Annotated in this window: 112 protein-coding genes, 15 tRNA genes, 3 rRNA genes, 1 other RNA gene and 1 riboswitch (2 of these 132 running past the window's edge); of the genes, 17 read left to right on the top strand and 114 right to left on the bottom strand. The window is 32.7% G+C overall.

The genetic code is table 11. The annotated features are described in order from the left end of the window. From BQ4446_RS08855 to BQ4446_RS03615, 11 genes are all read right to left on the bottom strand, one after another. Positions 1-1,553, bottom strand: partial view of a copper amine oxidase N-terminal domain-containing protein gene (locus BQ4446_RS08855; protein ID WP_470381998.1) — the 5' portion only. It extends 412 nt beyond the left edge of the window; 1,553 of the gene's 1,965 nt are visible here — the first part of the coding sequence; the start codon lies at positions 1,551-1,553; the stop codon falls past the left edge of the window. Between the two features lie 2,317 nt (positions 1,554-3,870). Continuing rightward, a complete protein-coding gene (locus BQ4446_RS03660; RefSeq protein ID WP_071026742.1) occupies positions 3,871-4,209 on the bottom strand; it encodes a histidine triad nucleotide-binding protein in 339 nt (112 codons plus the stop codon). 106 nt (positions 4,210-4,315) lie between these two features. Further along, positions 4,316-5,611 carry a tRNA (N(6)-L-threonylcarbamoyladenosine(37)-C(2))-methylthiotransferase MtaB gene (mtaB, locus tag BQ4446_RS03655; RefSeq protein WP_071026740.1) on the bottom strand — a complete coding sequence of 432 codons (1,296 nt, stop codon included), beginning with the start codon at positions 5,609-5,611 and terminating at the stop codon, positions 4,316-4,318. Then, complete coding sequence (locus BQ4446_RS03650) at positions 5,612-6,304, bottom strand: RsmE family RNA methyltransferase (protein ID WP_071026739.1); 693 nt, start codon at positions 6,302-6,304, stop codon at positions 5,612-5,614. Further along, positions 6,297-7,202 carry a 50S ribosomal protein L11 methyltransferase gene (prmA, locus tag BQ4446_RS03645; RefSeq protein WP_071026737.1) on the bottom strand — a complete coding sequence of 302 codons (906 nt, stop codon included), beginning with the start codon at positions 7,200-7,202 and terminating at the stop codon, positions 6,297-6,299. Before prmA ends, BQ4446_RS03650 begins: the two co-directional genes overlap by 8 nt. 166 nt (positions 7,203-7,368) lie before the next feature. Next, on the bottom strand, positions 7,369-7,803 hold the full coding sequence (locus tag BQ4446_RS03640; RefSeq protein WP_071026735.1) for a Dps family protein: 435 nt from the start codon (positions 7,801-7,803) through the stop codon (positions 7,369-7,371). An 85-nt stretch (positions 7,804-7,888) separates the two neighbouring features. Then, complete coding sequence (gene dnaJ / locus BQ4446_RS03635; protein ID WP_071026733.1) at positions 7,889-9,013, bottom strand: molecular chaperone DnaJ; 1,125 nt, start codon at positions 9,011-9,013, stop codon at positions 7,889-7,891. Between the two features lie 92 nt (positions 9,014-9,105). Continuing rightward, positions 9,106-10,944 (bottom strand): molecular chaperone DnaK, encoded by a 1,839-nt coding sequence (dnaK, locus tag BQ4446_RS03630; RefSeq protein ID WP_071026731.1) that lies wholly within the window; start codon positions 10,942-10,944, stop codon positions 9,106-9,108. Between the two features lie 14 nt (positions 10,945-10,958). Then, entirely contained in the window at positions 10,959-11,546 is a 588-nt protein-coding gene (grpE, locus tag BQ4446_RS03625; RefSeq protein ID WP_071026730.1) for a nucleotide exchange factor GrpE, read from the bottom strand. Next, positions 11,546-12,574: a heat-inducible transcriptional repressor HrcA gene (hrcA, locus tag BQ4446_RS03620; protein WP_071026727.1), complete on the bottom strand. Its 1,029-nt coding sequence runs from the start codon at positions 12,572-12,574 to the stop codon at positions 11,546-11,548. Before hrcA ends, grpE begins: the two co-directional genes overlap by 1 nt. A gap of 409 nt (positions 12,575-12,983) precedes the next feature. Further along, positions 12,984-15,707 carry a G5 domain-containing protein gene (locus tag BQ4446_RS03615; protein ID WP_071026725.1) on the bottom strand — a complete coding sequence of 908 codons (2,724 nt, stop codon included), beginning with the start codon at positions 15,705-15,707 and terminating at the stop codon, positions 12,984-12,986. 220 nt (positions 15,708-15,927) lie between these two features. Here BQ4446_RS03615 and lepA point away from each other — a divergent pair, with 220 nt between their 5' ends. The 3 genes from lepA to BQ4446_RS03600 are packed head-to-tail and all read left to right on the top strand — an operon-like array spanning position 15,928 to position 19,653. Beyond that, on the top strand, positions 15,928-17,739 hold the full coding sequence (gene lepA, locus BQ4446_RS03610) for a translation elongation factor 4 (RefSeq protein ID WP_071026723.1): 1,812 nt from the start codon (positions 15,928-15,930) through the stop codon (positions 17,737-17,739). Further along, positions 17,726-18,865 carry a radical SAM family heme chaperone HemW gene (hemW, locus tag BQ4446_RS03605; RefSeq protein WP_470381997.1) on the top strand — a complete coding sequence of 380 codons (1,140 nt, stop codon included), beginning with the start codon at positions 17,726-17,728 and terminating at the stop codon, positions 18,863-18,865. Before lepA ends, hemW begins: the two co-directional genes overlap by 14 nt. A 38-nt stretch (positions 18,866-18,903) precedes the next feature. After that, a complete protein-coding gene (locus BQ4446_RS03600; protein ID WP_071026719.1) occupies positions 18,904-19,653 on the top strand; it encodes an NADPH-dependent oxidoreductase in 750 nt (249 codons plus the stop codon). Between the two features lie 71 nt (positions 19,654-19,724). Here BQ4446_RS03600 and BQ4446_RS03595 read toward each other — a convergent pair whose 3' ends face one another. The 15 genes from BQ4446_RS03595 to BQ4446_RS03525 all read right to left on the bottom strand — a co-directional run bounded on the left by BQ4446_RS03595 (position 19,725) and on the right by BQ4446_RS03525 (position 30,492). Next, positions 19,725-20,069 carry a CD1247 N-terminal domain-containing protein gene (locus BQ4446_RS03595; RefSeq protein ID WP_071026718.1) on the bottom strand — a complete coding sequence of 115 codons (345 nt, stop codon included), beginning with the start codon at positions 20,067-20,069 and terminating at the stop codon, positions 19,725-19,727. Between the two features lie 18 nt (positions 20,070-20,087). Continuing rightward, complete coding sequence (efp, locus tag BQ4446_RS03590; protein WP_071026716.1) at positions 20,088-20,645, bottom strand: elongation factor P; 558 nt, start codon at positions 20,643-20,645, stop codon at positions 20,088-20,090. 61 nt (positions 20,646-20,706) lie between these two features. Continuing rightward, positions 20,707-21,630 carry a hypothetical protein gene (locus tag BQ4446_RS03585; RefSeq protein ID WP_071026714.1) on the bottom strand — a complete coding sequence of 308 codons (924 nt, stop codon included), beginning with the start codon at positions 21,628-21,630 and terminating at the stop codon, positions 20,707-20,709. Next, a complete protein-coding gene (locus tag BQ4446_RS03580; RefSeq protein ID WP_071026712.1) occupies positions 21,620-22,162 on the bottom strand; it encodes a PilW family protein in 543 nt (180 codons plus the stop codon). Before BQ4446_RS03580 ends, BQ4446_RS03585 begins: the two co-directional genes overlap by 11 nt. Further along, complete coding sequence (locus tag BQ4446_RS03575; protein ID WP_083329026.1) at positions 22,104-22,490, bottom strand: type II secretion system protein; 387 nt, start codon at positions 22,488-22,490, stop codon at positions 22,104-22,106. The genes BQ4446_RS03580 and BQ4446_RS03575 overlap by 59 nt, the downstream gene beginning before the upstream one ends. Beyond that, positions 22,471-22,944 (bottom strand): pilus assembly FimT family protein, encoded by a 474-nt coding sequence (locus tag BQ4446_RS03570; protein WP_071026710.1) that lies wholly within the window; start codon positions 22,942-22,944, stop codon positions 22,471-22,473. The genes BQ4446_RS03575 and BQ4446_RS03570 overlap by 20 nt, the downstream gene beginning before the upstream one ends. Continuing rightward, positions 22,934-24,070 carry a hypothetical protein gene (locus BQ4446_RS03565; protein WP_071026709.1) on the bottom strand — a complete coding sequence of 379 codons (1,137 nt, stop codon included), beginning with the start codon at positions 24,068-24,070 and terminating at the stop codon, positions 22,934-22,936. Before BQ4446_RS03565 ends, BQ4446_RS03570 begins: the two co-directional genes overlap by 11 nt. Beyond that, complete coding sequence (locus tag BQ4446_RS03560) at positions 24,055-24,615, bottom strand: SGNH/GDSL hydrolase family protein (protein WP_071026707.1); 561 nt, start codon at positions 24,613-24,615, stop codon at positions 24,055-24,057. Before BQ4446_RS03560 ends, BQ4446_RS03565 begins: the two co-directional genes overlap by 16 nt. A gap of 19 nt (positions 24,616-24,634) precedes the next feature. Then, a complete protein-coding gene (gene radC, locus BQ4446_RS03555) occupies positions 24,635-25,318 on the bottom strand; it encodes a RadC family protein (protein WP_071028294.1) in 684 nt (227 codons plus the stop codon). Positions 25,319-25,373: 55 nt separating this feature from the next. Then, complete coding sequence (locus tag BQ4446_RS03550) at positions 25,374-25,961, bottom strand: nucleoside triphosphate pyrophosphatase (RefSeq protein ID WP_245149655.1); 588 nt, start codon at positions 25,959-25,961, stop codon at positions 25,374-25,376. Next, positions 25,958-26,473 (bottom strand): Gx transporter family protein, encoded by a 516-nt coding sequence (locus tag BQ4446_RS03545; RefSeq protein WP_071026704.1) that lies wholly within the window; start codon positions 26,471-26,473, stop codon positions 25,958-25,960. The genes BQ4446_RS03550 and BQ4446_RS03545 overlap by 4 nt, the downstream gene beginning before the upstream one ends. Next, a complete protein-coding gene (locus tag BQ4446_RS03540; RefSeq protein ID WP_071026702.1) occupies positions 26,470-26,853 on the bottom strand; it encodes a NusG domain II-containing protein in 384 nt (127 codons plus the stop codon). The genes BQ4446_RS03545 and BQ4446_RS03540 overlap by 4 nt, the downstream gene beginning before the upstream one ends. A gap of 77 nt (positions 26,854-26,930) precedes the next feature. Continuing rightward, positions 26,931-27,200, bottom strand: coding sequence for a 30S ribosomal protein S20 (gene rpsT / locus BQ4446_RS03535; protein ID WP_071026700.1), 270 nt, complete (start codon positions 27,198-27,200; stop codon positions 26,931-26,933). Between the two features lie 81 nt (positions 27,201-27,281). Then, positions 27,282-28,301: a DNA polymerase III subunit delta gene (gene holA / locus BQ4446_RS03530; RefSeq protein WP_071026698.1), complete on the bottom strand. Its 1,020-nt coding sequence runs from the start codon at positions 28,299-28,301 to the stop codon at positions 27,282-27,284. Further along, positions 28,261-30,492, bottom strand: a complete 2,232-nt coding sequence (locus tag BQ4446_RS03525; protein ID WP_071026696.1) for a DNA internalization-related competence protein ComEC/Rec2 — start codon at positions 30,490-30,492, stop codon at positions 28,261-28,263. Before BQ4446_RS03525 ends, holA begins: the two co-directional genes overlap by 41 nt. 99 nt (positions 30,493-30,591) lie before the next feature. Between BQ4446_RS03525 and BQ4446_RS03520 the strand changes: the two genes are divergently transcribed. The 3 genes from BQ4446_RS03520 to BQ4446_RS03510 are packed head-to-tail and all read left to right on the top strand — an operon-like array spanning position 30,592 to position 33,624. Then, positions 30,592-31,311 (top strand): alanyl-tRNA editing protein, encoded by a 720-nt coding sequence (locus BQ4446_RS03520; protein WP_071026694.1) that lies wholly within the window; start codon positions 30,592-30,594, stop codon positions 31,309-31,311. A gap of 14 nt (positions 31,312-31,325) precedes the next feature. Then, the gene (locus BQ4446_RS03515; protein ID WP_071026692.1) at positions 31,326-32,669 is read left to right on the top strand and encodes a C1 family peptidase; all 1,344 of its coding nucleotides are present in this window, start codon (positions 31,326-31,328) and stop codon (positions 32,667-32,669) included. Positions 32,670-32,709: 40 nt separating this feature from the next. Further along, positions 32,710-33,624 carry a restriction endonuclease gene (locus tag BQ4446_RS03510; protein WP_071026690.1) on the top strand — a complete coding sequence of 305 codons (915 nt, stop codon included), beginning with the start codon at positions 32,710-32,712 and terminating at the stop codon, positions 33,622-33,624. 328 nt (positions 33,625-33,952) lie between these two features. Here BQ4446_RS03510 and BQ4446_RS03505 read toward each other — a convergent pair whose 3' ends face one another. After that, complete coding sequence (locus tag BQ4446_RS03505; protein ID WP_071026688.1) at positions 33,953-35,038, bottom strand: poly(R)-hydroxyalkanoic acid synthase subunit PhaE; 1,086 nt, start codon at positions 35,036-35,038, stop codon at positions 33,953-33,955. 384 nt (positions 35,039-35,422) lie between these two features. Between BQ4446_RS03505 and BQ4446_RS03495 the strand changes: the two genes are divergently transcribed. Continuing rightward, positions 35,423-36,013 carry a leucine-rich repeat domain-containing protein gene (locus BQ4446_RS03495; protein WP_071026684.1) on the top strand — a complete coding sequence of 197 codons (591 nt, stop codon included), beginning with the start codon at positions 35,423-35,425 and terminating at the stop codon, positions 36,011-36,013. A gap of 61 nt (positions 36,014-36,074) precedes the next feature. Here BQ4446_RS03495 and BQ4446_RS03490 read toward each other — a convergent pair whose 3' ends face one another. The 6 genes from BQ4446_RS03490 to BQ4446_RS03465 all read right to left on the bottom strand — a co-directional run bounded on the left by BQ4446_RS03490 (position 36,075) and on the right by BQ4446_RS03465 (position 39,727). Beyond that, a complete protein-coding gene (locus BQ4446_RS03490) occupies positions 36,075-36,584 on the bottom strand; it encodes an ECF transporter S component (protein WP_071026682.1) in 510 nt (169 codons plus the stop codon). 102 nt (positions 36,585-36,686) lie between these two features. Further along, entirely contained in the window at positions 36,687-37,682 is a 996-nt protein-coding gene (gene tsaD, locus BQ4446_RS03485) for a tRNA (adenosine(37)-N6)-threonylcarbamoyltransferase complex transferase subunit TsaD (RefSeq protein WP_071026680.1), read from the bottom strand. A gap of 1 nt (position 37,683) precedes the next feature. After that, the gene (gene rimI / locus BQ4446_RS03480; RefSeq protein ID WP_071026679.1) at positions 37,684-38,118 is read right to left on the bottom strand and encodes a ribosomal protein S18-alanine N-acetyltransferase; all 435 of its coding nucleotides are present in this window, start codon (positions 38,116-38,118) and stop codon (positions 37,684-37,686) included. Beyond that, a complete protein-coding gene (gene tsaB, locus BQ4446_RS03475) occupies positions 38,090-38,761 on the bottom strand; it encodes a tRNA (adenosine(37)-N6)-threonylcarbamoyltransferase complex dimerization subunit type 1 TsaB (RefSeq protein WP_071026677.1) in 672 nt (223 codons plus the stop codon). The genes rimI and tsaB overlap by 29 nt, the downstream gene beginning before the upstream one ends. Continuing rightward, entirely contained in the window at positions 38,742-39,203 is a 462-nt protein-coding gene (tsaE, locus tag BQ4446_RS03470; RefSeq protein WP_071026675.1) for a tRNA (adenosine(37)-N6)-threonylcarbamoyltransferase complex ATPase subunit type 1 TsaE, read from the bottom strand. The genes tsaB and tsaE overlap by 20 nt, the downstream gene beginning before the upstream one ends. Then, positions 39,203-39,727, bottom strand: coding sequence for a nitroreductase family protein (locus BQ4446_RS03465; protein WP_071026673.1), 525 nt, complete (start codon positions 39,725-39,727; stop codon positions 39,203-39,205). The genes tsaE and BQ4446_RS03465 overlap by 1 nt, the downstream gene beginning before the upstream one ends. 90 nt (positions 39,728-39,817) lie before the next feature. Here BQ4446_RS03465 and BQ4446_RS03460 point away from each other — a divergent pair, with 90 nt between their 5' ends. Both BQ4446_RS03460 and BQ4446_RS03455 read left to right on the top strand, forming a co-directional pair. Next, positions 39,818-40,390 carry a xanthine phosphoribosyltransferase gene (locus tag BQ4446_RS03460; protein ID WP_071026671.1) on the top strand — a complete coding sequence of 191 codons (573 nt, stop codon included), beginning with the start codon at positions 39,818-39,820 and terminating at the stop codon, positions 40,388-40,390. Positions 40,391-40,400: 10 nt separating this feature from the next. Beyond that, positions 40,401-41,525: a GNAT family N-acetyltransferase gene (locus tag BQ4446_RS03455; protein ID WP_245149654.1), complete on the top strand. Its 1,125-nt coding sequence runs from the start codon at positions 40,401-40,403 to the stop codon at positions 41,523-41,525. A gap of 121 nt (positions 41,526-41,646) precedes the next feature. Here BQ4446_RS03455 and BQ4446_RS03450 read toward each other — a convergent pair whose 3' ends face one another. The 8 genes from BQ4446_RS03450 to ftsE all read right to left on the bottom strand — a co-directional run bounded on the left by BQ4446_RS03450 (position 41,647) and on the right by ftsE (position 51,696). Further along, positions 41,647-42,990 (bottom strand): ABC transporter permease, encoded by a 1,344-nt coding sequence (locus tag BQ4446_RS03450; protein ID WP_071026669.1) that lies wholly within the window; start codon positions 42,988-42,990, stop codon positions 41,647-41,649. Continuing rightward, positions 42,990-45,221 (bottom strand): COG1361 S-layer family protein, encoded by a 2,232-nt coding sequence (locus BQ4446_RS03445; RefSeq protein WP_135100579.1) that lies wholly within the window; start codon positions 45,219-45,221, stop codon positions 42,990-42,992. Before BQ4446_RS03445 ends, BQ4446_RS03450 begins: the two co-directional genes overlap by 1 nt. Beyond that, positions 45,222-45,893: an ABC transporter ATP-binding protein gene (locus BQ4446_RS03440; protein ID WP_071026666.1), complete on the bottom strand. Its 672-nt coding sequence runs from the start codon at positions 45,891-45,893 to the stop codon at positions 45,222-45,224. A 126-nt stretch (positions 45,894-46,019) separates the two neighbouring features. Next, positions 46,020-47,627 (bottom strand): gamma-glutamyltransferase family protein, encoded by a 1,608-nt coding sequence (locus tag BQ4446_RS03435; RefSeq protein WP_071026664.1) that lies wholly within the window; start codon positions 47,625-47,627, stop codon positions 46,020-46,022. Between the two features lie 128 nt (positions 47,628-47,755). Then, on the bottom strand, positions 47,756-48,913 hold the full coding sequence (locus BQ4446_RS03430; RefSeq protein WP_071026663.1) for a S41 family peptidase: 1,158 nt from the start codon (positions 48,911-48,913) through the stop codon (positions 47,756-47,758). Then, entirely contained in the window at positions 48,913-50,109 is a 1,197-nt protein-coding gene (locus BQ4446_RS03425) for a murein hydrolase activator EnvC family protein (RefSeq protein WP_071026661.1), read from the bottom strand. Before BQ4446_RS03425 ends, BQ4446_RS03430 begins: the two co-directional genes overlap by 1 nt. Positions 50,110-50,117: 8 nt before the next feature. Continuing rightward, positions 50,118-51,020: a permease-like cell division protein FtsX gene (gene ftsX, locus BQ4446_RS03420; RefSeq protein WP_071026659.1), complete on the bottom strand. Its 903-nt coding sequence runs from the start codon at positions 51,018-51,020 to the stop codon at positions 50,118-50,120. Further along, complete coding sequence (gene ftsE, locus BQ4446_RS03415; RefSeq protein WP_071026657.1) at positions 51,007-51,696, bottom strand: cell division ATP-binding protein FtsE; 690 nt, start codon at positions 51,694-51,696, stop codon at positions 51,007-51,009. The genes ftsX and ftsE overlap by 14 nt, the downstream gene beginning before the upstream one ends. 164 nt (positions 51,697-51,860) lie before the next feature. On the opposite strand from ftsE, the gene BQ4446_RS03410 reads away from it, so the two are divergent. Beyond that, positions 51,861-53,081 (top strand): MFS transporter, encoded by a 1,221-nt coding sequence (locus BQ4446_RS03410; protein ID WP_071026655.1) that lies wholly within the window; start codon positions 51,861-51,863, stop codon positions 53,079-53,081. 213 nt (positions 53,082-53,294) lie between these two features. On the opposite strand, the gene BQ4446_RS03405 is transcribed toward BQ4446_RS03410, so the two are convergent. Continuing rightward, the gene (locus BQ4446_RS03405; RefSeq protein ID WP_071026653.1) at positions 53,295-53,882 is read right to left on the bottom strand and encodes a DUF3793 family protein; all 588 of its coding nucleotides are present in this window, start codon (positions 53,880-53,882) and stop codon (positions 53,295-53,297) included. Continuing rightward, on the bottom strand, positions 53,875-54,303 hold the full coding sequence (locus BQ4446_RS03400; protein WP_071026652.1) for a flavodoxin: 429 nt from the start codon (positions 54,301-54,303) through the stop codon (positions 53,875-53,877). Before BQ4446_RS03400 ends, BQ4446_RS03405 begins: the two co-directional genes overlap by 8 nt. Positions 54,304-54,441: 138 nt before the next feature. Here BQ4446_RS03400 and BQ4446_RS03395 point away from each other — a divergent pair, with 138 nt between their 5' ends. After that, on the top strand, positions 54,442-55,068 hold the full coding sequence (locus tag BQ4446_RS03395) for a helix-turn-helix domain-containing protein (RefSeq protein ID WP_071026650.1): 627 nt from the start codon (positions 54,442-54,444) through the stop codon (positions 55,066-55,068). Between the two features lie 46 nt (positions 55,069-55,114). Here BQ4446_RS03395 and BQ4446_RS03390 read toward each other — a convergent pair whose 3' ends face one another. From BQ4446_RS03390 to BQ4446_RS03380, 5 genes are all read right to left on the bottom strand, one after another. Then, entirely contained in the window at positions 55,115-55,570 is a 456-nt protein-coding gene (locus tag BQ4446_RS03390) for a QueT transporter family protein (protein ID WP_071026648.1), read from the bottom strand. A gap of 3 nt (positions 55,571-55,573) precedes the next feature. Beyond that, a riboswitch (PreQ1 riboswitch) is annotated at positions 55,574-55,617 on the bottom strand. 48 nt (positions 55,618-55,665) lie between these two features. Then, positions 55,666-56,190 carry a DinB/UmuC family translesion DNA polymerase gene (locus BQ4446_RS08560; protein WP_245149652.1) on the bottom strand — a complete coding sequence of 175 codons (525 nt, stop codon included), beginning with the start codon at positions 56,188-56,190 and terminating at the stop codon, positions 55,666-55,668. A 37-nt stretch (positions 56,191-56,227) separates the two neighbouring features. Further along, positions 56,228-56,350: a hypothetical protein gene (locus BQ4446_RS08720; RefSeq protein WP_280630403.1), complete on the bottom strand. Its 123-nt coding sequence runs from the start codon at positions 56,348-56,350 to the stop codon at positions 56,228-56,230. A gap of 13 nt (positions 56,351-56,363) precedes the next feature. Beyond that, positions 56,364-56,687, bottom strand: coding sequence for a Y-family DNA polymerase (locus tag BQ4446_RS08555; protein ID WP_280630409.1), 324 nt, complete (start codon positions 56,685-56,687; stop codon positions 56,364-56,366). Between the two features lie 231 nt (positions 56,688-56,918). Then, positions 56,919-57,602, bottom strand: a complete 684-nt coding sequence (locus tag BQ4446_RS03380) for a YoaK family protein (RefSeq protein ID WP_071026646.1) — start codon at positions 57,600-57,602, stop codon at positions 56,919-56,921. Positions 57,603-57,733: 131 nt separating this feature from the next. Here BQ4446_RS03380 and BQ4446_RS03375 point away from each other — a divergent pair, with 131 nt between their 5' ends. Next, the gene (locus tag BQ4446_RS03375; RefSeq protein WP_071026644.1) at positions 57,734-58,216 is read left to right on the top strand and encodes a hypothetical protein; all 483 of its coding nucleotides are present in this window, start codon (positions 57,734-57,736) and stop codon (positions 58,214-58,216) included. A 470-nt stretch (positions 58,217-58,686) separates the two neighbouring features. Here BQ4446_RS03375 and purD read toward each other — a convergent pair whose 3' ends face one another. The 8 genes from purD to spoVG form a co-directional block, all read right to left on the bottom strand. After that, positions 58,687-59,937 (bottom strand): phosphoribosylamine--glycine ligase, encoded by a 1,251-nt coding sequence (gene purD, locus BQ4446_RS03365; RefSeq protein WP_071026641.1) that lies wholly within the window; start codon positions 59,935-59,937, stop codon positions 58,687-58,689. Between the two features lie 7 nt (positions 59,938-59,944). Beyond that, positions 59,945-61,468, bottom strand: coding sequence for a bifunctional phosphoribosylaminoimidazolecarboxamide formyltransferase/IMP cyclohydrolase (gene purH / locus BQ4446_RS03360; protein WP_071026639.1), 1,524 nt, complete (start codon positions 61,466-61,468; stop codon positions 59,945-59,947). A gap of 2 nt (positions 61,469-61,470) precedes the next feature. Then, positions 61,471-62,076: a phosphoribosylglycinamide formyltransferase gene (purN, locus tag BQ4446_RS03355; RefSeq protein WP_071026637.1), complete on the bottom strand. Its 606-nt coding sequence runs from the start codon at positions 62,074-62,076 to the stop codon at positions 61,471-61,473. Then, a complete protein-coding gene (gene purM, locus BQ4446_RS03350; RefSeq protein ID WP_071026635.1) occupies positions 62,060-63,085 on the bottom strand; it encodes a phosphoribosylformylglycinamidine cyclo-ligase in 1,026 nt (341 codons plus the stop codon). Before purM ends, purN begins: the two co-directional genes overlap by 17 nt. Beyond that, positions 63,086-64,366 (bottom strand): amidophosphoribosyltransferase, encoded by a 1,281-nt coding sequence (gene purF / locus BQ4446_RS03345; RefSeq protein ID WP_071026633.1) that lies wholly within the window; start codon positions 64,364-64,366, stop codon positions 63,086-63,088. 2 nt (positions 64,367-64,368) lie between these two features. Next, positions 64,369-64,845: a 5-(carboxyamino)imidazole ribonucleotide mutase gene (gene purE, locus BQ4446_RS03340; protein WP_071026631.1), complete on the bottom strand. Its 477-nt coding sequence runs from the start codon at positions 64,843-64,845 to the stop codon at positions 64,369-64,371. Positions 64,846-64,965: 120 nt separating this feature from the next. Beyond that, positions 64,966-65,649 (bottom strand): phosphoribosylaminoimidazolesuccinocarboxamide synthase, encoded by a 684-nt coding sequence (locus tag BQ4446_RS03335; protein ID WP_071026629.1) that lies wholly within the window; start codon positions 65,647-65,649, stop codon positions 64,966-64,968. A gap of 371 nt (positions 65,650-66,020) precedes the next feature. Beyond that, entirely contained in the window at positions 66,021-66,332 is a 312-nt protein-coding gene (gene spoVG / locus BQ4446_RS03330; protein WP_071026627.1) for a septation regulator SpoVG, read from the bottom strand. A gap of 186 nt (positions 66,333-66,518) precedes the next feature. Between spoVG and murC the strand changes: the two genes are divergently transcribed. Next, positions 66,519-67,901: a UDP-N-acetylmuramate--L-alanine ligase gene (gene murC, locus BQ4446_RS03325; protein WP_071026625.1), complete on the top strand. Its 1,383-nt coding sequence runs from the start codon at positions 66,519-66,521 to the stop codon at positions 67,899-67,901. A 39-nt stretch (positions 67,902-67,940) separates the two neighbouring features. Here murC and radA read toward each other — a convergent pair whose 3' ends face one another. The 30 genes from radA to BQ4446_RS03170 form a co-directional block, all read right to left on the bottom strand. Then, positions 67,941-69,305 carry a DNA repair protein RadA gene (radA, locus tag BQ4446_RS03320; RefSeq protein ID WP_071026623.1) on the bottom strand — a complete coding sequence of 455 codons (1,365 nt, stop codon included), beginning with the start codon at positions 69,303-69,305 and terminating at the stop codon, positions 67,941-67,943. Then, positions 69,283-71,730, bottom strand: a complete 2,448-nt coding sequence (locus BQ4446_RS03315) for an ATP-dependent Clp protease ATP-binding subunit (RefSeq protein WP_071026621.1) — start codon at positions 71,728-71,730, stop codon at positions 69,283-69,285. Before BQ4446_RS03315 ends, radA begins: the two co-directional genes overlap by 23 nt. Further along, positions 71,730-72,704 carry an ATP--guanido phosphotransferase gene (locus tag BQ4446_RS03310; RefSeq protein WP_071026619.1) on the bottom strand — a complete coding sequence of 325 codons (975 nt, stop codon included), beginning with the start codon at positions 72,702-72,704 and terminating at the stop codon, positions 71,730-71,732. The genes BQ4446_RS03315 and BQ4446_RS03310 overlap by 1 nt, the downstream gene beginning before the upstream one ends. Beyond that, a complete protein-coding gene (locus tag BQ4446_RS03305; protein ID WP_071026617.1) occupies positions 72,701-73,213 on the bottom strand; it encodes a UvrB/UvrC motif-containing protein in 513 nt (170 codons plus the stop codon). The genes BQ4446_RS03310 and BQ4446_RS03305 overlap by 4 nt, the downstream gene beginning before the upstream one ends. A 9-nt stretch (positions 73,214-73,222) precedes the next feature. Then, complete coding sequence (locus BQ4446_RS03300) at positions 73,223-73,675, bottom strand: CtsR family transcriptional regulator (protein ID WP_071026614.1); 453 nt, start codon at positions 73,673-73,675, stop codon at positions 73,223-73,225. 1,151 nt (positions 73,676-74,826) lie between these two features. Then, positions 74,827-74,915 (bottom strand) — tRNA-Ser (locus BQ4446_RS03290). A 5-nt stretch (positions 74,916-74,920) separates the two neighbouring features. Continuing rightward, positions 74,921-74,996: transfer RNA gene (locus tag BQ4446_RS03285), tRNA-Lys, on the bottom strand. A 6-nt stretch (positions 74,997-75,002) separates the two neighbouring features. Next, positions 75,003-75,079, bottom strand: a tRNA-Gln gene (locus BQ4446_RS03280). 7 nt (positions 75,080-75,086) lie between these two features. Continuing rightward, positions 75,087-75,163, bottom strand: a tRNA-Arg gene (locus tag BQ4446_RS03275). A gap of 4 nt (positions 75,164-75,167) precedes the next feature. Then, positions 75,168-75,241 (bottom strand) — tRNA-Gly (locus BQ4446_RS03270). A gap of 12 nt (positions 75,242-75,253) precedes the next feature. Further along, a tRNA-Tyr gene (locus BQ4446_RS03265) sits at positions 75,254-75,339 on the bottom strand. Positions 75,340-75,353: 14 nt separating this feature from the next. Further along, positions 75,354-75,429, bottom strand: a tRNA-Thr gene (locus BQ4446_RS03260). A 20-nt stretch (positions 75,430-75,449) separates the two neighbouring features. Continuing rightward, positions 75,450-75,526: transfer RNA gene (locus BQ4446_RS03255), tRNA-Asp, on the bottom strand. A gap of 39 nt (positions 75,527-75,565) precedes the next feature. Continuing rightward, positions 75,566-75,641 (bottom strand) — tRNA-Val (locus BQ4446_RS03250). Between the two features lie 10 nt (positions 75,642-75,651). After that, positions 75,652-75,726, bottom strand: a tRNA-Glu gene (locus tag BQ4446_RS03245). Positions 75,727-75,739: 13 nt separating this feature from the next. Further along, positions 75,740-75,816 (bottom strand) — tRNA-Met (locus BQ4446_RS03240). 149 nt (positions 75,817-75,965) lie between these two features. Then, positions 75,966-76,042 (bottom strand) — tRNA-Met (locus BQ4446_RS03235). 31 nt (positions 76,043-76,073) lie between these two features. Next, positions 76,074-76,162, bottom strand: a tRNA-Leu gene (locus BQ4446_RS03230). A 5-nt stretch (positions 76,163-76,167) separates the two neighbouring features. After that, a tRNA-Asn gene (locus tag BQ4446_RS03225) sits at positions 76,168-76,242 on the bottom strand. A gap of 35 nt (positions 76,243-76,277) precedes the next feature. Then, positions 76,278-76,394 (bottom strand): 5S ribosomal RNA (rrf, locus tag BQ4446_RS03220). 29 nt (positions 76,395-76,423) lie between these two features. Further along, positions 76,424-79,276, bottom strand: a 23S ribosomal RNA gene (locus BQ4446_RS03215). 127 nt (positions 79,277-79,403) lie between these two features. Then, positions 79,404-79,479, bottom strand: a tRNA-Ala gene (locus BQ4446_RS03210). 153 nt (positions 79,480-79,632) lie between these two features. Continuing rightward, positions 79,633-81,158, bottom strand: a 16S ribosomal RNA gene (locus BQ4446_RS03205). Together the 16S, 23S and 5S rRNA genes with 15 tRNA genes alongside form the textbook arrangement of a ribosomal RNA operon. 229 nt (positions 81,159-81,387) lie before the next feature. Then, positions 81,388-81,951 carry a LuxR C-terminal-related transcriptional regulator gene (locus BQ4446_RS03200; RefSeq protein WP_071026610.1) on the bottom strand — a complete coding sequence of 188 codons (564 nt, stop codon included), beginning with the start codon at positions 81,949-81,951 and terminating at the stop codon, positions 81,388-81,390. Continuing rightward, a complete protein-coding gene (locus BQ4446_RS03195; protein ID WP_071026608.1) occupies positions 81,948-82,961 on the bottom strand; it encodes a LacI family DNA-binding transcriptional regulator in 1,014 nt (337 codons plus the stop codon). Before BQ4446_RS03195 ends, BQ4446_RS03200 begins: the two co-directional genes overlap by 4 nt. Before the next feature lie 10 nt (positions 82,962-82,971). Beyond that, positions 82,972-83,865, bottom strand: a complete 894-nt coding sequence (locus BQ4446_RS03190) for a diacylglycerol/lipid kinase family protein (protein ID WP_071026606.1) — start codon at positions 83,863-83,865, stop codon at positions 82,972-82,974. A gap of 104 nt (positions 83,866-83,969) precedes the next feature. After that, complete coding sequence (locus BQ4446_RS03185; RefSeq protein WP_071026604.1) at positions 83,970-84,461, bottom strand: methyl-accepting chemotaxis domain-containing protein; 492 nt, start codon at positions 84,459-84,461, stop codon at positions 83,970-83,972. A gap of 11 nt (positions 84,462-84,472) precedes the next feature. Continuing rightward, positions 84,473-85,033, bottom strand: coding sequence for a YtxH domain-containing protein (locus BQ4446_RS03180; RefSeq protein ID WP_071026602.1), 561 nt, complete (start codon positions 85,031-85,033; stop codon positions 84,473-84,475). Positions 85,034-85,129: 96 nt separating this feature from the next. Then, positions 85,130-85,310: non-coding RNA, 6S RNA (gene ssrS, locus BQ4446_RS03175), on the bottom strand. Positions 85,311-85,345: 35 nt separating this feature from the next. After that, on the bottom strand, positions 85,346-86,248 hold the full coding sequence (locus BQ4446_RS03170) for an RluA family pseudouridine synthase (RefSeq protein ID WP_071026600.1): 903 nt from the start codon (positions 86,246-86,248) through the stop codon (positions 85,346-85,348). A gap of 83 nt (positions 86,249-86,331) precedes the next feature. Between BQ4446_RS03170 and BQ4446_RS03165 the strand changes: the two genes are divergently transcribed. Then, positions 86,332-87,135 (top strand): NAD(+)/NADH kinase, encoded by an 804-nt coding sequence (locus BQ4446_RS03165; protein WP_071026598.1) that lies wholly within the window; start codon positions 86,332-86,334, stop codon positions 87,133-87,135. Positions 87,136-87,189: 54 nt separating this feature from the next. Here the strand turns inward: BQ4446_RS03165 and BQ4446_RS03160 are convergent, their stop codons facing one another. The 6 genes from BQ4446_RS03160 to BQ4446_RS03135 form a co-directional block, all read right to left on the bottom strand. Next, complete coding sequence (locus BQ4446_RS03160; RefSeq protein WP_071026596.1) at positions 87,190-87,420, bottom strand: PspC domain-containing protein; 231 nt, start codon at positions 87,418-87,420, stop codon at positions 87,190-87,192. A gap of 91 nt (positions 87,421-87,511) precedes the next feature. After that, positions 87,512-90,937, bottom strand: a complete 3,426-nt coding sequence (locus BQ4446_RS03155; protein WP_071026594.1) for a pyruvate carboxylase — start codon at positions 90,935-90,937, stop codon at positions 87,512-87,514. A gap of 129 nt (positions 90,938-91,066) precedes the next feature. Next, on the bottom strand, positions 91,067-91,456 hold the full coding sequence (gene rpsI / locus BQ4446_RS03150; RefSeq protein WP_071026592.1) for a 30S ribosomal protein S9: 390 nt from the start codon (positions 91,454-91,456) through the stop codon (positions 91,067-91,069). A 13-nt stretch (positions 91,457-91,469) separates the two neighbouring features. Next, on the bottom strand, positions 91,470-91,898 hold the full coding sequence (rplM, locus tag BQ4446_RS03145) for a 50S ribosomal protein L13 (protein ID WP_083329023.1): 429 nt from the start codon (positions 91,896-91,898) through the stop codon (positions 91,470-91,472). A 602-nt stretch (positions 91,899-92,500) separates the two neighbouring features. Then, complete coding sequence (locus tag BQ4446_RS03140; protein WP_071026590.1) at positions 92,501-94,018, bottom strand: 4Fe-4S dicluster domain-containing protein; 1,518 nt, start codon at positions 94,016-94,018, stop codon at positions 92,501-92,503. A gap of 16 nt (positions 94,019-94,034) precedes the next feature. After that, positions 94,035-94,310 carry an NAD(P)H-dependent oxidoreductase subunit E gene (locus BQ4446_RS03135; protein WP_071026589.1) on the bottom strand — a complete coding sequence of 92 codons (276 nt, stop codon included), beginning with the start codon at positions 94,308-94,310 and terminating at the stop codon, positions 94,035-94,037. Between the two features lie 133 nt (positions 94,311-94,443). Between BQ4446_RS03135 and BQ4446_RS03130 the strand changes: the two genes are divergently transcribed. Further along, a complete protein-coding gene (locus tag BQ4446_RS03130; protein ID WP_071026587.1) occupies positions 94,444-95,094 on the top strand; it encodes a Crp/Fnr family transcriptional regulator in 651 nt (216 codons plus the stop codon). 6 nt (positions 95,095-95,100) lie between these two features. Here the strand turns inward: BQ4446_RS03130 and BQ4446_RS03125 are convergent, their stop codons facing one another. From BQ4446_RS03125 to BQ4446_RS03070, 12 genes are all read right to left on the bottom strand, one after another. Further along, positions 95,101-95,595: a phosphatidylglycerophosphatase A family protein gene (locus BQ4446_RS03125; RefSeq protein WP_071026585.1), complete on the bottom strand. Its 495-nt coding sequence runs from the start codon at positions 95,593-95,595 to the stop codon at positions 95,101-95,103. 3 nt (positions 95,596-95,598) lie between these two features. Further along, a complete protein-coding gene (locus tag BQ4446_RS03120; protein ID WP_071026583.1) occupies positions 95,599-96,126 on the bottom strand; it encodes a thermonuclease family protein in 528 nt (175 codons plus the stop codon). Continuing rightward, positions 96,116-96,628, bottom strand: a complete 513-nt coding sequence (locus BQ4446_RS03115; protein WP_071026580.1) for a hypothetical protein — start codon at positions 96,626-96,628, stop codon at positions 96,116-96,118. The genes BQ4446_RS03120 and BQ4446_RS03115 overlap by 11 nt, the downstream gene beginning before the upstream one ends. Beyond that, entirely contained in the window at positions 96,625-97,737 is a 1,113-nt protein-coding gene (locus tag BQ4446_RS03110) for an FAD:protein FMN transferase (protein ID WP_071026578.1), read from the bottom strand. Before BQ4446_RS03110 ends, BQ4446_RS03115 begins: the two co-directional genes overlap by 4 nt. Before the next feature lie 10 nt (positions 97,738-97,747). Further along, positions 97,748-98,512 (bottom strand): shikimate kinase, encoded by a 765-nt coding sequence (locus tag BQ4446_RS03105; RefSeq protein ID WP_071026576.1) that lies wholly within the window; start codon positions 98,510-98,512, stop codon positions 97,748-97,750. Further along, the gene (gene aroC / locus BQ4446_RS03100; protein WP_071026574.1) at positions 98,499-99,572 is read right to left on the bottom strand and encodes a chorismate synthase; all 1,074 of its coding nucleotides are present in this window, start codon (positions 99,570-99,572) and stop codon (positions 98,499-98,501) included. The genes BQ4446_RS03105 and aroC overlap by 14 nt, the downstream gene beginning before the upstream one ends. Beyond that, positions 99,553-100,806 (bottom strand): 3-phosphoshikimate 1-carboxyvinyltransferase, encoded by a 1,254-nt coding sequence (gene aroA, locus BQ4446_RS03095; protein WP_071026572.1) that lies wholly within the window; start codon positions 100,804-100,806, stop codon positions 99,553-99,555. The genes aroC and aroA overlap by 20 nt, the downstream gene beginning before the upstream one ends. Next, entirely contained in the window at positions 100,803-101,522 is a 720-nt protein-coding gene (aroD, locus tag BQ4446_RS03090; RefSeq protein WP_071026570.1) for a type I 3-dehydroquinate dehydratase, read from the bottom strand. Before aroD ends, aroA begins: the two co-directional genes overlap by 4 nt. Further along, entirely contained in the window at positions 101,515-102,009 is a 495-nt protein-coding gene (locus BQ4446_RS03085) for a macro domain-containing protein (protein WP_071026568.1), read from the bottom strand. Before BQ4446_RS03085 ends, aroD begins: the two co-directional genes overlap by 8 nt. A gap of 66 nt (positions 102,010-102,075) precedes the next feature. Further along, a complete protein-coding gene (locus BQ4446_RS03080; protein WP_071026566.1) occupies positions 102,076-103,578 on the bottom strand; it encodes a Na+/H+ antiporter NhaC family protein in 1,503 nt (500 codons plus the stop codon). A 123-nt stretch (positions 103,579-103,701) separates the two neighbouring features. Further along, positions 103,702-105,582 carry a heavy metal translocating P-type ATPase gene (locus BQ4446_RS03075; RefSeq protein WP_071026564.1) on the bottom strand — a complete coding sequence of 627 codons (1,881 nt, stop codon included), beginning with the start codon at positions 105,580-105,582 and terminating at the stop codon, positions 103,702-103,704. A 5-nt stretch (positions 105,583-105,587) separates the two neighbouring features. Further along, positions 105,588-105,806 (bottom strand): cation transporter, encoded by a 219-nt coding sequence (locus BQ4446_RS03070; protein ID WP_071026562.1) that lies wholly within the window; start codon positions 105,804-105,806, stop codon positions 105,588-105,590. Positions 105,807-106,068: 262 nt separating this feature from the next. Here BQ4446_RS03070 and BQ4446_RS03065 point away from each other — a divergent pair, with 262 nt between their 5' ends. After that, positions 106,069-106,431 carry an ArsR/SmtB family transcription factor gene (locus tag BQ4446_RS03065; RefSeq protein WP_071026560.1) on the top strand — a complete coding sequence of 121 codons (363 nt, stop codon included), beginning with the start codon at positions 106,069-106,071 and terminating at the stop codon, positions 106,429-106,431. On the opposite strand, the gene BQ4446_RS03060 is transcribed toward BQ4446_RS03065, so the two are convergent. From BQ4446_RS03060 to rlmD, 6 genes are all read right to left on the bottom strand, one after another. Then, a complete protein-coding gene (locus BQ4446_RS03060; protein WP_071026558.1) occupies positions 106,432-107,334 on the bottom strand; it encodes a dihydroorotate dehydrogenase in 903 nt (300 codons plus the stop codon). After that, complete coding sequence (locus BQ4446_RS03055) at positions 107,327-108,025, bottom strand: dihydroorotate dehydrogenase electron transfer subunit (protein WP_071026556.1); 699 nt, start codon at positions 108,023-108,025, stop codon at positions 107,327-107,329. Before BQ4446_RS03055 ends, BQ4446_RS03060 begins: the two co-directional genes overlap by 8 nt. Further along, entirely contained in the window at positions 108,022-108,456 is a 435-nt protein-coding gene (locus BQ4446_RS03050) for an aspartate carbamoyltransferase regulatory subunit (RefSeq protein WP_071026554.1), read from the bottom strand. The genes BQ4446_RS03055 and BQ4446_RS03050 overlap by 4 nt, the downstream gene beginning before the upstream one ends. Continuing rightward, a complete protein-coding gene (pyrB, locus tag BQ4446_RS03045) occupies positions 108,456-109,358 on the bottom strand; it encodes an aspartate carbamoyltransferase (RefSeq protein WP_071026552.1) in 903 nt (300 codons plus the stop codon). Before pyrB ends, BQ4446_RS03050 begins: the two co-directional genes overlap by 1 nt. Before the next feature lie 133 nt (positions 109,359-109,491). Continuing rightward, positions 109,492-110,262: an SDR family NAD(P)-dependent oxidoreductase gene (locus tag BQ4446_RS03040; RefSeq protein ID WP_071026550.1), complete on the bottom strand. Its 771-nt coding sequence runs from the start codon at positions 110,260-110,262 to the stop codon at positions 109,492-109,494. Between the two features lie 117 nt (positions 110,263-110,379). Beyond that, on the bottom strand, positions 110,380-111,699 hold the full coding sequence (gene rlmD, locus BQ4446_RS03035) for a 23S rRNA (uracil(1939)-C(5))-methyltransferase RlmD (RefSeq protein ID WP_071026548.1): 1,320 nt from the start codon (positions 111,697-111,699) through the stop codon (positions 110,380-110,382). A gap of 63 nt (positions 111,700-111,762) precedes the next feature. On the opposite strand from rlmD, the gene BQ4446_RS03030 reads away from it, so the two are divergent. Continuing rightward, positions 111,763-112,602 carry a DUF2207 family protein gene (locus tag BQ4446_RS03030; protein ID WP_071026546.1) on the top strand — a complete coding sequence of 280 codons (840 nt, stop codon included), beginning with the start codon at positions 111,763-111,765 and terminating at the stop codon, positions 112,600-112,602. A gap of 75 nt (positions 112,603-112,677) precedes the next feature. Here BQ4446_RS03030 and BQ4446_RS03025 read toward each other — a convergent pair whose 3' ends face one another. The 4 genes from BQ4446_RS03025 to rapZ form a co-directional block, all read right to left on the bottom strand. Further along, a complete protein-coding gene (locus tag BQ4446_RS03025; RefSeq protein WP_071026545.1) occupies positions 112,678-113,211 on the bottom strand; it encodes a HutD family protein in 534 nt (177 codons plus the stop codon). Further along, complete coding sequence (gene fni, locus BQ4446_RS03020; protein WP_071026543.1) at positions 113,208-114,230, bottom strand: type 2 isopentenyl-diphosphate Delta-isomerase; 1,023 nt, start codon at positions 114,228-114,230, stop codon at positions 113,208-113,210. Before fni ends, BQ4446_RS03025 begins: the two co-directional genes overlap by 4 nt. Positions 114,231-114,298: 68 nt before the next feature. Next, positions 114,299-115,261, bottom strand: a complete 963-nt coding sequence (locus BQ4446_RS03015; protein WP_071026541.1) for a gluconeogenesis factor YvcK family protein — start codon at positions 115,259-115,261, stop codon at positions 114,299-114,301. Then, positions 115,261-115,343: the final stretch of an RNase adapter RapZ gene (gene rapZ / locus BQ4446_RS03010; protein WP_071028286.1), read on the bottom strand. Its footprint extends 763 nt past the window's final position; 83 of the gene's 846 nt are visible here — the last part of the coding sequence; its start codon lies beyond the right edge, outside the window; its stop codon occupies positions 115,261-115,263. Before rapZ ends, BQ4446_RS03015 begins: the two co-directional genes overlap by 1 nt.

Here is a 115,343-nt window from a genome sequence, read left to right as displayed (position 1 = left end):
ACTAACCTTACTTCAAGTTTAGATACTTTCTTTTCTCTTCCTGTATTTACACTTGTATTTACCTTAGTTGTATCAGATGAGCTTGAATGATCTCGCCTCAATGGAGCATACCAATCATTGTAATCATAATATCTGTTGTCATCTCTTCCTGGAGTATGACCAATAACATCAATAACAATGTCTTTTTGTTCTCCTGTCTTTGTATCAACAACAGTTACAACGATTGGACCATCAATATTGTTGCCTGGGTTAACTATAATTTCACCAGTATTTGGATCAATTACAGTTGGAATATTCTTTCCATCTTCATCCTTACCACCAACAATTATACCATCAGAATCTTTCACAATTACTCCAGTACCTTGATCTTTATCAATTGGATAAACAGGTTTCTTGTTAGTATCATCAATCTTGTCATCAAGACTAGGATTTGGTGTAGTTGTTGTTTCAAATGTTGCATTTACTGTTAGGTTTCCATCAATAGCTGTCTTTGCATCTAATGCTGGATCCCATCCTGTGAAATTAAATCCAGGTTTTGCTGTTACTTGTGGTGCGTCATTTGCTAGGTCAGCTAATGTTTTGCCTGCTGTCTTTGGTACATAGAATGTATTTGCTACATCTATTGTTCCTTTTGTTTGATCTGCTTTAAATGTTACTGTCCAGTTTTTAGTTTCGTCTGGATTTGGTGTTACATTTGGATCTACCGGTCCCACGATTGGATCTTGTGGTGTTACCTTTGCATTTACTGTTAGATTTGCTGTTTCATCTTGCAAACTTCCTTTTGTTAATGTTACAGGATTTTCATTATCTGCTAATGTTAAAGCTGTTCCATCTGTAGGATTTGCTGTGATTCCATAGGTTGCAAAGTCTGCAAATGCTACATCTTTTGTCAAGCCTTGATTGTCTTTTAATGTTACTTCTAGTCCAGCTAGTTCTAGGTTTTCTCCTTCTGTGTAGTTTAGTTTTGTTGGTTGTGTTTTTACTACCATACTTTCTACATGAGTTGGATCAAATACTTTTTCATTTACTGTTAAGGCTTCTGTTTCTGCTGTCAGGCTTCCTTTTGTTAATGTAACTTTCTTTCCATTGTTTGCTAATGTTAAAGCTGTTCCATCTGTAGGATTTGTTGTGATTCTATATGTTGCAAAGTCTGCAAAGGCTACATCTTTTGTCAAGCCTTGATTGTCTTTTAATGTTACTTCTAGTCCAGCTAGTTCTAGGTTTTCTCCTTCTGTGTAGTTTAGTTTTGTTGGTTGTGTTTTTACTACCATACTTTCTACATGGTTTGGATCAAATACTTTTTCATTTACTGTTAAGGCTTCTGTTTCTGCTGTCAGGCTTCCTTTTGTTAATGTAACTTTCTTTCCATTGTTTGCTAATGTTAAAGCTGTTCCATCTGTAGGATTTGCTGTGATTCCATAGGTTGCAAAGTCTGCAAATGCTACATCTTTTGTCAAGCCTTGATTGTCTTTTAATGTTACTTCTAGTCCAGCTAGTTCTAGGTTTTCTCCTTCTGTGTAGCTTAGTTTTGTTGGTTGTGTTTTTACTACCATACTTTCTACATGTTCTGGATCAAATGTTGTTGATACAAAAATCGCTTTAACTTCAATATTTTTATCAATTTTTGTATTTGCATCCAACTTTGGAGACCATTCTTTAAATCTACAGCCTTCAGCAGGATTTGGAGTAGGTGGAGTAATGTCAGCTAAAGTTTTCTTTAATGGTTTAGGAACATAAACAGTATTAGCTCTTCCGATTGTTCCTTTTGTTTCATCGTTTGATTTAAAGGTTACCGTCCAGAAATTATTTGTATCTGGATTTGCTGGGTCAGAGGGATCTACTAAGCCTGTCATTACTTTTTTAGCTTTTGCTTTTATAATTGTATCGTTTGTAAATGTTTGAGTTAATTCTTTATCCCAACCATCAAACTCATATCCTGGATAGCTTTTTGTATTAGGACCAGTTAATGTTACTGCCTTTTCTGGATTTACCCAGAATTTGGATATTTCCTTTGGAGTAATCACTATATGACCATCTTCATCTCCAAAAAATTCAACTAATTTAAAGTTATCTGGTACATCTGGTTTTGGCGTACCATTCTTTTGTTCCACTACATCTTTACCAACATATTTATAAATTGGATTTACTATATCCCCCTCTTTAAAAAATCTTTTTCCAAAAGTATCGTCCCATTGAACAAATTCCCAATTTTCATCAGCTTCAGCAAATGGAAATAAATTTTTCCATCCATCTGGATCTCCGATTGACCTATAATAAGCCCTATTTGTCAAATCTGCATAAAATTTAATTTCTTCTTTAGGATTTACAAAATAAACAAGTTTATCAACTCTTTTATCTCCTAGTCCAGGTGTATATAACTTACCATGATCTCCTTTTAAAAAGGTAACTTTTACAAAATTATCAGGGACATCAGGCCTTACATTCTCATCAGTTTGCAAGTCATAATTAGGTCCTGTGTAAGCATATTGCGCTGTAAGTTTTCTTGTTGTTCGATCCTCTCCTAATGGGAAAGTTTGTTCAAAACTTGGTGAAAAACCTATAAATCTATTCCATCTTTTTGAAGTTGGTGCAACCCCATCATAAATTCCATTTTCACCATATATCGAAAATTGACCTTCAAACTCTTTTTTGGTAGTATGTTTATTTACAGCTAAATAAAATACCTTATGTTTATTACCAGAGAAGTCAAGAAAGTCCCCTTTTTCAGTAGCATCAAGTTCTACAATGGAATAATCATTTGGATCAAGTCCTCGAGATGTAAAATCCCTTGTAGACTTTCTAATATAATCTAAATCTTTGGGAGTAACCCACTCTAATGCTACTGGCTCATAGGTCGAAAATTCTACTTTTCCTATATACAGACGCGTCTTAGGATCATTGGGAGAAACGGTCTCTTTTTCTAAATAAAGATCTGCAGAGTATTTTCCACCTCTTAGGTTTGATTCTGTTGTACCGGGATATTCTATAGTAAATTCCCACAAATCAATTCCTTCAGATCCTAATACCCTTTGTTTTATATTAATAAGTCCCCTTTTTATTTCACGAACTGCAACAACTTTAGTAATTTTATGAATAGGAATATTTCCTGCTCTTGGGTTATTTCTTATAACTTTTGATATACTTCCCCTAAATACAGCTTTCCTAGCTCCTTCATAATAAGGCGCGTGCATTACCCCTTCTGCTGGAGTCAGCAAACTTCTGTTTGGATTAGCCCCCATACTTTGAGATATGCTTTCGTTATTATTTGCAAATACCTGGAAGGGTAGGCTTGTTACTAGCATTAACATCGCTAGAAAAAATGTTAATATTTTTTTTGACTTCATTTTTTTCCTCCCATCTTATTTTTTTCTATCATTTATTTCCTCCTTAATTTCTCTTAGTTATTGCTTGCTTTTTTATTTTTTCTTTCTCTAAGTCCCTCCTTTTATATTTTTCATTCTTATTTTTCTATCCTTAGATCCTCCTTTATATGTATGATAAAAGTATTTAAACTTAGCTTCATTCTACCCCCCCCACTGCTTTTTGTCAAGCTCTTATTATTTATAAGTATCTATGTTTGTTTACTATTTTGATAGACTTTATCACCAAATGAAAAGTTGTCTGTTGCAATTCTAAATGATTTGATTTAGCATATTGTTTTGTATTATATTTTTTGCCTTTTTTCTTATACTTATATTCTTATAACTATATATTTATAATAAATCTAATATTTCATTAATAAATTTGCAAAATATAAGGACTAAGTCTCAGTGACTTAGTCCTCTAGTTTTAATTTTCTTATCATGATTTCCTCATTAAATATTTTTCAGGTCATTATACAAAAAAAGAGCTATATAAGCTCTTTTAATATTAACCCGGTGGCCAGTTGAAACTTCTTCCTCCTAAAAGGTGAAAATGAAGATGTTTTACACTTTGTCCCCCGTCTTCTCCGGTATTATTTACTATCCTATATCCATTGTTAAGTTTAAATTCTTTTGCTAAATTCTTAGCCACTAAAAATATATGTCCTATTAATTCCTTATCTTTTTCTTCTAGGTAATCAACTGATGTTATATGTTTTTTTGGAACAATAAGTAAATGTACGGGAGCTTCGGGATTTACATCTTTAAAAACATATGTAAATTCATCTTCAAAAACCTTTTCTGAAGGTATGGTACCTTCAACTATTTTACAAAATAAACAGTCCATAAATCCTCCTTCTTATTTTAATAATTTTAATATACCCTATTTTAAGGCCAACTAAAGCTAAAGATTGATAAAAAATAGCCCTATAATATATTTTTGAAGAAATTTCTTATAGTAATTTGGCACAAGCTATATTTTCATCATTTAAAATTTTTACATCTCTTATTTTATTAATTAAGTTTTCCCGACTTTTTAATTTTACCCTGATATAATTGCTTGTATAACCCAAGTAGTATCCATCCTCATATTCTTCAAATAAAACTTTACAAGTTCTATTCATATTCTTTTTTCTGAATTTTTTCAAATATTCTTCTGCCAACTCCATCAAAATTTCAGACCTTTTGATTTTAATATTACCATCTATTTGATTTTTCATATTTGCTGCTGGTGTATTCTTTCTTTTGGAATACTTAAATACGTGGACTTTTGAAAATTCCACTTCTCTTACTATTGACATTGAAGCTTCAAAATCTTCATCACTTTCGCCAGGAAAACCCACTATTATATCAGTTGTTAAGCCGGCATAAGGCATATATTTTTTTATGATTTTTGTTTTTTCAATATAAACTTCTTTTGTGTAGTGTCTATTCATTGCCTTTAAAATATTATTAGACCCTGATTGAAGGGATAAATGGAAATGGTCACATAATTTTGAACACGCAATTGCTCTTCTCATGAAGTCTTCACTTATGATATTTGGTTCAACTGATGATAATCTTATTCTCTCTATACCATCAACTTCAGCTATAGCTTCAATTAAATCTATTAACCTCACAGGTCCTAAATCAACCCCATAGCTTCCCACATGAATACCTGTCAATATTATTTCCTTATAACCAGCATTTGCAAGCCTTGTTGCTTCTCTTACACAATCTCCAATTCTTCTTGATCTAATGGTTCCTCTGGCATAAGGGATGATGCAGTAAGTGCAATACCTGTTACATCCATCTTGAACTTTCATGTAACTTCTTGTTTTATGAAAATTTTCATCTATTTTTATAAACTGAAAATCTCTGTCTTTTTTTATATCTCTTACAATATTTATTTTTTTATCGTCTTCTTTGGCTTCTTCTACTAAGTCAACAATTTTAGATCTTTCACTCGTCCCAATTACAACATCTACACCCTCTATTTTTTCAACTTCCTTAGGAGCAACCTGAGCATAACATCCGACAACTGCAACTGTAGAATCAGGATTTTCTCTTTTTGCACGTCTAATATATTGTCTTGATTTTCTATCAGATAAATTTGTAACTGTGCAAGTATTTACAATATAAACATCGGCAACATCAGTATCATTATCAACTTGTATATATCCATTTTTTTCAAAAAGTTCAGCCATGGCTTCAGATTCATATTGATTAACTTTGCATCCTAAAGTTAAAATTGAAAAAGTTTTTGCCATTTAATCACACTCCAAATTGTGTATTATATAAAAGGAGCCAGCAATTGCTGCGGTTTCGGCCCTTAATATTCTCCTCCCAAGAGAAATTTTATATGCGTCTTTAAAAATCTCAAGTTCCTTAGGAGAAATTCCTCCTTCTGGCCCAACCACAAGACCAAGATTTTTTGAAAGCTTGCTTTTTATGTCCTTAAAAAAAATCTCCTCTTCCCCTTCATATAAAAGAATTAAATCGCCCTTAAAATTTTCTATAAGCTCTACAGGCTTTATAGGTCTATGAACAAGGGGGATTATATCTCTTTTTGCCTGTTTTGCAGCCGCCTCGGAAATTTTTTGCCATCTTAAAATTTTTTTATCTTCCTTTGCAGAAATATTTGAAATGCACCTTTCCATAACTAGGGGATAAAAATCTTTTACGCCAACTTCAGTTCCACGTTCAATTATTTTTTCGTTTTTATCTCCCTTTAAGATTCCGAAAAATAGGCTAAGATTTATATCAGACTCCCTATTTTTTTGACCTTCTCCCTTTAAAATTAGCTTATCTTCTAAAAGATTAAAGATTAAATTCTTATCCTTAAAGATAACTTCAAAATCCTCATCTTCCTCAATTCTTATGACATTTTTTAGGTGGTGGTAATTTTCCTTTGAAAGGTCATTTTTATTATCATAATTTCTATTTTCAAAAAATCTATACATATTTTGCTACAATGACAAGCCAGTCATTTTTCCCTTGTGATTCTAAAATATCGAATCCAGAATTTTTTAGACTATCTATAACTAAGTTCTTTTTTTCTTTGATGATGCCTGAAGTTATAAATATTCCGCCCTTTTCTAAATGATTTTTTAAATCCTTAATTTCATCTACAATTATTTCTGCAATAATATTGGAAATAATAATATCGCATTTTCCCCTAACTGTGTCAAGTAAATTCCCCTTTTTTATAGAAACTATATCTTCCACTTGGTTAAGAATAGCATTTTCTTCACTTGCCCTTATACATTTTTCGTCGATGTCGACTAAAAGAGCAGACTTCGCTCCAAGTTTTATTGCAGCTATAGCTAAAATTCCAGACCCACATCCAATGTCAAAGACTGTATCTTTCGGTCGTAAATATTTTTCAAGCATTAAAAGGCAAAGGGATGTTGACTCATGAGTTCCTGTACCAAAAGCCATACCAGGCTCAATTTTTATAATCTTTCGATTTTCCTTATTTTCATATTCTTCCCATGCAGGGACAATAGCAAGATTTTTTCCTATTTCAAGAGGTTTATAATAGGCCTTCCAAGCATTTTTCCAGTCCAAATCATCTTTTTCTAAAATTTTGCAAGACCCTAAATTTTCATCCTCTAATAATTTTTTTAATTTTTCCCCATGATTCTTATTTTCTGGATAGACCCTAAAAATCAGTTGGTCCTTTTCAACAGAAAGATTTTCTCCTTCAAAAAAATCCCAATCTCTCTCATTTTGTTTTAATTCATCTTTAAGGTCCCTATAAATTTCTTCCACTTCAAATAAATTTTCGTCATATAAAATTCCAAGAATCTTGTCACGATTTTCTATTTTTGTATCTATTTGCATTTCAATATATTTCATACGATCACCACCTATATTATATATTATCTTCTGCCTTTTCAAAAGAAGCTAATTTTTCTTTATATATTTAATAGATAACATTTTAATAATTCGCCAAATATCCCCTAAAATTTCAAGGCACAAAAAAAGATGGCACACAGGCCATCTTAATAATTAAAATCTATTCTTATTTAAGCATTGATTCCATGAACCAAATTTCTTTATTGTAATTTGTTACATGGTCTTCAAGCATATTTGAAAGTACAAAACATTCTGTTTCTTCTCTAATTTCAAGAGCAAGTTCTTTCATGTGCTTAATTAATTCAAGAGCTTTTTCAATTGCTTCTTTAGCTTCAACTGTTTTAGATTCTCTTTCCTTAAGGTCAGATAATTCTAAATATTCTTTAAGAGATGCTGGTGGAAAAACACCCTTTTGTCTTTCATATTCAGCTACAGCATCAAGCATTTCGAAGAATTCATCATAAAGTCCTTCTAAATATTCATGAACTGCTTTGAAAGTAAAGCCTTCAACATTCCAGTGTAAATTGTGTAGGTAAATATTTCCTACTTCAAGATTTGCTAAATATACATCTAATTTTTCAAATTTTTTATCTTTTGTCATTTTTTTCCTCCTAATTATAATTTGAAATACATTATTTCTTAATTGTTCTTTCTTATTATACCCCTAATAAAATTTACTAAACAAATTAATCGAATAGGTCCTTAACTTTATCAAAAAAAGATTTTTGTTCATGCTTTATTTCACTGTCATTTTTTCTCAATTTTTCCAAAAGCTCCCTTTCTTCATCTGAAACTTTTTTAGGAATTAAAATATTTACAGTAAAATATAAATCTCCCTTGTAATTTTTATTGACAACAGGCACACCTTCTCCCTTTAATTTAAAAGTAGTGCCTCCCTTCGTTCCCTTAGGTATTTCGTAGTCCACAATTTTTGTAAGAGTTGGGATTTTTATAATCCCGCCCAAAACAGCATCAGAATAGGAAATTGGTATATCTATAAAGAGGTCATAGGATCTTCTTTTAAAAACGGAATCCTCACGGACTTTTATATAGACATAAATATCTCCTTTAGGACCGCCATTAATTCCTTCATTTCCTTGACCCGAAAGGGTGATAATATTTCCTGTGTCAACGCCAGCTGGGATTTTTACATTTATTTTTTTTGCATTAGTAACAATTCCTGAACTCTTGCATTTTTTGCATGGCTCTTCAATTATTTCTCCCTTGCCTTGACACTTGTCACAAGTTGTTGTCCTTACAATTCTACCAAAAGGCGAAGACTGCTCAACTCTAATTTGTCCGCTGCCATGACATTTATCGCACTTTTCTTTTTTAGTTCCTGGTTCATTTCCTCCGCCATGGCAATGATTACATTTACTTTTGACCTTAACATTTATTTCCTTTTCAGTGCCAAAAACTGCTTCAAAAAAATCAAGATCAATTTCTACGCTTATTTCGCTGCCCTTTTGGGGATAGCTTCTATCATCCCTATAACTTGTCCTAAATCCAGCACCGCCGCCAAATATATCAAAAATATCATCAAAAATATCTGAAAATCCACCGAATCCAGATGACTCTCCAGAAAATCCTCCCTTTAGTCCCTCTTCTCCATAGTTATCATAAATTTGTCTTTTAGAGTCATCTGAAAGGACTTCATAGGCATAGGAAATTTCCTTAAATTTACTTTCCGCTTCCTTATCTCCCGGATTTAAATCAGGATGATATTTTTTCGCCATTTTTTTATAGGACTTTTTTAATTCTTCCTTACTAACATTTCTATCTACTTCAAGGATTTCGTAAAAATCTCTCATAGTCACCTCACTAGAAGTATAAATATACATGAAAAAAATTAAAGTTGCAAGAAGACTTGCAACTTTATTCTTATTTAATTATTTTCCAAATATTATTCTTCGTCGTCATCTACAACTTCATAATCAGCGTCAACAACATCATCTTTATTTGCTTCTTGACCTGCTCCTGGATTTGTAGTCGCTCCTCCATTCGGATTTGCATCTTTATAAATCTTTTCAGAAACACTATAGAAAGCCTTTGTTAAATTTTCTGTCTTTGCTTTAATTTCTTCAAGATTATCTCCTTCTTTAACTGATTTAAGGTCTGCAATGGCATCTTCAATATTTTTCTTTTCATCTTCAGAAATTTTTCCTTCAACGTCCTTTAAGGTGGATTCTGATTGATAAATTATTGAATCTGCATTATTTCTTGCTTCAATTAAATTCTTTTTATTTTCATCTTCTTTGGCATACATTTCAGCTTCCTTAACCTTCTTATCAATTTCTGCATCCGTTAAGTTTGAAGATGAAGTAATGGTAATGTGTTGCTCTTTTCCTGTTCCTAAATCTTTTGCAGATACATTTACAATGCCATTGGCATCAATGTCAAAAGTAACTTCGATTTGTGGAACTCCACGCCTTGCTGGTGCGATTCCGTCAAGGTTAAATCTTCCAAGAGTCACATTATCTTGAGCCATTTGTCTTTCACCTTGAAGCACGTGAATTTCTACAGACGTTTGATTATCTGCTGCTGTTGTAAATATTTGTGACTTCTTTGTAGGAATTGTTGTATTTCTTTCAATAAGTCTTGTAGTAATATTTCCCATTGTTTCAATTCCTAAAGAAAGTGGTGTTACATCAAGTAAAAGTAAGTCTTTAACATCGCCAGATAAAACTCCGCCTTGAATTGCTGCACCAAGAGCAACACATTCATCAGGATTTATATCTTTTTGTGGGTCTTTGCCAATTAATTTCTTAATACATTCTTGAACTGCAGGAATTCTTGTTGAGCCACCAACTAATAAAACTTTGTCAATTTCTGATGCTGAAAGTCCAGCATCTTTTAAAGCGTCTGTAACAGGAGTTTCTGTCATCTTTACAAGATCTCTTGTTAATTCATCAAATTTTGCACGAGTGATGTCCATATTTAGGTGCAATGGACCTTGAGCTGTTGCAGTAATAAATGGAAGATTTATATTTGTTGACATTGTTGAAGATAATTCCTTCTTAGCTTTTTCTGCCGCTTCTTTTAATCTTTGAAGGCTCATTTTGTCAGATTTTAAATCAATGCCATTTTCCTTTTTAAATTCACCAGCTATATAATCAATAAGTCTATTATCAAAGTCGTCCCCACCAAGTTTATTATTTCCACGAGTTGCACGAACTTCAAAAACTCCGTCAGAAAGTTCCAAAATTGAAACGTCAAATGTTCCGCCACCAAGATCATAAACCATAACTGTTTGTGATTCTTTATCCTTATCTTCGCCATAGGCAAGAGCTGCAGCTGTTGGTTCATTTACAATTCTCTTAACATTAAGGCCAGCAATTTTTCCTGCATCCTTTGTTGCTTGTCTTTGTGAATCTGTAAAATAAGCAGGCACTGTTATTACAGCATCTGTAATTTTTTCTCCCAAATAAGATTCTGCATCAGACTTCATCTTTTGAAGAATCATTGCTGAAATATCTTGAGGTGTATAAGTTTTACCGTCAATAGTAATCTTATAATCAGAACCCATGTGTCTTTTAATTGATTGGACAGTTCTATCAGGGTTTGTTATTGCTTGACGTTTTGCTGTTTCGCCTACAAGTCTTTCTCCATCTTTTGTAAAAGCTACAACAGAAGGAGTTGTTCTGTTTCCTTCGATATTGGGGATAATTATTGCGTCCCCACCTTCCATAACAGCTACTGCTGAATTTGTTGTTCCTAAGTCTATTCCTATAATTTTACTCATTATTATTTTCCTCCTTATTCTGAAACCTTAACCATTGCAGGTCTTAGCACTTTATCATTAATTAAATATCCCTTTTGTAAAACTTCAGTTACAATACCTTCTTCATATTCATCACTTTTTTCAGTCATAACTGCATGATGAAAATTGGGATCAAATTTTTCTCCCTTTGCCTTCATTTCTACAATGCCATTTGCCTTTAAGGCATCAATTAATTGACTTTTGATTAAAATTATGCCCTCATAAAATCCATCATGTTCAGTTTCTGCATCCATAGATCTTTCAAAATTATCTATAACAGGTAATATTGAAGAGGCAATTTTACTTATTCCTAAATCAATATACGAACTTTTTTCCTTTTCCGTTCTCCTTTTAAAATTTGTGAAATCCGCTTGAAGCCTCATAAATTTGTCAGTTAAATCCTTAAGTCTTTCATCTTCTTTGGGATTTTCTTCATTTTCTTCTATTATTTCTATATCATCTGCAATGGGAATTTCAAATTCCCCGCCCCCTAAATCTGATGAGTCCTTTAGATTTTCATCTAAACTTTCATCCTCCTTATTTTCTTTTAATTCTTCATCTATTTTTTTATTTTTATCTGCCATTACATTTCCTCCAATAGTTCTTCCACCGTTCTTTTAAAAATGCCGACTGTCCTAATAAGTTTTCTATAGTCCATCCTAGCCGGACCAATAACTCCAAGGCTGCCATACAAATTATTTTCTCCTGCAAAAACCGCCCTTATAATGGAGCTAGTTTTCATAAGCTCTGCCCTATTTTCATCACCAATAATGACTTCCAAATCTTTGGTAAAATTTTTACCGGCTAAAATACTTAAAAGTGAATCCCTATCTTCAATAAAGGACATAAATTCTCTAGCCTTATTTAAATCCCTATATTCTTCAAAATTAAAAATATTTGTAAGACCATCATAATAAATGTCAATTGAAGATACCTTTCTATTGAAATTATTAAGTCTATTTAAAATCTCTTCAAATAAATCTTTAAATTTTACACTTGAGCCCTTAAGGCTTAGGCTGATGGAAGAAATTTCATCAAAGTCAAGACCTGTTACTTTTTTTGAAATCATATCGGCAATTTGGTCAAGTTCTTCATCACTTGCATCTAAAGCAAGGGAAATAAAATGTCTTTCAACAACTCCTCTATCGCCAATAATTATTAGTAAAAACAAACCCTCTTGAATTTTAACTAGGGCAAGTTTTTTAATGGTCCTGTCTGATTTTCGAGGAGCAACTATATAGGCTGTACATTTTGAAGCGTCTGCTAAAATTGCAGCTGCCGTCTTAAAAATTTCATTAAAATCCCCTGAGGATCTTGAAATTTTTTCTTTAAGATTATCTACAAGTCTTTGGTCGTAATCTTTTTCTTCATCCTCTTCAATATATTCATTTACAAAATACCTATAAGCCTTAAATGATGGTACTCTACCAGCAGATTGGTGAGGTTTATTTAAATAACCTAAATCTTCAAGATCCGCCATCTCATTACGAATTGTTGCAGAGGAGATGCCTAAGTCATAGTCCTTTGAAAGTGTTCTAGAACCAACTGGCACCGGTTCATTTATATATGAACTTATTATGGCATTTAGAATATCAACTTTTCTCCTGTCCATAATTCCCTCCTTTATTAGCACTCTTAATTAACGAGTGCTAACTCTATGTTTCTATAATAAAATATTTGATCTTTCTTGTCAAGGGATTTTTAAAATTTCACATAAATTACATAATTCGCAATAGTTATTATCTCTTTATTAAAAGTAGTAATCTTTTTTAAAGAAAGTATATTTTTTACATGTTTCATTTGAATCTTTACCCGTATCAATTTCCTATTTCTTTTATCTTTATATGTATACAGTTCATTCTTTAACATATAGATAGAAATAAAATCCTCCTTATTAAAATAAAAACTAGTCAAGAGGATTTTTTATACCAAGAAATAAAGCAAATAAAACTAAATAGAAACAGCCCCAGCATATATGCTAGAGCCATTTATAAGTCTTTTTTATTGTCTTAATCTTTTTACTATTTGTTAAAGAAAATTGTAACTGTTCTATCTGTACTATTCCATTCAATATCTTGATCTAGATCATCACTAACATCTCCGTTAGTTAGTCCAAATAATTTTGAAATATTTGTAATAGGTATTAAAATTCTATTATTTCTTATAAGAACTTTAGTATCCATCTTAATAACCTCTCCATTTGAAAGTAATATTCCATCTCCGTCTATTTGAATTTTTGCTGTTAACTCACCTTTTTTAAATATCGCAGTTCTAGTTGCTGGATCATAATCTACTTTAACGCCGATTAATTCTGCAATAAATCTCATAGGCAATAGGGTTCTATTACTTTTTATTACAGGAGGGGTATCTATTTGAAGTTTCTCAGATACTCCACTGATTGTCCTTATATATTCTTTAGAATCAATTTTCAACACTATAGAGTTCTTTAGTTTGGAATCTTTTTGTGTATTCACTTTTTTAATAATTCTATTTGAAGTTACAGAAGAATTATTAAAAGCTCCTATGAACGAATCATTATAATATTCTTTAGTTCCGTAGTGAATAATTTTATCTATAGATTCTTTTTTTACAAGTTCACTAACTAGTACCCTCTCTTCAGTTTTTCCTTCGTATCCTTCAATATTTTTATACCTAATTATTTTATAGCGTTTTTCCAATTTTCCAACTTTTCCATCTTGTATAACTAATTCAGAGCCTCTTCTCATATTTGAATCAGCTATTCTCTTAGTTTCAAAAGGAATGTCTTCATTTTCAACAACATTTTCAGTAGTTATTTCTACTTTAGGACCATAATGTATAACTTTATCCACAGGTTTTAAAGTGACAGTTTCTTTTAATAGTTCTCTTTTTTCTTTAGGACCTTCATATCCTTCGATATTATTAAAGTGGGTTATTTTATATTCCTTAGAAAGAATACCTAGTTTACCCTCTTGTTTAATAATTTCCTTGTTAAAATCTAATGTCTTATCAAAAACTCTTTTAGTTTCAAAAGGAATGTCTTCATTTTCAACAATATTTTCAGTAGTTATTTCCACTTTAGGACCATAATGTATAACTTTATCCACAGGTTTTAAAGTGACAGTTTCTTTTAATAGTTCTCTTTTTTCTTTAGGACCTTCATATCCTTCGATATTATTAAATCTAGTAATTCTATATTCTTTTTCAAGAATGCCTTCACTTCCAGGGTACTTTTCTACTTCTACATTCATTTTTAAACGAGAATCCAATTTTCTTTTAGTTTCAAAATGTATTTTCTCTTGTTCTTTTACTGTATCAATAGTTGTAATTACTCTAGGACCATATTCAATAATTTTATCTACCGGAGCTTTTAAAACTTCAGTTTTAATAATTTCATATTCTGTGTCAGGACCTTCATATCCTTCAATATTTTCATAATATTTAACTTTTTTATAAACCTTGTCAATTCCCCTTGCTCCTTCTTGAACAACTTTTTCTGTATTAAAGGCTAAATCTTTATTAAGTCTTCTAACTGTTTTAAAATCAGAATATACTTGATCTGTTAGAGTTTTTTCAGTAATTTTAACCTTAGGACCATAGTGGATTATTTTTGTAGTAGGGTTTATGGTAGTTTCACTTAGATATTTTTCAACAACACGCTGACCTTCAGGTCCATATTCAGGATTGGTATAAGTTGTCCTCAAATATTTTTTAGCAACATATCCATCCTTCCCTTCTTGATGGACTTTTTCCTTATTTAAGTCCATACCTTGAATTAATTTTCTTTCCGTTTTAAAAGGAATTTTAGTAGTTTTAGTTATCTCCTCTTGACTTCCTGTAGGACCATAGGTTGTAACTTCGTTTACTGCTTGTTTAATTATGCTTTCTCCACTTTTTACTTTATTAGTTACAACTCCATTAGTATATGTAACATTATAGTAAATTCGCTTAGTACCATTAGCTCCATTAACACTTGTCCTTTCAGGAGTATTAAGAGGAAGATTTACATTAAATTGTCTAACTCTATTAAACGGAATAGTTACGTCTTCATACTCAGTCTTAGTTACAACATTATTTACAGGCTTGTAATTAGATAATTCATACTTTGGTCTTAGCCATCCAGTACAGTTTTCATATCTCCATCTTGCAACGTGGGTGGGTCTCCATCTTTGAGTTCCATCTTGTTGAATTAACGTAATAGTATTACCATCGGCACTTTTACAGATACCTACATGACCACAACCTCCACCTACATTGCTATTCCATATTACTATATCTCCTGGCAGCGGATAGCTATTTAGATTTCCATATTCATTTCGAATCTTTGTAAAATATGAGCCATTTGCCATGTTAAAAATTTGATGAGCATAGTCAACTTGACCTAATAAAGTACGACCATCAATGCCAAATAAATCATGAGCATATCTATTTGCTAAATCTACACATTGATAGTCATGCCATCCATCATAGTCAATGCCTTGACCAATATATCCATTTATCAGGTTTATTACACTTTGGGGTGCTGCTCTTACAGCACTTGATACTATTGGATTCGAAATTTCAAGTTCGCTTAATTCACCATCTTGATTGTCTAACGGACTATTTTCTAATAGCTGATTTTCATTAGTAACATCATCATCGATAAATTCTTCTACAATTTCTTGCCTTATGGGTGATATTTCATTTTCTGCAAAAACCACTGCTGGACTGATTGAAGAAAAGAAAACCAAACCCGAAATAATGAACATAATTTTTCTTTTTTTCATAATTCCTCCTCAATTCCTATTTTGCAACCATTATATATATATATATATATAGTCAAGCCTTTTTTAAGTAACTTTTAATTTTAAAAATGGCTACTCCTTTAAATTTTAATCCCTGCTTAAAAAATATAGGAATTTAGCTTTATTTTAAATTTCAGGCTTTTGTGATAAAATTAATTAACAAATATTTTAGGAATTTTTGTATGAAAAAGGATGAGATAGAATGAGAAATCAAAAAAACATTAGAAACTTTTCAATAATAGCCCATATTGACCACGGCAAATCCACTCTTGCTGACAGATTAATTGAATCTACTGGCATGCTTACTAAAAGAGAAATGGAAGAGCAGGTTTTAGATTCTATGGATCTTGAAAGGGAAAGAGGCATCACTATAAAACTTAAGGCCATTAGGCTTGTCTATAAAGATGATAGGAACGGAGAAGAATATATTTTAAATTTAATAGATACTCCTGGCCATGTGGACTTTAATTATGAAGTTTCAAGATCTCTTGCGGCTTGTGAAGGGGCAATTGTTGTTGTAGATTCATCCCAAGGCGTTGAAGCTCAAACTCTTGCCAATGTTTATCTTGCTGCTGATCAAAATTTAGATTTATTGCCAGTTTTAAATAAAATTGATTTGCCCTCAGCCCATCCCGATGAAGTTAAACAAGAAATAGAAGATATAATTGGAATTGATGCGGAAGATGCTCCTTTAATTTCTGCCAAAAATGGGATTGGAATTGAATATGTTCTCCATTCCATTGTGGATACTTTTCCTGCGCCCACAGGCGATCCCAATAAACCCTTAAAGGCCCTCATTTTTGATTCAAGTTACGATTCTTATAGGGGAGTTGTTTGCCAGGTTAGAATTTTTGAAGGAACAGTTAAGGCAGGAGATGAAATTTTAATGATGGCAACAAATAAAAAATTTGAAGTTGTGGAAGTTGGCTTTACTGCCAATGGACACATTCCAACTGATAGCCTTTCAGCAGGCGATGTTGGATTTATTTGTGCGGCCATAAAAACTGTTGGCGACGCAAGAGTTGGCGATACAATTACAAATTTTAAAAATCCAACAGATGAAGCCCTCCCAGGTTATAAAAAAGTTGTGCCTATGGTTTTTTGCGGAATTTATCCTGGTGAAGGAGAAGAATATTCAAACGTTAGGGAAGCTCTTGAAAAGTTGCAAGTAAATGATGCTGCCCTTGTCTTTGAATCTGAAACATCTCAGGCCCTTGGTTTTGGTTTTAGATGCGGATTTTTAGGTCTTCTCCACATGGAAATAATTCAGGAAAGGCTGGAAAGGGAATTTGATTTGAATTTAGTTACAACTTCTCCATCTGTTATATATAAAATTGATAAAACTGACGGGACTTCAGTTGAAATTCAAAATCCAACAAATATGCCAGAGATAACCCAAATTGATAAAATTGAAGAGCCAATTGTTAGGGCGGAAATAATGTGCCCCACAGATTATGTTGGAGCGGTTATGGAACTTTGCCAAAATAGGAGGGGGATTTTTATAGATATGACTTATCTTGAAAAGACTAGAACCTTAATAAAATATGATCTTCCCCTAAATGAAGTTATTTATGATTTCTTTGATGCTTTAAAATCAAAGACCAGGGGTTATGCTTCTTATGACTACGAACTTACAGGCTACAAAGAATCATCCCTTGTTAAACTTGACATATTAATTAACGGAGAACTTGTCGATGCCTTCTCCTTAATTGTTCACGAATCAACAGCCTACACTAAGGCCAGAAAGATTTGCGAAAAATTAAAGGACGTTATTCCAAGGCAGCAATTTCAAATACCTATTCAAGCAGCCATTGGAAATAAAATAATTGCCAGAGAAACAATTAAGGCCTTAAGAAAAGACGTTCTGGCAAAATGTTACGGCGGAGATATTTCCAGAAAGAGAAAATTACTGGAAAAACAAAAGGAAGGTAAGAAAAGAATGCGTCAAATCGGAAATGTAGAAATTCCTCAAGATGCTTTCCTTGCGGTATTAAAATATGATGAAGAAAAATAAAATTTCCCTATATATTCATATACCCTTTTGCGAGAGCAGATGTCATTATTGCGACTTCTGCTCTTCTGTTATTAATGAAAAAGAAGTCCAAAAATATACTAGTTATTTAAAAAAAGAAATTAGCTTATACCAAGAGCTTTTAAGAGCTAGTGAAATTGAAAGTATTTTTTTTGGCGGTGGAACTCCTTCATCTATTGACGAAAAATATATAAGCGAAATAATGGAAGAAATTTATAAATTTAAGGTTTTCAAAAATCCTGAAATTAGCCTTGAAGGAAATCCAAATTCCCTTACCTATGAAAAATTAAAAATTTATAAATCACTTGGCATAAATAGGATTTCTATGGGTGCCCAATCCTTTAATGAAAAAATTTTAAAATCTATTGGGAGAGTTCATAAGACCAAGGAAATTTTAGAAGCTAGTGAAAATATAAAATCCCTTGGCTTTAAAAATTTTAATCTCGACTTAATGCTTGCCCTTCCCTATCAAAAACTTGAGGACCTTGAAATTTCCATGGCCTATATAAAAAAAATAAATCCTAGCCACATATCTTACTATTCCCTAATAATTGAAGATGGAACAAATATTAAAAAACTATATGAAAAAAATAGGAGGATTTTCCCTAATGAGGATGAAGATAGACAAATGTATCATTATGTATGCGAAAAACTATGTCAAATGGCCTATGACCAATATGAAATCTCAAATTTTGCAAAAAAAGGTTTTGAATCAAGGCACAATCTTTCCTATTGGAAACTAAAAAATTATTTGGGCTTTGGACTTTCAGCCTCATCAAATATAGGAAAGAAAAGATTTACCAACACAAGTTTTTTTACAGACTATTACCAAAAACTTGACCACAATAAATTTCCAATTTCCTTTTCTGAAGAGCTTTCAAAAAAAGAGCGAATTTCAGAATTTGCCATTATGGGCATAAGACTAAATAAGGGAATTGACTTAAAAGAATTTTCAAATAGATTTTCCATTGACTTTAAAAATTATTATAAAGATGAAATTAAAAAACATAAAGATGATGGCCTTTTATGGGTTAGTGATGATTTTATAGGCTTAAGTAAAAGGGGCAGAGACCTTTCAAATATTGTTGAAGTGGATTTTATAAAATAAGGTATAAGATAACTGCTAAGATTTATGGAGGGATAATAATGAACGAAACAATAAAAACTCAGTTAAATCATAGAACAATTAGAAAATTTACAAACGAGGAAATTAAAGATGAAGATTTTAAGCTTATGCTTGAAGCAGCAAACCATGCCCCAACTTCTGTTGGACTTCAAAGATATTCAATAGTTAGAATTAAGGATCAAAAGATAAAAGATAGGCTTGCCATAATTGGAGGGCAAGATTATATGAAGGATGCAAGGGAGCTTTTAATTTTTATAGTTGACCTTTATAGAAATGCTAGAATAGGAACTGAAAAGGGAGAAGATATTAGCCTTTTTAATTCAATAGACTTATTTTTTCAAGGAGTAAGCGACTCCTTTATTGCTTGTCAAAATTTAGTTATTGCAGCAGAATCTCTTGGATATGGCACAAATTATTTTGGAAATATATATAATGACATTGATGAAGTAATTAGAATTATAAAGCTGCCAAAATTAACTTTTCCACTAATAGGTCTTGGAATTGGCGTGCCTAATCAAAACCCTCAGCTTAAACCAAGGATGCCCCTTGATAAAAAAGTCTTTACTAATGAATATAAAATTTTTGATTCTTATTTAGATGAATTAAAGGACTATGATGAGGTTATGAGAACTTATTATGATTTGAGGGAGGCAAATAAAAGAGTGGACTATTTTACAAGCCAAGTTGTGACCCAAAGTAAAAAAATGTCCCATAATAGAAAGAAATTAATAAAATCCATACAAAAGCAAGGTTTTGACCTTCACTTATAAATGAATATAATTTAGACAAAAGAAAATCCCGGCGGTTGCCGGGACTTTTATATATTTATTTTAAAGATTAATTAGTCACATAAATCGCAGGAGCCTGAACAAGATTCTTCATCTTTTTCTTCCCCTTCTTCATCTTCATCGTAAAAATCTGAATCATCGAAGACAAAATCGTCATCATCATAGAAGTCGTCATCGTCATCTTCTTCATAGCAAAAATCTTCAAGTTCTGAAAGATCTTCATCAATTAAGTCAATGTAATCTTCAAGTTCTTCTCTTGAATCTTTCATTTCATCAACCATATCTGAAACTAGGTCTAAAAGTTCTGATAAAATTTTGCCTTCTTTTGTTGAGTCATCTAAATTGTAACCGTCAGCTAATCCTTTTAAATAAGAAATTCTTTTTAATAAATAATCCATTTTTTACCTCCAAATAAATTATACTCTTGACATATACTCGCCAGTTCTTGTATCAATTCTAATTACATCACCGGTGTTTACAAATAGGGGAACATTTAAAGTGAAACCTGTTTCAACTGTGGCAGGTTTTGAACCACCACTTGAAGTATCGCCCTTCACTCCTGGTTCGGTAGCTGTTATTTCAAGTTCTACAAAATTTTCAGGAGATACTCTAAAGGCCTTTCCCTTGTAAAAATTAATATTTACTACGTCATTTTCCTTGATGAAATTCAAGGCTTCTTCTACCATAGATTTTTCCAAAGGAATTTGTTCATAAGTTTCTTGGTCCATAAAATAATATAATTCGCCATCATTGTAAAGATATTGCATTTGCTTACTTTCAATTGTAGCCTTTTCAAACTTTTCAGACGGATTGAAAGTTGTATCCTTAATAGCTCCAGTTAAAACGGATTTAATTTTAGCTCTTACAAAAGCTGCACCCTTACCCGGTTTAACGTGTTGAAAATCTACTACTTCATAGACATCTGAATCCATTTCAAAAGTTAACCCTTTTCTAAAATCTCCTGCTGTTAACATAAAAATCCTCCTAAACTTCTAACATTTTTGAAATACCCAATTTTTTTCTAATTAATTACTCTTAATTATTTTTAATTAATCTACCAGCCTTAATTTTTATATAATCAGGTAAAATTTTTCCATATTTTTTTAAATTTTCTTGCCTATATTTTACACTAATATCGCCTGCTCTGTCAAAAATATCTATTAAATAGCCATCAACTTTTGTCTTACTTTGGAGAAGACCTTCTCTGTCAATAAATAAAAATCCTTCCATAATTAATTTGTCGCCCTTAAGGACTCCATTTAAAATTATGGGATTATCTAAATAAGCTGGCGATTTTTCCAGTTTAACGCTTCCCTCTTGTATATATAAAATTACTCCTGGCTCAAGATAGGATTTTATTATTTCTTCCCTTCCCTTTGGCCCTTCAAATTCTTCAAAAATTGCAGGTCTTCCATTTCTAGTCCCTATTACATAGTCGCCCTTAGTTATTAGGATTTTTGCTCCTTCAATCTGACCATTTTTTAATTTTTCAAAGGAGGAGACAAATTCTAATAAATCTTTAGCCTCCCCTTTTTTTGAATTTAAAATCCCGTCACTTTCAAGATAAAATTTATTTATAAAAGTCCCTTCAAGAATCATTTTTGAATTTAATTTTTTATAAGTCACATCTGAACTTATATTAAATTTTCCGCCTTTCATTATTTTGCCTTGCAGATTATTTATTTGCGTATCCTTTAAATTCTCTGTTAGAGTAGGATTCCAAAATTTTTCATGCCCATCCATCTCATAATATTTATTTTCAATTTCGTCCTTAAAATTTTTATTTGCCATAACAATATTAATGGCGGACTCTGCCATATAATCGGCCTGAATTTTATTAAGCCTAAGTCTTGCAATTAAAGACCCATTTAAAGAAGATGAATAAATAAAATAAAAAACTAATGCCAAAAGGCTTATTATGACTAAAGTGAATATGTAAATAAATCCCCTATTTTTCATTTTTGACTTCCTCTGCCCTAAGGGCAATTTTTTTAGCCATTAAAAGTTTTCCCTTCTTATAAATTTCAAGTTCATAAAGGCCATCTTTCACTTCTCCCTTTAGGCTTAAATCCTCTCCCAAAACATTTTTTCCTCCTCCCCTATATTTTTCAAAACTTGCACTTACTTTTCTTATGTCATTATAGGTTTTTGTTAGTCTGAAAATTTTTAAATCATAATTTTCATAGTATATGTAGCTATAATTTTTGGTAGATTTTTTATCGGGGGCAATTAAAACTATACCTCCGTCATTTGCTGCCTGATAATAATAATGAGCCTCTAAAACTTCATCTTTAATATAATCTAAAATGTATTGATACTCCTCCTTATTTTTTCTATCTAAATAATTTTTTGAAAGGGATTTTTCTCCCAAATAAAATAAGGATGCCATAGCTGTTATTAATATTCCTGCAAGGCTTAGGACTAAAACTGTTTCAATTAGTGAAAATCCCCTCTTCTTTAAGGTAGACTTCGAGCTCAATTTCTTTTTCATTTCTTAAATCCTTAACTTTTAAAATAATATGATTAAGACCATCTGACTTTTGATTTTCAATAGATGATAAATAATTTTCAAAATCCCCTGGATTTTTAACTCCTTCTCCCCTATAAACTCCAGCAATCACTTCTTCCATTTGAGAATTTCCATAGTTTATTAAATTATTTCTGTCATTTAAAACACCGTTTGCCCTTGTCATATTATAAAAATTCGAAAGAAGGCTTACAGCTACAAGACCCACAAGGCCTAGGGAAAAAATAAGTTCAAGCATAAGAGAGCCGCCCTTTTTTATAAATTTTAAATCTTTAAAAATTCTCTCCTCCATTTTTCTCTTCGTCCTCTAAAGTATAATTATTATAAAAATTTACCTTGCCCGTTACGGGCACAACTGTTATCTTATAAAATTTGTCCCTTATTTTAAAAATAATGTGACCACTAGTATTTGATTCCTTTGGAAAAGCCGGCTTGCCAAGTTCTGTAAATGTGATTTTATCGAGATTTTTTTCATAGACTTCTAGGAGTTTTGAAAATTTTATTTCATTATTCTCTCCTCCAAGGTCAAAAGAATAGCCCTCATTATTAATTAAAAGGCTTGACCTTATTCCCGTTTTTTGAGAAAAATTTCTAACATAGTCAATATTTAGGGCAAGTTCTTTTATTTGATTTTTGGCCTTATAAGTTTCCAATGGATTTGCCTTAAAAATTCCAACAGACAAAAGAATGGCCATAATTGCCATGACCATAATTAATTCCAAAAGACTAAAGCCCCTAACTTTCATGTCTAAGCTTCCTTAAAAAAATAATATTTTCTCTATCTTCATGGGGATCAATAAAAATTCCCCTAATGTCTTCTCCCTTAAAATTAATATATTCCCAGTCCCTTTGACCCGTATTTTTAAAATTACTTAAGTAAGAATTTTCATCTTCTTTATAAGGGCTAAGAGATCCGTCAGGGCCAATTATCCCAAAACTGCCCTTAAAATTTTGATCAAGAAGAATTTCAAAGGAAATATCCCTTTGCCCCTCAGGAAATAAAATTTTTATAATTTTATCTTGTGAATCTTCTATATTTTCAGGATCTTCTGAACCATAAAAAATGCTTAAGGCCTTAATATTTTCAAGATAGGTCCCCTTTGAATTTAGACCGGAAATTTCAAGATTTTCAAATTCTATTTTATTGGGATCATAGGAAAAACTCTTAAGATTAAAATCCTTTGGAATTTCTAAAAGGTCCTTGTTTTCTTCTAACTTTTCATTTAAAAGGTCGTCTTCTTTAATTTCATTTTTAGGAACTTCAGCTATCTTTTCACTTGCCGCCTTCAAATTATTATTTGCCTTTGGAAGACCACCAGCATTGGAAATTTCAGTGACTTCTGAATTTTTATTAATATTTTGAGAATCTTTTTCTAAATCTTTCCCATCTTCAAAATATGCCTTTCTAATGTCCCCATATGAAAGATTTTCCACTTCCTTTTGACCTATAAATTTTCCTAAGAAAGCTCCCGTTTTCTCCCTATGAAGATTTATTTCTGAAAAGCCATAGTAAGCTGAATATAACTTTAAATTTGCAAGGTCACCTTCCTGAAAAATTTTTTGAACTTCAAGGACTTTTTTATTATATGAATCTGTTATTTGAATTTCCTCATCACTTATGGCCAAGTTCTTTTTAAATTTATTTAAGTTTTCTTCGCCAAAATCTGCAAGACCTGTAAATTTTTCAGGCATGTCAATTTTTTCTTTTCTGTCAGGAAGATTTTTTAAATTATTATAGCTAATATTTTTGTCCCTGATTAAGAACCCATATAAAAAAACTTCAAGTACTAAAAAAGATAGAATTGCCAGTAAAATTTTTTCTCTTTTTGAAAGGCTTCTAATTTTAGAAATCTTTTTTATATTTTCAGGCATTTGCTGAAGTCCTCCCTCATCTTTTCATATAAAACTTTGTGAAGGTCTTCTGATGGGTGGATACCGTCAATAAAATTGTTTTTATTTATCCCATAAGCTTCAAGGTCAATATAGGGTATATTTTCTTCATTACAAAGATCCTTTAAAAAAATTCTATAGTCCCTAATCTTACCAATAACTTTGTCAAAATTACCTCCACTTACCCAGCCATAACTGGTAGCTAAACTTGTAATTTCCATTGGCAAAAATATTAGGGGCCTTATATTCTTTTCTTTTAAAATTTTTATAATCTCCCTAATATTTTTCTTAACTAAAACAAAGCCCCTTAGCTGTAAAAAATCATTAATGCCTACATGAATAAGGGCGTGAGAATAGCCTTCATCTTTAAAATCTAAAAGAAAATCTTTAAGCTGACCTGTGCTTTCCCCTGGAACTGCCTTATTTTCAATATTAAAATCTTTTTTCAAATGATAAATAAATGATTTCCCATCTGCCAAATATCCAGCAAAAATCGAATCCCCAAGGGCAATAATTATTTCTTCCATTTTAAGCTCTTTAACCTCCTTAATCCATTAGTCCTTCTTTTAAAAATGAAAAATAAATGTTGTCACCAATAATAATATGATCTAAAATGTCAATTTGCAAAATTTTTGACCCTTGAAGCAAATTTCTTGTAAGTTTAATATCTTCATGTGAAGGTTTAGGGTCTCCAGTTGGATGATTGTGAAGAAGAATAATTGAATGGGCCCCATCTTCAATGGCCCTTTTAAAAACTTCTCTTGGGTGGACAAGGGTCATATTGATTGTCCCGTGAGAAATTTCTCTTATGTAAAGAATTTCCTTTTTTGTATTTAAGATCATAATCTTAAAGTGTTCAGTAGTATATTCTCTCATTTCACTCATAACATATTCTGCAGCAATTCCAGGATTTGTAATTCTTATTTTATTTGAAAGAGATCTTTTATTTAATCTTTGGCCAAGGGTAAGGGCTGCCATAATCATTGCCGCCTTTGCATCTCCAATCCCCTTAATATTTTTTAATTTGTCAATTGATGCAAACCTAAGACCCTCTAAAATATCTCCATGACTTTTGTCGAGCTGAAGTTCATATAAAATTTTTCTTGAAAGTTCAATGGCACTCATATCATTAGTACCAGTTCTTATTATTAGGGCAAGTAATTCTTCATTTGCCAAAGTTTCCGGCCCATTTTTCATTAATTTTTCTTGGGGCCTTTCGTCTTCAAGCATCTCTTTAATTGTATAGCCAACCTTTGGGACCTTGTTTTCTATTTTTTCAGAATTTTTATCCAAGGTTTTCACTTCCCATTAAATTTATATTTAAATATTCTATTAAAATTTCATTTATTTTTGTAATAGGTAGGCCAATAACATTATTATAGTCGCCGCAAATTGATGAAATTAAAAGTCCTCCCCTTTCGCTTATTGAATAAGAACCAGCTTTGCCAATATATTCTCCCGTCTTTAAATATTCATGAATTTCTCTATCTGACAAATTTTTAAAAGTCACAAGAGTTTTTTCATAGTCTGTATATTTAAAATTTTTCGGGGGATAGATAAGGGAAAAACCTGTATAAATTTCGTGGGTCTTTCCTGAAAAGTCTCTTAATTTTTGAAAGGCTTCTTCATAATCCTTGGCCTTGCCAATATTTTTTCCTTCAAAAGAAATCATGGTGTCAGCTCCAATGACAAGGGCATCCTTATGATTTTGAGAAACTGAGTAGGCCTTTTCAAAAGATAGGGCCATAGTTAAAATTTTGATATCCTTATAATCTTTTTTTTCTTCTAACTTAGAAACTTCCACATCAAAGTCTGTGAATTTTTCTAAAACTTCCCTCCTACCAGAAGATCCAGAACCTAAAATAATTTTCATAATTTATTTACCTCAAAATTAATTTTTTCCAAATGCCTTGTTATATATGTGCCGGCAAGTCCAACAAAATATCCCGTAAAAATTCCAAGAATCACAAGAAGGGGAAGATAGGAAATTATGGTCATGGATTTAAGCATAAATGATGCCATTAAAACCTGACCTAAATTATGAAAAAATGATCCAATTTCAGAAATTCCTATAAGGGATAAATATTTTTTTAGAAATCTATGGGCCAAAACCATGGCAATTGATGACAATAAAGCTCCTGCAAAAGAATAAAAAAATGCAGAGACTGACCCCGTAACAAAAGTTAGAAGAATTGTTTTTAAAAGAGCTAAAGCAAATCCTTCTCTGTAACCAAAGGAAACAATTGTAACAAGGACAACAATATTAGAAAGTCCAAGCCTTGCTCCTGGAATTGCCAATGGAAGGGGCATAAATGATTCAAAAAAACCCAAAACAAGTCCAAGGGCTGTCAAAAGTGATAAAAAAATAATTTTTCTCGTCTTCATTTTAAAACCACATCCAGCCCGCCATTGTCATCTGCCACAATTTTAACTAAAAGCCTATGGGGTAGGCATATAATTGTGTCGCCAACCCGAAAAATTTTCCCCATATGTAAACAAATTTTATCCTTGCAATCAGACTCTTCCATAAAAACTCTTTCATTTTTTATAATTATTTCATTGTGACCAAATTCATTATATATTTTTATAATTTCATCAGTTTTTTTATTTAATTCTACTTCCTTAAAAACTTTTCCATCTACACTTATAACAACTTTTTTGCCGCCACTTGTGTCCTTCTCCATAAAATTTTTTGTATTAAAAAAGGCAACTAGCCCAGATATTAGTAAAATTAAAAAAATTACTAAAAAATCTCCTTTTTTCATATCTACCTCTCCATAATTATAGCATAAGATGTATTTCTAAAAAAATATAAAAAAAATAGAGACCTTCTCAATCTCTATTATCCGGCTAATGCCTTGTTTAATTTTCTTGTAAGTCTTGAAATTTTTCTAGCTGCTTCATTTTTATGAATAACATTTTTTGTAGCTGCTTTTTTTAGTTTCTTGTCTGCTTCTTTTAAAAGTTCTTTAGCTTCATCTAAATTTCCAAGATCAATAGCACTGTTAAACTTTTTAATAGCATTTTTAACTTGAGTACTTCTATGTTTATTTCTTAACTCGTTTCTTCTGGAAACGTCAATTCTTTTGATTGCAGATTTAATATTTGCCATACTAGCACCTCCACTCCTAGATTATTAACTTAACAAATTTTAACAGATTTTCCCTAAATTTGCAAGAATTTTTTATTATCTTTAAGATTTTCCCCTGTCAGAATATTTTACAACAAGGCTTTCCATTTCAAGCATGTCATCAAAACTTGTGGATTTAAAGATCTCATCACTTTTTAAAAGCTCATAATAAAAGCTAACTAGAAAGTCTTTGGAAAATTTTTTTTCATAGGACCTTATCTTTGAAAATTCAAATTTTTTTATGTCCAGCTTATTCATTATGTCATTAGGATTATAGGATTTTTCCCTTAATTCCTTATAGGATAAAAGGAGTCTAACCTGCCTTGCAAACATAATAAAAACTCTCTGCATGGGTTCATTGGTCTCATGAAGTTTATTTAATTCAATTAAGGCTTTTTCAGGATTTCTATTGTAGAGGGCATCTAAAAAATTAAAAATATTAGAATCCTTAGACTCAGATAAAAGATTTTCAATGTCTTCTCTCTTTACAAAATCATCTTTAGCATAGGCTATAATCTTGTCCATTTCATTTTTAAGATCCAGTAAATTTAGGTCAGAGTTTTTTAAATTGTAGCCTGTTAAGGAAAGAAAATAAGATATTTCAGAGGGCCTAATTTTTTTTCCCTTCTTTATAAAATAAGATTCCACAAATTTTTGACCTTCAAGGGGATTTAATTTTGGAAATTCAATATTCCTCTTATTTTTTTGAAAATATTTAAAAAATTTTGTAGTCTTTAAAATATCGTCTTTGGCATAAAAAATTAAAATTAAAAAATGAGCTAGACCGTCTAAAAATTTATAAAAATCATCATTTAAAGAATTTTCCTTTAAAAACTCCCCTGCATCTTTAAGGACAATAATTTTTTTGTCTGCCATTAGAGGATAGGTTTGGCAGGCTGCTTTTAAGTCATCGGTTTTTACTTCCTCTCCCTTAAAATAAATTAAATTAAAGGACCTTGAAGTCTTATCCGTATAAAAGTTTATTAAATATTCCAAGGCATTTTCCATTAACAGTTTTTCCTGACCATAAAATAAAAAAGCTTTAGATAGGTCTTTGGCCTTGTAAATTTCCCTGTAATTCATATTTTTTTATTATCCTTCCGTAAAGGGCTATAAAGATTATATTATAGGCTAGCCCCTCTAGTATATTTACTTTACCATAGTTTTTTATCCTAAAAAAGTTTTTCTTTAAAAGAATATCTACTTCTCCCTTAGTTGTGAAAAAAGTTTTTACACCAGCATTTTTTAAATTCTCTAGGGCCTCCTTGTGGGGATGACCGTAAGAATTATTTACCCCGCAAGAAATGACCCCAATTTTCGGCCTAATTTTATTTAAAAATTCTTCACTTGACGAGCTTGAAGATCCGTGGTGAGCAACTTTTAAAATATCAATATGACCATTAATTATATTAATTAAGTTTCCTTCAATTTTTGATGAAACATCTCCCGTATATAAAATCTTCTTACCCTTAAATTCCAATAAAAGAACCATTGATTTGTCATTTGCCTCATCGCTTTCATCTATTTCTGAAAGGACAGTAAATTTTAAAGCACCACTTTTATAAAAATTCCCAAATTTTAAAATATAATTTTTATGAATTCCATCACTATAGGATGAATAAATATTTTTTACCTTGAAACTTCTCACAAGCTTGGGGAGATTGCCTGCATGGTCTTCATCAAAGTGGCTTATAAAAACTCCATCTATTTTCCTTATGCCTAAAGATTTTAAAGCCGGCTCAAGATAGCTTTCAAAAATTTTATTTTTCTGCCTTGCTCCGCCCACATCAATTAAATAATTCTTTCCCTTATAGGAAATAAGCGATGCATCGCCCTGATCCACATAAAAATGAATTTCCTTTAAAGAATTATAATCACTTACAAAAGTTAAGCCAGTGATGATAAAAATTATAAAGAGATAAGCCATAAAATATTTCCTAGCTCTATAATAAATTTCATAATACTTGTTGTAGGTCAAAAGGAAAAATACTAGGATGTAATATAAAAATATAGGGCCTCCATTAAAGGCAAGAATATTAAGCCTGAAATCCTTAAGGCTTAAAAGAAAAAATTCTCCATAAAAAATAATTTTAAAAATTAAGTTTATTAGAAATCCCAAGGGTCTAAGACCTAAAATCAATATATAGCCAAGGGTAATTACTCCTGAATACAAGGGGACGAGTATAAAATTTGCAAGAAAAATAAATAGACTCACTCCTCCAAAATAATAATTTATTATGGGAAAAATAATAATAAGAACTGAAAAAGTTAGGGCAAAGGACTTTAAAATAAGAAAATTACCTGACAGCCTATAGGAAATTTTGGGATAGATATAAAAAATTCCCACAACTGCCCCATAAGACATTAAAAAGGAGAAAGAAAAAAGGGCGTAAGGATTTATTAAAAGCATAAGCATGGCTGTTGAATTTAAAATTTCCTTTGATGAAATATTTGTTTTTAAATAAAATCTAAGCCTATAAAAAAATAAAAAGGCAAAAGCCCTAATGCCTCCAACTGGAAAGTCAACTAAAAATAAATAAAGACCTATTATGAAAAAAGTCAAAAAATCTGAAATTTTGGCAGAAGAAAAAAGCCTTTTAAAGATAAAGGATAAAAGGGCAAATAAAATGCTTATATGAAAACCAGAAATTGCAAGGACATGGCTAATTCCAAGATCCTTAAAATTCTCCCCATCTTCTGGGTCAAGAAAGGACTTGTCAGAAAGAAGAATTGTCTTTAAAATCCTTGCTTGCCTATTATCTAAAGACCTATCAATATTATTTTTTGCAAAATTTTTAAAAGTTCCTAAAAATTTATAAAATTTTTCCCCGTCCCTAATTTTATCCATATGATAAATTTTTCCAGATAGGTCAATTCCTTGGGACTTATAAAAGATTTCCCTATTAAAATTACCCCTATTCATGGCAGGAAGAAAATTTGAAAAAGACCCGTCAATTGAAAGAATATCTCCCCTACTTGCAGGACCAAAAAATAGGATTTTTATTTTTTTATGCCTGCCATTTATGGAGGATGTCTTTAAAACAAAACGGTCTTCTTTTGCCATTACAACTTTCCCCACAAGATTTCCTTCAAATGATTTGACCTTAAAAGAAGCCGTCATGGAAATTATTAGAGAAAATAAAAAAATTATGTATGATAGTTTATATTTTTTCTCTTTAATAAAAATAAAAGGCAGGGCAAATAAAATTATAAAAAAATATGTAGGCAAATTTATGCCAATAATAATTCCTAAAATTTGACTTAATAAATACACAAAACCACCAAAATAATTATATAATTAAAAGTAAAAAAATTCTATATGCCTAACATTTAAAAAAATCTATAATATGTTAAAATATTTGTGGAGGTTATTATGAGTAAAATTTATATAAGGGCTCCTTATAAAAAGGAATACAAAATAAAAATTGAGCACATTAGAAATGTTGCCAACCATATATATGCAAAGCTTGAAGAAGATGCAGCTTTTTATGGAAATAATAAAGTTTCAGGAGATATATTCTCTGTTGATGATATGCCCTGCCACTTTTTAAAAAATACAAATAATGAATATATAGAAATTTCAGATTCTTCAAAATCAAATATTGAAATAAAAATTAATTGGCAAGAAAGACTAAAGAATATGCAAGGGAATTTAGGTCTTGCAATTTTTAGGGCCTATATTGAAAAAACTTCTTCCTATGCCGTACAAAATTACAGGGTTAAGGGCAAAGAATTATATGTAGATATAGGGGCAAAGGATATTGCCTTTGTAACTTTAAAAAATTTAGAGGAACTTTCAAATTATTTAATCACTGCAAATTTAGATGTGGAAAATAGGGATGGAACTATTTTTATAGATTCAATTGGAGAAATTGAATATTCAGGCCCTGCTTTAAAAAGAACTGGCGAAGTTGGCCTTATTCTTGTGAATGATATTGAAAAAACTTTAAATGGACTAAGGATTCATCTTTTGGCAGGCACAAATGCCCTGAAAACTTTTAGGGAAAATATTGCCCTTTTAAATAATATTAAATCTTACTTAAATGTCTCCTCTAGGGAAGAAATTTTCCCTGCCATAAAAAAATTAAAATAATAAGGGGGTTTTTTATGAATATAAATTTAAATGACATAAAAAATTTAAGAGAAGAATTTTTAGAAGACAGGGCTAATCGCATTGCCCAAAATGCTGCAACAAAAAATGGAATTTTTAAGGCTTCCTATAGAAATGTTGTAGATAAGTCAAATTATCCTGAATTTAATATAGACCTTAAAAAGACAAAGGTTGATAACCAAAAAAGATCAGGCCGCTGCTGGATGTTTGCCGCTCATAATGTTATGAGATATAAGCTTATGGAAAATTATAATTTAGAAGATTTTCAGTTTTCCAAAAACTATCCCCTTTTCTTTGATAAACTTGAAAGATCAAATTATTTTTTAAATACAATAATAAATACCTTTGATGAAGAAGTTTCCGGAAGACTTTTAAGCCACCTAATGACAAATGATCTTTTATCTGACGGTGGTCAATGGGATATGCTTAAAAATTTAATTAAAAAATACGGTCTTGTGCCTTCCTATTCCATGCCAGAAACTGCAAATTCTGAAAATACAACAGATTTAAATGACTATCTGAAAAAACTTCTACGCTATGATGCCATGGCTTTAAGAAATGCTCATAGGGAGGGAAAATCAAAAGACGATTTGGAAAAGATGGTTAAAGAATTTTTAAAAGAAATTTATAGGGTACTTGCAATTTCTCTTGGCAATCCCCCAGAAAAAATTGACTTTGAAGCAAGGGATAAAGACGGAAAACTTGTAGCCTATAAAAATTTATCTCCTAAAGAATTTTTTAAGGATTTTGTGGGCATGGATTTAGATGCCTATGTTTCCCTAATTAATTCCCCAACAGATGACAAACCATTTTATAGAGCCTATTCAGTAAAATATTTGGGAAATATTTTGGAAGGCGATAAAGTTTCCTATATTAACCTTCCCATAGAAGAATTAAAAAAAGCAGTTTTAGCACAAATTAAAGATGGTGAACCAGTCTGGTTTGGCTGTGATGTCGGACAGTTTTTAGATAGAGAAAAGGGAAGAATTACCCTTGACACTGTAAAAGTTAATGATTTATTTGGCCTTGAATTTAAAATGAATAAAGGACAAAGACTTGACTATCATGAATCCCTAATGACTCATGCTATGGTCTTCATGGGTCTTGATTATGATGAAGCAAATAATAAAATTAATAGATATAAGGTAGAAAATTCTTGGGGAGAAGATACAGGCTCCAAGGGATTTTACGTTATGAGTGACGAGTGGTTTGACGAGTATCTTTACCAAGTTTTAATTAATAAAAAACATCTTTCAAAAGAAATTTTGTCAGCCCTTGATAAGGAAATAATTGAACTTGAACCTTGGGATCCAATGGGCTCCCTTGCTAAATTTAAATAATAAGGCCGGCCTTGTGTCGGTTTTTACATATGGGGGTAAAATGAAAAATTTAAAAATTAAAGGCTTTGAATTTGAATCCTGTAAGGAAAAAATTCCCTATTCATTAATTCATGATTCAAAACCCATTAGGCTTTCAGAGGAGATGACCATGGCCCTTGAACTGCTTTTATGGTATGTGCCAAATATAAATTCCATGCAATCCTCAAAAAATGAACTTGTCTCATCTATGGATTTTGATGATTTTGTCTTTGGCATTTGCAAGGAGAAAATGAACTTAAATAATTCTGATGTTTGCTTTTTAGATGACATAAGTCCAGATGTGGTAAATTTTTATTTAAAGGTCCTTTGCCCTCGAGATGAAAAATTAATTTTGACCAGGGCCTTAAACGAGAGCAAAACAGATTCACTTTTAAGGCATATTAGAAATTCAATTGCCCATGGCTGCTTTAATGTGGTCAGTGATTTATTTATAGGTTTTGACTTTAAGTCATCTGCAAATAAATTATCTGAATGTTCTGCAATTATAAAAATAAAGCCTCAAAACCTTTTAAAAGCTCTTCTTGCCCTTGAAGATGAAGTGACAAGTGAAAGGCTGGCACAAATTGCCCTGCAGAGAACGGGATATTATGTAGAAAAATTTGGAAAATATGACAGCTCTCATTCTTTTGATTTTTTTGTAAAAAAAGATGATAAAAATTTTGCCCTTGAGGTTAAAAAATATAATGGCTTTGAAACCCTACCCCAAGATGAAGTAGATAAACTTGTAAGGCAATTTGAAAATATTTCAAAAGATCTCATTCCCATTTTATTTATTAATACCTCTCTTTTAACGGATAAGTCCAAGGAAAGACTTTTGCAAGAAAAAATTATAATTCTTGACATAAAAAATATAAAAAAGATGCTTAATAAAAGAGATATGATTGGAGAAATTGTAAAAGATTCAGGCGCATTATAAAAGGCGAGGATTTTCCCCGCCTTTCTTTTTTTAGAGGGACAGTCCACAAAGAACAGCTCCTCTTATTTAAAATTAAAATCTTTTAAATTAACTAATCTTTTGCAAATGCCATTATTATCGCCATTAACATTACAATTACATTTATCATAATAATAAGCTCAGGTGTTACATCAATATTTAAAGGCATTTTAAATTTGAACTCTAATGCTCTTTCTATAAGTGTTAAAGGTATTTTTAATAAATTTATTATTAGTAGGATCTTTTATAATCTAATACTTTTTTCTTTGCCTTTCATTTAAAATACAAGCCCCTTAATTAAATCTCAAAATTATTTTGAATTATTTTTAAGACTATTTATTTGATCTTCAAATTTTTTTATATCATTTTCAAGCTCCATAATCTTTAAATTTAAATCATCTATTTTATTTAGCTTATTTTGAAGCTTGCTTTGGGTTAAAATCGGAAAACCATCAAGACCTTTTTCAAATAAATCTGTGTAGATTTTTTTATTTTCTTCAAACAAGTCTTTAATTGCCTTTGATTTTTCTTGATATTGCTTAGAATCAATTAAATCACTATATACATCACTTAATTTTTTACTATAAAATTTGAAGAAGTCACTAAAATCTTCAAGACCCTCTTCGCTATCAAGACCCTTTAAATATTCTTCTTGAACCTTTAAACTTGCCTTCATTGAGCTTTGGTTTAAGAAAATATTAAAGTCTAAAATCTTAAGTCCAATGTCTAAAAGTTTTTCAAAATTTTTCTTATTTTCTTTCTTTTGCTCTTCAGTTATACCAAAAATAGGCCCATCTTCATATTTGTCAAAAGTTTCCCTATAAAACTTTTCAATTTCTTCAAGGGCAAATTTGGGCTGCTTATCAAGCATAGTCTTAAAATATTCTATATTTTTCTTGGAGATATTTAGAATTGGTCCTATAAATGAATCTAATGAAAAATTTGAAAGAACATCAAATAAATTTACAGGCATAAACTTTTCTAAATTTTCCTTAGCAAGATTTACCAACTCTTCATTAAAAATCTCATAGATATTAAGTAGGCTCTTGTGAGTCTTTGAAAAATCATAGGTCTTATAAAAATCACTATAGGAATTAAATACCTTTTCTAAGAGCTCCATATTAGCTTTATAGGAATCTAAGGCCTTTTGAAAATCGGGCATATTTTTAAAATTTTCCTTAAAGGCATCACTATACATATTACTTAATTTGGAATATTGTCCAAGAAAATCCTTCCAGTTATTATTAAGATTAAAATTAGATAAATTTTTGAAAAAATCTTCCTTAGTGAAATCAAGATTAAAATTTTTGCTATAAGAATCATAAATCTTCTTTTGTTCTTCTAACATATTCTTTTGAAACTCTACTAGCTTTTCGAAATAATTTAGATAACTCATCTCTTCCTCCATTTTCATTTTATTTTTTACTATTTTACCTAACTAAACCTGTAACCAACTACAAAATCACTGGCTAAAATAGTTTATCATAAACTACTATGTACTGTCAACTAATATTTTACTTTCAAAAAATGCCTTTATTTTTAAATAATTTAAGTTCCATGATAAAAAAGGGGCATCTTTCTATTAATTTCATACCCTTAAGAGCCCTCCTTAAATCATTTAAGGAATTAATAGGTAATTTTCCCTTACTTTTAGAAAAGAATTGCGACTTTTATAATAAATTAAGACAATTATTGACAAAATTTGTCCTTTCCTTTATAAAATCCACAAAATATGCTATAATTTAATTAAGTTATGACTATGAGTATGGGAGGATACATAATGGATCAAAATTTTACATTAGACGATTTTATTTTTAAGGGTGATGTTATTGTCGGTATGACAAGAGCAGGCAAGGATAAGGTTAAAGCAGAAGGAATTACTGAAATTATTATTCCAAAAGAAAGCCCTGAAGGAGTTCCTGTTAGAGTTATTGGAGAAAATTGTTTTTTCAGAAGAAGATTTGAATCTGTAGTTATTCCTGAAACAGTTGAAGAAATTGGTTACGATGCCTTTGGTCAAAATTCTATTACAGAAGTTATTATTCCTGATTCAGTTAAAAAAATTGCAGGCTTCGCTTTTTATAGAAATAAATTAGTAGATGTTAAGATGTCAAAAAATGTTGAATTTATTGGACCATCTGCCTTTGCTTTAAATGAAATCGAAGAAATTAATTTGCCAGATACTTTAGAAGAAATTGGTGTTTCTGCTTTTTATAAAAATAAAATTCAAGAACTTAAATTACCTGAATCTTTAAAGAAAGTTGATATGTATTCATTTAACAAAAATGCAATTATGGAAGTTAAGGTTCCAAGTTCTATTGAATTTTTACACGAAAGAGCTTTCGACCCAACAACTCATGTAGAAAAATAAATTAAATAAGGTCAAAAAAATAGCTAACACTTTTTTATGTTAGCTATTTTTTTATGTTTTTTTAATGTTCTGTGAAATTTATTTCATCAAAAACTGCTTTTTTTAAGATTGGATACAATAAATCTGCAAGTAATGCTCCTGCAATGCCTTGTAATAAATTTGGTACAAAAGATAAAATTGCTGTTGGGAAATTATAAAGAATAATTCCTTCTGCCAATAAGTAACCAATTGCCATTACAATTCCACCGATTAGTCCGCAAATAATAAAGTGCAGATTTGTCTTTTCACGAAGAGCTCCGCAAACGTAGCCTTCAAGACCTTTTACTACTAATGTTATCGGTGCATAATAAGTATAGCCTAACAATATGTCAGCTAAAGCTGATCCTATTCCGCCAACAAGAGCTCCACTAGTTCTTCCCATTAAAAGGCCTGCACAAATTAAAACTGTATCCCCAATATTTAGGTAGCCCTTTGTTGCAGGAATTGGAATATGAATAACCATTGTAGCTATTGTAGTTAATGCCATAAACATAGCAAGAATTGTTAGTTTTTTTGTAGATAAATATTTCATGCCATCACCCCTTCCTAAATAACTATAACAAATTTTTTACAAAAATTATATACCTATTTTAATTTTATATAAAAAAATGAGTCTAAATTTTAGCTTGCTTAATTATAAAGATAGATTTGGATCGGCAAAGGTATTTGTATCATATTTGCCAGATTTATATAAATAATAGGCCGCTGATCCAATCATGGCTGCATTATCTGTGCATAAATCTAAAGTTGGGTAATAAATTTTTATGCCCTCTTTTTTGCCCTTTTCTTCAAAGGCTTCCCTTATTCTTGAATTTGCAGAAACTCCTCCTGATAGGACAATTATATCCATATTTTTTTCATAAGTTAATCTAAAAGTTTTTTCTACTAAAACATCAACAACTGCTTCTTGAAATGATTTTGCCAAATCCTCTTTTATAATTTCTTCTCCCTTTTGATTTTTTTGATTTATATAATTTAAAACTGCCGTCTTAAGTCCGGAAAAAGAAAAATTATAGGAATCTTCTTTTATCATAACTCTTGGAAAACTTATAGTTTCTTTTCCATCTTTTGCAAGTCTATCAATAACCGGGCCGCCAGGATAGGGAAGATTCATTGCCCTTGCAACTTTGTCAAAGGCTTCTCCTGCTGCATCATCAACAGTTGTTCCATAAATTTTAAAGTCTATAAAATCTTTAACTTCAATTAAATAAGTGTGCCCCCCAGAAATTATTAAACCAATAAATGGCGGTTTTAAATCCTTATGGACTATATAATTTGCACATACATGGCCCATAATATGATTGATTCCTAAAAAGGGTTTATTAAGTCCAAGGGCAAGGGCTTTTCCTGCACTTAAACCCACAAGAAGAGCTCCGATAAGTCCTGGCCCTCTTGTTGCACTTATTAAATCAATATCTTCAAAAGTAAGATTTGATTTTGCCATGGCCTCATTTATAACAGTATTTATAGCCTCAACGTGTTGCCTTGAAGCAATTTCAGGTACAACGCCTCCATATTTTTTATGAGTATCTATTTGTGATGCAATAATATTTGCAAGAACTTCCCTTCCATCTTTTAAAAGGGCACAGGAAGTTTCGTCACAAGATGATTCTATTGCTAAAGTTATCATGTTAATCTCTCCACATAATAAAGGCATCTTTGTCAATGCCGTAATAATCTTTTCTTATTGAAACAGCCTTAAATCCATACTTTTTATAAAGACTTAAGGCCCTAGTATTTTTTGTATTGACTTCTAAAGTGATTTTTAAATTGTTGTCATCTGCATAGCTAATTAAATGCTTTAAAAGTTTGCTGCCAATTCCCCTACCCCTATATTCTGGAGCAGTTGCCACATTTTGTATATGAATTTCATCGAAAATTTTCATATAAGAAATATAAGAAGTAACTTTTCCATCAAGGGCTGCAATTAATATTTCAGCTAACTTATCTTCAACAATAAGCATTCTTATAGATTTTTTTGACCAAGGTAAGTCAAAGGAAAATTTATCTATATTAAAAATTGCATTTACATCATCTTCAAAAGCTTTTCTTATTTCTATTGGCATAATTATTCTCCGCTTGAGATAATTTCAAATAGTTGGGCACAAGCTTATAAAAGTCCTCTGCTCCCTCTTCTTTATATTTTTTTAGGGCGAGAGCAGCTATATACTTTGCATCCATTTGTAGGAATTTTCCAGCCCTTGCCTTTTGAAAATATCCTAAAAATTTGGGACAGTCAACTCCTTGAAGGGTGACTTCTCTATTGCCCACAATTTTTGAAAATTCTTCAATACTTATTATTTGATCAGGAAGAATAATTTTAAAATCTTCTCTATTTTCAATTAAACTTGCATAGACAAGTCCACGTCTAGCATCAATTAAAGGTGCAACAAGACCCTCTTCTCTTAAAGCAAGGGCATCAAGTGATGATACGCTTACAATATCTTTTTTTAAAACTTGGGCCAAAACTTTTGCAAAGGAAAGTCCAATCCTAATTCCTGTAAAAGAGCCTGGGCCAATTCCAACTCCTATTAAATCTATGTCATTAATGTCAAAGTCAAACTTTTCAAAAATATCTCTAATCATGGCATCTATTGATTCGCTATGATAAACTGACCCCGTTAATGAAAAAAGTCCAAGGACATTTTCATCTTCTGTCAGGGCTAAACTTGTTGTCCTTGTTGATGTGTCAAGAGCCAAAATTTTCATAAATTTTCTCCCCTAAAACCTTATATTTCTCACCTGCATAAGAAATTTTTATTTTTCTTATGCCATCTTCTAATTTTATATTAAATTCTAAATATTCTTCTGGCAGAGAATTTGCAATTTTATTTGCCCATTCCACAACAGTTACTCCATCACCATAAAAATATTCATCAAAATCCAAATACATGGTATCGAGACCCTCTTCCAGTCTATAGGTGTCAATATGATAAAGATTTATTTTCCCCCTATAGATATTAACTATTGTAAAAGTTGGACTTGTTACCGGACCTTTTATTCCCAGACCCTCTGCAAGGGATTTTGTTAAAGTTGTTTTGCCTGCTCCTAAATCTCCATTAAGTAATAAAACCATACCCTCTTTTAAATTTTCTCCTAAAAATTTTCCAAGGGCATGAGTCTTATCAAGTGTTTCTAATTTAATTTCCATTAATCTATAGTAATTTCCTTTACGTGATTTTCAAATTTAAAGGCTTCTTTTGGACCCTTTTCTTCTCCCGGCTCGCCAAGAGCAATTAAACATTCAACATTATATTTGTCTTCAAGTTTAAGCATCCTATGAAGGACATCTTGTGATAAATTTCCATCCTTATCCACTGCATCAGTAACATTAACCCATGTTGATCCAAGGCCCTTGTCAGCTATTGCAAGCTGAAGATATGAAGCTGCAATACAAGCATCTTGGTGGAAGGTATTTTCAGCAAGTAATTTATCAGAAATAACTACAATGACAAGATTTGCTCCTGGAACAAAAGCTGATCCCATCTTTTTAAATTCTGAAATTTTTTCAATTGATTTTTTATCCTTAATGATGAAATATTTTAAAGCATCTCTTCCCTTTGCTGTTGGTGCACGAAGGGCACATTCAAAAATATAGTCTATTTCTTCATCAGTAATTTTTCTGTCAGTAAATTTTCTAATACTTCTTCTTTTTTTCGTTAAATCTAAAAACATACTATCACCTGTGAATATTATAACATATAAAATTTTACTTATACTTTCATTTTTGTAAAAAGAATGTAATAATATAGCTTGGAGGTTTTTATGAAACTTTTAGAAGACAAAATAAAAAAAGATGGAAAAATCCTTGCAGGAGATATTATCAAAGTAGATTCATTTTTGAATCACCAATTGGATATTAATTTTTTAAATAAATTAGCCGAGGATATTGCCAGTCATTTTAAAGAAAAAAAAATTACAAAAATTTTAACAATAGAAGCAAGTGGCATTGCACTTGCAACAGTTCTTTCTGCCCATATAGCTTATATTCCTGTTGTATTTTGCAAAAAACAAAAAACCCTAAATATTGGTGACAATATTTGGCAAAGCCATGTAAAATCTTTTACAACAAAAAAAGAATATAAGATTACAGTTTCTAAGGAATTTTTAAATGAAAATGATGAAATTATAATTATTGATGACTTTTTATCTGAAGGAAATGCCCTAAAGGGAATGATTGAACTTGCAAATATGGCAGGGGCAAAAATAAAGGGAGTTTCTGTTGCCATAGAAAAATCCTATCTTGGCGGGGGAGATCTTATTAGATCCATGGGCTATAACCTTTATTCACAGGCAATAATAAAATCTATAGATAAGGGAACTTTTGAGTTTAAATAGGTGGCCAATAGTGGAAATAAAAGAAGTAATTAGTGAAAAAGATTATAAAGATTTTGCAGACCTTGTCTATAAAATTTATGAGAAAAATAAATATTATATATATCCCCTCTATGACGACTATATAGAATATATTAAGGGGAAAAATAATAGACTAGCTTCCTGCCCCCATAAATTATTTTTAGCCATAAAAAATGGAGAAGTTGTCGGAAGGATTCTGGCCTATATTGATGAAGAAATAAATAAATTTCATAATTCAAAAGTTGGATACATTTCTCAATATGAAGCATTTGACGGCAATGAAATTTCAAAAGGTCTTCTTGATGCATGTGTAAATTTCTTTAAAGGCCACGATATAAAAAATATTAGAGGACCTGTAAGCCTACCTGACGGTGAGGACAACAGAGGATTTTTAATTAATGCCTTTGACAAATATCCATCAGTTATGAATGTCTATAATATGGATTATTATAATAAGCAGTTTTTGGCTTATGGATTTGAATTTTATCACGATGTCTTCGCCTATAAGGCAGATAAATTTGAACTTGCGGAAAAAATTGAAAAACTTTCAGGTCTTATTCCCCAAGTCCAAAAAAGATATAGCTATTATACAAAAGCAGTTGATTTAAAAAATAATTTAGAAGGAGAACTTGAAGCAGTTTATAAAATTTTAAAGGAAGCCATGCCGGAAAGCTGGGAAGATTTTCTCCCTATAACAAAAGATGACGTTGAGGGAATTTTCAAGCAAATGCAAGGTCTTGTTATAGAAGATTTGGTTGTGATAGCATGGAATAATGAAAATAGGCCTATTGGATTTGCTTTAAGCCTGCCAGATTACAATGAGATTTTAAAAAATTTCAAAGGAAAGCTTGGACTTATTAACAAAATTAAATTTTTATTTTTGAAAAATAAAATACAAAGGGTTAGGATGTTTGTATTAATGGTAATTCCTGAATATAGAAACAAGGGGGTTACATCTTCAATTTACCTTCACGTCTTTAAAAATGCAGTGAAAAAAGGTTATACAATTTTAGAAGGATCCACAATTTGGGACTTTAATAAACCAATGATTAACGATATAGAAAAATTTGGAGCAAAAAAAGATAAAACCTATAGAATTTATCAAAAGAATATATAATTTATAAAAATAAGAGCAGCCTAAAACTGCTCTTTTTTATTTAATTTTGTATTCTATTTTTAAGTGAATGGGAAACTTTTGTTGAAAATCAGCATGTATCTACCCTCTATTTTTAAAATTCTTATTCACTTCTTATTGCATCTATGGCTGAAAGTTTCATAGCACGCCTTGCTGGCAGATAGCCTGAAATTACTCCAATTACTGTTGAAAGTACAATTGACAAAATTACTAACCAAATGGGAATTACTGATAGTTTTGGACTTGTCATTGTATCTTGGGGCATTTGACTCATTAAAAATCCCTTGCCCAAAATATTTAAAATAATGGAGAGCAAAAAGGAAATTATTGTTCCCAAAACTCCGCCAAAAAATCCTATAAATCCAGCCTCAACTAAAAACAATTTTTCTATATCTTTAATTGATGCTCCAATAACTTTCATAACGCCAATTTCCTTAGTTCTTTCATAGATTGACATAATCATTGTGTTTGTTATACCAATTGAAGCTACTAAAAAGGATATGGCCCCTATTGCTCCTAAAACTGCTTGTGCAACGGCAAGCTGCTTACTCATTTGATTTACATATTCTGCCAAATAATTTACAGCATGATAACCAATTGCCTTTAAGTCCTCCTGAACTTTTGTCATATTCTTTAAATCATCGACTTTAATAACAATGGAATTATAATCTCCAAATTTTGTCTTTGTGCCCTTGGATTGGTCAAAATTTTTCATTATTTTCTTCATATAACCTATAGTCATAAAAATTGTTCTGGAATTTTCCCAGTCGTTTGGATTGTCTTCCAAAGTTCCCACAACTTTTATTCTTTCATCATAGGAGGATTCATTTTCATTATAATTGTATCCGCCACCGCCACGATCATTTGATTCTTTTTGTATACTTGTTATAGAAATTCTTGATTCAAAGGGCTTAACCTTATCTTCCATGCCAAATCTTACATTAGGCTTTTTTGGATCATAAAATTCTTTTGTAACTTCAGAACCTAAGACAACTCCCCCAGACATATCGCTATTTTGCAAAAATCTCCCCTCTCCTAATTTGTAACCAAATTGGTCCATTAAATCAGGAGGCATGGCCCTGAGCTGAATATATTCATTGGCATATTTCCCTGATTGCAAGGAAACATTTCCAAGATAAATTGGCATAACTCCAATTACATGGCTGGTTTTTTCTATCTCTTTTACGGCAACATCATTTAATTTTTTTTCTCCCGTTCCTTGCATCTGAGTTTCTTCATCATAATAGTCTTTTCTAATTTCCATAGTAGTTAAAGAACCCATAGAGGCAAAGGCATCGACCATGGATTTTTTATAACCTATGCCCACAGAAATCATAACGACAACAGAAGTTGCACCAATAATAACGCCAAGAACTGTTAAAAAAGTCCTTAATTTTCTTGTCTTTAAATTTCTAATGGCCATAAAGATTAAATCTTTAAATTTCATTATATTTCTAAATCCTCATCTTCTGTTTTTCTGTCATGACGTTTTTTTAAGAAAAATCCTCCGCCTCCAATGAGGGCAAGAATTAAAATTCCACCAAGAATTTTTTTCCATAGACCTCCCCTTTGAGGAACATTCATATCTTCTGGCATTCCTTCATCCATTGCCATGTTTTGAGGATTAAATTCATATTCTCTTTCAAGAGTTTTTACATTTCCTGTTGAATCTTCAAAAGAAAAGGAAAGTTTTAAAGTTTTATTGCCTTCCGTTAGTGGATTTACATTTACTGTAAAATTATCAGATGAGCCTGGTGCAAAATTCCCCTTATAGTAAGAAGGCGTGTCAAAAGTAAGTCCTTCTCCTGAAGCTTTTACCATAACATTATAAAGTTGTGCCTTTCCAGTATTATAAAAATCTACAGAAACTGGCACTTCACTGCCAACCATAAAATCCCCTTGTGGAACAATTTCTCCAATTTCAAGTTTTGCTTGCTGAACAACAGGCACTCCTATTTGTTCTGTTGCCGTATATTTATTTGCCTCTGCATCTTCATATTCAAAATTTGCAATTACTGTATAAGTTTTTGCTGCCGTATCAGGAACAGTTGTCAATGTAATTTCCTTTTCAACTCTTGCCCCTGGAGCTATGGAGTCAATATAAAAAGTATTTGAAGTTCCCTTTGGTGTGAAAACTGAAGCAGATGTACTTGTGTGGCTTGTACTTGTATTTGTTGAAGAACCATTTTGATTTGTGGAAGTATCTCCTCCAACGGCAGATTCTTGAACATCTGAAGTTAAAAAGATTTTAATATTTTTTACTGCCTTTAATGAATTTGTATTATAAAAAGTCAAATACATATTAAAGGGCTTTCCGGCTTCAATTATCTCTGGATTAAAGGAATATTCTTCAATTATAAGCTTTGGAACTGGTCTTTCTCCTTTTTCATTAGGATCTTTTTCCTTAGGTGCCTTGACAAAAATTCCTGCCATTTGGCTTATTTCTCCAGCTTCTTCTGATTTTTCCTCAACAAAAGATGCCTTTAATTCCACTGGATAATTTTTTGTTTCTGCAGATGGAGTTGAAATAAAATCAAAGGTGAATTTTCTCTTTTCCCCTGCCTTTAAATCTTTGGCATTTATTTGCGAAACAGATTTTGATGCAAGACCTGTTTGATCCTGAGAATTTGCAGAAACTACAAGTTTTTTTAGATTTGTCTTTCCCTTATTTACAAGGGTGAAGGAAATGCTTGCTGGTGTGTTTCTGCCAATTGAGCCATTTGGAAAAGTTATATCCTGAAATTCCACATTCATATCTTCTGTCTTTGGCTTTTTTATGTCTATTGAAAATTGATAAGTTCCTTCTGATGGTGAAGTTTGAAGCCCTTGAGTTCCCTCTTTTGTCTTTGGAGAATCACCAGAAAAAGAATATTTAATAGTTAAAAGTTTTGCCCCCTCTGGTGTTTTTTTATCTGTTTTTAAATTATAGATAACATAAGTTGACTGACCAGGACTTAGGGAAGTAATATCTATTGTTGAAAGACCATTTGCAAGGGTCACTCCGCCGCTTTCAAGACCTTCAAGTGAAAGTTTTATATTTTTTGCTAGAGCATCTCCCGTATTTTTTACTTCAAAGGGAACTTGAAAAATTTTCCCTGCTTCAATTTCATTTATCCAGCCCCCTTCAACTTTTGCAATTTCTATTGCTGGATTTACTGGTTTTTCTGGAGCATCAACCCTAACATAAACAGTTTCACTTTGTTCTTTAAATTTATTTGAATCTTCAATATAATATCTTAATTTAATATCCACAGGAACAGTTTTTGAGCTAAAGTTTGCATCTGTTTTTATATAAAAATATCCCTTTCTGCCAGTTTGGCTTGGAATTGAATCTGAAATTTCTTTAATAATTCCATCACCTTCAATATAAGCCTTGTCCGGATCTTTTATATAAGCCTGAGCAGTAAGTCTTTTTACTGATATATTTGAATTATTGGAAATTATTACTTCGACTGCTGCTGAACCTCCCTCTCCAATGGTAATAGTTTGAGCAGTTCTAACAGTTAATTTCATTTCCTCATCATTTTTAACTATACTTTGATTTGAATTTTTATTCTTATTAGTATTTGTTTGAGTTCCAATGCTAGCTGTTTCTGCATAAATATTAAAATCAAAAGTATTAATAAAAAATGCAGAAATTAAAAGTAATAAAATTCCTAATCTAAAAAATTTTTTCATCTATGCCTCCACTTTTTTAGGTATTTTCGCCTGATTTTCAGTAATTTCTATAATTGATCCGTCCCTTAACTCCACGATTCTATCTGCATAGACAGAAGTTTCGGGATCGTGAGTAACAATAATTAAAGTTTCATTATTTTCTCTTGCAATTTTGCACATAAGTGCCATAATTTCAATGGAAGTTGTGGTGTCAAGATTACCAGTTGGCTCATCTGCAAAAACTATCGGCGGCTTGTCCACAAAAGCCCTTGCTATTGAAACCCTTTGCTGCTGACCTCCGCTCATTTCATTTGGCCTATGGTAAAGCCTTTTTTCAAGGCCCACTTCCCTTAAAATTTTTTCAGCATCTTCCATTCTCTTTTTCTTTTCAATTCCCTTAAAAATAAGTCCAAGGCTCACATTTTCCAAGGCATTTAAATTGCCAATTAAATTATAAGACTGAAAGACAAATCCAACATTAAGTTGCCTAAATTTAGTGATTTTTTCCTCGCTAAGTTTTGAAATGTCAAGGCCATTTATTAAAATCGAGCCGCTTGTGGGCCTATCAAGACCAGCAACTATATTTAAAAGAGTTGATTTTCCAGAGCCGGATGTGCCGAGCAGGCAAAGAATCTCTCCCCTATATATGTCAAGGGACACATCTTTTAGGGCATAAATATTTTCTCCGCCCATTTTATAAACTTTTGATAAATCCTTTATAATAATTAACTTTTCGATGATTACACCTCCTTTTAATTATAGCAAGTTAGATTCTTAAAATAAATTAAATTCCTAAATTGTAAACAATTTGTAAATTTATTAGTATATTCCAATGAATCCATCCGTTCTCTTTTCTGTTCCAGCAAAATAGACTCCATTTTTATTTCTTAAAATTATTTGTCCTCTGCCCATATTTGTATAGTCATTTTTTAAAATAATTTTATGGCCTCTATTTTTTAAATCATCAATAATTTTTTCAGAAAAATCTACTTCTATTTCTACATTTTTGTCCCCAGTCCACATAAATCTTGGGGCATCAAGAGCAACTTGAGGGTTTAAAGAAAAGTCAATTAAATTTGTTATAACTTCCACATGGGCTTGGGGCTGCATAAAGGCTCCCATAATTCCAAAGGCTCCTAAGGGCCTAGCATCTTTTGTAATAAATCCGGGAATTATTGTATGATAGGGAAGTTTTCCACCTTCAAGAGTATTTACATGATTTTCCTTAAAAGAAAAATTGGCCAGCCTATTATTTAAAGAAATTCCCGTATCTTTTACAACAATTCCGCTGCCAAAGCCGTCATAATTCGACTGAATTAAGGAAATCATATTGCCATCCCTATCTGATGCCGCCATATAAACTGTGGACGGATTTGCAGGAAGGCCTGCCCTTGCAAAAATACTATCTTTCCCAATTTCTCTTGCCCTTAAACTCCCGTAGTCCTCACTTAAAAGATCCTCTATCTTATATTTCATGGACTTTGGATCAGAAATAAATTCTGCCCCATCAGCCATGGCAAGTTTTATGGCTTCAATAATTCTGTGAATAGTTTTTGAATCTTCTCTATTTGTAAGTTCAAAATTTTTTAAAATATTTAGGGCCATAAGAACAATAATTCCGTGTCCATTTGGTGGCATCTCCCAAATATCATAGCCCCTATAATTTATGGAAATTGGATGGACCCAAGAAGTCCTAAAATCTTCTAAGTCATCTTTATTTAAAAATCCTCCCAAATTTCCAATTGTTTTTGAAACTTTTTCTGCCAAACCTCCCTTATAAAAAGATTCTCCCCTGGTCTTTAAAATTTCTTCTAAAGTTTTGAAAAGATACTTATTTTTAACTATATCGCCAGCCTTGGGTGCCTTACCATCAAGTGTAAAAGTTTTAAAAAATTCGTCTAGGCCAGGAATGTTTTTTAGACCCATATATTTTTTAACTTCCCTCTCCCAAAGATCAGCAACTTTTGCTGAAAGGGCAAAACCTTCCTCTGCATATTCTAGGGCTGGTTCAAAAATTTCTTCAAGGGAAATTTTTCCGAATTTTTTATGTAATTCAAACCAACCGCCCACAGCTCCTGGAGTGGTTACGCTATCGGCTCCATATTTTGGAATATCTTTGTAGCCCCTATTTTTTAATTTTTCTAAAGAAATATTTTTGGGACTTCTGCCTGAAGAATTTAGGCCATATAATTTATTATTAAAAGAAATGATAGCAAATAAATCAGAACCAAGACCATTTGACGTTGGTTCACAAACGGGCATAGAAATACCACAGGCAAGAGCTGCATCAATGGCATTTCCACCTTTCATTAAAATTTTTTGTCCTGCCAAAACGGTATATGGATTTGATGACGCAATCATTCCATTTTTTGAAAAAACTACCCTTCTTTTTGATGGATAGGGATAGTCATTAAAATTAAAATTCATATTATCCCCCTTTCCTTATTTTACCATAGACTGAATAAAATAAAAAAATAGTCCTTTATAATAATAAAAAACCATTATCCTAAAAATCATAAAATTTCTTTAGATTTTTTAAAGACAATGGTCTATTTTTATTTATTTAATAATTCTATGGCCTTTTGAAGCTGGGTGTCAGTTTCCAAAAAGTCCACTCCAATTCCTTCTATGTCGTCTGGTTCTTTTACATCAATATCAGGTTCAATGCCAATTTTGTGAATATTTTTTCCCTTTGGTGTTAAATATTCAGCAGTCGTTAGTTTTAAACCAGTGCCCTTTGGTAGAGGAAAAAGAGTTTGGACAATTCCCTTGCCAAAAGATTTTTGTCCAACAATTTTTGCCCTATTATAATCTCTTATGGCTCCTGCCAAAATTTCAGAAGCTGACGCTGAACCACCATTTTGTAAAACTACAAGAGGAACATCTGAATAATCCGCATCTGATTTATATTCCTGAACAATTCTTCCCTGATTATCCTTTAAGGTTACAATTGTCCCTTCAGGAAGTACTGCATCAGCAACTCCAACTGCTGTGTCAACAATGCCGCCAGGATTTCCTCTTAGATCAATAATAATTCCCTTCTTGCCCTTGTCTATAAGATTATTTAAGGCCTTTACAAAATCTGCATCAGTATCCTCATCAAAAAGTGTGATGCCAATATAACCAAGATCCCCAATTTCTTTTTCAATAATAGATGCAATTTTTACTTCATCTCTTTTTACTATAAGCTCTTCAGAATTTTTTTGTCCTTTTTTTAAAAGCAAAAGTTTAACATTTGATCCTGATTTTCCTCTTATAGCTTTTGATGCATCATTAATTTCTTCTGCTGTAAAATCTTTTCCATCAATTTGAAGAATTTTATCTCCAGCCTTTATGCCAGCCTTATCTGCTGGAGAATCCTTTATTGGAGAAACAACGGTAATTAATCCGTCATCGCCTGGAGCAATATAAACTCCAATTCCAAAAAATTTTCCAGTAGTTTCTTCTGTCATCTCTTTCATTTCTTCTTTTGTAAGATAGGCTGAATAGGGATCGCCTGTTGATGCAACAGCACCCTTTAATTCCCAAGTTTCAAAATCTTTTTCATTGACATCAAAAAGATAGTGTTCCTTTATAAAATTTTCAAGCTGAATAATCTTGTCAAATTTTCCTGCTGTGCCAATAAACATAGAATGACGACTGACATAAAAAGTTAAGCAATTTGTAATAATTAAAATTGTTAGAAAAATAATTAAAGAATTTTTCTTTTTCATTATATATACCCCATTGGATTTACAGGACTTCCATTTACTCTGACTTCAAAATGAAGATGAGGTCCAGTTGAAAGGCCAGTTGAACCTATATAAGAAACAACATCTCCACTTTTTACTTCTTGACCCACCTTAACATTTAGTCTTGAATTATGGGCATAAACTGTAACAATATCTCCATGATCAACCATAACAACATTTCCATAGCCACTCATTGATTTTGCCATAATAACAACGCCTGGCGCAGCAGCAACAACTGGTGTACCGCTTGGCGCAGGAATATCCACCCCAGAATGGAATCTATAAGTTTTTAAAATCGGATGAAATCTTTGGCCAAAGGTGGAAGAAATTGAATTGTGACCAGGCACTGGCCAAGCAAGTTTTCCTCCTGCCCTAACTCTTGTGGGAATATTAATATTTCCTCCAGCAGCAAGTTTCGCCCTTTCCTTTGCCTGCTCTTTTTTAATTTCTTCTTGAAGTTTTACAATTTCACTATCAAGGGCCTTCCAGGCCTTTTCTGCCTTTTCAACTTCGGCAGTATAGAGCTCAATATTTGCCTGCAAGTTTTTAACATAGGCATCTTTTTTATTCATAGCACTTTGGTAAGTATTTCTTTGACCTACAAGGGCTGATTTTTTGCTGTCAATTTGTGCCTTATCTTGTTTTAATTTTTCTTCAGCACTTTTTATTGTTGTAATTTGCTCCTTAATATAGTCAATTAAATCCCTATCTGCTTGAGCAATCTTACTTATATTTTTGTTATTTTTTAAAAGCTCTTCAATAGAAGATGAGTTCATAATAACTTCAAGATAGCCAATATTTCCCCTCTTATACATTTCTCTAATTCTTTTTCTAAAAAGATCAGTGTTGGCGTCTAAATTTCCCTGAGCCTCATCTAATTGTTTTTGAGTCTTATCTATTTCTACATTAAGCTTATCAATTTCACCTTGCAAGGTATTTATTTTATATGTTGCATCGGAAATTTGTTTATCTAGCTTATCAATTTCAGATTCAACATTTGAAACTTCAACCTTTGTTTCCTTGATTTGATTTTGCTTATTTTGCATTTCTGACTTAACTTTATCTCTTTCAGCCTTCTTTTTGTCTTGTTGCTCCTTTAATTTTGCAGACCCTCCAAAGACCTGAACAATTAAAAGTAAAGATACCAAAAAGACTATTAAAGAATTTTTTGCTTTCACTTAATCACCTAAACATTTAAAAATTTCTTAGTAGAAAATAGGCTTCCTAAAAATCCTATTCCAACACCAATACAAAGATAAATAATTATAAGATCACTTGTAACAAGGCTTGAACTTACAAGCTCTGTATTTGTAATCCTAAATAATTCTGAATTTACCCTTTCAAATAGATAGGAATAAAAATTAATGGTCAAAAATCCTGCAATTAAGGCCCCAAAAATTCCAAAGAGTACACCTTCGATTAAAAATGGCCCTCTAATATAAGTATTTGTAGCCCCAACATAGCGCATAATTGAAATTTCATTTTCCCTATTTGAAATAGCAATTTTTATGGTGTTATGCATAATTAAAATGGAAACTAATAAGAGGATGGCAACAATTGCTATGCCCACATATTTTACTCCATTTTCAAATTTCATCATCTTAGCCACAAAGTCATATTGATATTCCACATCTTCCACAATTGGAAGGTCCTTATATTTATTTTTTAAATTAAGACCTAAGGATAAATCCTTCATCTCTATATTTATAGAAGCTGGTAGGGGATTTCCACCTGGCATATTTTCAAGAACAGAAACATCTTCGCTAAAACCACTTTTAAAATCTTCTAGGGCTTCTTCTCTTGAAACATAGTCTACTTTTTTTATATCATCATTTTTTGCAAGTTCATTTATAAAATTATTTACATCCGTTGCAGGTGCATCATCATTTAAATAAAAAATAACCTTGTCAAGTTTTTCTCCAGTTTGGAAAACTATAGTATTTAAATTTAAAACTAACAAAAATACAATTCCGAAAAGGGTTAGCATTGACGCAATTGAAATTGTAGAAGTAAAAGCCATGGTTTTATTTCTACAAATTCCCTTTAGGGCCTCTTTAAAAATATTAAAAAATTGTCTAATCAAGCTCACAATAATAACCGCCTTTTTCAATATTTGAAACAATTGCTCCGTCTTTTAAAGTAACAACATGCTTTTTTAATTCATTGACAATATTAACGGCATGGGTTGCCATAATTACCGTTGTTCCCGCATCATTAATCTTTAAAAGCGAATGCATAATTTCTCTTGCCGTATTCTCATCAAGATTTCCTGTAGGTTCATCACAGGCAAGAATTGGCGGCTTATTTACAATTGCCCTTGCAATTGCAACCCTTTGACTTTCTCCGCCTGAAAGCTCGTCAAGATGGGCCTTCTTTTTGTCCTGTAAATTAACAAGTTCAAGGGCCCTGTCCACTTTCCTATTTATTTCTTTTCTACTTGCCCCTACAATTTCAAGTGCATAAGAAATATTTTCAAAAACTGTTTTTTTGGGAAGCAGCCTAAAATCTTGAAAGACTACAGAAATATTTCTCCTAAGTTTTGGCACTGAATATTTTGAGATTTTTGTAATATCAATATCATCAATTAGAATTCTGCCACGGGTAACTTCCTCTTCACGAATTAAAAGCTTTATCATTGACGATTTACCTGCTCCTGAAGAACCAACAAGAAAAACAAAATCCCCCTCAGGAATTTCTAAATTAATATTTAAAAGAGCACGAACTCCATTGCCATACTCTTTATACACATTTTCAAACTTAATCATATCTATCCTTTCTCTTTCTTTATAGATTATATTACAAAAGTCTTACAATTGTACAGAAAATATTAAAATAATATGAATAAATTGCCTTTCTTGCCATAATTTCATATAAAAGCTATCATATATATGTAAAATAATTTTTAATTAGCTTTAAAAAGGAAGTTTTTATGAAAGAGGAAAAAAATAAATTTTTAAATCCACCAGTAAAAGTTGTAATAATATTTGGCATTATTTCTCTTTTGGGAGATGTTATTTATGAAGGGGCAAGAAGTGCAAATAGTCAGTACTTTTCCCTACTTGGAATTTCTGCAGCAAACATTGGTTTTTACTTTGGTCTTGGTGAATTTTGGGGATATTTTTTGAGATTATTTGCAGGTCTTGTGTCAGATATATATCATATGCACTGGCCCTTTATTTTTATAGGATATGGCTTTTTAATTGTTGTTCCCCTAATGGGCACTACATCAAGCTGGGGAGTCTTGGCAAGTCTTATGCTGCTTGAAAGAATTGGTAAGGCCCTTAGAAATCCATCAAAGGACACCCTCCTTTCAACAGTTTCTGAACACGAAGTGGGAATTGGATTTGCCTTCGGCATCCAAGAGGCCCTTGATCAGCTTGGAGCTTTTTTAGGTCCCATAATTTTTACCCTAGTCTTTTATTTTTCAGGTCATGGACTTGCAAGCTACCAATTTGCCTATAAGCTATTATTTATCCCCTTTATACTTTTAATGGTCTTTTTATACTTTGCCTACAAAAAAATAAAAGATGAAAATTTAATTGAAAGAATTGACGGCAAAAAATTTTCCAGAGATAAAATTGGAAAAGTTTTTTGGATATACTGTGCTTTTTCCTTTTTCTCATCAATAGGTTTTATAAATTTTTCCATAATTGCCTATCACTTAAAGGTTAAGGGACTTATGACAGATGGAAATATCACCCTTTTATATTCCCTTGCCATGATTGTGGATGCCATAACGGCTTTAATAATTGGCAAGGCCTATGATATTTTAAAAATTAAAAGAAAAAACAAGATGGGCGGAATTTTAATTATGGCACTTATCCCCTTTGTGACGGCCATCATTCCATTTTTTACCCTATCTTTTAATAAGAGCCTTATAATTTTTGGCCTATTAATTTTCGGTCTTGTTATTGGCAGTCACGAAACAATTATAAGATCAGCCATTGCAGATATTACACCCTTTTCAAAAAGAGGGACAGCCTATGGAATATTTAACGGAATCTACGGCCTGGCCTTTTTAATAGGCTCATCACTTGTCGGCGCCCTTTATGATTTTGGGAATATGAATTTAATATTTATTTTTGTCCTAGCCGCACAAATTATTTCCCTTTATTTATTTTATATGCTTAGGAAAAATATTATTAAATAAAATTAAAAACTAATATCAGAGACTGTCCCTTGTGGACTGTCCCTCTTGTTTTACTTATTTTTTTATTTTGTTAAATATTTTTATTATTATGGGGACAGACCACTAGGGTCAGTCCCCGAGATAATATAAAGCAGGACAGCCTTACGCTCATTTCATTCGCTAAAGACGGCCCTGCACATAAAAAAATAGTAGCTACAAATAATTTTTAATAAATTAAGCGTTAGCTACTATTTTTTCAATTTCTATTTTTTTTACATTGTCATATCTTTTAAAGGCATTTTGGGCACTTTCTGCATTGTTAAAACACTTCCAATATCCTATGCACTTGCACTCTCCTTTGTCTTTATTTTTAAAGTCTATAACATCTTTTAAGGGGTATCCTAAAAATACTCCGATTTCATCAGGGCATCTATCCTTAAAATTTGTCCTTAGAGTGATTAAATATTCATAAGTATTTTGGCAATTTTCATATCCAAGTTCTTTTAAAAATTTATTGATTTTTTCTTCTCTTAATTTTTTTGCCAATCTTTTTTTGTTGTAAAAATAAACTAAGATGTTATCATTACTTTTGCGAAGTTCAAAAAAGCTAAGGTCAAAGATGTCTTTCAAATAATATTTATAATTTTGCCAATAAATTTTTAAAGGTCTTTTGCCATTTTTAAAATTTAACATTGTCCCCAACTTCAAATTGCTTGAGGTTGGGGCCAATTGAGCCTTTAAAAGGGCTATGAAATATTCAAATGAATTGAATTTTTCAATAGTCCTATAAAAGTCTAATAATATTTTTTTATCATTAAGCATTAGCTAATTCTTTACCTAGTGCTTCACATTCGTCAAGAGCGTCTTCATCTGGATCATCATAGGCAGCAAAACCATCAGCGATTAAATTTGCTCCAGTTCCTTCTACTTCTTCTTGCCATAATCTCATCCATTCGCCGTCAGCCCATTCATAAGAACCAAATAGTAAAACTTTTTTGCCTGAAAGTAATGGATTAACTTTATCCATAAAGGGTCTCATTTCAGTTTCTTCTAGTTCTTCAGATCCCATTGCTGGACAACCAAAAGCTATGTTATCAACGCCTTTTACATCTTCTTCAGTTGCTTCGCCAACTGGAATTAATTTAACTTCAGCACCTGCTCCTTCCGCTCCCTTAACAACAGCATTTGCCATTGACTCTGTGTGACCTGTTCCTGACCAGTATATTACGTTTACTTTGCTCATTTTTCATTCCTCCTAAAATTATTTAATTTTTATGATATTGACTATCATTCTCGTAACCATTATAATATATATAGAGTTAATTAATTACAATAAATTATAATAATATTTTAAAAATGTTTGAAGAAATAGGAGTTTGATATGATAAATAATATAAATATTGCCAAAAATTTAAAATCCAATTCGATTTCAATTGCCCTAGATGCTTATAAATCTAATGTTGATATGTTTTCAAATTCAGTAGATTATTTAAGAGATTATCTTTTAAAGCTTAATATATTTTTATACACATATTTTTTAGTGCAATACAATAAGGATTTAGAAGCTTATGCTCTTACTAATGAAAAGATTATAAATAGGGATAATAATTTTTCAAAACTTTGCAAACTTGGCGAAAAAGTTTTAATTGGCTATTCCAATAAATTTTCTTCTGCCCTTAAGCAAAATGATCATGAGCTTATTGAAAGTGCCCTAGAGTTTATTAATAATAATTATAATAAAAAAATTACCTTGCAAGCTGTTGCAACAAAACTTCATATTTCCAGAAATTATCTTTGCCATCTCTTTAAAATTAAGACGGGCTATAAATTCTGCGAATATATTAATTTGCAAAGGGTAAATAAGGCTAAAGAATTAATTGAAGAAGATAAAAAGACTTTTGAATTTATTTCCTTTGACTGTGGATTTTCTTCTCAATCTCATTTTTCTACAACCTTTAAAAAATATGTGGGCTTAACTCCAAATGAATATAAGAAACAGGCCCTATGAAAATTCCCGTAAAAAAACCGTTAGGATTTTTCCTAGCGGTTATTTTTTATGCCTGTTCAATTATTTTTTTAAGTTTTGTGTTAGAAATTATATATACTGAAAGACTTGTTATAATTAATGTTGGGAAACCAACTGTTAAGATTGTCAAAAAATATGGTGTTCCTGCTGTGTAATATAATTCAGTAGAAACAAGAATTCCTGATGCCAATGAAAATATAAATGAGTTTATATAGTTGTTTAAAGTAAATTTGCTAAAAGTATAGGCTATTACTGCACACATTCCGCCAACAACCATATCAATCATGCCCAAGGGTGAATAAAGATTTGCCAAAGCTCCTCCTATAATTAGGGCCGGAGCAAATTTTCTGTTAAAAAATGGTATTACTGAAAGGGCTTCTGCAACTCTAAACTGAATTGCCATAAATCCTATGGGATTAATATTTACCGCCACAATATAAACTGCAATTAAAATTGCGTTCTTAACAAGATCTTTAATTTTCATACTTCCTCCTTAGTTTTTTTAATTGGGATTTCGCGAACCAATAACATTAGATATTCTAGCAGGAAATTTTATTTTTTTCAATTTTTATATTTGTTTTAAGCCCAAAAGGATACCGGCATAATAACTTCTTCTCTGCCATCATTTGGCATTTTTAAATCTCCCATTAAATTTGCATAGGATATGGCATCTTTCCCATATCTTTTTCTAATATTATAAATTGTCTGTTCAAGGCTTAAATTTGTGGGATAGGATAACAAAATATCAAAGCCGTTATCGGAAAAGTCATTTCCCTTATAGCCAACATTTATACCCCTTGCAAGATATTTATTTTCTATAAGTCTTTTTGAAATATCTTGACAAAGCTCCTGGATAACGGATCTTACTTCCTCAAAATTTATTAAATCTTCCCTTAGGGTTATGGACCTACCAATACTTTTTATGGGAATGGTTTCATAATAATCCTTTACTCTTGAATAATCTCTCCCATTTGCCCAGTTCCAAAGTTTTACTCCATTTATACCTAAAAGTCTTTTTAAAAGAAGGGGGTCTGAATTGGCAAGCTCGCCTAAAGCTTTTATATTAATCTTATTTAATTTTCTCGCAGTTGCTGGCCCAATCATAATAAGTTCCTCAACCTTTAAGGGCCAAACAATACTTTTAAAATTTTCTTTTTTTTATTATCGTTACAAAATCAGGCTTTCTCATGTCACTTGCCAGCTTAGCAAAAACCTTATTAAAACTTAGGCCAATAGAAACTGTTAGCTTAAGTTCTAATTTCATTCTCTCCTTTATATTATAGGCAATTTTTTTCTGGCGACCCAAAAAGTCTTAATTGCCCACTAATATCTAAAAAACACTCGTCCATCCCATAGGGCTCAACTTGATTGGTATAAGAATAATAAATCTTTTGGGCAAGATTTGAAATTCTTAAATACTTGTCATAATTGGGCGGAATAATTATAAGGTCTGGGCATTTGACCTTTGCTTGCCAAATGGCCTCGCCTGTTTTTACTCCATAAGATTTGGCAAGTAGTGTTTTGGCAAGAATTATCCCATGCCTTAATTTTTTATCGCCACCAACGGCAACAGCCTTGCCTTTAAGTTCTGGTCTTTCAATAAGTTATGCTTATACATAAAAACTATTCATATCAATATGTAAAATATCCATAGAGCCTCCAAAAATAATCAAACGTTTGTTTAGATATATTTAAAAAACGTTTGTTTTTATTGCCGAGTAAAATTTATTATATTTTCTACTCTTTTGTTTTTTTCTAAATTTTTATTAATAAACTTTTGTTTTTTGGATGGCTATAAAAAAAGACTGCACAAAAGCAGTCAGAAAAATTATTTATTCTTCCCTTTTATCCTTTTTTTCTTCAAAGAAAAATAAGAAAAAGGCAATAATTAAAAATATTAAAACTCCCCAAATTCCCCTAAGGGCAAATTTTAAGGTTGCTGCATATCCAAGAGCTGCACCAATTGCAAATACAAAGACAATTGTATAATAATGGAGAGAATTTTTTAAAATATTTCTATCCTTTAAAATAAAATATTTGGCAAGGTGATCGCTAGCATTTCTAATATTTCCAACACACATGGCAGTATTTGTTGAAAGACCTTTGATTTTTTTAAAGGCAGTAATTTGCATGGCACATGAGGAAGATAAAAGGGCATTACAAACATTGTTATAAGTTTCTGGAATAAAAGCACAGGAAGCTGCAATAATTATTTCAGTTAATAAAATCATCTGCCTCCAATTAAAATTCACCTTATCCCCAAGCCTTATTTCTACATTTATGGCAATAAAAACGCCAATAGAAAAAGCAATTATTGGCACAATATATCTTATACAGCCTTCAAAATCTCCGCTTACAATCTCCCTTGCAAGTAAAACAACATTTCCTGTTTGGGCATTGGCAAAAACTCCTCCCCTGGCAAAATATGAATAGGCATCTTGGAAGCCTCCCGTTAAAGTTAAAAAAATTGCCAGCCGAAAGGATTCAGCCATATTTTTTTCTCTATAAAGTATCATAAAATCATTTCCTTCTAATAGCTAATAAAATTATAGCAAACGAAAAAATTAATTCAAGATTTAAAAAAATTCGTTGACAACGTTTTTTTTTAAATGATACAATCTATTTGAAATAAATAAGGAGGTTTCTTATGAAAACTTTAAAAAAATTAATCCCCTTATCTCTAAGTATACTTGTGCTAATTCCTTGTATCACTTCTTATTCCTATGCATTAGAAAGAGAAAATGAAGTTATTTTAAGAAATAACAGGTACTATTACACAACAGAAAGGCAAGAGGAAAAATATGGTGAAATGGAACTTGTAAGCTCAGATCACGATATTAATGGAAGCTTAGTTCATACTATATCTAGCTTGTTAGGTTTTGTATACCTTCCAGCAGCTGTATTAAACGAAATTAATTATTGGGGAAATTATATCTATGATCTAAACGTTGATGGTCTTCTAAAAGTATACGCTACTGAATACAAAGTATATAAAAATGACAGACTTACAGGAGAAAAAACTTATGTCTCCGACCGTAGCTATACTAAATTAAGACTTGAAGTCTATAAAAGGCGAGCGTATGGACTTGAACTTTATAAAACTTTTGAACATACACTATATAATAAGTAGCATCTAACATGGATTTTCATTCTTTACTTTCGAATTCTACTGAGATTGATTTTAAAAATGCAACTTTTTTCATATCCCAAATAGTATTTATTGGTCTTTGTTTTTATTGGTATATTAAATATAAAGAAAAAAAATTATATCAATATATAAATAAGAATGATTATAAAAAAAAATATATTAAATCGTTTATATATGGTTTAATGCTATTTCTTTTTGAATTTTTTTACTTATCTCTAAAATATTATAAGGTTATTGTTTTACTAGAGTTTATATTGCTATTTACTATAGTCATTAGAGCTATGTGTGTTAAAATAGAGTTAGCTTCTTATACTAATAAAGACGATTCATAAAAATCAAATATGGATTTGATAAATAAGTTAATTGAATAATTTTAAAAACAGAAATAGACAAACATATCAAAATACGATAGGTTTGTCTATACTTTGAAGAGCTTTAAAAGCTTCTTTTTTTTAAATTAATCCTATATCTTTTCTAAAATATTTATTTTCAAAATCTATATTTTCAATATTTTTATAGACTTTTTCTCTTGCTTCCCTTAAATTTTTTCCAAGGGCTGTTACGGATAAAACTCTGCCTCCATTTGTGTAAAGCTTTCCATCTTTTTTTATAGTTCCATTATGGAAAAGCATTATATCCTCATCTAATTTTTCTATGCCCTTAATTTCTTTTCCTTTTTGGTAGGATAGAGGATATCCATCTGAACATAAAATTGTGGTTAGAGAAACTTCATCTGTCCATTTTATGTCATCCTTTTTTAAGTTTCCGTCAAGACATTTTTCAATAATGTCCACTAAATCCCCCTTAATCCTTGGCATCAAAACTTCCGTTTCGGGATCGCCAAATCTTACATTAAATTCCAAAACTTTGGGCATTTCATTTGAAATCATGAAACCTATAAATAAAATTCCGTAGTAGGAAAGATTTTCTGCCCTAAAGCCTTCTTCAATTTTCCTTAAAATTTTTTCCATTTCTTCATAAGTTTTTTTAGAAAATTTATGACCAGGAGAATACGTTCCAACTCCTCCTGTGTTCGGTCCTTTATTTCCGTCAAAAATTTGCTTATGGTCTTTGGCTGTTTCTAGGGGAAATAATTTATTATTTGATACAAAGCATAGAAGGGAACTTTCAACTCCCTCTAAAAATTCTTCCATAACGACAAGGTCGCCTTCGCTTCCAAAAATCCTGTCCTTAAAAATTTTTTCTAGGGCCTGTTCTCCTTCATTTTTATCCTTACAAATAAATACTCCCTTGCCTAGACAAAGTCCGTCAGCTTTTATAACTAGAGGATAAGAAAAATCTGATAGGCCTTCTTTTGCTCCTTCAAAATCCTTAAAGGATTTATATTTTGCTGTTGGAATATTATATTTTTCCAAAAACTTTTTAGTAAACTCTTTGGACTTTTCAAACTTTGCACATTCTTTATTAGGTCCAAAAATTTTAAGGCCTTCTTCTTTAAATTTATCTACAATTCCTGCACATAAGGGGTCTTCAGGACCTACAATTGTTAGGTCAATTTTTTCTTTTTTAGCAAAATCTAAAAGACCGTCAAGGTCTTTAGGGTCAATATCAATATTTGTGCAAAAATCTTCTGTGCCGCCATTTCCCTTAGCCATAAAAATTTTTTCTATCTTGTCAGATTTGGAAACTTTCCAAGCAAGAGCATTTTCCCTGCCTCCATTTCCTATAATTAAAACTTTCATATTCCTCCTAGTGCCTAAAATGTCTTAAGCCTGTAAAAACAAGGGTCATATTATGCTCATCTGCATATTCAATTACGTCTTTGTCCTTAACTGATCCACCCGGCTGAATTATGGCTTTAACTCCTGCCTTGTAAAGAAGCTCCATTGTATCAACAAAGAAGAATCCGTCAGATGCAAGGACTGATCCCTTAATCTTTTCTCCTGCTCTTTCAATTGCTTCTTCCACTGCCCAAGATCTTTTTGTTTGTCCTTGACCTATACCAAGAGTGCCTCCGTCTTTTGCAATTACTACAGAATTTGATGCTGTATATTTTACGCACTCAAAGGCAAATTTTAATTCTTTTAACTCTTCTTCTGTCGGCTTTCTTTTGCTTACAAATTTTAGATTTTTTTCATCCCACAAAATATTATCATATTCCTGAAGGATAATTCCATTCAAAACTTCTTTGGCACTATATTTTATTTTAAAATCATTTAAATTAGGCATTTCAATAAGCCTTATATTTTTTTTGCCTTCTAAAATTTCAAGGGCTTCTTTTGAAAAGGTAGGTGCCACAACAATTTCAAGGAAAATTTCGTAAAGAAGTTTTGCCAAATCCTCTGTAACTTTTCTATTAATGGCAATAATGCCGCCAAAAATTGATTCATCATCACAGTCCCTTGCCTTTATAAAGGCTTCTTTTACATCTTTTCCTATGCCAATTCCGCAAGGATTTGTATGTTTAACGGCAACGACAGCTGGGACTTCAAATTCCTTTACGGCTTTTACAGCTGCAAACATATCATATAAATTGTTGTAGGAAATTTCCTTGCCATGGAGTTTTTTATAGGCTGCTATTTCCTCTCCCCTATAAAAAGCTGCCCTCTGGTGCGGATTTTCTCCATATCTTAAAATATTTTCAAGTTCATAGGTATGATTTATAGTTTTTAGAAATTCATCATCTGTATTTAATGAAGAATTTTCTAAAGAAGAAAAATAAGTAGAAATCAGTGTATCGTAGTGGCTTGTAATTTTAAAGGCCTTTGCTGCCAAAGCCTCTCTAAATTTTATATCTGCCTTATTATTTTTTAAGGCATCAATTATTTTATTATAGTCACTTGGATCAGTAACAATAAATACATCCCTATAATTTTTTGCAGCTGCCCTAATCATTGCAGGGCCACCTATGTCAATTTTTTCAATTAATTCATCATGGCTTTTGCCTTCATTTAAACACATTTCAAAGGGATATAGATTATTTACAACCATATCAATGGGTAAAATTTTTTCTTCTTGCAAAATTTTTTGGTCCTCTTCTTCATCTCTCCTATATAAAATTCCACCATGAATTTTGGGATGTAAAGTCTTTACCCTGCCACCAAAAATTTCTCTTTGGCCTGTTATTTCTTGGACTTCTTTGCAGGGAACCTTATTTTGACAAAGGGTCTTATAGCTTCCTCCCGTTGAGATTATTTCCCATCCAAGACCTATAAGGTTATTTGCAAATTCAACAATTCCTTCCTTATCATAAACTGAAATTAAAGCTCTCATTTTTACTCCTTTAAAATTTTAACTTTCTTATTTTCTACCTTTAATTTTTCTAAACAAAAATACTTTACACTTTTTACTAAAACTTTGTGTTCAATTTCCAAAACTCTTTTTTGTAAAATTTCTGGACTATCATCCTCTAAAACTTTTACAGTTTCCTGAAAAATTATAGGTCCGCCGTCAGTTTCTCCATTTACAAAATGACTTGTAGCCCCCGTAATTTTTACGCCTCTTTCAAGAGCCTTTTGGTGGACAATAAGACCATAATAACCCTTACCACAAAAAGATGGGATTAAAGATGGGTGGATATTAATTATCTTATTTTCATATTCTCTAATTATAGAAGGGGGCAGGATTTTTAAATATCCTGCCAAAACTATGAGGTCAATATTTTCATCTTTTAAAATTTTTAAAATTTTTCCATTGTCCCTTTCCCAAATATTTTTTATGCCTGCCTTTTCAGCTCTTACAAGACCATAGGCATCTTTTTTATTTGAGATGACAAGTTTTATCTTTCCTGCAAATTCTCCATTTTTTTCACCGTCAATAAGACTTTGGAGATTTGTTCCTCCACCTGATATAAAAACGCATATATTAGTAATTGAGGTCAATTTTTTCGTCCCCTTTTATGATTTGTCCTATTTCATATAATTTGTCATAATCCTTAAAATGATCAAGGACTTTTTCCCTATCTTCCTTTGAAACAACAAATATAAGACCAATTCCCATATTAAATGTGGAGTGCATTTCCTTTAGGTCAAGATCTCCCCATTTTTGAAGATAAGAAAAAATTTCAGGTCTTTTAATTTCCTTTAAATCAATTTTTGCACATAAGCCATCAGGAATCATCCTTGGAACATTTTCATAAAATCCTCCACCTGTAATATGACTCATGCCATGAATTAATTCGTCTTCAATTAAGGGCAGCATTTCCTTAACATAAATTTTTGTGGGCCTTAAAAGTTCTTCGCCAAGAGTCCCGAAAAGACCTTTAAATTTATCATCAAGGGAAAAATTATTGGCGTCAAAAATTATTTTTCTAACAAGAGAATAGCCATTTGAATGGATGCCTGATGATGAAAGGCCAAAGATTATATCTCCTTCTCTTATAAGGCTTTTGTCGATAATCTTTTCTCTATCAACAATGCCAACTGCAAAACCTGCAAGGTCAAAATCTTCCTTTTTATAAACTCCAGGCATTTCTGCAGTTTCGCCGCCGATTAAAGAGCAGCCAGAAATTTTGCAGCCTTCAGCAACTCCCTTAACAATATCTGCCATCTTTTCGGGTTCAAGTTTCCCAGTTCCGATATAATCTAAAAAGAAAAGCGGCTTTGCACCTTGGCATAAAATATCATTTACGCACATGGCAACGCAGTCAATGCCAACTGTGTCAATTTTATTCATCATGGCAGCAAGCATTACTTTTGTTCCCACTCCGTCAGTTCCTGAAACTAAAACGGGCTCCTTCATATCTTTTAAGTCTGGTTTAAATAGGGCAGAAAATCCACCAATTGAAGAAAGTACGCCAGTGGTGTGAGTTTCTTCAACAATGCTTTTTATTAGTCTCACTTCTTCTTGACCTTTTTCAACGTCAACTCCTGCATTTTTATAATTAATCATTTAGTCCTCCTTAAAGGGATTACTGCCTCCAAAGCATCTTTCATAATAAACTTTATCTCCACAAGCCTTGTGAAGGCCATCTAAACTAATATAACCCAGGCTGTCAGCGCCTATAATTTTTCTAACTTCTTCAACGCTTCTTCCAGATGCAATTAATTTACTCTTTTCTGGCACGTCAAAAGTCATGGATTCAGATTCAACAACCGGTGGTGATGCAATTCTTATATGAATTTTTCCGGCTCCTGATTCCTTTAAAATTTCTATTACTCTTTTTATTGTATTGCCTCTAACAATGGAGTCGTCAACAAGGACAACATCTTTTCCCCTTAAAATTTCTCTTATGGGATTAAGTTTAATTTTAATGTCCTTTTTTCTCATATCATCTGTTGGCAAAATAAAGGTTCTTCCAATATATTTATTTCTTACAATTGCACTTTCATATGGGATGCCGCTTGCCTTTGCAAAGCCAAGAGCTGCAATAACTCCTGAGTCTGGAGATCCAACAACAATATCAGCCTTAATAGGATGTTCCTTATAAAGGATTTCTCCCATTTTTAGCCTTGCTTCATAAACAGAAACACCATCTATTACAGAATCCGGTCTTGCTGTGTATACCATTTCAAAAATACAAGGATTGTAACCATAATTTTTTGAAGCATAAGTTTTTATTTCTTTATGGTCAATTACAACAATTTCTCCTGCCTTTAAAAAGTGATCAACTTTTCCTCCCACTGCTTCAATAGCACAGGATTCTGAAGAAACAATAATTTCATCATCTTTATGACCATAGCAAAGAGGTTTTATTCCGTAGGGGTCACGAATGGCAATCATCTTATCTTCTTTAGCGTATAAAATTCCGTATGCTCCCTTTAAATTCCCTATAAATTCCTTAATTTCTTCTATATTCCCATTTAAAATTTCGCAGATTTTTTCAGGATCACAATTAGAAATAAATTTTCCATCAATGGCAATTAAATTCTTTTCCCTATTTCTTTTGGGATAAAAAAGCCAAGGCATGGGTAGTAGTGATTTGTCATCATCTGCAAAGGGATAACGAACGTGTGATAAGCCAACATAGCCTTCAAGCCTGTCAATATTATCATTTTTAATATTGTCAGTTATTAGACCCCTTCCCTTAATTTCACTTAACTTTTCATTTTCAAGCAGGGAAACGCCCATGGCATCTTGACCCCTATGTTGAAGGGCGAAAAGTCCTGAATAAATTGTGGGAAAGACATTTACATTTTTTTTCTTTGAAAATACACCAAAAATTCCGCTCATACTTATCCTTCATATTTATATTCTGTGTTCTTAATTTTTTCTACCATTTGAGTCTTCATATCTCTTAATTTTTTTTGAAGACTCTCATCAGATAAGGATAGGATTTGGCAGGCAAGAATTGCAGCATTTTCCCCTCCGTTTATGGCAACAGTTGCAACTGGAACTCCGCTTGGCATTTGAACTGTTGAAAGAAGAGAATCAAGTCCATCCATTGTTGATGACTTAACAGGAACGCCAATTACAGGTCTTATAGTCATGCCAGCTATAACTCCTGCAAGGTGAGCAGCCTTTCCTGCTATTCCAATAAATACGCCCGTTTCCTTTTCTTCTCCTTTAACATAATCTTCTAATAGATTAAGCGCCCTGTGGGCAGAAATAACTTTTACATCATAGTCTATGTCAAATTCTCTTATTTTCTTTACAATTTTGTCAGCAATTTCCCTATCGGAAATTGAGCCCATAATTATAGAAATCTTCAATTTTTCCTCCTTAAGATTTTAAATAAATTAAAGTAAAAAATAGCTGACAGCTTTGGGAGATAAAATCCCCCAAAGTATCAGTTATAGTAAGTTAATCTTCCACTGTTCTATAAAATTTTCTTAAATATTCATATATTTAGAAAGTTCAAGGGGTTCAATATATTTATCTCCCTTGTAAGCACGCATATTTCCGCCACTTATTTCATCAATAACAACAATTTCATCAGAGCCTTTAATACGTCCATATTCTAATTTAATATCATAAAGGTCAAGTCCCTTTTCCTTTAAAATATCCTTAATAATTGTAGAAATTTTTAAATTCATGGCACAAATTTTTTCATATTCGCCTTCCTTTAAAATATTTAAAACTTCAAGGCCTTCTTTAGTAATAAGAGGATCTTCTCTCTTGTCATCTTTAAGGGTGATTTCTGTGTAGCCATCAAGGGGAGTTCCTTCTTCAATATAAAGTCCATATCTTCTAATAAAAGAACCTACAGCAACAAATCTTGTAATAACTTCAAGTCCCTTGCCAAAAACTGTAGCTTCTTCAACTTCCATAATATTTTTGTCAAGATCTGCAGAAATATAGTGAGTCTTAATTCCCTTTTCCTTTAATCTTTCAAAGAAATATTTTGAGACTTTAATACATTCGTGACCTGCACCTTCTTTTTTACCAGCAATACCATTTCCGCCTGTGTCAAATACACCTTCGGCTGTTCCAGTCATATCATCCTTAAATAGCATGTAGAACTTTCCATTTTCTTGAAACAAATTTTTAGTTTTTCCTTTGTAAATAACTTCCATTTTTAATCATCCTTTCACAAAAAAATAAAGCCCGAGAGATAGGTTAGCGAAACCTATCCCCCTGGGCTTTTGTCCCTATGGTGTAATGCAAAAGCATCCGTACCGCTCGGTCCTTAGAAAAATCTCGGATCCCTAGGTACACTTTCGCTCACTTTCATGAGCTCCCGTGGTTTTAATGTTATCAATACAAAAATAAAAAGTCAATAGTTTTTTTAAATTTTACATAAATTAAAAAAACTTAATAAATAAAAAGACTTGGTAAAAAATGTTTCTAAATTGACGACTTCTCTTAATTTATATTTTTTTAAACAATCCAGAAAAAATCAAACAAAAAAAGCCAAGATAAAACTTGGCTCCTAAACTAATTTTGATTATGCTTCGTTTTCAATACCTGCTGCCATTTCTGATTCTTCATTAAGTGCTTCTTCAGCTGATACCTTTTCATAAGCTTCTAATATAGCTTTTTCGATGATTGATCTTGCTTCTGAATTGATAGGATGTGCAATATCCCTAAATTCTCCTCCTGGTAACTTTCTGCTTGGCATTGCAATAAACAAACCTTCGTTACCTTCAATTAGTTTAATGTCATGTACAACAAAATCGTTATCGAAAGTTACGGAAGCAATTGCCTTCATTTTACTTTCGCTATTAAATTTTCTCAATCTGACATCAGTAATGTTCATAAAATTCACCACCTATTAGTTCTTAACATATTATAACATAAACTAGCAGAACATATCGTAAATTTTAAAAAAATTATAATACGTTTCTATACTTATATTATATGGATTTATACTAAAATATGCAAATACTTCTAAAATTTTTTTACATATGTGTTATAATTATTTTAAAGAACTGGAGGAAATAATTTGTTTGAATTTAATATAGATGACCATAAGTATAAAAATGTTTTTTTTATAGGCATTGGGGGCATTTCCATGTCAGCCTTAGCTGAGCTTATGCTTTTTAAAGGCTACAAGGTATTTGGAAGCGACAATAATCCTTCCTTTGAAACCAATAAATTAGAAGAAAAAGGTGCTAAAATTTTTTATGAGCATAAAAAAGAACATATAGAAAATATGGACCTTATCATATATACAGATGCAATTTCTATGGATAACGTTGAATTAAAAGAAGCCATTAGACTAAAAAAAGATTTAGTTGACAGGGCTTCATTTTTAGGCGCTATAATGAAAAATTATAAAATTTCCATAGCTATATCAGGAACCCATGGCAAGACATCAACAACATCTATGGTTGCAGAAATTATAAAAAATTTAGATGCTGATCCCACAATTATGCTGGGTGGCCAATTAGATGATATCAATGGAAATATAAAAATCGGTAAAAGCGACTTTTTTTTAACAGAAGCTTGCGAATATAAGTCGAATATTTTAAAATTTTTCCCAACAACTGCCGTGGTTTTAAATATTGATGAAGACCATTTAGATTATTTTGATAATATTGACCAAATTATAAGAACTTTTAAAGGATTTATAGATAATTTGAAGAAAGAAGACTTTGCAATTTTAAATGTGGATGACGAAAATTCTAAGTCTCTACTTCCCATAAAAAATTGCAGGTTGGTTAGCTTTGGAATTGAAAATGATGCTGATTTTATGGCAAAAAATATTTCCTTTAACGATTTTGGCTATCCTATTTATGATTTATATTATATGGGAAAATTTATTGATAAGGTTAGGCTAAATATTTTAGGCTACCATAATATTTACAATACCCTTGCTGCAATTGCTGCTTCTTATTTAAACGGTATTGACTTTAAAAGATGTATTGATGGAATTTTTGAATATAGGGGAGTTCATAGAAGACTTGAATTTAAGGGGCTTTATAAAAATTCAAGGGTGATGGATGATTATGCCCACCACCCCACAGAAATAAAATCTTCAATTGCGGCCATAAAAAAATCTTGCAAAAAAAGACTTATAACAGTTTTTCAGCCACACACCTATACAAGGACAAGGCTTCTTTTAGATTCATTTGCAAAATCCTTTGATGAAAGTGATGTAATAATAATTACAGATATATATGCAGCAAGAGAAAAAGATTATGGTGATATCCATTCTAAAACTCTTGTAAATGCCATAAAAAATCACCACAAAGGAGCGATTTATATGTCATCTTTTGAAGAAATTTTAAAATATTTAGAGGAAAATCTTGAAGATGAAGACACAGTGGTTACAATGGGTGCGGGTAATGTTTATGAAATAGGTGAAAGACTTTTAAAACTTTAATAATCATAGAAAAAAGGAAGCTTTTCGGGCTTCCCTTTTTTATGAAAAAACTTCGTCTATAACATCTGCTATATGGTTTTTCTTTATTACTTTTAAATCATCAAATTTATCTGTTTTAAGTGTTCTTACATTTGCTACATAGGCTTTTTTAAAGCCCATTCTTGCTGCTTCTCTTAGTCTAAGTTCTAGAGATGGAATATTTTTTAGTTCTCCTGTAAGACCAACGTCCGCTATAAATAGACAGTCATTTCCTATGGGTCTATTCATTTTTGATGAAACTATGCTCATCATAACTGAAAGATTTGCAGCTTGGTCTTTTAATTTTATGCCTCCCGTTGTTTTTATAACAACATTTTTATCCATAAGCCTTATTTTTGCCCTCTCTTCTAAAATTGAAATTAGGGTATTCAAATGTTCCCTGCCCATACATTCACAAGTTCTTGACGGATAGGGCATAAATGATTTTGATGTCAAGGCTTCTGTTTCTAAAATTATGGGCCTTGTTCCTTCTCTTATAACTGAAAGTGAAGAGCCTGAAACTTGGTTTTCTTCTTCTCTTAAAGTCATAAAATATAGGGATGGATTGTCAAGAGATTTAATTCCATTTTCAGTCATGGTAAAAAATCCCATTTCTCCCGTAGATCCATACCTATTTTTTGTTGCCATAAGTGATCTTAATTCCTCTTGGGATTCGCCTTCAATAATTAAAACTGTGTCTACTAAATGTTCAAGAGCTCTAACTCCTGCGAGCTCATCATCCTTTGTCATCTGGCCAACTAAAAAAACCATTCTCGGTTTTTCTGTGTTTTTTGCAATATCAAGCATTTTATGGGCACATTCCATTGTTTGAGTTGGTGTTCCTGGCCTTGATGTAAATTCTCTTAATACAAAAGTTTGAATGGAGTCAATGATTATGAAGTCGGGATTTATTTTTTTTATTTGAGAGATAACGTCATCCAAAAATGTTGTTGATTGAACCCAAATATTTTTTGAAGTTTCGTCTAAAATCCTCTCTGCCCTTCTTTTGATTTGAGATTCTGATTCTTCTCCTGAGGCATATAAAACTTTATGGCCTTTTTTTGCAAGGTCATTTGCAACTTGAAGGAGAAGTGTTGACTTTCCGGCACCTGGCTTTGCCGTTAAAATTGAAATTGAATCTCTAACAATTCCGCCGCCCATAACCCTATTAAATTCTTCCATATCTGTTAAAACTCTTGATGATTCTTTGGCGTCAACTTTATTTAGGACCAAGGCTTCTTTCAAAGCCTTAGTCCCCTCTTTTTTTTCATTTTCCTTTTCTATTTCTTCAAGGCTATTCCAGGCCTCACAGTTTGGACATTTGCCAAAAAAGCCTTGGGAAATATATCCGCATTTTTTACACTTATATACTATTTGCTTTTTCATTTTCTAGTTCTTCTATTTTTTCAAAAGATATGGCATCCTTATAATCAATTTTTATTAAATTACTTTTTTTAATTTCTTCTTCCAAAAATTTATCGGCAATTTCATCTTCCAAAAGATTTCTAATTGTCCTTTCAAGTGGCCTTGCCCCATAATTTTTGTCATAGCCTTTGGTCACAAGATAATCAATAAGATCATCAGTAAATAAGGCACTTATTCCCATTTCCTTAAGTCTTTCATTAAAGTCTTTAAGCTGAAGTCTTACAATTTTTTTGATTTCTTCTTTGCCAAGCTCCTTAAAGACAATAACCTCATCGATTCTATTTAAAAATTCTGGCCTAAAGGTGTTTTTCAGTTCTTGCCAAATAATATCCTTCATCTTATCGTATTCATTTTTCTTTTCTTCTTCCTTATTCATAGCAAAGCCAAGGGTATTATTTTTTACAAGTCTTGATGCCCCAATATTTGATGTCATAATTATTACTGTGTCCTTAAAATTAACAGTTCTGCCTTGGGCATCAGTAAGCCTTCCCTCATCAAGAATTTGCAAAAGAATATTAAAGACATCGGGATGGGCCTTTTCAATTTCGTCAAATAAAATTACGCTATAGGGTTTTGTCCTTACAGCTTCTGTTAGCTGACCTCCTTCATCGTAACCAACATATCCTGGTGGAGAACCAACAAGCCTTGAAACAGTATGTTTTTCCATATATTCTGACATATCAATCCTTATCATATTGTCAGGGCTTTGGAAAAGTTCTTCTGCGAGAGATTTGGCAAGATAAGTTTTGCCTACTCCCGTTGGCCCAACAAAGATAAAGGAGCCAATTGGTTTGTTTGGATTTTTCAGACCAATCCTTGCTCTTTTAACTGCCTTTGAAATTGCAACAATTGCTTCGTCTTGTCCCTTGACCTTGGCCTTTAAATTGCCTTCAAGGGATTTTAATTTTTCCGTTTCCTTAACAGTTAAATCTGTTACAGGAACTTTTGACCATTCTGATACAATTTTTGCAATAAGGGCAGGTGTCACTCTTTTTTTAGATTTATTTTTCTTATAGTCTTCAGATTTTTCCTTTAATTCTTTTTCTAGTGATTTTTCCTTATCCCTTAAAGATGCGGCAAGCTCAAAGTCTTGATTTTTTATGGCTTCATTTTTTTCATCTTCCACATCTTTTAATTTTTTCTTATAATCTTTTTCAAATTGTGGAGCCTTATAATTTTCAATTTTAAGTTTTGATGCAGCTTCATCAATTAAATCTATTGCCTTATCTGGCAAAAATCTATCATTTAAATATCTGTCAGAAAGTTTTACGGCAGCTTCTACTGAGTCACGATTTATAATCACATTATGGTGGGATTCATACTTATCCTTTATGCCCATAAGAATTTTTATGGAATCATCCACTGAAGGCTCGTCAACCATAATTGGCATAAGTCTTCTTTCAAAGGCCGGATCCTTTTCAATATGTTTTCTATATTCATTTATTGTTGTTGCTCCAATTATTTGAAGGCTGCCTCGGCTAAGCATTGGTTTCAAAATATTTGATGCGTCCATTGCCCCTTCTGCAGCTCCTGCTCCAATAATTACGTGCATTTCATCTATAAAAATTATTATACTTTTATTTTTTTGGACTTCCTTGATAACATTTTTAAGTCTTTCTTCAAAGTCCCCCCTATATTTTGATCCAGCAATAAGTGATGACACATCAAGGGTTACAATTCTTTTATTTAGCATTATTTCAGGAACTTCCCCTTCATAAATTTTTAGGGCAAGACCTTCTGCAATAGCCGTTTTGCCAACGCCCGGTTCTCCAATTAAAACAGGATTATTTTTGGTCCTTCTGGAAAGAACTTGTATAACTCTTTTTATTTCCTTATCTCTTCCAATAATGGGGTCAATTTTCCCCTCCTCAGCTTTTTTATTTAAATCTATGGTGAACTTGTCAAGACTTTCTGTTGAAGGAGCTTCTTCGTCCTCATCTTCTTCATATTCATCTATACTATTTATAATGTCATTTTCTAAATTTAAAATATCAATTCCAAGTCTTTTTAAAACTAAAATTGCTACTCCTTGACCCTCTCTTAAAAGTCCCAGCAAAAGATGTTCTGTTCCAACATATCTGTTGCCAAGTTCTCTTGCAACTTCAAAGGAAAGATCAAAAATTCTCTTTGTCCTTGGAGTGTAGGCTAGAGAAGAAACAAGCGGGCCTTCCCCTTGAGATACAATGTCAAGAGTTGCCCTTTTTGCCTTATCATAATCTATGCCAAGTTTTGAAAGAATTTGGGCCCCAAAATCCGTTCCTTCCTTTATTATCCCCAAAAGAATATGCTCTGATCCAATATATGAATGTCTTTGTTCCCTTGCTTCAGATTGTGCAAAAAGGATTGCCCTCTGTGCTTTTTCTGAAAATCTTCCAAACATACTCATTAAAATACCTCCTTCATAAGGGCTCTTGACTTATTTGCCCTTAAAATATTACGGCTCTTTAAGTCTAAAATTGACCCTCTTTCATATTGTAAATATCCATTTCTCAGCTTCATCATTTCATCATAAAAGTCAAAATCCCTATTTGCCTTTAAAATGGATAATTTTATTCCTAAATCAATATTGCTCATACAGTTCATCATTTCCTCTTCAGATAAAACTCTTGCATTTCTTAAAACTCCAAGAGATCTATTTACCATATCCTCAAGAGTAATAATTGAATCTAAATATAATTTTTTTTGTGCCTCATTTTCCATAGAAATTATTTCCTTAACTATGGTGTTCATTTTTTTTATATAAGAATCTTCGCTATAGCCAATTGTTGTTTCAAAAAATAAAGAATACATGGCCCCTAAAATTTTGCCCTTTGAATCCCTATAGGCATTTAAATTATAGCCAAGCCTTAAAAGGGACTTGGAAATTGAATCGATGCCATAAAAACTAAGAGCCGGCAAGTGCAGCTTATGACTTATTATTAGGCCTGTACCTGCATTTATTGGCCTTGTAGTCAGATAGCCCAGCTCACTATCAAAGGCAAAGGAAACTTCCTTTGACAGGGCATCTTCCACTTCGAAGCACATTTTATATAGACTTTCCAAGTCTTTTTTTCTAGATGACTTTGAAATAACAAGATGATCAGTGTCATTTACTAAAATATCAGTATAGTCTTTCTTTTTATAGTAAGCAGAAATATTGTTATTTAAAAAAGAGGTACTTAAAATTTCCCTTTCAATATATTTTAGCTTTTCCAGTTGAGACATCCTTAAAACATCAAATCTTTCATATCCTAACTGTAAAATTTTTCCTTCTAATAAATTAACTATATCCAAGGCATCAACTTCATTTAATTTAGGCATAAAGTTATAACCTTCAATATTTCTTAAAAGCTTAACCCCAGATTTTATTAATATACTCATCTATTCTCCTCTAAAGCCTTGATTTTATCCCTTAGCTTTGCGGCCTCTTCATATTCTTCATAATTAACTGCCTCCCTAAGCTTTTCCCTCAAAAGTCTTATCTCCCTTTGCTTTGAAAAGTTGGAAGAAGAGTTTTCTGGAATCTTCCCAACATGGATAGGCTTTGGATTTATAGCCAAAAGATAATTTTTAAGTTCTTTTTTAAAAGCACTGTAACATTTTGGGCAGCCAACCTTTCCTGACTTCTTAAAATCTAAAAGACTTGTGCCGCAATTTGGGCATATGCTTGTAAATTCATTATTTTCTTCCCCTGCATTATCACTAGTAAAAGCAAAAATATTTTTTAAAAATTCTTCAATTTGAGGCAAAAAGCCTTGATAATTTGTAAAATCCATCTTTAACTTTTTTGTAGCACAAAGCTCACACAGATGCACTTCTTCAATTTTATCATCATTAATCATAGTATAAGAGATAACAGATTCTCTTTCCTTACAATTATCACACAGCATAATAACCTCCTATGATAGGATAACCAGCAAAATATTTTTTAAAATATGAGCCCTCAAAGCATTCTTGTCAGAACTTCCAGCAAGGGCCCTATCAGAAAGAGCAACACGAATAATTTCCCTTTCCCTGTAAGATATCCTATTTCTTTTATATAACTCTTCTAATAACAAATCTCCCTTATCTTTAGTAATAGAATCACCAATAAATTCTTTAAAAAGATCATAGGATTTTTCTTCGTCTTGAAACTGAACCTTAACAATCCGAATAAAACCCCCGCCCCCACGTCTTGATTCAACATAATAACCCTTGTAGGGAGTAAATCTCGTAGTCAAAACATAATTAATTTGACTGGGTGCACAATTAAAATGATCAGAAATTTTTGATCTTTGGATTTCAAGGGCACCATTAGCTTCTTCAATTAATTCATTTAAAAATTCCTCTATGGAATTAGATAACTTTGCCAAGATACCACTCCTTTATATCAACTAATACTATTAAACTATAATAAAAACTTCTGTAATATCAATAACTTTAAAAGTATATATCTATAATTTTTATTCCTTAAAAACTTCTACAATATTAATAACTTAAAAATTAAGATTTCTTAATAATAAGTAAAGTTATTTACTTACAAAAAATGAATGAATCATTTTTTACCATCTTTGACATTTGACTTACAAAAAACTATCATTTTAAGTATACAACACCAGCTCTTTTTTGTAAATAGTTAATTTCTAAAGTTGCAAGATATTTGCAGCTCACTATCCGATAGAATCCTTAAAAAGGCTTAGTTGATTCTTTCTAGGAATTTAATTATTAAACTATTAAACCATTCAAAATTTAAATAGTTTAATAATTGTAACATGATATTTCTAAAACAAAAAATATTAAAGTGCATTTTAACAGTAAAAAAGCAGCACAAATAAGATTGTGACTGATCAAATAAGATTTTATATTTTTTTCAATTAATTAAAGAAAGCTATTTTATATAACTGCTATTTATTATGCTTTCGCAAATGGTTCTAATATTTTAAAGATAATAATTCCAAATAACTTTCCTAAAAATGAAGCTAATATTGAAAAGATTAGCACTTCCTTAAAATTTTTTTTAATAATTTCATTTGGCAAATTTTTCTTATTAAAGAAAAGAAAAATTGTATTTGCAAAAAAATATTCTAGTATCCGCAAATGCAGACCCCTATTAGCATGGGTAAATATAATGACCTGCATTTAACTCTTGTTAACACTAAAGATCTTCTTAAAAAAATCGAAAAAGTTATTTGAAGGAACTCATACCAAGATAAAGACTTTAAAAAGAAATTCTTTTGGTACGAAAATTTTGAAAGATTTAAAAGCGAATTATGCTTTGTTGTAAATGGCAATTGGGAAAACGGGAAAATTTCCAAAAAACCTTAGGTTTTTTTTGCTATGCTCTAAAACATAAGATTTTATTTAAAGTTTAGACTTATATTTGCGTGTTTTTATTGATTTTTACAGTAAAAGAGAGACTCGATTTTATTGGGTCTCCTCAATATTTGACATATATCCAACAAAAAAAGGCTAATTATCATATATGTAAATCGCAATCGAATTTTATGATAATAAACCTTGAATTTGGCGGAGAAGGTGGGATTCGAACCCACGTGGGCTTGCACCCTAACGGTTTTCAAGACCGCCCCGTTATGACCGCTTCGGTACCTCTCCAAAAATGGTGACCCATGCGCGATTCGAACGCGCGACACCTTGATTAAAAGTCAAGTGCTCTGCCGGCTGAGCTAATGGGTCATACTATGGCTGGGGTGGCAGGACTCGAACCTACGAAATGCCAGAGTCAAAGTCTGGTGCCTTACCGACTTGGCTACACCCCACTACTTATGGCGCACCTAGGAGGATTCGAACCCCCGGCACACGGATTAGAAGTCCGTTGCTCTATCCTACTGAGCTATAGGTGCATTCTGGAGCGGGTGAAGGGAATCGGACCCTCGCAACCAGCTTGGAAGGCTGGGGCTCTACCACTGAGCTACACCCGCACAAAAAATAAATGGTGGAGGAGAGTGGATTTGAACCACTGAAAGCTAAGCTAACGGATTTACAGTCCGTCCCCTTTGGCCAACTCGGGAACTCCTCCCTATAAACTTATAATGGAGCTGGTGAGAGGACTTGAACCCCCAACCTACTGATTACAAGTCAGTTGCTCTACCAATTGAGCTACACCAGCACACAAACCCTATATTTTAGTGGCGACCCGGATCGGGCTCGAACCGACGACCTCCAGCGTGACAGGCTGGCATTCTAACCAACTGAACTACCGGGCCACATAAATCACCTATGAAAACATAAGTGATTATAAATTATGGTGGACACAATAGGGCTCGAACCTATGACCCCCTGCTTGTAAGGCAGATGCTCTCCCAACTGAGCTATGCGTCCATATTAAAAATGGTGACCCTGCCGAGAATCGAACTCGGGATACCACCGTGAAAGGGTGGTGTCTTAACCGCTTGACCACAGGGCCTTATAATTTTATTTGGTAGCGGCGAAGAGATTTGAACTCCTGACACTGCGGGTATGAACCACATGCTCTAGCCAACTGAGCTACGCCGCCATATAATAAACAGTGGTTTTACCAATCTAAAAGATCAGTACACGCTACCTACATATCTTTTATTAATAGGCAGGAGAAGAAACAAAACTTAAAATTAAGAAAAGTTTCCGCCTACTTATTAAAATAGAATTAATCTATTCCTTTTTTTTTGGTAGCGGGAGTAGGATTTGAACCTACGACCTTCGGGTTATGAGCCCGACGAGCTACCGGACTGCTCCATCCCGCGTCAATATGCTCGTGCTACTAAAGAAAAACTATGGTGCCGAGAATCGGAATCGAACCGATACGGTGTTTTACCACCGCAGGATTTTAAGTCCTGTGCGTCTGCCAGTTCCGCCACCCCGGCATATATGGCGCTCAGGGTGGGATTCGAACCCACAGCCTATCGGTTAACAGCCGAGTGCTCCACCGTTGAGCTACCTAAGCATATTATAGATAGTAAAATTAATTACTATCTAGTAAACCGGCAATAACTTACTCTCCCAGGTCGTTGCCAACCAAGTACCATCAGCGGATAGATGCTTAACTTCTGTGTTCGGTATGGTTACAGGTGTGTCCATCTTCCTATTCTCACCGGATAAACTTAAAAACTAAAAACTTTTCTTCTTTGGTCAAGTCTTCGACCTATTAGTACTCGCTAGCTTAAAGTATTGCTACTCTTACACCTTGAGCCTATCTACCTCATTTTCTTCAAGGGGTCTTATCATTTCTGAGGGAAATCTCATCTCGAGGGGGGCTTCGTGCTTAGATGCTTTCAGCTCTTATCCCTTCCAAACTTAGCTTCCCAGCTGTGCCATTGGCATGACAACTGGTGCACCAGAGGTTTGTCCATCCCGGTCCTCTCGTACTAAGGACAGCTCCTCTCAAATTTCCTACGCCCACGACGGATAGGGACCGAACTGTCTCGCGACGTTCTGAACCCAGCTCGCGTGCCTCTTTAATGGGCGAACAGCCCAACCCTTGGGACCTACTTCAGCCCCAGGATGAGACGAGCCGACATCGAGGTGCCAAACCTCCCCGTCGATGTGGACTCTTGGGGGAGATAAGCCTGTTATCCCCGGGGTAGCTTTTATCCGTTGAGCGATGGCCCTTCCACTCGGTACCACCGGATCACTAAGTCCTGCTTTCGCATCTGCTCGACTTGTTGGTCTCGCAGTTAAGCTCCCTTCTGCCTTTATACTCTTTGCACGATTTCCGTCCGTGCTGAGGGAACCTTTGAACGCCTCCGTTACTCTTTTGGAGGCGACCGCCCCAGTCAAACTGTCCAACTGAGAGTGTCCCTTCCCCAGATTCATGGGGTTAGGTTAGAATTCTAGTATCAAAAGAGTGGTATCCCAAGGTCGGCTCCGCATATACTGGCGTACATGTTTCTTTGCCTCCCACCTATCCTGTACATTTGATCCCAAAATCCAATCTCAGCCTACAGTAAAGCTCCACGGGGTCTTTCCGTCCTGTCGTGGGTAAGCGGCATCTTTACCGCTACTACAATTTCACCGGATCCTTTGTTGAGACAGTGCCCAAATCGTTACACCTTTCGTGCGGGTCGGAACTTACCCGACAAGGAATTTCGCTACCTTAGGACCGTTATAGTTACGGCCGCCGTTTACTGGGGCTTCAGTTCTAAGCTTCGCTTACGCTAACTTTTTCCCTTAACCTTCCAGCACCGGGCAGGTGTCAGCTCCTATACTTCGTCTTTCGACTTGGCAGAAACTTGTGTTTTTGGTAAACAGTCGCTTGGGCCTTTTCACTGCGGCCCCCTTTTACAGGGGCTCCCCTTCTCCCGAAGTTACGGGGTCATTTTGCCGAGTTCCTTAACAAAGGTTTTTCCGCTCGTCTTAGGATTCTCTCCTTTCCTACCTGTGTCGGTTTGCGGTACGGGCGATATGTCTCTAATACGCGGCTTTTCTTGACAGTGTGGATTCGTATCTTTCTCTACTTGTTTTCGATCTGCATCATGCTTCACCTTTTTCGGTAAACGGATTTGCCTATTTACCAGACTTTGCATTTGCACGCCTCACCAACTGGGCGCTACTACTATCCTCCTGTGTCCCCACTTATTTCAATCGATTCATATCGGTACAGGAATTTCCACCTGTTGTCCATCGACTACGCTTTTCAGCCTCGCCTTAGGTCCCGACTTACCCTGAGTGGACGAGCCTTGCTCAGGAATCCTTAGGTTTTCGACGGGTGAGATTCTCGCTCACCTCTCGCTACTCATGCCAGCATTCTCTCTTGTATATCATCTACATTGACTTGCGTCTTATGCTTCTTCTTTTATACATTGCTCCTCTACCAATTTTTCAATTCCATAGCTTCGGTATATAGTTTAGCCCCGGTTATCTTCGGCGCAGAATCACTTGACTAGTGAGCTATTACGCACTCTTTGAATGTATGGCTGCTTCTAAGCCAACATCCTAGTTGTCTCAGTAATTCTACTTCCTTTCCCACTTAACTATTATTTTGGGACCTTAGCTGATGGTCTGGGCTGTTTCCCTTTCGACTATGAAGCTCATCCCACATAGTCTGACTCCCTAGGTTGTGTCTCGGCATTCGGAGTTTGATAGGTCTCGGTAACATATGCATGCCCCTTGACCAATCAGTGCTCTACCTCCTTCACACGCCCCTAGAGGCTAGCCCTAAAGCTATTTCGAGGAGAACCAGCTATCTCCGTGTTCGTTTGGCTTTTCACCCCTATCCACAGGTCATCCGATAGCTTTTAAACGCTACCCGGTTCGAGCCTCCATTGAATTTTACTTCAACTTCACTCTGCCCATGGATAGATCACACGGTTTCGGGTCTATGGCAAGTGACTTCCGCCCTTTTAAGACTCGGTTTCCCTGCGACTCCTCTCCTTTAGAGATTAATCTTGCCTCTTACCATAACTCGCTGGCCCGTTCTACAAAAAGTACACGATCATGGCTTGTGCCATTTTCGCTGCTTGTAAACACTAGGTTTCAGATTCTTTTTCACTCCCCTCTCGGGGTTCTTTTCACCTTTCCCTCACGGTACTTGTTCGCTATCGGTCACCAAGGAGTATTTAGCCTTAGGGGGCGGTCCCCCCATGTTCCCACAAGGTTTCTCGTGTCTCGTGGTAGTCTTTTGTACTGATCTTTCTTCCTTTTCGCCTACGGGTCTTTTACCTTCTTTGGACAATTTTCCCAAATTGTTCGGCTAAGTATTTAGATCGTCTGTACGGTCGGGCTGGTCCCATTTCGCTCGCCGCTACTTTGGGAATCGAGGTTTCTTTCTTTTCCTCAGGGTACTTAGATGTTTCAGTTCCCCTGGTTCGCTTCATTAAGCTATGGATTTACTTAATGATTTCCTTTCGGAAGGGTTTCCCCATTCGGAGATCTGCGACTTTCGGGATATTTGCTCCTAATCGCAGCTTTTCGCAGCTTGTCACGTCCTTCTTCGCCTCTTGGTGCCTAGGCATCCACCTAGTGCTCTTTTTAACTTGACCTTTGTTTAATAAACTGTTTCTGTTTATTTTCCAGTGTTTATTGTTTTTTAGAAATTTGTTTTTAGTTTTTAGTTGTTATGGTTCACGGTCTAAACTAGACCATATATCAATCAAATAATTTGATCGATGGTGGAGATGAGGAGATTCGAACTCCTGACCCCCTGCTTGCAAGGCAGGTGCTCTCCCAACTGAGCTACACCCCCATAATAATTTAATAATTATTTAATGGATTGTGGCTTATAAATTATTGTTTTGTATTAGTACATTAGAAAATATAATTAATAGTGTAAGAATAATGTGATTTTCCTTCCCAGATAGAATCCGTAGATCCTATCTGGTTTCGGTTTTCTCCTTAGAAAGGAGGTGATCCAGCCGCACCTTCCGATACGGCTACCTTGTTACGACTTCACCCCAGTCACTTATCCTACCTTCGACTGCTGCTCCCTTGCGGTTAGCTCACAGGCTTCGGGTATTACAAGCTCCCATGGTGTGACGGGCGGTGTGTACAAGACCCGGGAACGCATTCACCGCAGCATTCTGATCTGCGATTACTAGCAACTCCGACTTCATGTTCTCGGGTTGCAGAGAACAATCCGAACTGAGACTGTCTTTTTGAGGTTTGCTTCACCTTGCGATTTCGCTTCTCTTTGTTACAGCCATTGTAGCACGTGTGTAGCCCAGGGCATATAGGGCATGATGATTTGACGTCATCCCCACCTTCCTCCGATTTATCATCGGCAGTCCCTTTAGAGTCCCCATCTTACTGCTGGTAACTAAAGGTAGGGGTTGCGCTCGTTGCGGGACTTAACCCAACATCTCACGACACGAGCTGACGACAACCATGCACCACCTGTTTTAAGGCTTCCGAAGAAGAGGTATTATCTCTAATACTGTCCTCAATATGTCAAGCCCTGGTAAGGTTCTTCGCGTTGCTTCGAATTAAACCACATGCTCCGCTGCTTGTGCGGGTCCCCGTCAATTCCTTTGAGTTTCATGCTTGCGCACGTACTCCCCAGGCGGAGTGCTTATTGTGTTAACTGCGGCACCGATTTCTACCGACACCTAGCACTCATCGTTTACAGCGTGGACTACCAGGGTATCTAATCCTGTTTGCTCCCCACGCTTTCGTTCCTCAGCGTCAGAATGTGCCCAGCAAGTCGCCTTCGCCACCGGTATTCTTTTTAATATCTACGCATTTCACCGCTACACTAAAAATTCCACTTGCCTCTACACTTCTCAAGCTATACAGTTTCAGATGCTTACGGAGGTTGAGCCTCCGCCTTTTACATCTGACTTGCATTGCCGCCTGCGAACCCTTTACGCCCAGTGATTCCGGACAACGCTAGCCCCCTACGTATTACCGCGGCTGCTGGCACGTAGTTAGCCGGGGCTTTTTCTTATGGTACCGTCATTATCTTCCCATATAAAAGAACTTTACGACCCGAAGGCCTTCTTCGTTCACGCGGCGTCGCTGCATCAGGGTTTCCCCCATTGTGCAATATTCCCCACTGCTGCCTCCCGTAGGAGTTTGGACCGTCTCTCAGTTCCAATGTGGCCGTTCACCCTCTCAGGCCGGCTACCCATCGTTGCCTTGGTGGGCCGTTACCCTCACCAACTAGCTAATGGGACGCGAGTCCATCTTTTACCACCGGAGTTTTAACTTCCTTTATCATGCGATATGAAAGTTTCATCAGGTTTTAATCCCAGTTTCCCGAGGCTATCCCTGTGTAAAAGGCAGGTTACTCACGTGTTACTCACCCGTCCGCCGCTAATCCAATTCGTCTTCTGCCCGAAGGCTTCTGTCAAATCTTCATCGCTCGACTTGCATGTGTTAAGCGCGCCGCCAGCGTTCGTCCTGAGCCAGGATCAAACTCTCAATTATAATTTGTCTAACTCAAAAATCATTTCTGATTACGAATTCTGGTTTCTTTGTTATCTCTCGATAACTGCTTTTGTGATTCTATTCTTACACTATTTAATTATCATTTTTCTTCGCTACTTTTTAGTAGCTTGTTTATTATATATCCCGTAGATTTTATTGTCAAGTTTTTTTTGAACTTTTTTTTAAAATTTTTTGAGATATTTCTTGCAAGGCTCTTAACCTGCAACTTCTATATAATAACATCGATTAAATCTAATGTCAATAAATTTTTACAATTTTTTTGTAATTCTTTTCTCCCACTAATATTCATTTTTAAATAGACTTCTGTTAGGGCATTTTTAATGGTTTTTTCGCTTAAGTAAAATTCTCTAGCTATTTCTTTATTTGTTTTTTCTGCAAGTAAAGATTTAATTAATTTTTTTTGTCTGTTATTTAAGCCCTTATATTCTTCTAGTATTTTTTGGTCTTTTTTCTTTTCTTCCCTTATCTTTTTTTCTTCATAAATTTGACCCGCTAGGCTTTTTTCTACAGCTTCTAAAAGTTCATCTTTTTTTATTGTTGAGCTTATTTGTGAAATGCTATAATCTATAAGGTAAGTATTATTAGTGGAAAAATACATTTTTTTCAAGTTATTTTCTGAAATTTTCTTATTAAATATAAGAAGATCTAGTTTTTTTTCTTCTAAGGCTATATTGTTATCTATTAAAACTATTTTGTATTCTTCTTCCAAGGCTTTTTCGAGACCCATTCTTATTAAATATTCTTCTATAAACAGTCCAATGATTTTTTTCATTTAAGGGCTTTTACACTTTCTCTTTCAAGAATTCTTATTGGCAAAATTACTTTCTCTTCTTCGATTTCGCTTTCTTTATTTGATATTGTCTTAAGCATTTTTCTAATTGAAATGGCTCCAATATCATAATAGGGCATCTTTACTGTTGTAAGTCTTGGTCTGTAAACGCTTGAGATATATTCGCCCCCAAAGCCTGTCACAGATATATCCTCGGGTGTTTTAAAGCCTTCGTCTAATAAAAGATTTATTAAGTTTATTGCCATTGTGTCATAGCTTGAAAATACAGCTGTGATTTTTTCTCTTTTTATAGTTTCTATAATTTCTTTTCTATTCTTTTCAAGATCTTTGGGATTTAGGGAGTCTGTAAAAAGTGAAACTTTCTTTAAATTATGCTCTTCCATGGCCTTTTCATATCCTCTAACCTTAAATCTTTCCACTGTTCTATCAATGTCTTTCTTTATGGCAAAGGAAGCTATATTTTTATGTCCTTTTTTAATTAAGTATTCCGTCATATCAAAGGATACTTTTTCAAAGTCTATGCCTGCCTTAAAGGATCCTATTTCATAAAAATTATTTATTAGGACATAGGGGATTTTTGCCTCTTCAAGTCTATATTCAAGTTTTGGATTTTGTTGATTTGATATAACTATGATGCCTTCTACTTGTTTTTGTGCAAGCAGGTTAGCAAAATTAAGTTCAGTGTCTGGATTTCCATAAGATGATGACAAAAGAATGTCGTAATTATACATCTTCCCAACTTCTTCTACCCCTCTTAGGATTTGGCTTATAAAATTTGACCCTATATCTTCAACTATTACTCCTATTAAATTTGACTTTTTTGTTACTAAGCTCCTTGCAACTTCATTTGGTTTATAGTCAAGGGCTTCAATTGCGTATAATACTCTCCTTCTTGCCTCAGGGCTTACGGGTTTTGAGTCGTTAATAACTCTTGATACAGTTGATATTGACACATCTGCCATTTTTGCTACATCTTTTATAGTAGATGCCATTTGCTCCTCCTTACTTTAAAACTATTGTCAAAGCACCTTCTTGCACTTTAAATCTCATTGGCAGGTTTCCTGCCTTTTCTCCATCAAGATCCACCGCCACATCTTCCTTACAATTTATTTCTATATCCTTAGTTTTTAAGTAAATGACTTTTTTGTGATCAAGATGGTTCCCGTTAAATAGTGAACTTACTAATTCTGGAAGGTCTATTACTTCTAAGGCTTTTATTAAAATTATATCAAGATAGCCATCAGTTACTTCTGCTTCGGGTGCCATATTTTTAAAGCCTCCAACTGATGGTGAGTTAGCTATAATAAACATGGAAATTTTTTCATCCCCACTTCTCTCATCACTTTTAATATTTACATCAATTAGGCTTTCGCTTTTAAAGGCTTTTCCCCTTAAAATTTCTTTGGCTCCTTCAATATAATAGGCAATAGATCCTAAGACTGCCTTATTTTCTTCTCTTGTTGTATAGGCAATGTCTGTTAAAAATCCTCCTGCAGCAACATTTATAAAACACCTGTCGCCTGCAAGACCAATATCTATATCCTTAGTATTCATTTTTTTAATCATCTTGTAAAATTCTTTAACGTCTGCTGGGAGTTTTAAAGAATTTGCAAAGTCATTAACAGTTCCGCACTGCAAAATTGCCATGGGCTTTTTTCTTTCAGACCTATAAAGGCCGTTCACAACTTCATTTACTGTTCCATCTCCTCCGCAGCAAACAACTAAATCTTCATTATCTTCTTTTTGGGCAAATCTTCTTGCATCGCCCTCTTCATGAGTGAAGTTCAAAAGGATTTCGGTTTCATCTTTGCTCAATAATTTTACAAGGTGAGTGACTTTTAATAGGGCAGTTTCTCTGCCTGAAATTGGGTTTGCAATAATTTTAACCTTTTTCATTTTAGCCTCCAAGTAAATTTATAAGTATTATACTATAATAATCCCTTAAATTAAAGCTTGGACAATAAAAAAAGCAAGCTCAATGCTTGCTTTGATTTGTAAATTTATTTTAACATTACATCTCTAATTGTTAGAACAAGTTCCTTTAAAATATAAAAGTAATCTATTACGTTGTCTACATTTAAAGAAATTGTTTTCGCTGTGTCGGAAACAACGTCACTAACATCTGAAAGGGTATTTGTAACCTTTAAAGATGTTGTGTCAACTTGCCTAGAAATTCCATTTACAGTGTCTGAAACGCTGCCAACACAAGTCATAACTTTTTTAACTTCAGGTTTAACATCTTTTACAATTTGAGTTGCATCATCTGTTAGGCTTGAAACATTTGCACTTATGTCAGTAACATTATTCATTAGACCCGGCAGACTTTCTATTGTTGAATCTATTTCTTTCTTGTGAGAATCTAAAAGTGCCTTTACATTTTTAAGAATTTTAACTACATTTAAAAGTACTAAAAATAGGGCTACTAAAACGCAAATTCCTGCAAGATATAGAAGTAAGGACAAAAAATCATGCAGAGTAAATATATTATTCATTTAATCAGCTCCTAATTCTTTTTTGCTTCTTTTTCTACTTTTTCCTTTGTTTCCTTTACTGTGTCCTTTGCATCTTCCTTAGATTTTTCAGCTTCTTTTTTTATGTCTTTTGCACCTTCTTTTATGTCTTCTTTAATATTTTTAGCTGTTTCTTTTACTTCATCTTTTGTATTTTTAACGTCATCTTTAAGGTCTTCAGCACCAGCTTTTACAATTTCACCAATTGCTTTTGCTTTAGCCTTAGCAACTTCAACATCATCTTCAAGATCTTCTTTTTTATTTGCAACGCGTTCTCTTAGATCAGTATAAGTTTTCTTAACTTGATCTCCAGCTTGATAGGCCTTAAATTGAATTGTATCAGCTGTATCTTTGGCAACACTAACCGCATTGTCAGCTACGTCTTTAGATTTTTTAACAATGTCTTCCCTAGTTTTTTTTCCTTCTTGTGGTGCAAATAAAATTCCGCCCAATAAACCAAAAGCTGCACCTGTTAAAATCTTTGAAGCTTCTCTTAAATGTCTTCTTCTAATTGCTTCACGTTTTTTTTCTTCTAAATAATCAAATAATCCCATTTTCATTACTCCTTTGTTTTTATTTAAGTATTGGTTACTTGTTTTTATGTTTACCCATTAATTATATATCTAAAACAATGCCCAGTCCATAAAAATAAAAAATCCACAATGCCGTTTGCCCATTAATTCAGACCCGCCCTGTTAGTAAGGTGGGTAACTTATTAGAGCTTTCTGACTTCCACTCTATGGAGGCTTGTCATATTACTCTAAACACAGTTTCCCGTGTCTGATTTGTCGGTTGAATTAAGTGGAACTATTACGCACACCGCAGATTTTTCTGTAAATAAATTATACAATACTTTCCTTAAATTTTCAATGTTTTGTCCCTAAGAAAGACAAAAAGTCATGGGGGATTTCTGTCTCAAGCTCAATTATTTTGCCTGTTCTAGGATGCTTAAAAGATAAATAATAAGAATGAAGAAGAAGTCTTTTTATTCTGAGATCATCCTTTTTTATTTCATTATAAAGACCATCCCCTAAAATTGGATGGCCGATTGAGGATAAATGAACTCTGATTTGATGGGTTCTTCCTGTGAAAAGCCTAAGCTCCACAAGAGAAAAATCATCTTTTTCATCAATTAACTTAAAATAAGTTTTTGCATATTTCCCTTTTTCTTCATCTATTTTTCTTCTTATGCCATCTTCCGAAAGACCTATTTTCTTCTCAATTATTCCCTCTTTAATTTTAAATTTTCCCTGAACTATGGCAAGGTATTTTTTTATTATATTATCACTTTGAAAAATTTTTGATAGATTGCCGTGGGCAAAAGAATTTTTTGCTACAATTATTAGGCCCGAAGTGTCTCTGTCAAGGCGATTTACAAATCTCACCTTTCTTTTAATCTTATTCTTTTCAAAGTAACCAGCCAAATAATTTAAAAGAGTATCCTCCCTATCATCCTTTGCCGTATGAGTCACCATAAAGGGAGGTTTATTAATTATTATTAAGTCAAAATCTTCATATATAATTTCAAGGTCAAAATTTTGGACCCTAGCATTTAAATTTTCATCAGGAAATTTTATGGCAAGGCTGTCCCCTCTTTTAACTTCAGTATTTTTAAAAGTCCTCTCCCCATTTACAAAAATATTATTATCTTGGCAGGCCCTTTTTATAAGTCTTCCTGAAATATTTTGCCCTTCTAAAAATGCCCTAGATTTAATTTTTTCTACATCTACAATAAATTCTAAAAATTCATAAGGATTTAATTTTTCCACTTTTTTCCCTCTAATGCTAGTTTTAAGATTAATCTTCGTTTATAATATAAAATATTAGGAATAATTTCAAGTAAGGTGATTTTGTGGCAGATAGAATAATTAATATTTTGACAAACGCTTCATACGAATCAAAAAAGACTGCCGAAAGACTTTCAAGTTCACTTTTGGAGCGTGGTTTTAAACCCTTTTATGGTTTTGACGGTGACGCCGAACTCTCCATATGTATTGGTGGGGACGGTTCATTTTTAAAGACAGCCCATAATAATAACTTTCCAAGGATTCCTTTTGTGGGCATAAACACTGGTCATTTAGGTTTTTATCAAGAAATAATTCCAGGCAAAATTGATGAATTTTTAGATTCCTATATGGAAGGAAAGTATAGCAGAAGTCAAATTAAGCTCGTTAAGGCAGATATATATACTAAAAATAAGGTTTTTAAGCAGTATGCTGTAAATGAAATGGTTTTAAAGGCCAGCCATTCAAAACTGGTCCATATAAATGTCTTTATAGATTCAAATCATTTAGAAAAATTTTCAGGTGACGGACTTTTGATTTCAACACCTTCAGGCTCAACTGCCTATAATTTTTCCTCAGGCGGAGCAATTGTCCATCCCTCTCTTCACGTTTTACAGCTTAATCCCATTTCGCCTGTTAATTCCTCTGCCTATAGGTCTTTAGGATCTTCAATTATTGTTCCGGGGGGGCACACAATTTCCCTTGTTCTTGAAAAAAGATATGCTTCTGCCAATCTTTTGTTAGTTGACGGAGCAGAAAATTTTTACACCAATCTTCATAGGGTAAATTTAAGACTTTCAAATAAATATATTACAAAACTTGTCTTTTCAGAAAATTCTTATTGGAACAATTTAAAGGACAAATTCCTATAATTTGTAGACATGTAAAAACCCGGCTCACCTGCCGGGTTATATTTTTCTTAAATCTTAATAAAAATCTTCGTCACTAGAATTTTCTTCATATTTTTCGTAGCCATCTGGCTTTTGAGGGATAATAAAAGCTGCAATTATATAGGCCCAAATTGACATTCCAAATACAAATACAAGTAAAAATGTTATTATTCTTACTACGCTTGAATCAATGCCAAAATATTCTGCAAGACCACCACAAACTCCTGCTATTACTTTATCATTTCTTGATCTGTATAATTTTTTCATTCTTTCACCTCTTCATTTCTATAAATATTATAGCAAATTTTTTGCCTATATTTATAAAGAGTCTATTAAAAACTTAAAAAATTTCTAAAAATTATTCAAAAATTAAAAGTAATTGTCCACTTTCTACAAATTCCTTTTCCTTGACAAAAATTTCTTTAACCTTTCCTGAAGTGTTGGCAACAATATTTGTTTCCATCTTCATGGCTTCTGCAACAAAAAGCGTGTCTCCTTCTTTGACTTCGGCCCCAGTTTTTACATTTATTTTTACAATTTGTCCTGGGATTGAAGAGCCCACTTCCTTTATATTTTCCTTGTCCGCAAAAATTGTTGAGTCTTCTTTTGTATTTTTAACCATAGCCGTCTTATCTTCAAGATTTATTGTCCTTCTATTTCCATTTATTTCAAAGGTTAAATTTCTTGTGCCGTCATCTTTTAACTTTCCTATTTCCACAAGGGTAACAATTAAATTCTTACCTTCATCAATGGAAATTTCTGCAGTTTCCCCTTCCATAAGTCCGTGGAAAAATACATCTGAGCCAATGCCTGTAACATTTATATTTTCCTTAGTAAAGTCAATATAATCATCCATTACCTTTGGATATAGGGCATAGGATACTGCATTTCTGTCAGAATATTCAAAACCCTTGTCCCTTAAATGTTTTTTTATAGCTTCAAAATCTTCATCAGGAAGAAGCTCGCCAGGTCTTACTGTTATTGCCTTTTCTCCCTTTAAAATCATTTTTTGAAGATCCTTTGGAAATCCTCCATAGGGTTGACCCATCATTCCCTTAAAATAGGACATAACAGAATCGGGATAGTCTAAATTTTTGCCCTTTTCTAAAATATTTTCAGAATTTAAATCATTTTGGACCATAAAGATTGCCAAATCTCCAACCATTTTTGAAGATGGAGTAACCTTAATTATGTCACCAACCATTTCATTAACTTCTTTATACATTTCCTTGACTTCTTTAAATTTGTGGCCAAGACCAAAGGATTCTACTTGCGGTTTTAAGTTTGAATATTGGCCGCCTGGAATTTCGTACCTATAAATTTCTGTTGTTCCAGATTTTAAACCAGATTCAAAATTTGCATAGACAGGTCTTACTGCTTCCCAATATTTTGAAATTTCTTCAACCTTTTCTATATCAATGCCCGTTGACCTATTTGTATTTTCAAGGGCAGCAACAACTGAATTGAGAGCCGCTTGCGAAGTTAAACCGCTCATTGAATCAACAGCAGTATCACAAATATCCACTCCCGCTTCGGCTGCCATTAAAATTGTGGCAACTCCATTTCCAGTTGTATCGTGAGTGTGAAGATGAATTGGTATTTCTATTTCATTTTTAAGGGCCTTAATTAATTTTTTAGCTGCATAGGGTTTTAAAAGTCCTGACATATCTTTTATGCCCAATAGTTGCGCCCCAGTTTTTTCAAGCTTTTTAGCAAAATCTACATAATACTTTAAGGAATATTTATCCTTCTTTTCGTCTAAAATATCTCCTGTGTAGCACATTGTCGCTTCTGCAATCTTGCCTGATTTTAAAGTTTCTTCAATAGAAAGTTCCATGCCGGGAAGGTAATTCAAGGCATCAAAAATCCTAAAAATATCCACTCCATATTTGGCAGATTCTTTAATAAAAGATTTAACAACATTGTCGGGATAGTTTTTGTAACCAACTGTATTGTTACCACGCACCAACATTTGAAGGAGCATATTTGGCATTTTTTCTCTTAAAATTTCTAGTCTTTCCCATGGGTCTTCATGCAAAAATCTATAGGCAACATCAAAAGTTGCTCCTCCCCACATTTCAAGAGAAAATATATCAGGCATATTATAATTTGTTGCTTCTGCAATTTTAACAAGGTCCTTGGTCCTAACTCTTGTTGCCATTAATGATTGGTGGGCATCTCTCATTGTTGTATCAGTTAAAAGAAGTTTTTCTTGTTTTTTAATCCAATTAACTAAGCCCTTTGGACCTTCTTCTTCCAAAATTTGTTTTGTACCCCTGAATTTTTTCCTTTCAAATTCAGGAACCTTTGGCACGTCAAAGTGTTTATTTATTTTATTGGGATCATTGACAACAATGTTTCCAATAAATTTCATTAACTGAAGCTCTTTGTCATTTTTAGTTGTTATTTGGAAAAGTTCTGGATGCTCTTCAATAAAAGATGTATCACAAGTACCTTCTAAAAATTCCTTAGAGTTTATTACATTTAAAAGAAAACCAATATTTGTTTTAACTCCGCCAACTTTAAGTTCAGTTAAAGATCTTACAGATTTTCTAATTGTATCTTTCCAAGTTCTGGCATGGGTAATAACTTTAACAAGTAGAGAATCATAATAAGGCGAAATCACAGCTCCAGTAAAACCATTGCCGCCATCAAGCCTAACTCCATATCCTGATGATGATCTATATAAAGTTATATGTCCTGTGTCAGGCATAAAATTATTTAGGGGATCTTCCGTTGTAACCCTTGCCTGAATTGCATAGCCAGAATGTTTAATTGATTCTTGGGACTTAATACCTATTTCTTCAGAATCAAGTCTATAACCCATGGCAATTAAAATTTGGGCCTGAACAAGGTCAATATCAGTACACATTTCTGTAATTGTGTGTTCCACTTGAATTCTTGGATTTACTTCTATGAAATAGTGATTTAAATTCTTGTCCACTAAAAATTCAACAGTGCCAGCATTGACATAGCCAATTGAATTAGCAATTTTTAGAGCATCTGCACAAATATCTTCCCTTATATTTTGAGGAAGATAAAAGGCAGGAGTGATTTCTATAACCTTTTGATGCCTTCTTTGAATTGAGCAGTCCCTTTCATAAAGATGGACAATATTTCCGTACTTATCTCCTAAAATTTGAACTTCAATATGTTTTGGTTTTTCCAAATATTTTTCTATAAAAATAGCATCATTACCGAAGGCCGTCTTGGCTTCATTTTTTGCAGAGTGGAACTTTTCAATCAATTCTTTTTCAGATCTTACAATTCTCATTCCTCTACCGCCACCACCAAAGGAAGCCTTAATCATAACTGGATAGCCAGCTTCTTCTGCAAATTTTAAAGCCTCTTCATCACTTGTTATAGGTTTTTGGATGCCAGGTATTGTCGGAACACCAGCAGCCTTGGCAACAATTTTTGAAGAAATCTTATCCCCAAGTGATTCCATTATCTTCGAATCTGGACCGATAAAAGTAATTCCTTCTTTTTCACATTTTTCTGCAAATTCAGGATTTTCAGCTAAAAACCCATAGCCAGGATGAATGGCATCAACGCCCTTATTTTTTGCAAGAGAAATAATTTCATCAATATCCATATAGGCTCTTAGGGGAGATTTATCTTTTCCTATTAAATAGGATTCATCCGCCTTAGTCCTAAAAAGTGAAAGTTTGTCTTCTTTTGAGTATATGGCCACACTTCTAATTCCAAGTTCTCTTAGGGCCCTGAAAACACGAATGGCAATTTCGCCACGATTGGCAACCATGACTCTTTTAAATTTTTTCATCTTTCAGCCTCCAATTAATTTTACCTATTATATAATAAATTTGAAAATTTGTACATTTAATTAAGTAAATAAAAAAATGCTTATAAAAAATCCTCGGAATGTTGGTGACTTCCAAGGATTTTGTAAATATTATCTCTTTGAGAATTGTGGAGCACGTCTTGCTTTTTTAAGACCGTATTTCTTTCTTTCCTTCATACGAGGATCTCTAGTTAAAAAGCCTGCTTTTTTAAGAACTGATCTATTTTCAGGATCAACTTCTAAAAGTGCTCTTGCAACGCCATGTCTAATGGCGCCTGCTTGTCCTGTAAATCCACCACCTACTACTTTAACAATAACATCAAAAGATGCTAAATTGTCAGTAAGTTCAAGAGGTGATTTACTAACTGTTCTTAGTGTTTCATAATCAAAATATTCATTAATATCTCTACCGTTAATCGTAAATTTTCCGCTGCCTGGTAAAAGTCTTACTTGGGCAATGGATTTTTTACGTCTTCCAGTTGCTCTATATTGTGTTTGCATATTTTACCTCCAATTAAAACTTATAAGCTTCAGGCATTTGAGCTTCATGTGGATGATTTGCTCCCTTATAAACCTTTAACTTCTTAAACATTTTTCTGCCAAGCCTTGATTTTGGTAACATACCTCTAACCGCAAGTTCAATAATCATTTCAGGCTTTTTGTCTCTTAATTGTTGGTAACTAACCTCACGTCTTCCGCCAGGATATCCTGTATGATAAGCATGAATTTTTTGATCCCACTTATTACCTGTAAGTTTTACTTTTTCTGCATTAATAATGATTACATAATCGCCAGTATCGCAATGAGGAGTGTAAATAGGTTTTCTCTTTCCTCTTAAAATACTTGCAACTTCACTAGCAAGTCTACCTAATACCATTCCTTCAGCATCGATTACATACCATTTTCTTTCAACTTCATTAGCTTTCGCCATGTAGCTTTTCAATGAATTTCCTCCTAAAGTATCTAAAAATATTCCGGGGCTTTTTAAATACTGAAAATATTTTATGGTATAAGCCTTATTTTGTCAAGGATATTTTAAAAATAGCTAAGATTTTAGACTCTTTTTACTATTTTAAAATAATCATAAGATTTATATTTTTTTGAAGATAGGTCCTTTAATAAGCTAAAAACATTTGTTAATATAATGATCGTTAGAATAGGTCCCATTAATCCTTTGACATACTCCATTGGATTTATATCAGCACGTTGAAAAAGACCCACAAAAATTATTTTATAATTTACAAAAAAAATTAATTCCAGCTACAAAAGAATTATGATAGTTTATAGGAAATTCGTAGGCTAAGTGCAGATTTGCTACTACAAAATATAGATAATTTAATAAAAATAATTTTAAAATTTTTTGTTTTATTTTCATAAATACTAATCTTCTAAATGTCTTTATTAAGATAATATATACCACTTTCTAAAACTCTTTACAAATATTTTTTTAATAAATTATCAAGATGCAGCGTTTAGAATTACATTTTTAAATCTTCATTATAAAATAAAAAGCCGAGAAAATTCTCAGCTTAATTTCAAATTATTTTATTTTTCTTCAATTATTTCCGATCTCTCCGCTTCAATTTTTGTGTTTTCAAGAGGTGTTTTAAAGGCAGATGCCTTCATATATTTTTGAACTTCTCTCTTTACTCTACCAACAGAGGCTACAGTTCCAACTCCTGCTACGCAACCACCCGGGCATGCCATTCCTTCTAAAAGATAGCCATTTAATTTTCCTGCCTTAGCAATTTTTAACATCTTAATACATTCATCAAGAGTATTTGCTCCTTGTATATTTATATCTTTTTCAGGATCAAGAAGTTCAGCTGTAACTTTTACTGATTCTGCAACTCCACCTGCGATTGGATATCCACGTCCAAGTGCTGATGATTCTTCATCTTCTTCTGAAACTTCAATTTCAGCTACGTCTATATCTTTTGCAACAAGCATTCCCATAACTTCTTCAAAAGTTACAACAAAATCTACATCACTTTTAACCTTTGTGTCAATGGCTTCAAGTTTTTTAGATGTGCAGGGGCCAATAAATACAACAACGGCTTCTGGATCAATTTTTTTAATATAATTTGCTGTATATCGCATTGGTGATCCTGAGTCTGAAACTTGTTCATATATATCTGGGAATTCATTTTTTATCATTAAAGACCAAGAGAAGCAGCAAGATGTTCCCATGAAAGGAATTTTATCCGGAACTCTTTCAAGATATTCTTTAGCTTCATGAAGGGTTGTAATATCTGCTCCAAGAGCAACTTCAATTACATCTTCAAAACCAAGCCTTTTTATGCCCTCAAGAATTTGAGCTGGCTTTGCCTTTGCACCGAACTGTCCTATATAGGAAGGAGCAATTGCTCCGTATATTTTCTTTCCTGATTTAATTGCCTTAATCAGTTGGAAAATTTGCGTCTTATCTGAAATGGCTCCAAAGGGGCAAGTAGCAATACATCTGCCGCAAGCAACACATTTATCTTGATTTATTTCTGCCCTATCATATTCGTCTGAACCTATTGCTTTTACACCGCAAACAGAAGCACATGGTCTGTCATACATAACTATTGCATGATATGGACAGGCTTCAGCACATCTTCCGCATCTTATACACTTGTCTTTATTAATAACTGTACCGTCTTTTTCCATGGTAATGGCATTTACCGGGCACACATTAATACATGGATGGGCAATACACTTTCTACAATTATTTGTTGAAAAATAAGATTTAGTTGGACAAGCTTCACAGGCAAATTTAATTACATTAATTAGAGGTTTTTCATAGGCGTTAGTATCTATATCAACCTTATCAAAACCGTCCGTTACTTTTTTATACTCACCAATTTGGCGAATATCCATACCCATTGCCAGTCTAACCATCTCTTCAGCTATTGCTCTTTCCCTGAAAATGTCGCCTCTATCTCTGCCCACTTCTCCAGGTACAATTCTATAACTTGAATCTTCCAATTCTGACATATCATAGTCGCCGTAGGCAATTCTTGCAACTTCAGCAAATACCCTTCTACGCATGTCTACAATGGAACCATAAATCTCCTTCATCTTCTACCCCCTATACTTACACTTTAAGTTTGTTGACAATTATTTCGCTAATTTCTTGTGCAGTCGCCTTTGTATATATTTCATCATCAATTGCAACGACAGGTGATTTTTCGTCGCCATCATTTTGCTTGCATACTCCCAAAGATTTAGAAAGTTCAATTTCTAAATTATCTGCATTGCAAAATTCTGAACCTGGTGCACATAAGCTGTCGGCTAAGTACTCAACTGCATCATAGATTGCGTTTGCTCCCATTAAGGTACATTTAGAGCACATACATATTGTTACTTTCATGACAAACTCCTTTCTTGATTTAGAATAACATATTTCTCATTTAAAAGATAGAGTTTTTAAAAAAAATTCTAAAATATTCTTCCTAATTAATAATTATTATTAATAAATTTGTTATAATAAATATGGTGATTATATGGAAAAATTAAAAATTCTTAAGGGTCTTAGTCTTTTTAATAACTTAAAGGAAGAAGAACTCAAAAATCTAATAAAAAATTACACTTGTGAGAAAAAGTATTCTCAAAAATCTATAATATTTAATGAAGGCGACGAAATTAATGATATAGGTATTGTTTTGGAAGGGAGCATCCAGCTTATTAATGAAGATGCCTTTGGCAATCTTACAATTTTGCATCAGTTTACAGGGCCTGCACTTTTTGGAGAGGCTTTTGTCTGTGGCGGCGTTGAAAAAATTCCCCAAAAGGTTATGGCCATAAGTCCCTGCAAAATTTTATTTTTCTCCTATTATCAATTAAAAAAAGCTTCCCCCTCTTATTTAAATATAATTAATGAAAATTTAATTTCTATTATTTCCAAAAAAAATATTTTTTTAAGGGAAAAGCTAAATCTTTTAAATCTACCCACAAGTCGTGATAAACTTTTTTATTACCTAAGTCAAGAAAAGAAAAAAAGCCCAAGTTCCTATTTTAAAATTGACTTTTCCATTACTCAGCTTGCTCAATACCTAAATCTAAATAGGTCAAGCCTTTCAAGGGAGCTGTCAAAATTAAAGGAAGAGGGCTACATTGATTACTATAGAAATACCTTTAAAATAAATCCTCGATAAATTTTATTAGTAATTATTTTTGTGGGCTATCCGTGAAGCTGCTGCAGCTGCAATTGCCGCCACTAAATCATCGGCAAAGGTTGTAACATGATCAGGAGTTTTGGAATCATCTAAATTTTTTATAATTCCAATTTTTTGCTTGTCAAGATAGCCAAAATTTGTTAGGCCAATTGAACCATAAATATTTACAATTCCAAGGGGTAGAATTTCATCAATCCCGTAAAGACCTTCATCATTTGAAATTATTGATAAAATCGGTTCAGGGAGAAGTTTTTTATTTGCCATTTCATCAATGGCAAGGCCTGTTAAAAGGGCATGAATTACTTCTCTTTTGTGCATAACCATTTTTACATTTTCAAGGGCATATTCCCTGTCAAGATTTTCTATATAGGGTTTTTGCAAAGTCACAACAACATCTGCAATGTCTTCTAAAGTCACACCTATATCTTTTAATTTTTTTAGGCTCATTTCATAGAGCTCGTCCATATTATATTTATACATAAGTCACCTCTTATTTCCTCTTGTAACCTCGCCTTTAAAGGCCCAAAGTCCAAGTTTTTTATCTCTTGTGTTTTTTTCTATCTTTTTAAATTCTTTTAAATATTTTGTGTCAGGCTCAAAGGTATAGGTTCTGGAATAACCTTTATTTAAACTTATGCCTGAATAATTTAAGTCCCTTATATTTTTATAAGACTGATTTTTTGGAATTTTTAACCAAATATACCTTAAAAATCTTCCATATTGGTCCTTGTCTGAAATGTCTTTTTCCAAATAAATTATTTTATCTTCTAAAAGACTTTTGGCAAATTCACAAGAATCTTCGGCATACTCTTCCTTATTTTTTTCAGGAGCATTTATGCCAATAATTCTAATTTTCATAGAATCACCGTCTATGGTCTTAGCTTTTATTGTGTCCCCATCAATGACCTTATAACAATAAACTTCTTCATAAAAATTATTTGACCTGCTAATAAAAGCATATAGTCCTAAAAGTAAAGCAATGAATATTAAATATTTTATTCTAGCTTTCATATCGTCTTCTCGAATTTCTGCGATAAGATCTTTGCCTTCTAATCTTTTCCCTTGAAACTCTTAGGGAAAATCCATAAATAAGGGAAGGTAAAAGGGTGAAAATTAAAAGGCTTATGGCATTATAGGGAAGCCTTAATACCTTAACCATATAAATTTGCGGCGTTAAAAAAATTTCAGATGGGAATTTAAATGCCCTTGTCCCAATTCCCGAGCTAAAAAAATCCCTGCCTGTTAAAAGAAAGCCAAATAAAAAAAGGATTAGACCAAAAAATACTATTAAATTTCCTGAAAGATAGTCAAGTTTTGGCGACTGCCTTTTGGAAAGCAACTTGGCAAAATTGTAATATAAAAGTATAGGAACTAGGGAAATAATAATCCTAAAGATTAAATTTCCGTAGACAATTTCCCTAACTGCCTTTGAAAGATTTATAAGAAAGGCCAAAAGAAAAATTATAAGTCCCACAAAAACATGGATTACAAGACCTCTTGTATTATTTCTCACTCGCTCACCCCATCTTCAATATATTTATTGGCACCAGGAGTTCCCTTGATTTCATAATTTTGATCAATCCAAATAATTTCTGCTCCCGTTTTTTCTGAAAGCTCCATAATTTCCACATCTGATGAAAGATAGGCTGCTGTTGAAATAAAATCGCAAGTTCCAGAATCTTTTAAGATTACTGTGGCGGATTTTATTCTATCATAGGGTTCTAAAGTTTCACAACTAAAAATATGGGGATATCTTCTGCCGTCAAGGTCAAAATATCTTTGGTAGTCGCCACTTGTAACAACTGAAGTGTTCTTGCATTTTAAAACAAGACTTACAGTATTTTCATCATTCAAATCAGGATTTTGAATACCAATTGAAAATAAATCCCTGCCATCAACGGGCCCTCCAACAAGTTTTACATTTCCTCCTGCCGAAATTAAAAGAGAATTATTTCCCCTCTCTCTAAGTTCTTCTCCTACAATTTCCGTTGCATATCCCTTGGCAACTGAACCTAAATCTAAAGCCATATTTTCATATTTTAAGAAAACTGACTTTTTCTCTTCATTTAAAATAATTCCTTCCATGTCTATATATTTTCTCTTAGATTCAAGTTCTTCTTTTGGTGGCAGTGCATAGCCTAAAATTTCTATAACTTCTTCCCTTGTCTTTCCTTCAATATACAGATCCATATATTTTTTCCAAATATCAACAATTGGACCCATAGCTATATTATTTTTATTTGAAATATTATAATATGCATCAATTGACTTTTTTATTAAATCATAAAGGGGATCCGGCACAACAACAGCTTCTTTCCCTGCCTTGTCATTAATAGTTTTTAAATTATTTATTCCATCATAGGAATGATATCTATCAAAAATTTGGTTTAATTCTTTAAATCTCTTTTCAGCATAGGCAAGATCTTCATTTGCCTTTTTGCTATCATCAGAATATATACAGATATTTATTACAGTGTCAAAGGTTTCATAAAAAGTTGATTCGTATTTTTGAATTTGCAAGCTTTTTTCCTTTTCTTCTAAGTTATTTTCAGGCATAACTTCCTTTTTTGAACAGGAAGTTAAAAATATTAATAAAATAAGTACATATAAAATCTTTTTCATTTTTTCACCACTAATATAATAACACCCTATCCTCTAGCTTGACAAGAATTCTGTTTTCAAAATCCTCTTTTATATTTTTTGCAGCTAGAAAAATTTCCCCATTATTTTCTATGGAAGCGTGGGCAAATTTTTCATAAGCCGAAATTCTCTTCTCTCTTAATTTTTTTAGGTCTTTTTTGTAGTCAAGAGGTCTTCCTAAAACTTTTAATTTTTCAGTATCACGGTCAAGAAAATACACTAGAGAATTTTCCCTTAAAATCTCAAAATTTTCTTCTCTTGTAACAATGCCTCCGCCAGTAGCAATGACAGAATATTTTGTTCTTAAAAATTTTCTTGCAAGTTCAGTTTCTAAATCCCTAAATTTTTCTTCTCCAAAATTTATAATATAATCCTCTGGACTTCCGTAAATTTTTTCAAATTCTTCATCAAGGTCTATAAAAGTTCTTTTCATAAGCTTTGCAAGAACCCTGCCCACAGAAGTTTTGCCAGAACCAGGCATGCCTATTAAAACAATATTTGTTTCTAAAAGACTATGGGCAATCTTTTGTAAGTCCTTACTCAAATCAAAAATTTTCTTATAAATCTCTTTAACATAGGGAGAAAAAATTTCCCCATTAAAGGAATTTAAAATTTCTTCCTCTCTTTTTAAATTTTCTATGGGAAGATTTTCTATCTTTTTTAAGGCACCAATTTTGTAAGATAAAATTAGCCTATCTTCCAATAATTTTAAAAGTTTCTTGTCTATTTCATTTATTTTTTCTCTAAAATTTTTCATATTCCATCCTATCAAGAAGGGCAAGAGATGCCAGTGATTCTACTGCCGGAAGAACTCTTAGACCAATACAGGGGTCATGTCTTCCTTCAATTTTTATAGTTTTTTCTTCAAAGTTATTAAGGTATATGCTTTTTTGTTCAAGACCAATAGAAGGTGTTGGTTTAAAGGCTGCCCTAAAAATAAGATCCATGCCGTTTGTTATGCCCCCTTGAATGCCACCGCTATTATTGGTCCTTGTTTTAACATCCCTTCCCTTAAAATAAAATTCGTCATTATTTTCCGAACCCCTTAAAAGACTTCCATTAAAACCTGAGCCAAATTCGAGACCTATGCAAGCGGGAAGAGCAAAGATATAGGAAGCAAGTCTTGCTTTTAAAGAATCAAATAAATTTCCTCCTAAGCCCCTTGGAAGACCTATAATTTTGCAACCAACAGATGCACCAATGGAATTTTTTTCTGTCACTAGGGCTTTCAAAAGTTTCTCACATTCAAAAATTTTCTTTTCATTTGCCATAGGTATTTCTCTTGTCCTTAGCCTTAAAAAACTTTCCTCTGAAATGTCATCTGTCTTTTGGTCAAAAATATTCCCTAGACTAGCCAGATGGGAATAGATTCTAATATTTTTTCTTTCAAGTTCCTTTAGGGCTATAAAACCTGCCGCACAAATAGGAGCGGTTAATCTCCCAGAAAAATGTCCTCCCCCTCTGGGATCATTAAAGGCTTTATATTTAACAGAGGCTGTATAGTCAGCATGTGAGGGCCTTGGAATATTTTCTAGTCTTTCATAGTCCCTAGAATTTTGGTTCTTATTTTCTATAATAAAAGCTAGGGGAGCTCCTGTAGTTTTTCCTCTGTAAATGCCTGAAATAAATTCTACCTTATCCTCTTCAAATCTTTTGCTTGTGAAATTTTTTCCAGCCTGTCTTCTTTTCATAAAGTTTTCAAGTTCTTCAGCCCTTATTTCAAGGCCTGGCCTTAAATTTTCTAAAAGTCCTCCCACATAGGGTCCATGACTTTCACCAAAAAGGCTAAATTTTATTTTATTTCCTATTGTAGACAATTTTTCCTCCTAAACTTTCAAAGTCTTTAAAAAAATCGGGGTAGGATTTATTTATGGCATCTGCCCCAAGAATTTCCACCTTATCTTTGCATATTAGTGAACCAATGGCAGCGGCCATAACAATTCTATGGTCATTAAAAGAATTTACCCTTCCTCCCCTTAGGGGGCCAGAAATTTCAAGGTCATCTCCTAAAATTTTTGCCTTCCCTCCAAGATCATTAATCATTTGGCAGACAGATTTCATCCTATCAGATTCTTTGAATCTTAATCTTTTGCAATTTATAAGATATGATTTTTCTTCCCTTGAAGCTAATAAAATTGATAAGATAGGGCCAAGGTCTGGGCAAGAACTTATATCAATATTCCCAAATTCTAAAGATTTATTATTAGAAATTTTTATATTTTCACCATATCTTAAAATATCGCAGCCAAAATTTTTTAAGATGTCTAAAATTTTTTTATCGGCTTGAAGGGAATTTATTGATAGATTTTTTAATTCTATATTTGAACCTAAGGCTCCTGCCACAATAAAAAAGGCTGCGTTTGACCAGTCGCCTTGGATTTTTAAATCTTTTCCACCAGAAATCTCTCCCCCCACTATCCTGTAAAAATTTTCTCCCTCAAAAACTTCCACTCCAAATTTTTTTAATAAATCTATTGTAAGATCAACGTAAGCTTTTGATTCTAAGGCTGAAGTTAAATAAATTTCTGTTTTCTTTGGGCTTGCCCCTCCGGCAAGTAAAACTCCTGATATATATTGGGAACTTATGGTCCCAGGAAATTTAAAAACTCCTCCCCTAAATTCACCCCTTACCTCAAGGGGAAGTCTTTGGTCTGAAAAAGAAAAGCCATTTTTTTCAAGTTCAAAAATAAGGTCTTTTATTGGCCTTGCTGCCAAAGATTTCTCTCCACTATAAAAAATTTTTTCTGCAAAATATCCCCCAAGGGGCAAAAGAAGTCTTAAGCTTGAGCCTGATTCTCCTAAATATATATTGGCAAGGCCCTTTTTTCTTCCTTTTTTTATAAAAAATTTATTTCCCTTCCTTGAAATGTCAGCTCCAAAATTTTTAAGGGCATTTATAGTAACTAATATATCTTCTGATAAATCTTTTATTTCTATAGAATTTTTTTCATCGGCTAGGGCAGATAAAATTAAAAGTCTGTGGGCCATGCTTTTTGAATCTTTCGCCCTAATTTTCCCCCTTAATTTACTAGGCTCTATTAAAATATTCATAAATTCTCCTTAAAAAACTTTAGGCTTTCATCTAAACTTAATTGGCCAGGAGCAGACTTTTCTCCTAAAGATACAAAAGTCATATCCACTCCTAAAATAGGCCCTAAAAGTCTTGTAGCTTTCCCATTTTCTCCCATGGCAAGAATTATTAGTTTTTTCTTTGTTTCTTTTTTATAAACTTTTATTAGATCTAAAATTTCTCTACTATCGTCTTCATTTTTTGCCATAACTGCAATTTTTAGGATATCAAAAGCTTCCCTTTCCATTTCCCTTAAAATTTTTAAAAGAAAGTCCTTTGATGGAGTCCCTAGAAAATTGTGGTATGAACCAATGGCCAAAAGCTTTTTTTTGTGGATTTCATTTAAAAGATTAATCCTTGAATTTTTAGGTAGAGAAAATTCAACATCAAAAATTAAATCTAAGTCATTTTTTAAAATATATTTTATTAAAAAAGAAAAATAGGGAAAGGGCAGGGGATTTTTACCGCCTTCTTCACATGATCTAAGGGTAAATAAAAGAGTTTTCCTCCCAATAATTTCATTTAATTCAAAAAGAAGCTTTAAAATCTTTTGGGGATCATAAAAAAACTTGTAAAAATCAGCTCTCCATTCAATAATATCAAGGCTACTTTCCCCTAAGATTTTTGCCCTTTCAAGAATTTCTTCATCAGTTTTAGAAGTTATGGGTCCAATGAAAAGTGGAATTTTTTTATACATGAGCCTTTAAAATATCTACAAGGTTTTGATCTAAAACCGCAATTGTTACATCCATATCATTATCCCTTAAAAAACCTTTAATGCTTCTAAGAGCAACAATAGACGCATCTTTTATGGGATAGCCATAAATTCCCGAAGATATTAGGGGAAAGGCTATAGATTTTAAATTATTTTCCTTGGCAAGTTTAAGAGAATTTTTATAGGCATCATATAATAATTTTTCTTCATTGAAATTTCCTCCCCTATAAATGGGTCCTGCCGCATGAATAATGTGCCTTGCCTTTAAATTGTAGCCACCAGTCATAACTGCTTCTCCAGTTTTTATCGGAGCAAGTTTTCTGCACTCATTTGCTAGTTCACTTGAAGCGGCAGCTGCAAAAATTGCACCGCAAACTCCGCCTCCTGGGCTAAGAGATGTGTTCGCTGCATTTACTATTACATCTACATCTAATGAACAAATATCTCCAAGAAAAATTTTAAGTCCCATTTTTCCTCCTTTTAAATTAAAAAATGCTATAAGTCTTATAAAGAATTATAGCACGAAAAAATTTATTTAATTATTAATTTGACCGTATTTTTTTAAAGTTGATGCCTTATAAATATGGATAGAAGTTAATAAAATTATAAGGCCAATTGGCACAACAAGAAAATTAATTCCTATTAAGCCTGCAATGAAAAATCCAAGGGCCGCTGAAATTCCACAAATTATTGCATAGGGCAGCTGACTTTGGACATGGGCAATGTGATCACAGCCTGCTCCAGCTGAAGAAAGAATTGTTGTATCAGAAATTGGTGAGCAGTGATCTCCAAAAACTGATCCTGAAAAAATAGCAGCTAAAACTATAACTAAATAATCCATAGTATTTGTTTCCATTAAAATTGGCACAATAATTGGTACTAAAATTCCAAAAGTTCCCCAAGCTGTTCCTGTCGAAAATGAAAGGAAGGATGCAACAACAAAAATTATAGTTGGTAGTAACCACATAGGCATTTGTGAATCTGAAATTTTTGAGGCAATATATCCTCCAGTATTTAAATATTCCGAACTTGTAATTCCGCCAATGGTCCATGCTAAAGTTAAAATTACGATGGCAGAGATCATAGATTTCATACCTTCAACAATTCCTGACATAAATTGATTGAAAGTTAAAAGCTTTCTAGGTATATACATGACAAAGGAAACAAAAAGACCGGTAACTGAACCTATTACTAAAGATAAGTTTACATTGGCATTGCCAAAAGCTTCTGCTGGGCCTGCTCCTTCTAAAAATCCACCAGTTTTTAACATCATTAAAAGAGTTACGGCAATTAAAACCAAAATTGGCACAACAAGGTCATAAACCTTTCCGTCCTTTGAATGAACGTAACCAATATCATCCCGACCTTCTTTTCTTGATGTGTCATTTCTTTCATATTTTTCCATAATTCCTATTTCAGATTTAGAAAAACAAAAATAGGAAACACAGAAAATAGTTAAAATTGCATAGGCATTAAGGGGAATAGTCCTTAAAAAAACTCCCATGGGATTTTCTACACCTGATTCACCAATTATAGCAACAACAGATGCCGCCCATGAAGAAATGGGGGCCATAATACAAACTGGCGCTGCCGTTGAATCTATAATTTGTGCAAGTTTTGCCCTTGAAACCTTATTTTCATCAATAATTGGTTTCATAACTGCTCCAACTGTTAAACAGTTAAAATAGTCATCTATAAAAATTAAAATTCCTAAAATTACTGAAGCAAATTTTGCGGAACTCTTACTTTTTATTTTCTTGCTTGCCCATTTTCCATAGGCGAAAGAACCGCCTGCCATATTAATTACCATGACAAGAGAGCCGAGTAGGGACAAAAACATAATCATTAATGAATTGTCGCCAAGCTTTTGGCCCATAAGAGTAAAAACTTCTTCAATGCAGGCAATAAAATTACCTCCTGTAAAAATTAAACCTCCTGCTAAAATTCCAAGTAGTAGTGACGTAATAACTTCTTTTGTTATAAGTGCCAAAATAATTGCAATAATTGGCGGAAGTATTGTTAAAAATCCAAATTCCATTTCAATCTCCTTTATAAATATATCCTATTTTAAAGTATAAATGTGTTTTTTTCAAGGATAAAGGGCTTTTTTATCTATTTATTTTATACAAATAAAAAAACGAGGACCTTTCCCCGTTTAATTCTATTTAACATACATACACCTCACGGCATTTAAAACTGCCAGTATTGTTACGCCAACGTCAGCAAAAATTGCTGCCCACATATTTGCTAAACCTATGGCTCCTAAAAATAGTACAAAAACTTTAATACCTATTGAAAAATAAATATTTTCCTTAACAATTCTTAAACATTTTTTGGAAATTTTTATACCCTTTGATATTTTTAAGGGATCATCATCCATTAAAACAACATCTGCAGCTTCAATTACAGCGTCAGAACCCATAGCTCCCATGGCAATTCCAATGTCTGCTCTTGACAAAACAGGAGCATCATTAATTCCGTCACCAACAAAGGCAAGCTTTTCTTTTTCTTGTGACTTCTCATCCAAAAGTTTTTCAACAATTTTAACCTTATCTTGAGGCAGAAGGTCTGCATAAATTTTATCTATGCCAAGTTTTTCCGCAACGCTTTGGGCAACTTCTTTTTTATCACCCGTAAGCATTACAGTTTTCTTAATTCCATTTTTCTTTAATTCTTCTATGGCCTTTCGTGAATTTTCTTTTAATGAATCTGAAATTACAATGTGGCCTGCATAAGATCTATCAATTGCAACATGAATTATTGTTCCTGTTTTTTCACAGGGGTGCCAAGAAATTCCAAGGCTATCCATTAAGTTTTCATTTCCCACATAAGAAATTTTCCCATTGATTTCAGCCTTAACTCCATTTCCTGCAATTTCCTTAATTATTTTTACCTCACAGTCATCAGCTTCGCCCGGATAGGCCTCTCTCAATGACTGGGCAATTGGATGAGTTGAATATCTTTCAACATGAGCCGCTATGTGGAGTAGTCTTTGTTCGTCAGTTTCTTCTGGATGGACAGCCGTTACTGAAAAAGTTCCTTTGGTTAAGGTTCCAGTTTTGTCAAAGACCAAATATTTTGTCTGCGACAAAATTTCCATAAAATTTGAACCCTTAACTAAAATTCCTTCCCTGCTCGCTCCTCCAATTCCCGTAAAAAATGATAGGGGGATGGAAATGACAAGGGCGCATGGGCAGGAGATGATTAAAAAGGTAAGCCCCCTATAAATCCATTGTCCCCAAAGGGGATTTTTTTCCATTGAAATCAAAACTAGGGGCGGAATTAATATTAAGGCTAGAGCCACAAAGACCACAATTGGTGTATAAACCCTTGCAAATTTCGTTATAAAATTTTCAGATTTTGATTTTCTTGAACTTGCATCTTCAATAAGCTCTAAAACTTTTGAAACTGTTGACTCACCAAATTCTTTTGTAGTTTTTATTTTTAATAATCCGTCTAAATTTATGCAGCCTGAAATTACATTTGAGCCTTCCCTCACATCTCTTGGCATCGATTCGCCTGTGAGAGCTGATGTGTTAAGAGCTGCCTTACCATCAACAACAATTCCGTCAATGGGGATTTTTTCTCCCGCCTTAACTATAATTATTGTTCCAACTTCAACATCGTCAGGATCAACCCTGATTAACTTTCCCTTTTCTCCTTCTAAATTTACATAATCAGGAGCAATATCCATTAGGTCTGCAATTGATTTTCTACTTCTTCCAACTGCATAGGACTGAAAAAATTCTCCTATTTGATAAAAAAGCATAACGGCTATTGCTTCTAAATAATTCTCGCCTTCATAGAGGGCAAGAATAATTGCACCAATTGTTGCAATGGACATTAAAAGATTTTCATCAAAGGGCTGCCTATTTTTTATGCCTTTAAAGGCCTTTAAAAGCACGTCATGGCCAATAATTAAATAGGGAAGCATGTAAAGGGCAAAACGCACCATCCCCCTAAGCTTTATAAAATGAAAAAAAATTAAAAGGCCAAGGGATAATAAAATCCTCACAAGATTTTTCTTTTGTTTTTTATCCATAATTTTTAAATGTATACTTCGCTATCAGCTTCAACTTTTTTGCAGACTGATCTAACTTCTTCCATAACAGATTTTTGGTCAGCATCCTCTTCAAAATCAACTTTCATTTTTAAAGTCATAAAATTAATATTTACATCTTTAATTCCCTTAACTTTTTTTGCTTCAACTTCCATTTTGTCAGCACAAGCTGGACAATCCACTTCAATTTTATATGATTTTTTCATGATAACCTCCAAATATTTTTATTTAAATGTTTAAGAGAAGCTTTGTTCAATTAAACATATATTTAATTGTTGCTTTGATTATAGGACTTATATAAAATTTTGTCAACAATCATAAGGCTAAATTTATGAAAATATTAAATAATTTTTTGCTAAATAAAAACGACTTGCATTTATAGATAAAATGATAAATAATTAATGGTAAATAATAATTAAATTTTATGACAAAGCTATTTAAATATATATTTTAACGAAAGGATATATTATGGAAAATAAAAAACTTCCCCACCACCATAAGGACAATGAAAATGAAATTTTTTCTTTTTTAATAGAAGCTGAATTGGCAAAAAATATTTCAAAAATTTTATCAAAACTATCCGACCCAACAAGGCTTGCAATTTTTTATCTCCTCTCCCAAAAAGAGGAGTGTGTCATAAATATTGCAGCCCTTATGAATATGACAAGCCCTGCCATTTCTCATCATTTGAGAATTTTAAAGCTGGAAGGGCTTATAACTTCAAAAAGACAGGGCAAAGAAATGTTTTATAAGGCAGCTGATAACGACCTTAGCAAATTTTTAATAAAAATCATAGAAAATGCCCAAAACTTAATGGTCAAAAACCTATAATTATTTTATAAGACCTATGAAATTCTTGGCTTCCTCTTTTTTTTCATCCAAGTAATTTTCTAGGTCTTTTATAATTTCCATGGCTCCATAGGGATTCATAAAATTATAAGTTCCCATCTGTACGGCACTTGCACCAGCCATTAAAAATTCAAGAACGTCCTTATATGATGTTATTCCCCCAAGACCAATAATTGGAATTTTTACATTTCTATAAACTTCATGGACCATTTTAAGAGCAAGGGGTTTTATTGCTGGCCCTGAAAGTCCTGCGTAGTCATTTTCAAAGACATTTTTTCTTCTATCAAAATCAATTGCCATGCCAAGAAAAGTATTTACAAGACTAAGTCCGTCTGCTCCTCCTGCTTCTGCTGCCTTCGCAACTTCAATAAGATTTGGAGCGTTTGGCGAAAGTTTTACTATTAATCTTTTTTTTGTAACTTTTTTTACCCTTGATACAACATCAAAACATGGGTCCCATGCCATGCAAAAGGCCATGCCGCCTTGATGAACATTTGGGCAGGAAATATTTAATTCTATAAAAGAAAAATCATAGTCATTTAAAATTTCTGCTCCCTCAACATATTCATCTGCTGTATTGCCACCAAGATTTACAAAAATTTCAGTCCCAAGTTTTGTCATCTTTGGCAAGTAGGACTTTACAAATTCTTCCACCCCTGGATTTTCAAGGCCAATTGAATTTAAAATTCCAGAAGGGGTCTCCCAAATTCTAACTCCAGGATTTCCCGCCTTGGGATATCTTGTGATTCCCTTTGAGGAAATTCCTCCCAAAATTTTTGGATTATAATAGGATAAAAATTCTTCCCCATAGCCATAAGTCCCCGATGCCATAATTAGGGGATTTTTTAATTTTATGCCGCAAAATTCAATTTCAGATCTATTCATAAATATCTCCCCCCCTAAAAACAGGTCCTTCCTTACAGGATCTTTTCCTTCCATTTTTTGTATCAACTGAACATGAAAGGCAAGCCCCCAGTCCACAGCCCATTCTTAAATCAAGAGATACAAAAATTTCTGACCCATGATTTTTTCCACACTCATAAACTTTTTCCATCATAATATTTGGCCCGCAGGTATAAATTAATTTGTGGTTTTTAAAATCTATAAGATCAGTTATAAATCCACCCTTTTTAACCCTTAAATCAATATCAAGATTTTTAAATAAATTTTCAAGACAAAGATTTTCATCTTCTCCTATATAAAAAGTAATTTTTGATTTTGGATTTTTTTCTTTAATTTTCCTTGTAAGATAATAAAAAGGAGCAACACCAACGCCGCCTCCAACCATAGCAAGATCAGAATCAGGTAGGTCAAAACCCCTTCCATAGGGGCCGAAAATTTTTATGTCATCTCCAGCCTTTAAAGACCTTAACATTTCTGTGCCCCTCCCAATAACTTGGTACAGAAATTCAAGACCCTCATCTTCATTAAAAATAGAAATTGGGCGGGAAAGAGTCGGATAGTTTTCCCATGCCCTTAACATAAAGAATTGTCCAGGCGAAACTTTTTTCGACTCTTCCACTTTTAATAAATAATAATTTTCATCGACTTTTTTATTATAAATAACCCTTGTCATTTTAAGCCATAGGTGCAAACTGTATCGCAGTACTCACACCTATATTCCTTTCTTTCCTTATTGTATAAATAAAATTTGTGGCCAGCAAGATGCCTTTCAGTATTGGAAATGCACCTAGGATTGTGGCAATGAAGTATTCCGTCAACAAGATCAGGAAGTTCATTTTTAAATTTTTTTATTCTCTTTCCATCCTCAATATAATTTACAGTAATATTTGGGGCAATAAGACCTAAAACTGTAAAATCAATTTGAAAGTCTGTTTCAATTTTTATTAAATCTTTTTTCCCCATTGATGAGGATGAAATATTTTGCATAAGTACAACTGTATCTTCAATTTCATTTAAATTTAGAGCCTTATAAATTTCAAATCCAGCTCCTGACGAAATATGATCTAAAACTATTCCTTTTTTAATTTTTGAAACATTAATCATTATACCAACTCCAATAAATATAATATAAGTGCCATTCTTCCATACATGCCCATTTTCATCTGTTCAAAATAAAAGGCTCTGGAATCTTTATCCACAAGAGGCGAAATTTCATTTACCCTAGGCATAGGGTGAAGAATCATCATATCATCTTTTGCTAAACTTAATTTTTCAGGATCTAAAATATAAAAATCCTTTAATCTTTCGTACTCATCTGAAGAAACAAATCTTTCCTTTTGAACTCTTGACATATATAAAATATCAAGACTTGGAATAGCATCTACCAGAGATTCAGTTTCATCATATTTCTTTAAAAAAGACTTGAAAGGGTCAGGCATTTTTAATTCCTTAGGTGAAATAAAGGTAAAATTAATATCCTCATAGCGATTAATTGCCCTCACCAAAGAATGGATTGTCCTGCCAAATTTCAAGTCTCCACAAAAACCTATATTTAATTTTTCAAAGGATCCCTTGTGCCTTCTAATTGTAATTAAATCGGCAAGGGTTTGAGTTGGATGAAGGTGTCCCCCATCTCCTGCATTAATTATTGGCATAGTAGACACAACTTTTGATGCAAGACTTGCCGCCCCTTCTTTAAAATGTCTCATAGCACAAATGTCAGAATAATTTTCAACAGTATTAATTGTATCAATAAGGGTTTCGCCCTTTGTTGTTGAAGTTGCATTTGCATCTGAAAAACCAATAACTCTGCCGCCAAGCCTATTCATAGCTGCTTCAAAAGAAAGACGAGTTCTTGTTGAAGGTTCAAAAAAAAGACTTGCTAATAATTTTCCCTTTGCCCTATCTAAAAAATCAACAGGACTTTCGATAATATTATCAGCCAGTCTAAATAATAAATCATATTCATCTAATGTTAAATCTAAAGGATCTATAAAATGTTTCATACTTCCTCCTTTGCTCTTACATATATTATCCGATATGGAAAAGTTTGTAAAGAAATTTATAAAGAAATTTTTAAAAAATTTTTTAAATCTTTTGGAAAAAATAAAAGAGCCGGAAATGCCGGCTTCAAATTTTTTAGTGAAGGTCCATTGCTGATTCAGGAAGAGTTTGTCCTCCATCAACAATAATTGATTGACCAGTTATATATTTTGCTTCATCACTAGCTAAAAATAAGGCTGCATAGGCTATGTCATAAGCTGTGCCAAGTTTTCCAAGAGGAATAATTGCTTCTTGATCCTTAATATATTTTTCTCCTAAAACATCTTCCATGCCAGGAGTCATAATATTTCCAGGTTCAACTGCATTAATGTTAATTCCAAGAGAAGAAAGTTCAAGAGCAGCCGTTTTAATAAATCCATTAACTCCACCCTTAGATGCACTGTAATGAGCTAGACCTGGATTTCCAACCCTAACTCCTGTGATTGAAGAAGTGATAACAATGTGGCCGCCATCTTTTAAATAATTCATTGCTTCCCTTGTATTTAAAAATACTCCCTTTAAATTAATGTCAAGAACCTTATCCCAATCCTCAACAGTCATATCCTTAATTCTAGTTTGAGGATAATAACCTGCATTTAAAACTGCAATATCAAGTCCGCCTAAAAAATCTACAGCTTCCTTAAATAAATTTTTTGTATCCTCTTCACTTGCCACATCAGATTTAATAAATTTTACCTTGCCCTGGCAAGAAGAAAATTCCTTACAAGTTTCTTCTCCTCTTTCAATATTTCTTCCAGAAAAAACAACATTTGCCCCTTCCTTTAGAAAAACTTCAACAATGGCCTTGCCAATGCCCTTGCTACCACCAGTAATTAAAATATTTTTACCCTTAACTGAAAATGCCATAAAATCCTCCTTATATAAATATTTTATTAAACAAATTTAAAATTTAGCTTACTTACTATTTACCACAAAAAAGAAAAAATTACTCTTAAATTAAAGAAAGAAATTTTATTATTTCACTTATTTTTTTAAAAGGCAAAGGGCTTCAAGATTTTTTGTTCTTGGAAACTGGTCAAGGGTCTTTAGTTTTTCTATCCTATATCCCCTAAAATTAAAAACTTCAAGGTCCCTAACCAAAGTCTCAGGATTGCAGGATATATATAAAACTTCATCTGCTCCAAAGGCAATTATTTTTTCAAGAGCCTTGGGATGTACTCCAGCTCTCGGCGGATCTAAAATAATAATATCTGGAATAAAATCTAAATTATCAAGTTCCTTTAAAACGTCACCAGCTATAAAATTCACGTTTGTAATTTCATTAAGCCTAGCATTTTCACGAGCAGAATCCACAGCCTCCTCAACAATTTCAATGCCAAGGGCTGATTCGGCAGCCTTTCCAAAAATTTGTGTAATGGTCCCAGTGCCAGAATACAAATCAAGAACTTTTTTGCCCTCTAAATTTTCTATCATTTCCCTAGCCATTCGATATAAAATTTCTGCTGAATAAGAATTTGTTTGAAAAAAGGAAAAGGCGGAAATTTTAAATTTCAGTCCCAAAATCTCCTCAATGCAATAGTCCCTTCCATATAAAACTTCAAAGCCCTCTTTTATAATTGCATCGCCTTCAGAATCATTTATTGTATGCACAATACCCACAACCTGAGCCTCAAGTTTAAGAGATAATATTTTTTGTACATAGGATTTTAAATCTAAATTATGGTACTTAACAGTCACAAGATTTATTAAAAGCTCCCCAAAATTTGTCCTTCTAATTGCAAGATGCCTTAAAATTCCGCTATGATTTCTCCTATTAAAAAAGGGAACACCTTTAAAAAATTCTCTTGTTTCTTCCCTGATTATATTAAAATCTTTGTGGCAAATTCTGCAGTATTTTGTATTCACAATTTCATAAAACCTATTTTTCTTGTGAAGCCCTAAAGCTAAATCCGACCCCAAAAACTCATCCCCAAAAGTATATTCCATTTTATTTCTATAATTTTCATAGACAGATGAGGGAACAAGATCAAAATCTCCTTCATAGGGAAGATTAAAAAAAAGTTTTTCCAAAAGTATCTTCTTATAGGAAATTTCATTTTTATAAGTCATGGCATCAAAAGTGCAGCCTCCACATTCCAAATGAGGGCAGGAAAAGCCGTCTTCCCATGGGCTTCTTTCAAGAATTTCCAAAAGTTTTGCCTTATTTCCCCTTCTAACTTTTGCAGAAACTCTTTGACCTTCAATTCCGCCCTTTATATGATAATTTTTGCCATCTGCTGTAAATTTATTTTTACCGGAGAAATTCCCTTCAAAAATTTCGCCTTCAATTATAGTTTTCTTCATATTCCACCCATATTCTCTAAATCATATTTCTTAAATTATAGTATAATATAAAATGGTGATAAAATGAAATATATGCTTATTTTATTAAATATAATTTTGGGGCTTTTAAGTTTTTATGTCCTAATAAAAAATAAAAAACCTTCTCAAAAACTCCCAAGTGAAACTTTGAACTTAAAATATTACCAGGCAGGATTTTTTATAAGAGGAAAAAATGAGAGCCCTAATATAATTTTAGCCAGTATTGTGAAATTTTTAGAAAACGAAAATATAAGCTTAGAAAAAAAGGACTATGTAAACTCAGCTGGCAAAAATCGTGAAAATTTTATTTTGAAGACTCAAAATAAAAAGGACCTTGATAGGGCAGAGGAAAAATTATTTGACCTCCTCTTTTCCTTTGAAAATCCTTTAACTACAAAAAAATTAAATTACTTAAGAATAAATGATGCCTATGAATTTAATGGAGCTTTTGAGGGATTTTTGGATTTTTTAGAAGAAGAGATGCAAAACTTGGGCCTTGTAAATAAAGACACAAAACAAAAAAAGATATACTCCCTTTTATTTCTCGCCCTTTTTGACCTGAATCTGTCCCTAATTTCCCTATCCTATAAAATTTACCTTGGAATTTTTCTCTTTATTTTCGCCCTGCTACTTGTTTTGATGACCATAAAAAGAATGGGTGCCTACCCACCAAAAGGCATGACAACTTATAATTACTATAGAAAAATGGCAGAAGACATGAAAAAAGAAAAAAATCTATCCATGGACCAAAGCCTTTACGCCCTATCCTTTGGAATAAATATTGAAGAACTTGTTAATAAAAATAATAAGTTAAAAAAATATGAAGAATTTTTAAAAAACTTTAAAGAATCAATAGTCGGCAAAAATTCAATACTTAATATATAACGAAAAATCTCTATATAAATTTTTTCATGAAAAAGCAGAACAAGCCTATATTAAATTAGGTCTGTCCTGCTTTTTCTATTTTTTATTTTTTATTCTGCAAATTATTATTTTCCCCTGTCCTTTTATTTCTACTTCCTCGTTTTCAAGCTCTAAGCAGGAAAATTTTGGAAACTCTTCTCCATTTATCTTTAAATCTGAATCATAGTTAAATATTAGTCCAAGATCTTTAAAGTATGTTTTGTAATTACAAATGTTTAAGGCTTCCATATCTCCTTCAAGACCTTTTTTGTAAATTAAATTAAAATCTCGTAGGTCTCCTGATGAATAGGTTTTTGCTTTGCCATCAAAAAATAATATTTCAAATGGGCTTAAATTAAATTTATAATCATCAACTGAAATTTCCATTTTATTATCTAGGGGGCAGATAAATCTATAAAAATCATCATAGGATGTATATGCTGATTTTTCCAGTTCGCAGCTTGCTGTTGAAATTCTGAAGTCAAAATTTTTCTTAGAAACATCTGCTTCTTTGGGATAGATAAAAACTTCAGATGTCACTCCTCCTGCCCATTTTGATTCCTTAAAATCTTCTTTTTTTATTATTTTCATTTTAAGTCCTCTAATAAATCTTTTAATTTTCCTGAAACCTTATATTTAGTTGAATGAAGACTCTTTATATCCTTTGCGCCAAGTAAAAGCATAATTATTTTGGCCTTGTAAATTAAATTTGCTATATATTTTAGGGTGTATTCTATGCCTCCGTGAACAAGATAAGATAAAATTTCTCCTGAAATTGCTACAGTGTCTGCACCAATAACAAGGCTTTTAACTAGCTGTAAGGAATTTTTCACTCCACCTGATCCTATAATATTTAAATCTTTTAGGTCTAGTTTTTTTCCTTCTATTATGGCAAGTGCTGTTGGGATACCCCATGAATATAGTTCTGAAAGGTCTGAATCTGGTGTTCTTAAATTTTCTATTTCAAAAAAATTAGTACCTCCAAAACCTGAAAGGTCAACATTTCTTACCCCAACATCATAAAGTCTTTTTATAACGTCTGCTGAAAGTCCAAAGCCCACTTCTTTAACAACAACGGGAACTTCGAGGCCCTTTACAATATTTTCTATATTTGTAAGGATGTTTCTAAAATTTCTGTCCCCTTCTGTCATTGCTAGTTCTTGAGCTGGATTTAAATGAATTTGGAGACCATCTGCAGAAATCATATCAACGGCTCTTTTTGCATCTTCAAGAGTAGCCATTCCGTTTAAATTTCCTAAAATTATTCCATCTTCGCAAACTTCTCTAACAATTTTAAAAGACTGCGCTGAATCTTCTTCTTCCAGGGCGATTGTTTGAGAACCGACTGCCATGGGAATGTTAAATTCTTTGGCAACTTCTGCCAAATGCATATTTATTTCTTCAGCAAAATCACTTCCGCCTGTCATGGCATTAATCATTAAGGGAAAATTTATATGCTTTCCCAAAAAATCCGCTCCTGTGTTTATTTCTGAAAAGTCAATTTCCGGCAAGGAATTGTGGTACAAAAATATTTCATCGAAAAGTGGATCACTAACATATGTTGAACGCAAATAATTTTCTATGTGTTCTCTTTTTCTATATTTTCTCATCTTTTCACCCCTTATTTATATCATTATGATAATATCATTTTTACAAATATTTTACAATATTGTAAGATTTATAAATAATAGGAAAGGCTCCTTCCTATTTTTTTTGTATCATGTCTTATGAAAGAATTTTTTATTTCTATAAAATTATTTTCAATTAATTTTATTTTCCTATCCTTTAAAAAATTTTTGTCTTCGTCCTTTGCAAAAATTGGGAGGCTTTCTTCATATTCATAATAATTTTCGAAGATTTTTTCCTCTCCCCTATAATTATTTGCCAAAACTATATCAAAAATTCCCTTGTAGGAATGGCCTTCTAATGCCAAGATATGATCTTTTAAAGTCATGCCAAGAGTTTCTCCTCTTTGGGTCATAACATTTGCTATATAAACTTTTTTAGCTTTGGATTTTTTTAGGGCATCGAGTATACCCTTAATAATTAGATTTGGAATTATAGATGTGTATAAAGAGCCGGGACCAATTATTATTGTATCGGCATCTTCAATTGCCTTTATGGCATCTTTATTTGCCTTTGGAATTTTTGGCATCATAGTAATTTTTATTATTTTTCCATTTAATTTGTAGGCCATTTTGGGAATTATAGATTCTCCAACAATCTTATCTCCTGTTGAAAGTTCAGCCACAAGATGTGTGTCTGTTAAAGTTACTGGTATAACCCTTCCCGTTATGTCAAAAACATTTCCCATATAATAAAGGGCCTTGTCAAAAGATCCATAAATATTATTTAAGGCCGCAATTATAATATTGCCCACATTTTGCCCTTCTAATGATCCCTTATCAAAGCGATACTGTAAAAGTGCCTGCATTAAGGGTTCAGTATTTGAAAGTGCAACAAGACAGCTCCTCACATCGCCTGGCGGAAGCATTTTATATTCTGATCTCAAAATGCCGCTTCCCCCGCCGTCATCAGACATGGAAACTATGGCTGAAATATTTTTTGTGTAGTTTTTTAATCCTTTTAAGATGGTAGAGATTCCTGTTCCTCCACCAATAACGCATACTTTTTTATTCATTAGTATCTTTTTAAATCCCTATGGGTCAAATAAATATTTTTATAATCCTTGGAAAGAATTTTAAAAAGTTCTTCACTTATGA

Source organism: Peptoniphilus raoultii (assembly GCF_900099555.1).
Lineage (GTDB): Bacteria > Bacillota > Clostridia > Tissierellales > Peptoniphilaceae > Peptoniphilus_A > Peptoniphilus_A raoultii.
Note: the sequence above shows the minus strand (reverse complement) of the source record. Positions and strands in the feature narration are given on the sequence as shown.

Bases quoted from the DNA above. Each gene is read 5' to 3' on its own strand.
- purF (WP_071026633.1), bottom strand. From the start codon at position 64,366: ATGAGCGGAATTTTTGGTGTATTTTCAAAGAAAAAAAATGTAAATGTC.
- BQ4446_RS03405 (WP_071026653.1), bottom strand. From the start codon at position 53,882: ATGCTTAATGATAAAAAAATATTATTAGACTTTTATAGGACTATTGAA.
- BQ4446_RS03050 (WP_071026554.1), bottom strand. From the start codon at position 108,456: ATGATTAATGTTTCAAAAATTAAAAAAGGAATAGTTTTAGATCATATT.
- BQ4446_RS03595 (WP_071026718.1), bottom strand. From the start codon at position 20,069: ATGGATTATTTATTAAAAAGAATTTCTTATTTAAAAGGATTAGCTGAC.
- rpsT (WP_071026700.1), bottom strand. From the start codon at position 27,200: ATGGCAAATATTAAATCTGCAATCAAAAGAATTGACGTTTCCAGAAGA.
- BQ4446_RS08560 (WP_245149652.1), bottom strand. From the start codon at position 56,190: ATGATTGGGCCAGCAACTGCGAGAAAATTAAATAAGATTAATATAAAA.
- tsaE (WP_071026675.1), bottom strand. From the start codon at position 39,203: ATGGAAATTAAATTAGAAACACTTGATAAGACTCATGCCCTTGGAAAA.
- BQ4446_RS03070 (WP_071026562.1), bottom strand. From the start codon at position 105,806: ATGAAAAAATCATATAAAATTGAAGTGGATTGTCCAGCTTGTGCTGAC.
- BQ4446_RS03550 (WP_245149655.1), bottom strand. From the start codon at position 25,961: ATGAAAATTATTTTAGGTTCTGGATCTTCTGGTAGGAGGGAAGTTTTA.
- BQ4446_RS03060 (WP_071026558.1), bottom strand. From the start codon at position 107,334: ATGAATAGATCTGAAATTGAATTTTGCGGCATAAAATTAAAAAATCCC.
- purD (WP_071026641.1), bottom strand. From the start codon at position 59,937: ATGAAAGTTTTAATTATAGGAAATGGAGGCAGGGAAAATGCTCTTGCT.
- spoVG (WP_071026627.1), bottom strand. From the start codon at position 66,332: ATGAACATTACTGATGTCAGATTGAGAAAATTTAATAGCGAAAGTAAA.
- BQ4446_RS03015 (WP_071026541.1), bottom strand. From the start codon at position 115,261: ATGAATAAAAAAGTATGCGTTATTGGTGGAGGAACAGGAATCTCTACC.
- BQ4446_RS03190 (WP_071026606.1), bottom strand. From the start codon at position 83,865: ATGAAAAAGGTTAAAATTATTGCAAACCCAATTTCAGGCAGAGAAACT.
- hemW (WP_470381997.1), top strand. From the start codon at position 17,726: ATGAAGAAAAATAAAATTTCCCTATATATTCATATACCCTTTTGCGAG.
- BQ4446_RS03110 (WP_071026578.1), bottom strand. From the start codon at position 97,737: ATGAAAAAGATTTTATATGTACTTATTTTATTAATATTTTTAACTTCC.
- BQ4446_RS03025 (WP_071026545.1), bottom strand. From the start codon at position 113,211: ATGAAAATAATAAAAAAAGAAGATTTTAAGGAATCAAAATGGGCAGGA.
- BQ4446_RS03490 (WP_071026682.1), bottom strand. From the start codon at position 36,584: ATGAAATATTTATCTACAAAAAAACTAACAATTCTTGCTATGTTTATG.
- mtaB (WP_071026740.1), bottom strand. From the start codon at position 5,611: ATGGCAAAAACTTTTTCAATTTTAACTTTAGGATGCAAAGTTAATCAA.
- BQ4446_RS03375 (WP_071026644.1), top strand. From the start codon at position 57,734: ATGAAAACTTTAAAAAAATTAATCCCCTTATCTCTAAGTATACTTGTG.
- BQ4446_RS03065 (WP_071026560.1), top strand. From the start codon at position 106,069: ATGGAAAATAAAAAACTTCCCCACCACCATAAGGACAATGAAAATGAA.
- BQ4446_RS03520 (WP_071026694.1), top strand. From the start codon at position 30,592: ATGAGTAAAATTTATATAAGGGCTCCTTATAAAAAGGAATACAAAATA.
- rimI (WP_071026679.1), bottom strand. From the start codon at position 38,118: ATGCCAATAGAAATAAGAAAAGCTTTTGAAGATGATGTAAATGCAATT.
- prmA (WP_071026737.1), bottom strand. From the start codon at position 7,202: ATGAAATATATTGAAATGCAAATAGATACAAAAATAGAAAATCGTGAC.
- BQ4446_RS03465 (WP_071026673.1), bottom strand. From the start codon at position 39,727: ATGTTTTTAGATTTAACGAAAAAAAGAAGAAGTATTAGAAAATTTACT.
- BQ4446_RS03410 (WP_071026655.1), top strand. From the start codon at position 51,861: ATGAAAGAGGAAAAAAATAAATTTTTAAATCCACCAGTAAAAGTTGTA.
- dnaJ (WP_071026733.1), bottom strand. From the start codon at position 9,013: ATGAGAGATTTTTACGAAATCCTTGAAGTAGATAGAAATGTTAGTAAG.
- ftsE (WP_071026657.1), bottom strand. From the start codon at position 51,696: ATGATTAAGTTTGAAAATGTGTATAAAGAGTATGGCAATGGAGTTCGT.
- grpE (WP_071026730.1), bottom strand. From the start codon at position 11,546: ATGGCAGATAAAAATAAAAAAATAGATGAAGAATTAAAAGAAAATAAG.
- BQ4446_RS03400 (WP_071026652.1), bottom strand. From the start codon at position 54,303: ATGAGCAAAGTAAACGTAATATACTGGTCAGGAACAGGTCACACAGAG.
- efp (WP_071026716.1), bottom strand. From the start codon at position 20,645: ATGTTAACAGCAGGAGATTTTAGAAAAGGGTTAACTTTTGAAATGGAT.
- BQ4446_RS03450 (WP_071026669.1), bottom strand. From the start codon at position 42,990: ATGAAATTTAAAGATTTAATCTTTATGGCCATTAGAAATTTAAAGACA.
- purM (WP_071026635.1), bottom strand. From the start codon at position 63,085: ATGATTAATTATAAAAATGCAGGAGTTGACGTTGAAAAAGGTCAAGAA.
- BQ4446_RS03505 (WP_071026688.1), bottom strand. From the start codon at position 35,038: ATGAGTTATCTAAATTATTTCGAAAAGCTAGTAGAGTTTCAAAAGAAT.
- BQ4446_RS03560 (WP_071026707.1), bottom strand. From the start codon at position 24,615: ATGGAAGAAATAATTATTGCCCTTGGGGATTCGATTTTTGCTGGATAT.
- rpsI (WP_071026592.1), bottom strand. From the start codon at position 91,456: ATGCAAACACAATATAGAGCAACTGGAAGACGTAAAAAATCCATTGCC.
- BQ4446_RS03640 (WP_071026735.1), bottom strand. From the start codon at position 7,803: ATGACAAAAGATAAAAAATTTGAAAAATTAGATGTATATTTAGCAAAT.
- pyrB (WP_071026552.1), bottom strand. From the start codon at position 109,358: ATGAAACATTTTATAGATCCTTTAGATTTAACATTAGATGAATATGAT.
- BQ4446_RS03380 (WP_071026646.1), bottom strand. From the start codon at position 57,602: ATGATACTTTATAGAGAAAAAAATATGGCTGAATCCTTTCGGCTGGCA.
- BQ4446_RS03140 (WP_071026590.1), bottom strand. From the start codon at position 94,018: ATGAAGGAGATTTATGGTTCCATTGTAGACATGCGTAGAAGGGTATTT.
- BQ4446_RS03565 (WP_071026709.1), bottom strand. From the start codon at position 24,070: ATGCCTGAAAATATAAAAAAGATTTCTAAAATTAGAAGCCTTTCAAAA.
- BQ4446_RS03515 (WP_071026692.1), top strand. From the start codon at position 31,326: ATGAATATAAATTTAAATGACATAAAAAATTTAAGAGAAGAATTTTTA.
- BQ4446_RS03395 (WP_071026650.1), top strand. From the start codon at position 54,442: ATGATAAATAATATAAATATTGCCAAAAATTTAAAATCCAATTCGATT.
- tsaB (WP_071026677.1), bottom strand. From the start codon at position 38,761: ATGAAAATTTTGGCTCTTGACACATCAACAAGGACAACAAGTTTAGCC.
- BQ4446_RS03600 (WP_071026719.1), top strand. From the start codon at position 18,904: ATGAACGAAACAATAAAAACTCAGTTAAATCATAGAACAATTAGAAAA.
- BQ4446_RS03435 (WP_071026664.1), bottom strand. From the start codon at position 47,627: ATGAATTTTAATTTTAATGACTATCCCTATCCATCAAAAAGAAGGGTA.
- radA (WP_071026623.1), bottom strand. From the start codon at position 69,305: ATGAAAAAGCAAATAGTATATAAGTGTAAAAAATGCGGATATATTTCC.
- BQ4446_RS03570 (WP_071026710.1), bottom strand. From the start codon at position 22,944: ATGAAAGTTAGGGGCTTTAGTCTTTTGGAATTAATTATGGTCATGGCA.
- BQ4446_RS03055 (WP_071026556.1), bottom strand. From the start codon at position 108,025: ATGACAAGGGTTATTTATAATAAAAAAGTCGATGAAAATTATTATTTA.
- BQ4446_RS03160 (WP_071026596.1), bottom strand. From the start codon at position 87,420: ATGAAAAAATTATACAGATCAAGAAATGATAAAGTAATAGCAGGAGTT.
- BQ4446_RS03510 (WP_071026690.1), top strand. From the start codon at position 32,710: ATGAAAAATTTAAAAATTAAAGGCTTTGAATTTGAATCCTGTAAGGAA.
- BQ4446_RS03615 (WP_071026725.1), bottom strand. From the start codon at position 15,707: ATGAAAAAAAGAAAAATTATGTTCATTATTTCGGGTTTGGTTTTCTTT.
- BQ4446_RS03315 (WP_071026621.1), bottom strand. From the start codon at position 71,730: ATGAGTATGTTTGGAAGATTTTCAGAAAAAGCACAGAGGGCAATCCTT.
- BQ4446_RS03030 (WP_071026546.1), top strand. From the start codon at position 111,763: ATGAAATATATGCTTATTTTATTAAATATAATTTTGGGGCTTTTAAGT.
- BQ4446_RS03085 (WP_071026568.1), bottom strand. From the start codon at position 102,009: ATGGGACTTAAAATTTTTCTTGGAGATATTTGTTCATTAGATGTAGAT.
- BQ4446_RS03335 (WP_071026629.1), bottom strand. From the start codon at position 65,649: ATGGAAGTTATTTACAAAGGAAAAACTAAAAATTTGTTTCAAGAAAAT.
- BQ4446_RS03440 (WP_071026666.1), bottom strand. From the start codon at position 45,893: ATGGGCGGAGAAAATATTTATGCCCTAAAAGATGTGTCCCTTGACATA.
- BQ4446_RS03540 (WP_071026702.1), bottom strand. From the start codon at position 26,853: ATGAAAAAAGGAGATTTTTTAGTAATTTTTTTAATTTTACTAATATCT.
- aroA (WP_071026572.1), bottom strand. From the start codon at position 100,806: ATGAATATTTTAATAGAGCCTAGTAAATTAAGGGGGAAAATTAGGGCG.
- fni (WP_071026543.1), bottom strand. From the start codon at position 114,230: ATGAGAAAATATAGAAAAAGAGAACACATAGAAAATTATTTGCGTTCA.
- BQ4446_RS03580 (WP_071026712.1), bottom strand. From the start codon at position 22,162: ATGAAAAAGAAATTGAGCTCGAAGTCTACCTTAAAGAAGAGGGGATTT.
- BQ4446_RS03135 (WP_071026589.1), bottom strand. From the start codon at position 94,310: ATGAAAGTAACAATATGTATGTGCTCTAAATGTACCTTAATGGGAGCA.
- BQ4446_RS03155 (WP_071026594.1), bottom strand. From the start codon at position 90,937: ATGAAAAAATTTAAAAGAGTCATGGTTGCCAATCGTGGCGAAATTGCC.
- lepA (WP_071026723.1), top strand. From the start codon at position 15,928: ATGAGAAATCAAAAAAACATTAGAAACTTTTCAATAATAGCCCATATT.
- BQ4446_RS03120 (WP_071026583.1), bottom strand. From the start codon at position 96,126: ATGAAAGCTAGAATAAAATATTTAATATTCATTGCTTTACTTTTAGGA.
- BQ4446_RS03660 (WP_071026742.1), bottom strand. From the start codon at position 4,209: ATGGACTGTTTATTTTGTAAAATAGTTGAAGGTACCATACCTTCAGAA.
- BQ4446_RS03130 (WP_071026587.1), top strand. From the start codon at position 94,444: ATGGAAAAATTAAAAATTCTTAAGGGTCTTAGTCTTTTTAATAACTTA.
- BQ4446_RS08720 (WP_280630403.1), bottom strand. From the start codon at position 56,350: ATGAAATTAGAACTTAAGCTAACAGTTTCTATTGGCCTAAGTTTTAAT.
- BQ4446_RS03650 (WP_071026739.1), bottom strand. From the start codon at position 6,304: ATGTATAGATTTTTTGAAAATAGAAATTATGATAATAAAAATGACCTT.
- purH (WP_071026639.1), bottom strand. From the start codon at position 61,468: ATGAGAGCTTTAATTTCAGTTTATGATAAGGAAGGAATTGTTGAATTT.
- radC (WP_071028294.1), bottom strand. From the start codon at position 25,318: ATGCTTGAAGACGAAAGGCCCCAAGAAAAATTAATGAAAAATGGGCCG.
- hrcA (WP_071026727.1), bottom strand. From the start codon at position 12,574: ATGGACAGGAGAAAAGTTGATATTCTAAATGCCATAATAAGTTCATAT.
- BQ4446_RS03310 (WP_071026619.1), bottom strand. From the start codon at position 72,704: ATGAGTATATTAATAAAATCTGGGGTTAAGCTTTTAAGAAATATTGAA.
- BQ4446_RS03545 (WP_071026704.1), bottom strand. From the start codon at position 26,473: ATGAAGACGAGAAAAATTATTTTTTTATCACTTTTGACAGCCCTTGGA.
- dnaK (WP_071026731.1), bottom strand. From the start codon at position 10,944: ATGAGTAAAATTATAGGAATAGACTTAGGAACAACAAATTCAGCAGTA.
- BQ4446_RS03390 (WP_071026648.1), bottom strand. From the start codon at position 55,570: ATGAAAATTAAAGATCTTGTTAAGAACGCAATTTTAATTGCAGTTTAT.
- BQ4446_RS03195 (WP_071026608.1), bottom strand. From the start codon at position 82,961: ATGGCATCTACTATAAAAGATGTAGCAAAAATGGCAGATGTGTCAATA.
- BQ4446_RS03080 (WP_071026566.1), bottom strand. From the start codon at position 103,578: ATGGAATTTGGATTTTTAACAATACTTCCGCCAATTATTGCAATTATT.
- BQ4446_RS03460 (WP_071026671.1), top strand. From the start codon at position 39,818: ATGAAACTTTTAGAAGACAAAATAAAAAAAGATGGAAAAATCCTTGCA.
- BQ4446_RS03180 (WP_071026602.1), bottom strand. From the start codon at position 85,033: ATGGGATTATTTGATTATTTAGAAGAAAAAAAACGTGAAGCAATTAGA.
- BQ4446_RS03575 (WP_083329026.1), bottom strand. From the start codon at position 22,490: ATGGAGGAGAGAATTTTTAAAGATTTAAAATTTATAAAAAAGGGCGGC.
- BQ4446_RS03585 (WP_071026714.1), bottom strand. From the start codon at position 21,630: ATGAAAAATAGGGGATTTATTTACATATTCACTTTAGTCATAATAAGC.
- BQ4446_RS03125 (WP_071026585.1), bottom strand. From the start codon at position 95,595: ATGTATAAATATAATATGGACGAGCTCTATGAAATGAGCCTAAAAAAA.
- BQ4446_RS03105 (WP_071026576.1), bottom strand. From the start codon at position 98,512: ATGAAAAATTTTAGAGAAAAAATAAATGAAATAGACAAGAAACTTTTA.
- holA (WP_071026698.1), bottom strand. From the start codon at position 28,301: ATGAATTACAGGGAAATTTACAAGGCCAAAGACCTATCTAAAGCTTTT.
- BQ4446_RS03430 (WP_071026663.1), bottom strand. From the start codon at position 48,913: ATGAAAAAGAAAAATTCTTTAATTATTTTTCTAACAATTTTAATTATT.
- BQ4446_RS03445 (WP_135100579.1), bottom strand. From the start codon at position 45,221: ATGAAAAAATTTTTTAGATTAGGAATTTTATTACTTTTAATTTCTGCA.
- aroD (WP_071026570.1), bottom strand. From the start codon at position 101,522: ATGTATAAAAAAATTCCACTTTTCATTGGACCCATAACTTCTAAAACT.
- BQ4446_RS03495 (WP_071026684.1), top strand. From the start codon at position 35,423: ATGGATCAAAATTTTACATTAGACGATTTTATTTTTAAGGGTGATGTT.
- BQ4446_RS03075 (WP_071026564.1), bottom strand. From the start codon at position 105,582: ATGGATAAAAAACAAAAGAAAAATCTTGTGAGGATTTTATTATCCCTT.
- rlmD (WP_071026548.1), bottom strand. From the start codon at position 111,699: ATGAAGAAAACTATAATTGAAGGCGAAATTTTTGAAGGGAATTTCTCC.
- BQ4446_RS03305 (WP_071026617.1), bottom strand. From the start codon at position 73,213: ATGCTGTGTGATAATTGTAAGGAAAGAGAATCTGTTATCTCTTATACT.
- BQ4446_RS03200 (WP_071026610.1), bottom strand. From the start codon at position 81,951: ATGAAAAAAATCATTGGACTGTTTATAGAAGAATATTTAATAAGAATG.
- tsaD (WP_071026680.1), bottom strand. From the start codon at position 37,682: ATGATAACTTTAGCAATAGAATCATCTTGTGACGAAACTTCCTGTGCC.
- BQ4446_RS03185 (WP_071026604.1), bottom strand. From the start codon at position 84,461: ATGAATAATATATTTACTCTGCATGATTTTTTGTCCTTACTTCTATAT.
- BQ4446_RS03040 (WP_071026550.1), bottom strand. From the start codon at position 110,262: ATGGCATTTTCAGTTAAGGGTAAAAATATTTTAATTACTGGTGGTAGC.